Source organism: Hyphomonas sp., assembly GCF_018402285.1.
Lineage (GTDB): Bacteria > Pseudomonadota > Alphaproteobacteria > Caulobacterales > Hyphomonadaceae > Hyphomonas.
Map to the genome: position 1 here is coordinate 769,313 of NZ_JAGYJH010000003.1, position 113,583 is coordinate 882,895.

Genomic DNA, 113,583 nt, shown 5'->3' on the forward strand with positions numbered 1-113,583 from the left:
TTCACCCGCTGGTCGGGCGACCAGCGGATCGGCATGTCGGCCATTGCGTTCCTGTTCCTTCTGGGCCTGGCCGTGCTGCTGACCGTGAAGTCAGACCCGCCGGCGAGGCGCGTAGCCTAGCTCGCCGGGCCGAAGGCGGGCGCGCCGCCGCCCCCATCCCGGATCCGCTCGATAGTTGAGACGCGGCGCGGGCGCAGATAGAAGGTGTCGCCCATCGTTATGTTGGTGTCGATGATCAGGCTGATGCCGCTGTCATAGTCATATTCGATTTCGGTCAGGATGACCGAACCGGGTGACGGGACGATGCCATCGGGCACAACGACCAGAGAGCCGGCAGCGCGAGCTGTCATTTCGTGCCCATCTGACCAGGCAACGCGCTTCTGGCCATCTCCATTGTCGACGATGGAGGAAATGCGCATGCGTGTTTCACTGGCCCGGTAGGGCTGCATCATCACGGCGGCGGCATTGTAGAGTTCGTGCATGTCGGCATCGGTGACCGAAGCGAGACGCGAGGTAAGGTCTCCCAGGCTTGCGGCCGTGGCGGTTACGCGGCGGTCGGCGCGCATCAGGAAGCTGAGCTCGATACAGCCGAAGAAGATCAGCACCAAAAGCGGGGCGATGAAGGCAAACTCGACCGCCGAGACGCCGTCCTCATTGCGCAGCAGGCTTTTCAGCCCCAGCTTCCGCGGCGCATTCTTCCGGCGCAGGCGGGCTTCGAAGTAGCGGTTGAGCATCATTAGTCTTCGCTCCCGAAAGGTTCGTTACGGAAAACGGCGTTGGACTGGAGAAGGTGCTTATGGCCGGCCATGTTGGCCAGCGGCGCGGTCAGGCCCGGCGTCAGCAGGTCCCATTCATAGAACACCCGCACAGCTACAATGTCGTTGGGGCCGCCGGGAGTGAACCCGAAGGTTTCATCATCGATCAGGCCAGCTGAGTCGAGCGGTGTGCCGGTTGGCGTGTTGGCAAAGCCGCTGATCGTCTGCACATCAATGTAAAGCTTGTTCTCGCAATCCATCATGCCCATCAGTTCGCTACAGACGATTTCCCGGAATTCCTGCGCCGTCAAACCAGCCTGCTGCACGGCGCCCGTGCGCAGGGGCCGCGTGGCGTCGGCCACGCCATGGTCAAGAATGGCCGCCATGATGAAGATGATGCACACTTCGAGCAGGCCGAAGATCAGGAAGAAGAAAGGCGCTGCAATCAGCGCGAATTCGACGGCAGCCACGCCGCGATTATCGGCAGCGTAACGTTCGAAACGCGCGCGCAGGCGCGCCGACAGACTATTTCGGATGCGGAGCATCATCAGACCATTCCCCCACTGGGATCAGGCTCGATGAGTAGCATGTTCCGGTTTGCGGGGGGTTCACCAGATCGATGCAATTTCATGCATCTGGCAGGCGAAAATCGTGCGCCTCAGTTGCCGCCGGTAAGGGTCTGTGCCTGCAGCTGCTGCTGGATGAGGTTCGAGAAATAGGCCGGATCATCACCAAGCGTCAGGGCCGAGCGGCAGACCGGCGCGCAGTCATAAGTCTGGTTCTGGCCGGCGCGGTTGACCGTCACAAGATTGGACGAGTTGGCAGTTACGACCACTTCGGCGCTATAGACCTCTTCACCGGCCTTGTTGAACACCATCAGGTTGGTGGTGCCATAGCTCTTGCCGGTCACGAAGATCAGTCGCTCATCATGCACGGCCACGTCAGCAATGTTCTTGTTGCCGATCACGATGCTGGATGCAGATCCCGCCAGGCGCAGAGGTACGGTCTTGGACGCTTCGACCGACAATTGCTGGGCTTGCGCAATGCTGGCGACAGCCAGGCTCATGATGGCAGCGAGAACAGGCTTCACAGGGATCATCATTGTGCGGAGGCTCCGGCGCGGGTTTTCCGGACCGTCGCTTATTTTAGTTTCCCATTTCCTAATTTGCAGCGCCCTGGCGACGGGCGGGGACGGGAAAACCCACCGATTCCAGGGCCTATATATAAGGAATCACGCGCGGGTAAGGGCCCGCTTTCCGGTGCGCCAACCGGTAAACAAGCCTTTGATTTCGCTTCATGAATTTTCTGATTGCGGAAACGAGATGTCAGGACTGCTGGTGTACAACCATACCTGTTCCGGGAATAAAAGTTTCAAGCCGGGACTTTCAAACGCATGATGGGAGTTTCCAATGTTTGCACGTTTTCTGAAAGATGAGTCGGGCGCAACCGCTATCGAGTACGGCCTGATCGCCGCTCTGATCGCTGTCGCCATCATCGGTGGTGTTTCTGCCCTTGGTACACAGACGGACGCTACGTTCGACTCTGTCACCACCGGCATGAAGAACGCGCCGTCTGAGTGATCGTAGGGCCTAAGGCCCGAATCGAGAGAGAGCCGCCGGTCTTCCGGCGGCTCTTTTCGTTTGTGCTGCGCGCAGGCGCTGCAAGGCTTCTTTCAGGCTTTTGAGCGAGGGTGGCGCTCGGTTTTCAGCATCCGGGAGAAACCAGATGGCCCTCATGGTCCTTTCCGCCCTGTTCCTCTGCCTTTGCGTGGCGGCGGCATCGTTTGACGTCAACCAGCTGCGCATTCCCAACTGGCTGAATCTGTCGATTGCCGCGCTCTTCCTTCCGGCCGCCGCCTTTTCCGGCCTGCCGCTCGAACTGCTCGGCGGACACCTCCTGGCAGGCGCCCTCGCTTTCGTGATCGGCTATGGCCTCTTCATGTTCGGCGTATTCGGGGGCGGGGACGCAAAGATGATCCCGGCCGTGATGCTGTGGATGGGCCCGGCGGCTGCGCTTACGTTCGTATACTATATGGCCCTGGTCGGCGGGGCCTGCGCCCTTGTCATCCTGCTCGTGCGCCGCACAATGCCGGCAGAAGTCATTCCCGGCTTCATGCGCAAGCCATTCGAGGACAAGGCGAACGTTCCTTATGGCGTCGCCATTGCGGCCGGCGCCCTGTTTGCCGGGGCCGGCTCCCCCCTGCTTGCCGGACTGTTTAACACCGCAGGCATTTCCGGTTAACGATCCTTTAGGCGGCGCGTGCAATTTTCCGAACAGTATGAACTGGCTGGCCGCGTAAATTTACCATTCACGCGGAATTCGGAGGGAGTGGCGCCAAATGTCGCCTATACGCATCATCATCCTGTTGCTGGCGCTTGTCGCGGCCGGCGGGGCAGCTCTACTGGTCAGCCGCATGAGCCAGCCGCAGATCGTGACGGAAACCGTCACCCGCGACAACACGATCATCGAGAAGGAACAGGTTTCCGAGATCAAGGTCCTCACCGCCAGGCGTGATTTCAACATTGGTGAACGGATCATGGCGGATGACCTGGAATGGTCTGTCTGGCCGGAAAAAGGCGTCGTGGAAGGACAATTTGTCGAAACCAAAGCGCCCGGAGCGATCGAGGAAGTTACTGGCGCGGTCGTCAAGATGCCGATCTACAAGCTCGAACCGGTCATGCCTCAGCGCATCGTCAAGCGCGGCGAGGCCGGCCTGTTGCCAGTCCTGATGGCAGCCGACATGCGCGCCATGTCAGTCGGGATCACCCCGGAATCGGCGTCCGGCGGGTTTATCCTGCCCAATGACCGGGTCGACCTCATCCTGACCTACGAACAAACGCCGACGCCCACCAATGGTCTCCAGTCATCGCGCACGGTCGCCCAGACGATCCTTCAGAATGTTCGTGTTCTGGCAATCGACCAGGCTTATGCGCCCGCGGCCGGCGAGACCGAAGAATCCAACCGTATCGGCCAGACCGCAACCCTTGAAGTCACGCCGGAAGAGGCCGAACTCGTGGCGCTCTCCCAGAACCGGGGAGAGTTGTCTCTGGCCCTGCGCCCGCTGGACGAGATGGCTGTCACCTCTCCGCGCAAACCGCGCCTGGAAATCAATGGCGGCGAAGACGAGGGCGGGGCGGTCACAATCATCCGCAACAGCGAGCCGACGCTTACGGCAATGGGGGGCAACTGACCATGCGCACGATAAAGGCGCTGACCTGCGCTGCAGTCTTTTCCCTTGTGCCGGCGAGCCTGGCTCTGGCGCAGACCGTGCCCAACGGCATGGGCACCAGCATCACCAAGCCGGGTGACCAGACGGTCTCCCGCCGGGTTACCCTCGGCGTCGACAAGTCGATGATCGTGGATCTTGAAGCTCCGGCGGCGGATGTCGTCATTTCCAACCCGGAGATTGCTGACGCAGTCGTGCAGACAGCCCAGCGGATCATTTTCCGCGGCATCAGGTTTGGCCAGACCAATGCGCTGATCTTTGACAGGGCAGGGCAGACCCTGCTCGACCTGAACATTTCGGTCGAGACAGATCTTGCCGCTCTTGAAGAGACGATCCTGCGCCATGTTCCCGATGCTCGCGTGAAGATCGAAAGCTTCAATGGCAGCATCATCCTCACGGGGATGGTCGACAATCTCTCACAGTCCGACCAGGTCAGCCGTCTCGTGAAGGCCTACTTCCCCGAAGCTTCCGGGGGCGGAACCCTGCAGATCGTCAATATGCTGAACGTCAGCGCAGCCGACCAGGTCCTTCTTGAAGTGCGCATCGTCGAGATGCAGCGCAGCGTAATCAAGCAGCTGGGCATCAACCTGTCTGGCACAACAAGCTTCGGCGAGCTCGCAAACCAGACGCTCCAGCAGGTGTTTCAGGGCGGCATGCCCCTGTTCTTTGACCCGGACACGGGGACCTACAACACAACGGGTCAGGGCACGGCGGTTGAAATGCTGCAGCCTGACAGCCCGTTCTCCAACACGGTCAGATCCAGCACATCCAACGGCTTCAATGTCCAGGGTCAGTCGCTCGGCGGCCTCTCGCTCCAGAGCGGTTATACAAACTATGATAATGGCCGGCTGCAGTCCTCCCTCGGCGGCGCCATTGATGCAATGGAGCGTATCGGTATCGTCCGGACGCTGGCAGAGCCCAACATGGTCGCGATGTCGGGCGAAAGCGCGAAATTTCTGGCTGGCGGTGAGTTCCCCGTCCCGGTCGGGCAGAACGACAACGGCCAGATCACCATCGAGTTCAAGCCCTATGGTGTGGGCCTTGCCTTTACGCCGGTTGTACTTTCGGAGGGCCGGATTTCCCTGAAGGTGTCGACCGAAGTGTCGGAGCTGACCTCACAGGGCGCTTTCCAGGGTGCTTCCCAGACGGTTACCAATGCCGACGGCAGCACGACCTTCTTCCAGGGTGTCACGCTTCCGGCGCTGTCGGTACGGCGAGCTGAGTCCGTGGTCGAGCTTCCCTCCGGTGGCTCAATGATGATGGCAGGCCTCATTTCGGTGAAGGACCGCCAGACGATCGACCAGCTGCCCGGCCTGAAGAAACTGCCGATCCTCGGATCGCTGTTCCAGTCCCGCGACTTCCTCTCGGAAGAAACCGAACTGGTGGTCATCGTCACACCCTATCTCGTCGGGCCGGCCGGCAAGGGACAAATGAAAACCCCTGCCGATGGCTATGCCAGCGCGTCCGACGCCAAGACCATTTTCTTCGGCAAGCTGAATGAAACCTATGGCCGCGATGGCGCCCCCATCAAGGCTGACGAATACCGTGCCCCCGTGGGCTTCATGGAAGAATAGGGCTAGACAGACATGACCCGTCATATCCGTTCGATCAAGGCACTCATTGCGCTCGGCGCGGGCGCAGCTGCGGTCTCCGCCTGCGCCAGCGTGGCACCCACCGCAGTGCCCGCCGCATATCTTGAAACCTCCCCGCTCGATCTCAACGCAATCGACGTGGAAAAGCGCACCGAGTTCCTCGAAGTGGCGATCGATGCCTATGCCAGCGAGCTCTCCAGCAGCGACCGGGCCCGCATCCAGGCCTTCGTCAGCGGTTATACCAAGCGCGGCCACGGCCCGCTTGTCCTGTCCCTTCCGCAAACCTCGTCCAACCCGCAACTCGCCGTCAGCGCGGTCGCCGAAGCGCGCGCCATCGCGTGGGACATGGGTGTCGAATATGACGAATTGTCAGGCGCAGCTCACGGCATGGGGTCGCCCGTCAGTGAACCGATGATCCTCGCCTATCAGAGCTATGAGGCCATCGCGCCTCATTGCCCGCCAAAATCGACAGTCGATTTCAGTAACATCGATTCCAACAACCAGCTGCCGACGCTCGGCTGCTCTGTGCGGACCAATCTGGCGGCGATGATCGTCGACCCGGGTGATCTCCTGGGCAACCGGCCGCTTGACGGCTCAGACATGGCGCGCCGCGAGGTCATCCTCGAGAAATTCCGCGCTGGCGAAACGACCGCGTCTGAACGCGCAGCACAAGAGTCCGGCTCTGTTTCATCAGCAGTGCAGTAAAGTGTAGGCAGGAGCCACGGGGAGCACGAAAAAGATGGGCAATGACAAACCGATGTTCGAAGACGACATCGACCCTGAGTTCGAGGATGTGTTCGGCGAAGAGTTGCCGTCCACGCCCATTGAAAAAGCCGCCGCAGCGATCTTCGGTGATGCGCCTGCATCTGCCGCTGCGCCGGTGCAACCGGTCGTCGAGTTTGCCGGACGCCCGGCAAATTACAACATGCCGGTATTCTCTTCCGGCGATGAGGGCGGAGACGCGCTGCTTCCGGCGATTTCCATCAAACTCTTCTATGAGCGCGAGGAAACCCGCCTCCTGATGGATCTCTGCGCCCAGGACCGCCGGATGGGCCGTGCTACCGTCGAGTGCCTGCCAGGGGGTATTCCGTCTGCGATCCATTATCTGCGGGGCAACCCGACGCCCAATCTGATCCTGATCGAGTCCGGATCAGTCGCCCAGCAGGTCATCGCGGAAGTCGATTCCCTGGCCGAGCATTGCGACGAGCATGTCAAAGTTCTCGTCATCGGCGCGGTCAACGATATCATGCTCTATCGCCAGCTGATGGCGCGCGGTGTTTCGGAATACCTTGTTCCGCCCTTCCAGCCGCTGCAGATTATCCGCGCGATCTCCAACCTTTTTTCCGATCCCGATGCGCCTTTTGTCGGCCGCCAGATATCCGTGGTCGGGGCAAAAGGCGGGGTAGGGGCGTCCACCATTGCCCACAATCTCGCCTGGTCGCTCGCCGAGAACATCAAGGTCAACACCACGCTGGTCGACCTTGACCTCTCCTTCGGCACAACCGCGCTCGACTTCAACCAGGAAACGCCCCAGACCATCGCCGATGCCCTGCTTGCGCCGGAGCGCGCCGATGACGCCGTCATCGAACGCCTCCTGGCCCGTGCAACCGAGCGCCTCTCGCTGTTCACCGCGCCCGCGCATATCAACCAGATCATCGACATTCCGGACGATTCCTACACGACCGTCATCCAGGGGGTGCGCCGGAACGTGCCGTTCATGGTGCTCGATCTGCCGCATGTCTGGAACCACTGGCTGCGCAACACGCTCATCCAGTCGGACGAGGTGATCGTGGTCTGCCAGCCAGACCTCGCGTCCCTGCGCAACGGCAAGAACCTTATCGACCAGCTCAAGGGCCACCGCGTCAACGACCATCCCCCGCGCCTCGTGCTCAACATGTGCGGTGTGCCCAAGCGTCCGGAAATTCCGGTCAAGGACTTTGCCGCGGCTATTGGTGTGGAGCCTGACATCATTGTGCCGTTCGATCCGGAGGTCTTCGGAACAGCGGCAAACAATGGCCAGATGGTTTCGGAAACCGGCCCGGCCTCAAAGCCGGCAATGGCGATTGACGACCTTGCTGCAGCCTTGAGCGGCCGCTCGATACAGAGGGCTGAGAAATCATTCCTCAAGAAACTGCTGGGTAAGTAGGACGATTAAGACGGCGGGATAGAACATGGCATTTGGCAAACGCTCGGGTACATCTTCCGATACGCTTCCGTCACCGGCACCATCGGCGGCGCCGAAGCCGGCGGCTGCGCCTCTGCCTGCCTCGGTTCCGCCCGCGGCAGCTGCCAGACCGCGCGCGCCCGAGCCGGCGCCGGCTGCCCCCAGCAAGCTGAAAGCGCCGGAGGTCAAGCCAGAGCCGGTCCGCAAGGTCAACCAGCACTCCGATCAGTATTACGGAACGAAGACCACAATCTTCAACGCGCTGATCGACACGATCGACCTCTCCCAGCTCGCCCAGCTCGACACCGAAAGCGCGCGAGAAGAGATCCGCGACATTGTCGTGGAAATCATCAGCATCAAGAATGTGGTCATGTCGATCTCGGAGCAGGAATACCTGCTCGACGACATCTGTAACGACGTGCTCGGCTATGGTCCGCTGGAGCCGCTGCTCGCCCGCGACGACATCGCCGACATCATGGTCAACGGCGCCGATACGACCTATATCGAAGTTAACGGCAAGATTGAACGGACCAATATCCGTTTCCGCGACAATGCGCAGCTGATGAACATCTGTCAGCGGATCGTGAGCCAGGTTGGCCGCCGTGTCGATGAAAGCTCTCCGATCTGTGACGCGCGTCTTCTGGACGGCTCACGTGTGAACGTCATCGCCCCGCCACTGGCCATCGATGGCCCCACACTTACCATTCGCAAGTTCAAGAAGGACAAGCTGAAGCTCAACGACCTGGTGCGGTTCGGGTCGATCAGCGAGTGCGGCGCCGAAATCCTGCGCATCATCGGCCACAGCCGCTGCAACGTGCTGATCTCCGGCGGTACGGGCTCGGGCAAGACGACGCTGCTCAACTGTCTCACCGGTTTTATCGAGCCCGGCGAGCGCGTCATCACCTGCGAAGACTCCGCCGAACTTCAGCTCCAGCAGCCCCATGTGGTCCGCCTCGAAACCCGCCCACCCAACATCGAAGGCTCGGGCGAGATCACGATGCGCGAGCTGGTCAAGAACTGTCTGCGTATGCGCCCGGAACGAATCATCGTCGGCGAGGTTCGCGGCCCCGAAGCGTTCGACCTTCTGCAGGCCATGAACACAGGCCATGATGGCTCGATGGGAACGCTTCACGCCAACAGCCCGCGCGAAGCCCTCAGCCGCGTGGAATCCATGATCACCATGGGCGGCTTCTCCCTGCCGGCCAAGACCATCCGGGAAATGATCGTCGGCTCCATTGATGTCGTCGTTCAGGCTTCGCGTCTGCGCGATGGCTCACGCCGCATCATGTGCATTACCGAAGTTCTCGGCCTGGAGGGCGACACGATCGTGCTTCAGGACATTCTCAAATACGAAATCGAAGGCGAAGACGATAACGGCAAGATTGTCGGCCGCCACCGCGGCATGGGCATCGGCCGCCCGCGCTTCTGGGAGCGCGCTTCTTATTATAATCTCGAGCGCGAACTCGCCGCGGCTCTTGATGAGCTCAATGGTGCCTGATGTCAGGTTCTCTGGTCCCCTACATTGTCGCTGCGGCTGCCTTCCTCGCCATCGCCGGTCTCGGCCTGGTGCTCACCGGCAGCAATGATGACGCCGCGCGCAAGCGCGCCAGGGCCATCGGTGCCGGCCGGGGAGGGGCCCCGGGCAAGGGCAACAAGGCCGTGGATGAAAATGTCCGTCGCCGCGCCAAGACACAGGAAATGCTCGAGGGCTTGCGCAAGCAGGACAAGGAGCGCCGCCGCAATGACCCCATGCGCAGTATCGGCTCCAAGCTGACGCAGGCGGGCCTTGAAATGCCCGTGCCGATGTTCTGGATGATTTCGGCCGTGTGCGGCGTTGTGTTTGCCGGCGTCGTTTACATTTCCGGTGCCGATGGCCTCGTCATCAACGGAATGAACCTGAAAAGCCGCCCGGTCCTCGTGGCGGCCGCCTTCTTTGGCGGAACGCTGGGTTTCCCCCAATTCGTGCTGAACTTCCTGATCAAGGGCCGCCACCAGAAGCTCGTCAACCAGTTTGCCGACGCGCTCGATATCATCGTGCGCGGTGTCCGCTCGGGCCTGCCGCTGAACGAATGTATCCGCGTCATCGCCAAGGAAAGCCCCGAGCCCCTGCGCAAGGAATTCATAACCTTTGCCGACAACCTCGCCATGGGCGCGGGCCTCGACCGCTCCCTGGGCGCCCTTTACAAGCGCTTGCCGCTGCAGGAGATCAACTTCTTCGCCATCGTGCTGATGATCCAGTCGAAGGCGGGCGGCAACCTTTCTGAAGCCCTGCACAACCTGTCAACGGTGATCCGCTCCCGGAAAATGATGCGCGAGAAAGTGAAGGCCCTGTCTTCCGAAGCCAAGGCCTCCGCGATGATCATCGGCTGCCTGCCGTTTGCCGTTGGCCTGATGGTCTTCCTCACGACGCCTGACTACATCATGGAGCTCTTCCGTACCGAGACAGGCCACGTCATCCTCGTGATGGCGGCCGGCATGATGGGAACTGGCATCACGGTCATGCGCAACATGATCAATTTCGATATGTAAGGCGGCGCGCGGCATGTATGAGTTCCTCGTCTCCTTCACAAAGCCCCAGACGCTGGCGGCCTATCTCGTTGCGGCGGCTGTCTTCGGCACCTTCCTGACGATCTTCCTGCCCTATCTGCAGGGCAACAAGCTGGAAACGCGCCTCAAGGCCGTCGCCAGCCAGCGCGAGAAGCTCCGCAAGCAAAGCCGCGCGGCCCTGGAAAAGAAGGGCCTGCGCCGCAAGGATGACAGCGTCGTCGGCTCGATCTCGTCGAAGCTAAACCTCGCCACCGCGCTGGAAGACCCCAACGTCGTCAAGCTGATGAACCAGGCGGGCCTGCGCGGTCCGGGGCCGATCTCGGCCTTCTATTTTGCCCGTATGGCGCTGCCTTTCCTCGGCTGCGGCCTGGTGTTCGTCTACATCTTCTTCGTGAACGATCACGGCCTCAGCACGTTCATGAAATATGGCTCGGTCCTCTTCGGCGCTGCCGCCGGCTTCTACGCGCCCAACCTCTATATTTCAAACCTCGCCCAGAAGCGCCAGAAATCCCTCATGCGCGCCTTCCCGGACGCGCTCGACATGCTGCTCATCTGCGTCGAGGCCGGCATGTCCATCGAGATGGGCTTCAACAAGGTCAGCCAGGAAATCGGCACTGCCTCGCCGGAGCTTGCCGAGGAATTCGGCATCACGGTCGCTGAACTTTCCTACCTGCCGGACCGGCGTCTGGCTTACGAAAACCTTGCCCTGCGCACCGGCCATGAAGGCGTCAAGGCCGTCTGTATGGCGCTCGGCCAGGCCGAACGCTACGGCACGCCGCTGGGCGACGCGCTTCGCATGATGGCCAAGGAAAACCGCGAGATGCGGATGTCGGAAGCCGAGAAAAAGGCAGCCTCCCTGCCGGCCAAGCTTACCGTGCCGATGATCCTTTTCTTCCTGCCTGTCCTGTTCCTGGTCGTGCTCGGCCCGGCTTACATCAAGTACAATCAGATGCAGAAAGAGAATGAGGCAGCCCCGCAGGTCACCTCGCTCACCCCGCCATCCGATCTCGCCTGAGGGCTTTCCCGGCGCGGTCATGGCGGCTAAACCGCTGCCATGACCGTATCTGATCTTGCCGGCGCCAGCCTCGCCCGTCTCGGCGTTCCCATGCCCGCTGCCAGCGGTGAGGTTGCCTGCCGCTCGCCTATCGATGGCTCCGTGCTCGGATATCTGCCCGCCGCCTCGGCCTCAGATTCTGACGTCGCCCTCGGGCGCGCTGCAGACGCCTTCCTCGCCTGGCGAACCGTGCCCGCGCCCCGCCGCGGCGAATTCGTGCGCCTCCTGGGCGAGGAACTTCGCGCCGCCAAGGACGATCTTGCCACGCTGGTAACGCTCGAAGCCGGCAAGATCGCTGCCGAAGCGGCCGGTGAAGTGCAGGAGATGATCGATATCTGCGACTTTGCCACCGGCCTCTCCCGCCAGCTTCACGGCCTCACCATCGCGTCGGAACGCCCCGGCCACCGCATGATGGAAACCTGGCATCCGGCGGGCATCACGGCTGTCATCTCGGCGTTCAACTTTCCTGTTGCCGTCTGGTCCTGGAATGCGGCGCTCGCGCTCGTCTGCGGCAATCCGGTGATCTGGAAGCCCTCGGAGAAGACCCCGCTCACCGCGCTCGCGGTCAGCGCCGTCGCCGCCCGCGCCGCGTCGCGGTTCGGCGATCTTCCTGAAGGCCTGCTCGCCTGCCTCATCGGCGGCAGTGAAACCGGCGCCCGCCTGGCGGCAGACCCCCGCATCGCGGTCTTCTCTGCCACCGGCTCGACCCGCATGGGCCGCGCGGTCGCCCCGGTCGTCGCCCAGCGTTTCGGCAAGATGATCCTGGAGCTTGGCGGCAACAATGCCGGCATCGTCACGCCCTCGGCAGACCTTGACCTGGCCCTGCGCGCCATCGCCTTTTCCGCCCTTGGAACGGCCGGCCAGCGTTGCACCACGATGCGCCGCCTCTTCGTCCATGACAGCGTGACGGGCGCGCTCGTCCCGCGCCTCAAAGCGGCGTTTTCCTCGGCTCGAGTTGGCGATCCGCGAGAGCAGGGCGTGCTCGTCGGCCCCCTCATCGACGGGGCAGCCGCCGATGCCATGGAAGAGGCCCTCGCCGAAGCGCGCGCCCTTGGCGCAGCCGTCACCGGCGGCGAGCGCCTGCCAGGCCCGGGCACCTATGTCCGCCCGGCGATCGCCGAAATGCCGCGCCAGACCGGCCCGATGCTGCGCGAAACCTTCGCGCCCATTCTGTATATTGTGCCTTACACGGATCTTTCCGGTGCCATCGCCCTCAACAATGAGGCTGGCGCAGGCCTCTCCTCCGCCATCTTCACCACCGATCTGCGCGAAGCAGAAACCTTCCTCTCGGCTTCGGGCTCCGATTGCGGCATCGCCAATGTCAATATCGGTACCTCCGGGGCTGAGATCGGCGGGGCCTTCGGCGGCGAGAAGGAAACCGGTGGCGGCCGCGAGTCCGGGTCAGACGCCTGGAAAGCCTATATGCGCCGGGCCACAAACACGGTGAACTATTCCCGCGCGCTGCCCCTCGCCCAGGGCATCCGGTTCGATCTGCCCGATTAACGCTTCAGGCGGATTATGGGTTCAGCGTGCCGCGCAGCTGGCGCTTCGTGCCGGGCGCAGCCGACGCAGACGTATCGGTCGTCCCGATCAGCGCGTCATAGCTGCGGGTGGGCTGAACCAGCCCGCGCAGCAGCGCCGCATTCTGCTCGGCCACCTTGTCGGGCGCGTTGCGCATGCTGATCTCCTGCATCTCGTCAAACCGCCCCTGCAGGCCGATCACGAGGGCAAGGTTTTCGGTCACCTTGCTGCCCGCGCCCGGTTGTTCGGCGGCGGCGCGCAGCTGCGCTTCGGCGCCGTCGAGGTCACCTGACAGCAGCAGGGAGAGGCCATAATTGGTCAGCGTCGTCACACGGGCAGGCTCGATCGCCAGCGCCCGCTGATAGCTCGCCTGCGCCTGCCGGTGCATTTCCATCTGGTCATACGCCGTGCCCAGCGCGGCCCAGCCATCGGCCCGGCCGGGGGCCGCGCGCGTCACCTGCTCGAAGCTCATCCGGGCTGCATCAAACTTGTTTTCCGACATCAGGATGCGCCCGTTGACCATCATCAGGTCGGGCTGGCCGGGATGAACCACCAGCGTCCGGGTCACCACGTCCATTGCCCGCTCCTGGCTGCCGATGGCGCGCAGCGCATCGATGAACTCCAGGGCCACCTCGATATTCTCGGCGTCCTTCTGGTATTCCTTGCCCCAGAAATTGGCCCGGGTCAGCGGATCGGCCCGGTTGGCGGCCGCGCGCTCCTCCGGGGAGGCGGGTTTCAGCGCCGCTTCAACCGCCTGCGACAGCTCCTTGTCCGCTGCGTTCTGTCCGGTCGAGGCGCAGGCGCTGGCAATTGCGGCCAGGGCAAGGGCAAGGCCGGATAAGGATTTTTTGCCACTGGACATCGGCAGGCTCCGTGTATGTATCCCTGAAAGTCAGGTTGACTTTGCCCTGCCGGGGTCAAGGTTCGGTTAACGCCAGAGCCTGCGCCATTAACGACCAGCAAGCCCCGAAAGGCCCGCAATGCATAACTCCTTCACCCTCGAAGCAACCGGCGCCGTCCAGGTCTGGCTCTACACCAGCAGCCAGTTTGGCGCGCTGGAGAACGATCCGTTCCCGAATGCACGGGCGGTGGCCGGGGCGCAAAGCTTCACTGGCGGGGCAGGGCAGACCGTGTTCGTTCCCGGGCCGGACGGCAGGACCGCTCATATTCTCCACGGCCTCGGGCCGGGCCGCGACGCCCTCCTCCTGGCCGCGCTTTCGGCCAAGCTGCCGGCCGGTGACTATGAAATTGCCGCCACCGGAGGCTACCCCTTCGCCAGCATCGCGGCCGGCTGGGCAGACGGGGCCTACCGTTTCGACGGCTACAAGACCGAAAAGCTCCCCCCGCCGCGCCTCGTCATCCCCGCGTCTGAGGATGCTGCCCGGTTCTCGCGGGAGGCCGAGGCGATCTGCGCCCTGCGCGACATGGTCAACACGCCCGCCGCCGACATGGGTCCTGAACAGATACACGCCCGCATGACCGCGCTGGGCGAGCGTCACGCTGCCCGCGTCGCGGCTGTGGTGGGCGACGCGCTGATCGAGGAAAACTACCCGATGGTCCACGCCGTCGGCCGCGCCGCCGTCAAGGCGCCGCGCTTCCTCCTGCTGGAATGGGGCGCGCCCGGCGCGCCGAAAGTCTCGATCTGCGGCAAAGGCATCACCTTTGATACCGGCGGCCTCAATATCAAGACCGGCGATGGCATGCGTATCATGAAGAAGGATATGGGCGGGGCCGCCCATGCCATCGCGCTCGCCCAGCTCGTGATGGAAGCGCGCCTGCCCGTCCATCTGCGCCTCTTCGTGTCAGCGGCCGAAAACGCCATCGCGGGCGACGCCTTCCGCCCCGGCGACATTCTGCAGAGCCGCAAGGGCCTCACCGTCGAGATCGACAATACAGACGCTGAAGGCCGCCTCGTGCTGGGGGACGCGCTCACCCGCGCCAGCGAGGACCAGCCAGACCTGCTGATCGACTTTGCCACCCTCACCGGCGCTGCCCGCGTCGCCCTCGGCCCGGACCTTGCCCCGCTCTATACAGATGATGAGCAGCTCGCCGCCGACATTCTCGCCGCGGCCGAAGAAACCGGCGACCCGGTCTGGCGCATGCCCCTCTGGGATCCCTATCTCGCCTATCTGCAAAGTCCCGTTGCTGACCTTGTAAACTCCGGCGGGGCCGGGATGGCCGGCTCGATCACGGCCGCAGTCTTCCTCAAACAGTTCGTCTCGGCAAGAAGCTGGGCGCATTTCGACATCTGGGCCTGGCGCAAGGCCAAATACGGCCGCCCCGATGGCGGCGCCGCCTGCGGCCTGCGCGCGGTCTACACCATGCTGGAAAAACGCTATCCGACAGGCTGAGGCCGCGCCGGTACAGACCGGATCGACCCCCTCTTTCGGCGCCCCGACGCCGCCACCTGGCTTGGATATTGCCAGTTAAGTCCGCCCGGATGGCCCCCGGGGCATCCTGGGCGCATCGCTTCTGTCACCTGGCAGGCGGCGAGGGGCCATCCCACCTCCCGGCAGCAGAGGCGGAGGGCGTGGCAAACCTCTTGCCCCTTCCTGAACGCTGCCAGGCACGCGGCGCTTTCCGCCGCCGGCTGCCAATCCCCGGCAAACCGGAAGGCTTGCCCCTGTCGGGCTTTATGTTCCGGAATTATCAGTTCCCCGCCTTGATCCGCATTGCCTCGCGCACGCGCCCGCGCACGAGCAGCGTGTCGATATTCCTCGGATCGGCGGCCATGGAGGTTTCAACATCCCTCATCGCGAGGTCGAGCGCGTCCTTGTTGAGATGGATCTCTGCGCGCATCTGATAGGCAATGGCGTCGCCGGGAGAATTGGCGATCACGGCATTGAGGTCAGCCATTGCCTCGTCCCATTTGTCGATCACCATGTAGGCGCTCGCCCGGTCGAGCAGCAGGTCGTTCTCGCCCGGCGCAAGGCGCAGCGCTTCGGAAAAGGAAACGGCCGCCGCTTCCGCCGCGCCGATCTGCAGCCAGGCATTGCCCGCCTGCGAAAGATAGACCGCGCGCTGCTCCAGCGTGCCGCCATCGCTCGACATCGAGAGGTTCTCCAGCCGCACGGCGCCTTCTTCGACATTGCCGAGCGCGATCAGGGCGAGGGCCGTACACTGGCGCGCGCCGGGGCGGTTGCCCGCAAAGCTCCAGGCAAGGCCATCCTCATAGGCTTCTTCCGGCGCGGTCTCGATCTTCTCGACACAGGCCTCCAGCCTGGCGGCCTCGGCCTCGGCGGCGGCTAGCTGCGTGCCTGCGCTCTGCTGCAGGAAAAGCGCCGCACCGGCGGCCATGGCAATCAGCGACATGGGCAGGACACTCCAAAGCCTCTACATCCGTGCTCTTAGGCGCAACCGGAGCACCCTTTGCAAATGACAGTTCAGCCATCTCTGCTGTTTGTTTTCGGGCTTGGCTACTCTGCCCAGCAGTTGGCCAGCCGCCTCATGGCATCTGGCTGGCAGGTTGCCGGCACGGTTCGCAGCGAGGCCAGGGCGGCCGGTCTCAGATCGCGCGGCATCGATGCCCGGGTCTGGGCCGGGGAGGGGCCGCTCGAGGTGCCGGACGGGGCTCACTGGCTGGTCACCCTGCCGCCGGGAAAGGACGGTTGCCCGGCGGCGCAGAGTGTCCAGGCCTGTCCGCAACTGGCCGAAAGTGTCACCTATTTGTCCACAACGGGCGTCTACGGGGACCTGAATGGCGCCTGGGTGGCCGAGTGGAGCCCCGTCAATCCGGGCTCTGCGCGGGCCGCGGCGCGCGTCAAAGCCGAGGGACAATGGCTGGCCAAAACCGGGGGCAGGGCCCGCCTTGTCCGCCTGCCGGGGATCTACGGACCTGGCAGGTCTGCCTTCGACCGTCTGCGCGAGGGCACGGCCCGGCGGATCGTCAAGGAGGGCCAGGTCTTCTCCCGCGTGCATGTCGATGACATTGCTTCGGGCCTTGAGGCGCTGATGCAGCGCCCTGAAGTCACAGGCGTTCTGCATCTCTGCGATGATCTGCCCGCCCCGCCTCAGGACGTCATCACCCATGCTGCCGGGCTGCTCGGGATTGATCCGCCACCGGAGGTTCCGTTCGATGCGGCCGACCTCTCCCCCATGGCGGCCAGCTTCTATGCCGAATGCAAGCGCGTGACCAATGCGCGGGCCAAGGCCGCCCTTGGCTGGCGCCCCGCCCATCCCACCTACCGCGACGGCCTTGCCGCCATCCTCGCCGCCGGATCGGGCAGAATATTTCCATGACTTTCGTCACTTAGCCTCATTCGCGCCCTGTTGGCGCCGACCTTATCAGGTGTAAGGTGAAATGGGGAAATCGGAGGACGACAATCATGGCATTGCAGGTAAGTGGCCCGCTGGGTGGGCTGAAGGCTGTTGTTTTTACACTGGTTTTGGCAGGTCTCGCCGCCTGTGGCGGCTCGCAGACCGGCACGACGGCAGAGCAGGACGCCGATGCCAACGTCCTCGTCGAACGCTCCCCGGCAGACCAGGTCGCCGCCCGCAAGCGTGAGGAAGCCCGCCGCAAGGCCCGCGAAGGCGAAGAACAGGACTTCTCCTATTTCCGCTACCGCATCGACACATCCACCGAACAACCCCTTGCCTGCTTTGTATTTTCTGCCGCCCTCGATCCCCAGACCGACTATTCCCCCTATGTCGAATTCCGCCCTTCCTTCCGCGCCGCACTGACGGTTGAAGGCCGCGAGCTGTGCGTGGGCGGCCTCGCCTTTGGCACCAGCCGCACCGCCACCCTTCTCGCCGGCCTGCCCGCCGCTGACGGGCGTACGCTCAGGCGCGGGGAAACCGTTCCGATCGATTTTGCAGACCGCCCGCCCTTCGTCGGTTTCAAGGGGACAGGCGTCATCCTCCCGCGTGAGAATGCAGACGGTCTCCCCGTGGAGACGGTCAATGTCGATCAGGTGAAAGTCACCGTCACCCGCGTCAACGACCGCGCCATCGTGTTCAAGAATGTCAGCGAAGGCCAGACCCGCGCACAGGGCCAATGGTCCTGGCTGTGGGGGGAGGATTCGCCCGAAGATGTCGGCGAGGAAATCTTCACCGGCACCATGGATGTCGCCAACGCCCAGAACGCGGCCGTCATCACGGTCTTCCCGCTGCAGGATGTCGTCGGCCCGATGAAGCCCGGCGCCTATTTCGTACATGTCGAAGACGCTGCAAAAATTGGTGACGCCGAAGGCCCGCCGGCCTCTTCCGGACGCTGGATCCTGCTCACCGACCTTGCCCTCACCGCCTATTCCGGAGAGCAGGGGCTCGACGTGACCCTCCGCTCCCTGAAAGATGGCAAGACAGTCAGCGATGCCACGGTTCAGCTGCTGGCGGCCAACAACACCGTTCTTGCCGAGACCAGGCCGGATTCGGCCGGTCGCATCTCCTTCGACAAGCCGCTCCTCAGCGGCAAGGGCTCAATGGCGCCGCGCCTCGTTGTGGCCACCAATGCCAAAGGCGAACTCGCCGCGCTCGATCTCAACCGCTCGCCGGTCGACCTCTCCGAATATACTGTCGGTGGCCGCCGCACGCCCGGACCGGTGGACGCCTATGTCTATTCTGATCGGGGCATCTATCGCCCCGGCGAAACGGTCGAGCTGACCGCAATGCTGCGCGACCGGGCAGGCCGACAGGTTACCGGGCGCAATGGCCAGCTCGTGATCTATCGCCCCAACGGGCTGGTCGCGTCCAAGACGCGGTTCACCGACCCCAAATCCGGCGCGGTGACCCAAAGCTTTGCGCTGCCACGCGGCGCCTCGCGCGGCGAATGGCGCGCCAGCATCGAAATCGATGGCCTGGCCGCGCCGGCCGGAGAGATGCGCTTTGCGGTGGAGGATTTCGTGCCCCAGCGCATCGCGGTGGACGTTACTGCAGACCAGGACGCCCCGATGAAAGCCGGCGCGACGCGCACGGTCGATATTGCTGCCCGCTTCCTCTATGGCGCGCCCGGCGCTGGCCTGACGGTCAAGACCGAAGCGCGGATGGAGCCTGATCCCAGACCCTTCAAGGCGTTTGAGGGCTTTATCTATGGCCGCCACGACCAGAGCTTCGAACAGCAGATTCTCGAATTCGATGATGTGACAACGGACGGTGCCGGCAAGGCAGCGGTGCGCCTCTCGCCTGGCACGGCCGGGTCCAATTCAGGTATTCCGCTGCGCCTCAACACGGTTGTCAGCGTGCTCGAGCCTGGCGGCCGCGCTGTCGCCGAAAGCGTTCGCGTGCCATACCGCCCCGAGAACCTCTATGTCGGTCTCAAGCCCGGCTTTGACAGCTCGGTTCAGGAGGGCGGAGACGCGACCTTTGAAGTCGTCGCCGTCAATGCCGACGGGCAGGGCTCTGCCCAGCGCCTCAGCTGGAAAGTGCTGCAGGTCGACTATCATTATGACTGGTACCGTGAAGGCGACACCTGGAACTGGCGCCGCTCGCGTTCGGTCACCAAGGTCAATGAAGGCGTGGTCACCACGCCGGCTGGCGGCACTGCCGAGATCAAGGTGCCCGGGCTCGACTGGGGCAGTCATGAACTGGTGGTCGAGGGCCAGGGCGCCAATGCGTCTGTCGGCGCCTCAACCGGTTTCTATGTGGGCTGGGGCGGCTGGGAGAGCGCCGATGGCACCGAGGCGCCCGACCGGGTAAAAGTCGTCGCCGGGGAGAAAACGCCCAGGGCCGGCCAGAATGCCGAGCTGACAATCCTGCCGCCCTATGATGGCCAGGCCCAGGTCGTCGTGGCAACAGACCGGGTCCTGTCAGTCCAGAACATTCCGGTCAGCGCGTCGGGCACCCGGATTACGCTTCCGGTCACGGAAGAGTGGGGCGAGGGCGCCTATGTGATGGTCAACGTCTATTCCGGCCGCGATCCCATCCTGCGGGCCAAACCCCGCCGCGCCGTAGGCATCGCTCATGTGCCCGTCGATATGTCCGCCCGCACGTTCGGGCTGACGATCAATTCGCCCGAGCTGGCCCGCCCGCGCGGCGAGCAGATGATAGAGGTCAACATTGCCGGTGGTCCGCGTGAGCCGGTCTTCCTGACGGTGGCGGCTGTGGATGAAGGCATCCTCCAGCTGACCAAGTTCAAATCGCCCGATCCGGTCGCCCATTATTTCGGCCGCAAGGCGCTCGGCGTCGAACTTTATGACGATTATGGCCGCCTGCTCGATCCCAATCTCGGCATGCCTGCCGAAGTGCGCTCGGGCGGCGACCAGCTTGGCGGGGAAGGCCTGTCGGTCGTCCCGGTCAAATCGGTTGTCCTTTATTCGGGCCTAGTGGAGGTAGGCCGCGCCGGCAAAGCGCAGGTGCGTTTCGACATTCCCGAATTCAACGGCCAGCTGCGGATCATGGCGGTCGCCTGGTCGAAGACCGGTGTTGGCTCTGCGGAGAAGAAGATGACGGTGCGCGACAAGGCGCCGTCCGATCTCGTCATGCCGCGCTTCCTGGCGCCGGGTGACGAAGCCGTCATTACCGCCAGCGTCGATAACGTCGAGCTCGCCAGTGGCCAGTTCAGCGCGACAGTCGTCGGTACGGGCCAGCTGAGCGTGGCAGAGGCCTCCCTCACGCGCACCCTCCAGAAAGGTCAGCGTGCGGATATCCCCGTGCGCGTGTCGGCGAAGGGCGAGGGCGTTTCCAGCCTCAGCCTGAATGTCACCGGACCTGAAAACTACAGGGCTGACAGAAGCTACGACATCCAGACACGCTCGCCCTACCTTCCCGAAACCCGGGCGACGAGCCAGCTGATGCGGCCCGGCGAGACCTTCTTAGTCAGCCAGGCATTGCTGGCGGGCTATGTTCCCGGTTCGACGGAAGTCTCGGTCGGTTTCTCGCCGCTGCCCATCGACGCGCCGACGCTCTATGCCTCGCTCGACCGCTATCCCTATGGATGCACCGAGCAGATCACGAGCCGCGCCGTGCCGCTCCTCTATTCTGAGCAGCTCGTCTCGATGGGTGCCAGGGAATCGCGGGACAATCCGCGCGACAAGGTCCAGACCGCGGTGAACACCGTTCTCAACCGTCAGGGGGCGGATGGCGCCTTTGGTCTGTGGCGCGAGGGAGATGGCTATGCCACGCCCTGGCTGGGCGCCTATGCAACGGACTTCATCTTCCGCGCCAAGGAAGCCGGTTATGCCGTACCCGATGAAGCCCTCAGCCGGGCCTATGGCGCCCTCCGCAATGTCGCCACCGGCGACAGCTGGCGGATCTATGGCTACGACACCGATGTCTATGAAAGCCGCTACAGCAGCGATACCGTCCAGCAGATGATGTACCGGTCTTCGGCCTACGCGCTTTATGTGCTGGCCAAGGCAGGGGAGGCGGACATCTCCCGCCTGCGCTACCTGCATGACCGGGAGCTCAGCAGCATCGAGAGCCCGCTGGCCCGCGCCCATATCGGGGCTGGCCTTGCCTATCTCGGTGACCGGGCCCGCGCGTCCTCAGCGTTCAAGTCGGCAGAGCAGGCGCTCGGCTACCGCAACACCGGCGACTATTACCAGACGCCGCTGCGCGATCTGGCGGCCATCGTCGGCCTCGCCGCAGAGGCTCAGCTTCCTGAAGTGGTTGCCCGTCTGGGCGAGCGTCTCGGCAAGGATGTGCCCGATGCGCCCAGCCTTACGACGCAGGAGAAGGCTTACCTGCTGCTCGCCGTCAACAGCCTGACAAAAGGCGAGACCGCCGTTCAGGTGGAGGTCGAAGGCCTGGGCAACGGCAGTGACAATGAGCGCCAGTACAGCCTGAGCGAGGCCCAGGCGAGGAGCGGGGCAAGCTTCCGCCTTGGCGGAAACACGCCGATCTTCCGCACCGTGCTGGTGACGGGCGCGCCGTCGTCGCCGCCTCCGGCCGTCTCGTCCAAGCTCGGTGTGGAGAAACGCTTCTTTGCCATGGACGGCGCGCAGGTGAAGCTCGACCAGATCCGTCAGGGCGATCGCATTGTCGTCGCCCTGACGATTACGCCGGAAGAGCTCCGTGTAAATCCGGTGATCGTGGCAGACCTCCTGCCTGCGGGCTTCGAGATCGAAGCGGTCCTGCGCCCGGCGGACGGGCGGCTGGTGGAGTATGACTGGCGCACCGGCGAGGATCAGGTCCGCGCCGGCGCGTTCGGTTTCCTTGGCGAGATCGCCCGCCCGCAGAGCGCTCAGTCTCAGGATGACCGGTTCGTTGCTGCCATCGACGTGACCGAAAACCCGGTCAGGCTTGCCTATGTTGTCCGCGCCGTCACGCCGGGCAGCTTTGCGATCCCCGGTGTTGTTGCCGAGGACATGTACCGCCCTGAAGTCTTCGCCCGTTCGGCGCCCGGCCGTGTGACCGTGCTCGCCGCGCAGGGCGCTGCAGGCGGACGCTGAGACAGGGGGAGGCCAGTCTTTGGGCCAGTCTTTGGGCCAGTCCGTGCCGAAACGCCTCCTTGCGGGACTGGCCGCGCTGATTGCGGCCGTTCTCCTGATTGACGTGATCTTCCCCCCGCCGCTGGAGCGCGCGGGGGGCGTTTCCGTTCTGGTGACCGACCGGGCGGGCAAGCCGTTGCGGGCGTTTCCGACACCCGATGGCCGCTGGCGGTTTGATGTCGATCTCGATCAGATCGACCCGGGTTTCGTGGACGCGCTGGTGCGGGTCGAGGACAAGCGCTTCTGGGATCATCACGGTACGGACTGGCTTGGTCTCTTCCGGGCGGCATTTGACAGCGTGGCGGCGGGCGAGATTGTCTCGGGCGGCTCGACACTTACCATGCAGACGGCACGGATGCTGGAGCCGCGCCCGCGCAATCCCGGGTCAAAACTGATCGAGATCTGGCGGGCGAACCAGATCGAGCGCCGCCTCTCCAAGCGCGAGATCCTGGAGCTTTACCTTTCCCTCACCCCTTATGGCGGCAATCTGGAGGGCGTGCGCGCGGCCAGCTGGAGCTATTTCGGCCATGAGGCAGACCGGCTGTCGACCGATGAAATCGCCTTGCTCATCGCCTTGCCGCAGTCTCCCGAAGTGCGCCGGCCAGACCGGCGCCCGGATTATGCGGCGCGTGCGCGCGACTGGGTGGCAGAAAAGCTTGCCCGGTACGGCGTTTTCTCAGGGGATGATGTCCTGGAGATCACCGCCATCTCGGTGCCTGTCCGGCGGCTGGATTTTCCAGACCGCGCCTGGCATGGCGCTGACGCGGTGCTCGCCAACGGCCGGCGCGAAGATGTCCGCTCGACCCTCGACGCGGCCCTGCAGGCGGAACTTGAGCGGATTGCGCTGACGCGGGCAGAGCTGGAGGGCGCTGATGTCCAGGTGTCCGTCATCGTGGTGCACATACCCACGCGCGCTGTGCGGGCCCTTGTCGGCTCTGCCACGCGCGAGCGGGCAGGGGGCTGGCTTGACCTCACTGACCGGCCAAGATCACCTGGCTCCACGCTCAAGCCCTTCATCTATGCCCTGGCCTTTGATGACGGCACGGCCTCGCCCGATACCCGTATTCAGGATCTGCCGAGCCGGTTTTCCGGATATCAGCCGGAGAATTTCGACCGTATGTTCCACGGGGATGTCCGGGTGTCGGACGCCCTTCAGCATTCCCTCAACGTCCCGGCGGTGCTGATGCTTGACCGGATCGGGGCCGAGCGGTTTTCTGCCCAGCTGGCGATTGCCGGCGCGCGGCCCCGTGTATCGGGCGCCACCGGCCAGACCGCGGGGCTCGCAATTGCCCTTGGTGGCGCAGGCCTGACGGGCAGGGAACTCGCCATCCTCTACGCGGCGCTCGGCGATGGCGGTGTCGCTAAGCCACTTGTCTGGCGGGCCGAGGAAGAAGCCGCCAGCCGGACTGACCCCGGTCGCCGCCTCATGGGGCAGGCAAGTGCTGGCGAGATCCTCCGCATACTTCAGGGGTCGCCTTCTCCCGCAGGCCGGATGCCGGGCAGCCTGACGCGCGACGCGCCCCAGATCGCCTTCAAGACCGGCACATCCTATGGCTACCGGGATGCCTGGGCGGCGGCGGTTTCCGGTCAGCATGCCATCATTGTCTGGGTCGGCCGGGCAGACGGGGCCCCGCGCACCGGTGTCACCGGGCGCGACATCGCCTTGCCCATCCTCTTTGAAATGGCAGACCGCGCCGCCCATCACCTCCGGGATGATGGCGACAGCGAGCTGCGCCTCAGCGCCGCCCCGTTAACCCCTGCCAGGGGCGCCCTGCGAGCGTTTTCATCCGACCGCCCGCCCCAGATCCTGTTTCCGCCCCAAGGGGCTGAACTCTGGGCAGGCACGGTCGATGGCCGTGCGCCGCGCGCCTTTGTCCTCGCCGGGCGCGGTTCGGGCGCGCTCGACTGGTATATTGACGGGGAGCCTGCGCCGGTGGATGACGCCGGCGCGCCGGTCTGGCGTCCGGACCGGCCAGGCTTCTATCTGGTCACCGCCGTGGACGGCGCCGGCCGGACCAGCCGTGTGCGCGTCCGCGTGCTGACTGAGGACCCCGCCTGACCAATTTGTGTGCAAAGGGTCACAGGCGCGCGAGAAAATGCGATCTGACGCATTTGATGCCTTTTTTGTGCCGCCTGTAGCAACTACTTCGCATTTGCCGCGTATAAGTGCCCCTTCGGGTGCCGGCATCACAAAGAGTTAAGATCCAGAGCGTGCTTATCAATCGTCCAGCTGTTCTCGTCGCCATAACCGCCGGGCTTGCCGCGGCGAGCGTTGCGTTCATGTCAGACGCCGGCGGCGAAGACCGCCGCGCTCAGGACGCTCCGATCCGCGTTGCGACCGCCGTGTTTGCAGGTGGCTGCTTTGCATGCGTCGAGGCTGATCTCGACAGCATCGGCGGCGTTATCGAAACGGTGCCGGGCTATACCGGCGGCACGGTCGATCATCCCAGATACAAACAGGTCATATCTGGCCGCACTGGCCATTACAGCGCCGTAAAGGTGACTTATGACCCGTCGCAGGTGTCCTATAACGAGCTGGCGGAAAAGTTCATCCGCAGCATCGACCCGACCGATCAGGACGGCCAGTTCTGTGACCGGGGCGAGACCTATCGCAGCGCCATTTTCGTGTCCGGCCAAAGCGAGCGCAATGCCGCGGTCTCTGTCGTTTCCGGCGCCCAGCGCGCCCTTGGCAAGGATGTCGTCACCGAGATCCGCCCGCTGACAACCTTCTGGCCTGCCGAAGACCAGTATCAGGACTATTACCTCAAGAACGCCTCGAAATATGCTGGTCAGCGCGTAGCCTGCGGGCGTGATCAGCGGGTTGCGGAAATCTGGGGCAATGAAGGCCCGGCGCTCTGATCCCTTGCGTTAACCGCCAAAAGCGGCGGTCGGACAGGGTGGCTCGGCAAATTCCCGTTCTCCGATGAACTGGTTTTCCCATTCCTGTGTGCGTTCAGGCGGGCTGTAGCCTTCGGCGATATAAAGCTGAAACACCCGGGTGATCGGGCAGCCATTGCCCCGCTGCCCGAGATCGATGCGCACCTGGCCCGCCGGTTCAAAAAACGCAAAATCACTCCGCATCAAAGGGCGCAGGCCCGCGTGCAGCGATACGACCAGAACGCGCTCGGCCAACGCGCCCTCCAGCGGCACTGTTTCGGAAAAGCTCTTCGGTCCCGGGTAGCGGCGCCAGGAAATCAGCGGCAGGCTGCGGCCGCGCGCGTAATAGTCCAGCCCGTGCCAGGCTTCCCGTTCGTCAACCAGAACCGCGCTCGCCCCGAGACGCTCGGCCTCGGCGAAGACCTGGCTGGCAGAAGCTTCCCATCCGCGTGTCCGCTTTGCCGAATTGTCGAGGCCCAGGCCCGTCGTTGCCGCTTGCGGCAACAACGTCACCGCCATGAACAGACCGGCCACAAGCAGATTGAGACCGAGGCTTGCCCACAAGGCGGCGGCCTTGCCCCGGCTGAACCACAGGGCCAGGAGCAGCGCTGCGCCGGGATAGGCGGTTGCCGTCCAGTTGGCATGCGCCCGAGACAGGATTGACTGTCCAAGGATGAAGATCAGCACCGGCAGGACGAAGCAGAGCAGCCAGCGCTCGGGACTTGCCGTTTCTGAAGTCCCTTTCCGGTAAAGGTAGAGCCCTGTCAGCAGCGCCAGGAAGCTGATCGGGCCGAACATGCCAAGCTGATCGGCAAACCAGCGCAGGCCGTTTTCGGGGTTGAACAGGTCCCCGCCGAGATTGGCATTGTCGACCGTGTGGCTGACGGTGGCAAAATCGTTCGCGGCGTTCCAGGCAAGGTGGGGCGCGATGATTGCGCCCGCAATCAGGCCGGCAAGAGCGCCGCGCGGCGCAATCAGCGCCCGGCGCGTCGGCGCATCGATCACGCAGGCCAGCGCGGCGCCGATCAGGAAATAGCTCATGGCATATTTCGACAGCATGCCGATCCCGATCGCCGCGCCGAGAAGGGCTGCCGAGAGCCAATGGCCCTCTGCCTGTCTCAGTCGCCAGAGCAGGTAGAGTGATGCGCACCAGAAGGGCATCAGCACGCCGTCCGTCGACAGGACGCTGGAAGACAGGACGACCGATGGCATGAGCGCATAGAGCAGGGCGGCGAAGAAACCCGCCCGCGCGTCCAGTATCGCCCGTCCGGTCAGGAAGAGGAAAGCGGCCGCGGCCGTATGCAGGAGCGGGGCAGCAAGACGGATGGACCATTCGTCTGTTCCAAACAGGCTGGTTGTCAGGTGGATGACCCAGGCAATCATCGGCGGCTTGGAATAGTAGCCCCATTCCAGCGTCTGGCCCCAGCGCCAGTATTGGGCTTCGTCGGCATAGAGCTCCAGGGGCGTGGAGGTGACCGCCATGATTCTGAGAATCAGCAGCACGCCTAGCACCGCCAGGGTCAGGCGTTCGAACGTCTGCGGGCGACCGGGCGCGGTCGGTTCGGTCATGGCTTGGCTCCAGGAGGCCTTGATCGGGTCTTATGGCCGCTAAGCGGGTGCAGATACAGGGGCAGATGCAATCTGAGGAGGCGTTTCGGGCATGAACAGCGTGTCATTTTTGCATCGCACCCAAAAAACCGTGCGCGAGCCGAAATGCGATGCTGAACCTTCAAACGCTTGTCACTAATCTGTCACTCAGCGGGGTTAAGGCCTCGCCAAACCCGGTCTCGCGAGGGGGCTGTGGTGATGGTCGAAATTCGGGGAAGTCCAAATGATCAAGAATTTCTTTGCGCGCAGCGCATCGATCGCAGCCATTGCGGCGCTTGCACCGGTTGCAGCGGTCTATGCCCAGGAGACTGCGTCCGAGCTTCGCGGCTCGATTGTGGATCTAAACGGCGCGGCAGTTGCAGGCGCCACGGTTACCATCCTGCACGAGCCGACCGGCTCTGCCAGCGTGATGTCCACCTCTTCCAATGGTGGCTTCTTCCAGACCGGCCTTCGCCCGGGCGGTCCTTACTCGATCACTGTCAGCGCGCCTGGCTTTGAAGGCGCGGCCGTTGAAGGCCTCAACCTCAGCCCCGGCACCCAGCCCCCGCTGCGCCTGCGCCTTGCCGCCATCGGCGACGACACGGCTGTGCTCGACACGGTCGTCGTGACCGGCGCGGCCATCAGCGCCCTCGACCTGAACAACGGGGTCGGCTCCAACTACAGCGCCCGCGATGTGGCCAACCAGCCCTCGCTCGCCCGCGACATCATTGCGACGCTCAACCGCGACCCGCTGGCTGTTTCCAGCGGCCCGAACAACCTCTCGGTTGCCGGTGTCAACCCGCGCTTCAATGCTGTCACCATCGACGGCGCCCGTCAGGCGGACAATCTCGGCCTTGGCACCAACACCTTCCCGACCAGACGCTCGCCGATCAACCTCGACATCGTCGAGGCCGTGTCGCTGGTGGCGTCTGATTACACCGTCACCGCATCAAGCTTCACCGGCGGCCTCGTGAACGTCGTCACCAAAGGCGGCTCGAACGAAATCGACGGGTCGGCCTTCTACTACTACCGCGATCAGGACTATCTGGGCACCGACGTGTTCGGCGGCGAGCGCTCCTACAATCCGGGTATCTTTGAAGAGAAAGAATACGGCGCAACGCTGCGTGGTCCGATCATCAAGGACAAGCTCTTCTTCTCGCTGTCCTATGACAAGTTCGAAACCGCTCAGCAGGTCGACATCTCCGCAGCGGCCGCCTCGGCTGGCTATTCGGAAGCCTTCTACACCGCGCTCAACCAGCTCGTTCTGGACACCTACGGCATCGACATGGGCGGGCGTCCGCTGCAGGTCGCCCTGCCGGAAGAAACCGAGCGCCTCTTCGCCCGTATCGACTGGGACATCAACGCCGATCACCGTCTCCAGATCCAGTACCAGAACACCGAAGAAACCGGTGTGTCCGGCGCGACCTCGACGACCGGTTTCCAGTCTGCCTGGTATGACGTCCCGAACACGCTCGACAGCTACACGGCCCAGCTCTTCTCTGACTGGACGCCGAACCTCTCGACCCGCCTGCGCGCGTCCTACACCGAGAACGAGCGTCTCCAGAATTGCCGCGCCGGCGACGGCGTCGGTGAAATCAGCATGCGCCTGTCGGTCAACAACACGGCCGGGACGCCGCTTGCAGGGCTCCTGAACATCTCCAACCCCAACTCTGTCCGCACGTTCACGGGCGGCTGTGACCGGTTCCGTCATACGAACACCTACGCCGATGAGCGTCTGACCCTGTTCGGCCAGGCCGATTATGTCTGGAACGACATGATCTTCACCTTCGGCGGTGAGTACGAGACCCTGGAGGCGGCCAACGCGTTCTCGCAGTTCTCGCGCGGCCAGTTTGTCTTCACCGGCGCACAGAACCTGATCGACGGTATCGCCAACGTTCAGTATCGCAATGCGGGCTCGAACAACACCGAAGACTATATCACCGAGTATGACTATTCCCGCTGGACCGCATTCGCGCAGACCCGCTGGAACGTCCTGCCGGAACTCGAACTCTCCGGCGGCCTGCGTTACGAGTACATCACCACCGACAGCGGCGCAGCCCTCGACCCGACCTTCCAGACCCAGGTCGGCATTCCGAACACGACCAACACAGATGGTCTCGACATCATCATGCCGCGTGTCGGCTTCCGCTACACCCCGCTTGATCGCACCACGATCTCGGGCGGCGTCGGCCTCTTCTCGGGCGGTGATCCGGGCGTTTGGACCCTCAACACGGCAGCGCCTCTGGTCGTTGTTGCCCAGGGCAGCAACCTGACCGGCGTCAATCCGGGGATTATCCCCCAGTCGCTGCTCGACGCGGTTGCCAACGGTTCGGCCGGCGCCATCGACGCGCTTGACCCGGACTTCAAGCTTCCGTCCGACTGGAAAGCCTCGCTGCGCCTTGACCAGTCGTTCGACCTGAACTTCGGCGGCGTCGATCTTGGTTCTGACTACCGCGCTTCGCTCCAGGTCCTGCACACCCGTTCCAAGGACGCCTTCCTCTGGCAGGAATACGCCCAGACCAACGGTGGCCTGACCCCCGGCGTGGCTCCGGACGGCCGTCCGATCTACGCCGACCTTCAGGCGCTGGGTCTGTCCAACCGCACGGTGCTGACCAATGCGTCGGGCGACGAGAGCATGGTTTACACCGTGTCGCTCGAGAAAGCCTACGAGAACGGTCTCGATGTCTTCCTCTCCTATGCTCACCAGGATGTTGAAGCCCTGACCGAGGGATCTTCCTCGCGCGGCATCTCCGCATGGCGCGGTCAGGTGGCGGCCGACCGGAACTTCCCCGGCCCGCGCACCTCGCTCTATGAAATCTCCGATGCCTTCAAGATCGGCCTCGGTTATGAGCGCGCCTTCATCGGCGATCTGGCAACCCGCTTTGACCTCTTCGGTCAGTTCACTTCGGGCGGCCGCTTCACCTACACCTACGACGTCGACAACACCAACTCGCTGTTCGGCCGCGCAGGCAACGGTGAAAACCCGTTCGACAACAGCCCGCTCTATGTTCCAAATCTCTTCGGCGACGACAATGTGGTCTTCGGGGCAAACTTCGATCAGGCCGCCTTCGGCGAGTATGTGAAGAAGAACAATCTGAAGCAGGGCGAGATCTTCGAAGTCAACGGCGACCAGTCCAAGTGGAACCAGCGCTTCGACTTCCGTCTCCAGCAGGATCTCCCGGGCATCTGGGGCGCGAAGAACGTTGTCGGTGAAAACCGCTTCAAGCTTGTCTTCGACGTTGAAAACCTCGGCAACCTGCTGAACGACGAGTGGGGCACCATGTTCAGCACACCGTCCAACGGTCAGGTGCCCATCATCGACGCGGACCTGATCACCCGCGCGGACCTGACGGCCAATGGTGTTGCCGGCGCAACAGCTCTCACAGGGGACGCGGCCCGCACGGCCTGCGCCACCTCTGGCTCGTGCGTCTACCGCTACAACGACTTCGATGGCCGGCCGACGGCCTTCGAGAACAACGCTGCTTCCGCCTGGAAAGTCCGCGTTGGCATCCGCTACGAGTTCTAAGCGGTATTCCGCTTGCTACTCACTATATGAGGGGGCGGCCTTTCGGGGCCGCCCTTTTCGTTTGACCCAAGCTGTGGCAAGGCCCGCGCGACATGACTGATACGACGAGCGTTCACCTCCCGCCCGAATGGGCCCCGCAGGCTGCCCTCTGGGCCGGCTGGCCCCGCCTTGCCGAAGAGTGGGGCGGGGACCTCACGGCCGCCCGTTCCGAAATCGCGGCTTTCATCCGCGCCGCTTCAGGCTTTGTGCCCGTCAAGATCGCCTGTGGCTCGCGGGAGGCGGCCGCGTCGGCCCGCCTTGCAACGGGCGGGGCAGGGGAGGTTGTCGAAATCCCGACCGGGGACATCTGGCTGAGGGACACAGGTCCGCTTGTCACCGGCACCGGCCCGGGCCGGGTTGCCCAGATCTTCCGCTTCAATGGCTGGGGCGGAAAATACCTGATGGATGGCGATACCGAAACGGCCGGCGCGGTTGCCGGCGTCGAACAGCTGCCTTCCCGCCGCCACGCGCTCATCCTGGAAGGCGGCGGGATCGACGCCGATGGCGAAGGCCGCCTCCTGACCACGCGCCAGTGCCTGCTCAATCCAAACCGCAATCGGGAGCTTTCCCAGGCGGAGATCGAAGCAAGCCTGACAGCGGCGCTCGGCGTTGACGAGTTCATCTGGCTCGGTGACGGGCTGATGAACGACCACACCGACGGCCATGTCGACAATATCGCCCGCTTCATTGCGCCGGGCCATGTCCTCTGCCAGCATCCGGCAGACCGGAATGATCCCAACGCCGAAACGCTTCAGGAGATCGAGCGGACGCTGGTGTCCCATGGTCTGATCGTTTCGAGCATTCCGTCGCCGGGCCATGTGCATTTCGGCGATGGTGTTCCGGTCCCGGCGAGCCATATGAATTTCACGATCACCAACCGGGCGGTTCTGGTGCCGGTCTATGAAGACCGCTTCTCGGCGGTCGCCCTGTCCGAGCTCAAATCCCTGTTTCCCGGCCGTGAAGTCATCGGCCTGCCGGCGCGCGCAATCCTCGCGGGCGGCGGAAGCTTCCACTGCATGACCCGCGAAATCCCAGCCTGACCAAGGAGGCCACGCTCATGACCCGCAAGATCACGCTCGCCGCCATTCAGTTCACGCCCACCGATGATGTTCAGCAGAATATCGACCGCGTCGCCGGCTTCGTCCGCGACGCGGCCGCAAAGGGCGCCGACGTCGTGCTGCCGCCGGAACTCTTCTGCGGCTTCTATTTCTGCAAGACGCAGGAAGAAGAGCATTTCGCCCGCGCCATCGAATGGCAGGAACATCCGGCTGTTCATCAGCTCTCGGATCTTGCGGCTGAGCTTGGTGTTGTCATTCCTGTCTCGATCTACGAAAAGGAAGGCCCACACTATTTCAATTCGGTCGTGATGATCGATGCGGACGGCACGCCGCTCGGCGTTTATCGCAAGAGCCACATTCCCGACGGTCCCGGCTACCAGGAAAAGTTTTACTTCCGCCCGGGTGATACGGGGTTCCGCGTCTGGAACACGATGAAGGGCCGGATTGGCGTTGGCATCTGCTGGGATCAGTGGTTCCCGGAAGCGGCGCGCGCAATGACCCTCCTGGGGGCAGACGCGCTGCTTTACCCCACCGCTATCGGCGCAGAGCCCCAGGACGCCTCCCTCGACACGGCCGCGCGCTGGCGCCGCGGCATGCAGGGCCATTCGGTGGCCAATGTCATTCCTGTCATTGCCGCCAACAGGGTTGGCAATGAAGAAGGACAGGTCTTCTATGGCACCAGCTTCATCACGGATGAAACAGGTGACATTGTCGTGGACATGGACCGCAAGGAAGAGGGGGTTCTTGTCGCGACCTTCGATCTGGACCATATCGACCGGGCCCGTGCCGCCTGGGGTTTCTTCCGTGACCGGAGAACCGACCTCTACGATATGCTGATCTAGGCCAGACTGCCTGCGGCCGGATCAGCCGCGATGGGAGGTTCCGAACAGGCGCGCGACGCGATCTTCGGTTTCGTCATTATCTGCGAAGATGACTGGCTCGATGCGCCGGCGCTCGCGCCGGCGCTGGTCTGCGATGCGGATTCCACCGCGCCCGTTTGCCTTTACGTGATAAAGTTCAGCATCTGCGTGACGCAGCATGCCTTCAAAGCCGGTCTTGTGGTCGTGGAACGCGATGCCGATGCTTGCGCCAACCGTGATGTAGTTTTCCTCAAACTGCAGCGGTGTCATAATGGCTTTCAGGAAGGCATTTGCCTGGGTGATGATGTCCATCCGGTTCTGCCAGTGATAGCTCATGATCAGGAACTCGTCCCCGCCCACCCGGAATATATCGCCGCGCCCGCCAAAGTGCGCGCGCAGTTTTTCGGCCACCGCAACCAGCACCGCATCCCCCGCCGCATGGCCAAAGCTGTCATTTACCGGTTTGAAATTATCAAGATCGATCGCGACTGCCGCGCCATAACGCTCGCTGGTCTGCCGGCTTTCCAGTCGACAGATCCGGTCAAGCAGGCGGCGGTTGCCAAGGCCCGTCATGGCGTCCGTGTTCGCCCAGAATTCGCCCTGCCGCACCTGACCGCCCAGAACCGCGCTGAGATAGGCGAGTGCAAAGGCGAATGCCAGCGGCAGCAGGAAAGGGTTGATGGGCACATAAGGCGTCACATCAAATGGACGAAGATAGATCCAGACCGTTGCCAGGAGGCAGGGCAGCCAGGCGATCAGCGCGCTGCGCGCCCCGGAAACGCCTTGCGCGGACATCCAGGCGAGGCCGGCAACCAGCACGATCGGACCAATTCCGGTGGCGATGACGAAGCTCAGATGGCCAATCCAGTCAGGCAGCGCAAAACTTATTCCGGTCAGTGCACTGACGAATGCCAGAGAACAGAAGACGCGGCCAAGCCAGGGCGCCTGCCTGGCCATGTCCAGAAACACCATGATGAACATTGTACCCAATGCCATCATCATGCCCTGCGCAAAGAAAACGGTCTGCGCAAAGTTGAAATTCAGATGCATCCCGATCAGTGCGTTCAGCAACCCGGAGGAAAGAAGGATGTAGAGCGCGGCCGACAGGGCAAAGGCTATGTAGATGCGAAACGCGCCGTTCGCCGCCGCAAACGACATCGAGGTGGCATAGATCGCAAACGCCAGCGCGGCGCCGACGATCAGGCTCCAGACAAGGGTTTCCCTGGTCGCGCGCTGAGCAAAACGCGCTTCGGAAGCAATTGTCACCGGCAACAGGATCAGCGAAGAGCTACGAACCCGGACAAAATATTCCCGCGATTCGCCAGGCGGAACATACAAATGGAATGCCGGATAGGCCGCAGCAATGGCCGCGCCCGTGACCGGCACGGCCGAACCGGCGGTGCTGTGGTGCAGGCTGCCATCGGGGCGCACCTCGAATAGGTCGGTGCGCTCAAGATAGGGAAAACGAATGGCGAGTTTTGCCGATTCGACCTCCCGGCTGGAGTTCTTCAGGGCAAACCGAAGCCAGACATCGCCTTTGCCGGTTTTGAACTGGGGTGTTCGTGTGCCTGCGGGTTTGAAGCCGGCATCGTCTGCAGCAGAGATAAATGCCTGAGGGGCAAGAGCAGGATCAACTCCGTGGGCGAGGAGCAGATCAGGTGTAAAGGAGGCATCTGCAGGCAGGCGGGCAAGGTCGAAATGGCTGGCCGGCTGGCTGGCAAATGCAAGACAAGGGAGCATCAGCCAGGCGAGCGCTGCCCAAACGGCGCCGCGCCAGCGGCTCAACTTGATACCCGTACAGATCATTGCAAACCGCATCAGCTTGGGCTCTTGGTTTACACCAATCCAGTAAATATGGAGTTGCAGTGATGCGCCAATTCAATCGCGCCTGGAAACGAAAGGTAAGCAGATCTGCGGTGTTTTTTGCAGGGTTGGCGCGTTAAAGGTTTTTGCCCGGAGACAGGTGGCTCGCGGCCGAGACGATTGCGTCGGCGTCAATCATGAAGTGCCGGTAGAGATCGCGGATCGTTCCGGTCTGGCCGAAATGCTCCACGCCCAGCGGTGTCACGGCATGGCCTTTGACCCCGCCAATCCAGGCAAGCGTGGCCGGATGTCCGTCCGTCACCGTGATCAGCTGCGCGTGCCGGGGCACGCCCTCCATCAGCCGCTCGATCTGGCTGAGCGCTGTTTTCTTGCCGCGCGCGCGGGCCCGCCGCGCCGCCGTCCAGCCCGAGTTCAGCCGGTCGGCAGAGGTGACAGCCAGAACGCCGATATCGCGCCGGCCTTCGCCAATCCGCGCGGCTGCCTTGATGGCTTCAGGCGCAATCACGCCCTGATAGGCAATGATCACTTCGGCGTTCGGGCCGGGCTTGCGCAGCCAGTAACCGCCATCAATCACGCCCTGCCGGAACCCGGCGTCCTGGCGGGACCAGACGCGCACCTGCTCAACCGGCCGGGTCGAAAGCCGCAGGTAGACCGAGCCGCCGGTCTCATCGCGCAGCCAGGTACGTTCGTCCGGGTCGCCTTCGCCGTCGCGCTGCAGATAGTCGAACGACCAGTCCATGATGATCGACAGCTCATCCAGGAAGGCCGGTTCAAAGGAGACAATGCCGTCCTGGCTCATGCCGATCAGCTGCGCGCCGATGGACTGGTGCGCGCCGCCTTCCGGGGCGAGTGTCACGCCGCTCGGCGTGCCTGCGATGATGAAGCGTGCATCCTGGTAGCAGGCATAGTTGAGCGCATCGAGGCCGCGGGCCACGAACGGGTCATAGACCGTTCCGATGGGAATGAGCCGCTCACCGAAGAGGGAATGGGAAAGCCCCGCCGCGCCGAGCAGCAGGAACAGGTTCATCTCTGCGATGCCGAGCTCGATATGCTGGCCTTCTGGTGAAAACGCCCATTTCTGCGCGGACGGGATCTTTTCGTCCCGGAACGTGTCGGCGACATTTTCGCGGGCAAACAGGCCGCGCCGGTTCACCCAGCCGCCCAGATTGGTCGACACCGTCACATCCGGCGACGTCGTCAGGATGCGCTGGGCAAGCGCGCTGTCTTCCCGCGCCAGACTGTCGAGGATCTTGCCGAGGCCCGCCTGGGTGGAGAGTGTCTCATCGTCGAGAAAAACCGGCCCCGGTGAGGCGACCCGCGGCGCGGTAAAGCGGCGTGGCCCCCTGGCAAAGAACGCAACCGATTGCAGCGCGGTGTTGAACGCGACAGGATCCTTCACGGTCGCCAGCGGCGCCCATTCCTCGCCCTGGTTCACGCCCATGGCCTTCTGGAAATCCGCCATCTGCGCCTTGGTCATCAGGCCGGCATGATTGTCCTTGTGCCCGGCAAGCGGGGTTCCCCAGCCCTTGATGGTATAGGCGAGAAACACGGTCGGGCGCTCGTCATCTGCGCGTGCGAAAGCGTCCAGAAGCGTCTCGAGACACTGCCCCCCAGATTGTTCATCAGCTCACTGAGCTCAGCGTCTGACCGTTTCCCGATCAGCTCGGACACATCCCCCTGGTCGCCAAGCTCGTCCAGAAGGCGCTTGCGCCAGGCCGCCCCGCCCATATAGGTCAGCGCCGAGTAAAGCGAATTGGGGCAATCCTCGATCCATTGTTTCAGGCGCTGCCCGCCGGGTTCTGCAAAGGCGGCTCGCTGCAGCGCGCCGAAGCGGAGCACTTCGACCCGCCAGCCAAACGCCTTGAAGATCGCCTCGATCTTCGACCAGAGACCCTCATGTACAACCCCGTCGAGGCTCTGGCGGTTATAGTCGATGATCCACCAGGTATTGCGCAGGTCGTGCTTCCAGCCCTCCTGAAGGCATTCATACACATTGCCCTCGTCGAGCTCTGCGTCGCCCACCAGCGCCACCATTCTGCCGGCCGGGCGCTTGCCGGAGCCGAAATCCGTCCACGGACGGGCAATCAGATAGTCCTGTATGATCGAGGCAAAGGCGGTCTCTGCCACGCCGAGGCCGACAGAGCCGGTGGAGAAATCCACGTCATCAATGTCCTTGGTGCGGGAGGGATAGGACTGCGCCCCGCCATAACCGCGGAAATTCTCCAGCTTTTCGCGCGTCTGGCTGCCCATCAGGTAATGCATTGCATGGAACACCGGCGCCGCATGCGGTTTCACCGCCACGCGGTCCTCGGGCCGCAGCACATGAAAATAAAGCGCCGTCATGATCGAGACGATGGAGGCGCAGCTGGCCTGGTGCCCACCGACCTTCACCTCATCCTCCGCCTTCTCGCGAAGGTGGTTGGCATTGTGAACCGTCCAGGCGGCAAGCCAGAGCAGGCGCTGCTCGATTGTTTTCAGCTGATCGAGGGAAGGGGGCATGGGATTAGGCCATCTCGCAGGGGAAGGGGCATTTCCTTCCGCCTAAAACAGGCGCGCGCGCAAGTCCATTGGACCGGCACAAAAGCTTGGGGCGGCGCGCCGCGCTAAACGCCCATCCAGGCGCGCAGGTTCGTGAGGAACTGACCGACCCCGGCGCCGATGAAGAAAAAGGCAGCGGCGAGCGCGATATAGGGCCCGGCGAATATACTCACAACGATGAGCGCGAGGACGGCCGCGACCAGCGAGAAAAACGGGATCAGGACGATCTGTCGAAGCAAGGCGCCGCCGGCATGCGCCCGGTCTGTGCGCCCTGCCGCCGCCACCGATAGTAGCCAGCGCAGGTGAAGCACCCGGCCTATGCCGAGTTTCACCGGCCCACCGGTTCCTGCGGCCTCGTCCAACGCGTCGGCCATGCGCTGCGTCATCACGAAATCACCGATCTTCCGCCGGCCGATCTGCAAATGATTGCGGCGCACTTCCGCCATCCGGAAGAGCCCGCCACCTTCCATCACGACGCCGGACCCGATGCTGCCAATCTCGCCGCTATAGATGACGCCCCACGGCCGCGCGAGCAGAAAGCCTACCACCGGCGCTGCGATCCACATAAACAGGATTGTCCAGCCGAGCGCGGCGGAGCGCGGGTCTTTCTGGTTCAGTCCGAAAGCCGCTTCGATCTCGCGGTTCAGCGGCGCGCTCATCTTCTTGTTGCGCCAGCTATAGTCGATGACGAGGTCTTCGTATTTCTGACAAGTCTTGTCTGGCCCGCAAAGACGGGGCGGAAAGCCGAGTTGTGCGCGGATGCGGGCTTTGGGCTGGTCGCTGAGCGCGTCGTAAAGCGCCTGTTCCTGCGGTGTGAACGTCATCGGCTTCGAGCGCTTGTTCGCTGCGCGGTAGATGATCGTGCTGAAGTAGGAGAAGGCCGCTTCCTGCCGGGCAGCAGCGTCGAGACGCGCATCGCCTTCGCCGGTGATCGGAAAAGCGGCCTCGATCTCCCCAGTGGATGGAATGTCATTCAGATACGCCTGGGCCGCAGCAGGCGCCGCGATTGCCAGAAGCGCTCCGAGCGAAACGAACGCCGCTCTGACCCAGTGTGCGAATGCTCTCATGCTCGCCCCCATCCGTGTTATTACAAAATAACACCCAAAAGAGCAAAATTTCAACTTTGGACCAGGGCGCCGTCCTGCGCGCGCTCGAACTGGCTTGATTCTGGCCTGAATTCCGGCCCAATGCCTCAGCGTACTGAGCGGCGGGCCTTGTCGAACATGTCGGTGAGCGCCGCGCCCGGCCCGTTGGCCACCTGATGATACCAGTCCGGCATCGCCTGCAGCACACCGGCCGTGTCGGCCCAGCGGCGTATATTTGCGTCGGCCGTCAGCTGGAAAGCCTGGCGCATGTAGTTTTCATCCGCCGCGTCAAACCCGTCCGCGAGGGTGATGGAAGAAAAGCTGATCATGCTTTTCTGCATAGACAATAATGTGTCGAGCGATGCGGAAGTGAGCGCCAGAGAGGCGCGCCAGGGCGCCAGCCACAAGTCAAACATCTGTTTTGTATCCATCAGCTTTGTCCTTTTGTGTACGCCGCTATTGTGCGCTGCACAACAAAACTCATGCCAAAAGCCTGATTCCGCCCCGTTTTCGCCGCGCGGGAATGGGCTTAACTGGTCTCCATGATGCCGGATGCGCCCTATCCCTTTGAGCCATCGCCTGCAAAAGGGCGGATCCTGGTCTTCGATTCCGGCGTTGGCGGGCTCACCGTGGCCAGTGAAATCCGCGCGCTGGGTCCCCGCCTGTCGGTTCATTATGCCGCCGATACCGGCTTTTTCCCGTATGGGGACAAATCAGACGACGCCCTGCGCGCCCGCCTGCCTGCCGTCGCCAGGGCCCTGACGGACGCCGTGAAGCCGGACGTCTTCGTCATCGCCTGCAACACGGCCAGCACCCTGGCCCTCACTGAAGTACGCGCCGTGCTGGGCATTCCCGTCGTCGGCACGGTGCCCGCCATCAAGCCGGCAGCCAGGCTTACCGAAACCGGCACCATCGGCCTCCTCGCCACGCCCGGCACGATCGGGCGCGCCTACACGGCCCGCCTGATTGAGGCGTTTGCCAGGGACAAACAGGTCATCCTCCATGGCAGTCTGGAACTCGTGAAACTCGCCGAGGCGCATGCGCGCGGCGAAGATGTACCGCCAGAAGCGTTTGCGGACGCGCAGGCCCCGCTCTTCAAGGCGCCCGGCGGCGAGCGGATTGATACCATCGTGCTTGCCTGCACGCATTTCCCGCTGGTGCGCGGCCAGCTGATCGCGACGGCGCCTCATGCCGTCAGCTATATCGATTCCGGCGCGGCCATTGCCCGCCAGACGATCCGTGTGCTGCCTGAAAGAAACGGATCAGGCGGACAGGGAGGCACAGCCTGCCTCACAAGTCCGCCTGAAGGAGAAGAGGGGATTGCCCGCGTCCTGAGACGCTACGGCTTCCCCGACATTCAATTCGTGGCCATTGAGCCGATCGAGATGACTTCGGCGCCTTCGGCCGAGCTGTAGAGGGACGGCCAGGGGCTGTCCTTGACCACCGCAACGTCGGACTCGCCAAACCCGTTGAAACGGGTGGCCATCGAGCGGCCATAGGCACCGATATTGCCGATCTCGATATAGTCGCCCTCGGTCAGGCCGGCGGGCAGCCAGACCTTGCCCGGAAGCATGTCCGCCGAATCGCAGGTCGGTCCGTAGACGGTGTATTCCACCATCCGGCCGAGCTTGCGTCCGTCGCCCGAGATCGCGCGCATCGGGAACACCCAGTTCTCGTGCACGGCGTCATAGAGCGCGCCATAGGAGCCTTCGTTGATGTAGAGCGCATTGCCCTTCACCAGATCGACGCCCACCAGCAGGCTTTCGGCTTCCGCCACCAGCGCGCGGCCCGGCTCGCACCAAAGGTCAGCGTTTTCCAGAACGAACATGTTCTCGAACGAACGCATCACCATGGCAACATAGTCGTCCATCGCGGGTGGGTTTTTGTCCGCATAGATCGCCGGGAAGCCGCCGCCGACATCCACGATGTCCACGGTTACACCGGCGTCGATGATGACCCGGCTGGCGTCGGCCATGGCCTGCGCCCAGGCAGAAGGTTTCATCGCCTGGCTGCCGACATGGAACGACACGCCGAGCTCGTCGGCATAACGCCGCGCAATGCTGAGGATTTCAGCAGCTTCCGCGGCATCCGCGCCGAACTTGCCCGACAGGGGCAGGGCCGAGCCTTCGTTGGACACAGCAATGCGCACGAGGATCGTCAGATCCTTGGCATAGCCGGTCGCCTCGAGGATCTTGTTCAGCTCCACCAGCGAGTCGGTGACGAAGATGCGTACGCCGTGCAGCTTGTAGGCCCGCTCGATCGCCTTGCGCGGCTTGACCGGGTGAAGGAAAGCAATGCGGGCTTCGGGGAAGCGGCCGCGGATCAGCTCGATTTCCGTTTCGGAAGCGGCGTCGAAGCTGCGGATGCCACCTTCCCACAGCGCGTCAAGGACGTGCGGGGCAGGGTTCACCTTCACGGCATAGAATGCCTGGGCCGGGAATTTATCCACGAACCAGTTGGCGGCCGCCGTCACGCGCTCCGGACGGAAGCAATAGGTCGGCAGCTCGGGCTGTTGCTCGCGCGCAATATGATACGGGGTCGCGTAAGTGTGCATGACACCTAACCTCCAAAGGGCTTCAAACCAGCTTTGGGCGTTAGTACAGGGGGCCCCCCTTATCGGGTTAGCCCAGATGTCCGCCACATCGAATTTCAGGGGCCGAAATAGTGCACAACGCCCGGGCATGCAAGAGAAAATTTCGCCCGTTACATAGTCGTGTCACAAAAGGGTAACGCAACGGCGCCAGATAGCCCTTGCAAACTTGGTAAAATGGATATGCACAAACCGCGTCTCCGGCGGCGTGCGAGCCATTTCCGGAGGTCTTCGATGTCTGTCCGTCTCTCCTGTTTTCTGGGCGCTGGTGTCCTGATCCTGGCCGCTTGTGGCCAAAGCGATCTCAAACAGCTCGACACCGGAGAGCCTGGCATCAAGCCGGTACCTGCCATCGCCCGCAACCAGAAGGTCAAGATCGTGGGGTCTTCCACCGTTGCGCCGTTCTCGCGCACGGTTGCCGAGCGGTTCGGCGCGGTCAGCGGGTTTCCAACCCCCATCGTCGAGACGACCGGAACGGGCGGCGGCTTCAAGGCCTTCTGCGAAGGCGTCGGGCCGGTCTCGCCCTCCATCATCAACGCTTCCCGCCCGATGAAAGCGTCCGAGCGCGAGCTCTGCGCCAGAGCCGGTGTAACCGACATCACCGAAGTGGCGCTTGGCTATGACGGCATCGTCGTGGCCAATTCGAAAGCCGGCGCGGATTTCGACGTCACCAAGGAGCAGCTCTATCTCGCCCTCGCCAAGGAAATCCCGGACGGGAAGGGTGGCTTCATGCCCAACCCGCACAAGAACTGGCAGGATGTTTCCCCGGATCTGCCCAGCGGCCCGATTGTCGTCCTTGGTCCCCCGCCCACCTCGGGGACGCGGGACGCGTTCGTCGAACTCGGCATGGAAAAGGGCGCTGAGGCCATTCCCCAGCTCAGGGACCTGAAAGCCGCCGATGAAGCCGCCTTCAAGGAGCGGGCCCATACGGTGCGCACCGATGGCGTCTGGGTCGATTTCGGCGAGAATGATTCGGCCATCGTCCAGTCTTTGGTCAAATCCCCCGAAGCGATCGGCGTCCTCGGCTTTTCCTTCCTCGAGCAGAACGGTGACCGGGTGAAGGGCGCGCGCCTCGCCGGCGTCGAGGCAAACTTCGACAATATCGTTGCCGGCGAATACGGCCTCGCGCGCATCATGTTCTTTTATGTGAAAGACCAGAACCTGCCGCTGGTCGAGGGCCTTGCAGAATTTGTCTCCGCTTCGGTTGACGAAGGCGCGGCCGGTCATGACGGTTATCTCATCGAGAAAGGCCTCATCCCGCTGGATCAGGAGGACCTGAAAAAGCAGCAGGCTCTTGCCGAGCAGCTCGAGCTTAAGGTCCGCGCCTACTGAGGCTCAGGACCTAGAAGCCTGGCCCTGCCGGCGGCCGGCGGCGGCGAATCCGGATCTTCTGCCAGAATCGTTTGCGCTCAGGCGCGGGCAGGGGCTGCAGGTTCTCGATGAACGCCTCGGCGCAGGCCCGCCAGCTATAGGTCTCGGCATAGGCCCGGCATGTCTCGCGGCTCAGCGCGAGGCAATCTATCGCCCCCTGGCGCAGGTCCCCGTCCACCGGCGTGACTGTCCCGGCGCCCGATCCCGGGATGACGTCGCGCGGCCCCGTCGCATCATAAGCCGCCACAGGCGTTCCCGTCGCCATCGCCTCCAGTACAACCAGCCCGAACGTATCGGTCAGGCTGGGGAACACGAACACATCGGCGCTTGCATAATGCGTGGCGAGGTCTTCGCCAAACTTGGCGCCCAGGAACACGACGTCCTTGTACTTGCGCTTGAGCTCTTCCAGCTGTGGCCCGTCACCGACGATCACCTTGGTGCCCGGCAGGTCGAGCCCGACAAAGGCCTCGATGTTCTTTTCCACCGCCACCCGGCCGACATTCAGGAAGATCGGCCGCTTCATCCCGGCGAACGGGTCGCCTGGCTGGCCCTCCTCGATCCGACGCTGCGGATTGAACATTTCGGTGTCCACTCCGCGGCTCCAGGAGACGAGGTTGATGAAGCGCTGCTGGCGCAGCTCGTCGAGCAGGGACGGGGTCGCCACCATCACCTTGCCCGAATATTTGTGGAACCAGCGCACGAAGGAATAGCCCCACGCCACCGGCACCGGCAGGCGCGCCGACACATATTCGGGAAACCGCGTATGGTAAGCTGTGGAGAAGGGGTGTTTCTCGGTCAGGCAGACGGCGCGGCCGGCCATGCCGAGCGTCCCTTCAGTGGCAATATGCACCGCATCAGGCTCAAACTCGTCAAACCGCTCGCGGATCCTGCGGCGCGCAAACAGCGCCAGCTTGATCTCCGGATAGGTCGGCAGGGGCATGGTCATGAAACCATCCCCCGGATGCACGATCTCCCAGACATGGCCCATGGCCTCTGTCTCGGCGATAACGCGCTTCATCGTACGTACGACGCCATTGACCTGAGGGTCCCAGGCGTCGGTGACGAGCATGATGCGCATGCCGGCTCCATAAATTTCAGCCCCCCATGGGCCTTGGCGGCGCAATCTGGCGGGCTTGGCGCGGGGCGTAAAGGGGTTCACTGCGCCGCAGCCTTGTTTTGAGGCGCTCCCCTCATGGGGGTATTCTTGTGCGCAGGCTAAGGTATAAGCGGCAGATTATTGCCCCGGCCCTGCCAGACGGACCCATCCCATGCCCGATACCGCTCTACACACCGCTCTCGATTGGGACGCGCTCGACGCCCTGAAATTCGCTGACGAGGAAGCCCTCCTCGAGGGCCTGCTCAAGGAGGGGGTGCTGCCCCAGCCGATCCGCGAAGGCGCCGTGCGGCGGGGCCGGGAACTGGTGATGAGCGCCCGCGCCAGGGGCCGCCGCAAGGGCATGATGGAAAGCTTCCTTGAGGAGTTCGGCCTCACCAATTCTGAAGGCCTCGCCCTGATGTGCCTGGCCGAAGCCCTGTTGCGCGTGCCTGACACCGAGACCAAGGACGACCTCATCGCCGAAAAGATCCGCTCCGGCGACTGGGGCGCCCATAAGGGCCAGTCCGACAGCTGGCTGGTCAACGCCTCCACCTGGGGCCTGATGCTCACCGGGCGCGTCATCGGCGCGCCGGAAAACGCCCACAAGGGCGCTGGCAATTTCGTTTCCGGCCTCGTGCGCCAGAGCGGCGAGCCGGTCATCCGCGCGGCCATGATGCAGGCGATGCGCATCATGGGGGAACAGTTCGTCCTTGGGCGGACGGTTTCCGAAGCCCTCAAGCGTGGCCGCCGCATGGTCAAATCCGGCGACGCGGCGCATTTCAGCTTCGACATGCTCGGCGAAGGCGCCCGCACCTCGGCCGACGCCGACCGCTACGACAAGGCCTATCATGATGCGATCGCCGCCGTCGCCGCCGACAAGGATCCCGCCCTGCCGCCGGAAAAGGCCAATGGCGTATCTGTCAAGCTCTCCGCCCTCCATCCGCGCTATCTCGCCGTCAAGGAAGCGCGCGTCATGGCGGAAATGTATCCCCGCGTGCTGGCCCTGTGTGAGGCCGCCGCGAAAGCCAATATTGGCCTCTGCCTGGATGCCGAGGAAGCCCACCGCCTGGTCATCAGTCTCAAGATCTTCGAGCGTCTTGCCCGCGAGCCCTCGCTGAAAGACTGGACCGGCCTTGGCCTCGCCGTGCAGGCTTACCAGAAACGCGCCCGCGCGGTGATCGACCGCCTCGCTATTCTGGCAAAGGAAACAAATCGCCGCTTCATGGTCCGCCTGGTGAAGGGTGCCTATTGGGACAGCGAGATCAAGAATGCCCAGGTCGAAGGCTTCTCCAATTTCCCGGTCTTCACCACCAAGCAGGGTACGGACGTTCACTATCTTGCCTGCGCCAAGGCAATGCTGGCAGCTTCCCCGGCCATCTATCCGGCCTTTGCCACCCATAATGCCCACAGCCTGGCTGCGGTCGACCTGCTTGCCGCTTCAGCCGGCGTCACGAACTTCGAATTCCAGCGCCTCCACGGAATGGGCGAGCCGCTCTACGAAGCCGCCGACGCCGGAAACCGCGTCCGCGTCTACGCCCCTGTCGGCGCCCATGAAGACCTCTTGCCCTACCTCGTCCGCCGGCTGCTCGAGAACGGCGCGAACACCAGTTTCGTTCATTCCTTCCTTGATCCGGATGTGCCTGCCGAACAGGTTGTGGCCGACCCCATCGCCAAGGTGGAGGCGGGCCCGCGCCGCCACGCGCGTATTCCCACGCCCCCACGCCTCTATGGCGCCGGCCGGCGCAACTCTGCCGGCCATGACCTCAGCCAGCTTGGTGTGCGTGGCCAGTTCGCCGCGGCGCTGAAAATGCTCGATGACGGCCCGGCCTTTGCCGCTGGCCCCATCGTGTCGGGCAAGGCGGAAACCGGCGGTGGCGAACTCGTCCTCATGCCCGCTGACACCGGCCGCGCGCTCGGCGCGGTGAAAGAGGCGGATGCTGGCGCCCTTGACCGCGCGCTGGACGCCGCGACAAAATTCCAGCCGGAATGGGACAACCTCGGCGGCCCGAGGCGCGCCGAATATCTCCACGCCATGGCCGATGCGATGGAGGCCCAGGCTGCCCGGCTCATCGCTCTCATGGCACGCGAGGCCGGCAAGACGCTTCCCGATGGTATCGCCGAAGTGCGCGAAGCGGTCGACTTCTGCCGCTACTATGCTCAGCAGGCAGAGCAGGACTTTGCCGGTCCTGTGCGCCTTCCGGGTCCCACGGGCGAGACCAACCATCTCTCCCTGCATGGGCGCGGCGTCTTTTGCTGCATCAGCCCCTGGAACTTCCCGCTCGCCATCTTCACCGGCCAGATCGCGGCGGCCCTGGCGGCGGGCAACACCGTCATTGCCAAACCCGCCGAGCAGACTGCGCTGACGGCATTTGAGGCCGTGCGCCTCTTCCACAAGGCGGGCCTGCCGGGTGACGCGCTTCACCTCCTGCCGGGCAGGGGGGAGACGGTCGGCGCCGCCCTCACCGCTGACCTGCGTGTCTCCGGCGTCTGCTTCACGGGGGGCACGTCCACCGCCCGCCTGATCAACCGCGCCCTTGCCGGGCGCGACGGTCCGATCATCCCGCTGATCGCGGAGACCGGCGGCCTCAACGGTCTCTTCGTCGACACAACGGCGCTCAGGGAACAGGTGATCGACGACATGATCCTCTCCGCCTTCGGTTCTGCCGGCCAGCGCTGCTCGGCGCTGCGCATCGCCTTCCTGCCGAACGCAACGGCCGACCATCTCATCGAAGGCCTCATCGGCGCCATGAACGAGCTTGCGCTCGGCGATCCTTCCCTGCCGCAGACCGATACCGGGCCGGTGATCGACGCCGACGCCCGCGCGTCGCTCGAAGCGCACATGGAGCGCATGCACCGCGAAGCCAAAGTCCTGCACCAGCTGGACGCCGGAAGGACTGGCGAAGAGGGCTATGGCTTCGGCCCGGCGCTCGTTGAGCTCTCCTCGCTTGATCAGATCAATGAGGAAACCTTCGGGCCCGTCCTGCATGTGCTGCGCTATGATCCTGACAATGTCGCCGCCGTCGGCGGCGCCCTCAAGGCGAAAGGCTACGGCCTCACCCTCGGCGTCCATTCGCGTCTTGAAAGCTTCCACAACGCCGTCAAGGCGGCGTGCCCTGTGGGAAACACCTATGTGAACCGCTCGATGATCGGCGCGGTGGTCGGCGTCCAGCCATTCGGCGGGGAAGGGCTGTCGGGGACCGGCCCGAAGGCGGGCGGCCCACATTATCTCCATCGTTTCGCCACCGAGCGCGTGGTAAGTGTCAACATTACCGCCCAGGGCGGCGACCCCGAACTGCTCAGCCTCTAAGGACGTCATCCCATGAAACGCCTCCTCCTCACTGCTTCCATGGCCGCGCTCCTGCTGGCCGCTTGCGCCCCCCAGGGCGAAGCGCCGCCCGCCGGTGGCTCAGAGGCCCCTGTTGCCCAAACCGCCTCCACCGATACGGGCCAAGCAGATACGCTCCCGGCCGATCTTGGCAGTCCCGCGTTTGAGGAAACCACCGAGGCATACGAGATCCGCACGGTCGTTGACCCCGCGATCGTCGCGTTCGATAACGCGCTCGCCCAGACCTATTTCAACGCCGCCCGGGAATCGCTCGACGCCCTGAAGGAACAGGCTATAAATGACAATAAGGTGGCGGCCGAGGACGCGGCCGCCAACGGCACGGAAAGCTGGTTCCGCCAGTATGCGATGGAATTCCGCTTCGAGGCGACCGCCCAGCAAGGCGACATCATCAGCGTGCTGGAGAACGTCTATTCCTATACCGGCGGCGCCCATCCCAACTATGCCCTGAAAGGCATCGTCCAGCAGAAGGCCCAGCCAGAACCCGTTGCCATCGGCGCTGTCGTGGCGGACGCGGCCGGATTCGGCGAAAGGCTCAAATACCATCTCACAGACGAAAAGCTTGAACGCATCTATGGCGACTTCAGCCGCGATATGGTTGCCACAGAAGTAGATGAGCTTCTCGGCGACGATGCCAATGCCGGCTCAGTCTGGGGCGCCAATTATGTACTCGTGCCGTCAACAGAGGCTGGCAAGTTCGGCGGCATCACCGTGCTCTTCTCGCCTTATGATATCGGCCCCTATGCCGAGGGCGCCTATATCATCACCGTCCCGGCAAGCGAGCTTGAAGGAAAGCTCACGCCGGACTGGTCGGCCCGTTTCGGCGGCGAGCCTGTGCTGGAGGAATTGACGCCCTGAGGCCGGCCCCTAGCACCGGCGGAAGCTGAACACCTGCGCCTGATCCCCGTTCATGCGGGAGATCGTCGCCGTCATCCGGCGGCCATCACGCGTATAGGTGATCACCTGCGGAAAATCATGTTCCGGGTTGGCGAAGGTCACCGTGTTCCTGGCCCGGCTCGTTTCGGTGAATTCTGAAGGCCCGAACCCGCCGGGATAGGCATTGAACGTCGCCGGCGTGCCGAGCTCGATGCGCGTCTGCTCGAAGAAGGTCGCCGTTTCGCCGTTGAGGTTCAGCGCGTAGCCGAACAGATAGCCATGCTCGGGCTTGGTCCACACTTCCTTGTAGGAACGGTCCTCATTGCGCCAGCAGCCGCTGATCCAGTCCAGATCATCCGCCTGCGCAGAGGCGGGGAGCTGGCACAGGCTGTCACTCCAAGGGCAATGGCAATAAAGGCGCGTTTCATGGGTCCACCAATCCTTCAGCAGCCCGCTCGGGCCTGTCTGTCCTGCTTGCAAACGGATCATTCCGCCAATCATGCCAACGATACCACCCCGGCCCCTGTGTGAAGCCATGACTGCAGCGCGCCCGGCCGGGGGCTGGCGGGCGCCTAGTCGTGCGCCACCATGAAGTGCGCCACAATCGCCGAAACCGGGTCGGCCCGGTTCTCCTGCCAGGCCTCGGCGCGCACAGACGCCATCCGCCGGCCCATCTTCATCACATAGGCGCGCGCATAGAGATCCTTCGCATGGCCCTGGCGCAGATAGTCGATGGTGATGTTCATCGGTTTGGGCGGGCGCGGCATGTCCGACACCAGGAACACCTGCAGCATCGCCGTCAGCTCGAGGAAAGACGCAATCGCCCCGCCATGCAGCGCCCGGATGGTGACGTTGCCGATCAGCTTCTCCTGAAACGGCAGGATCGCCGTCATCTCGTCGCCGAGCACGTCGCAGCGCATGCCAAGGGTCTGCGCAAACGGGATGCGCTTCAGGATGGCGTCCACTTCGTCCGCGCGCGGATTGGTCAGGTTGGGGTTCATACTTCCGTCTTCCCCTGCGGGCTTTGCGAGCCAAAGCGCGGCTTGTTGATGGCAAATGTGCCCGCCGAGGTCGCAATCAGCTTCTCCCGCGTGCCGTGATAGGCCCAGGCGCGCGTAAAGCACACGCTCTTTGTCACCCGGTAGCATTCGGCCTCACCGATGATGTCGAGACCCTTCTCCGCCGGGCGCATGTAATCGATTCGCAGGTCGATCGTGGCCACGAAGCGCAGCTTCGTCATCGCCGCCGTGCAGGCCATGCCGGAGAGATTGTCCAGAAATGTCGTGATCACCCCGCCATGGATGACGCCCGTGTCCGGGTCGCCCACCAGGTTCTCCGCCCAGGGCTGGCGCCCCCAGACATGGCCGGGCTCGATCTTCGTCACCTCAAAGCCCACCTCATTGCCCCAGGGGACGGCGCTGTTCATCAGCCCGACATGCTCGCGCATCACGGCGGCGATGCGATCGGGATCATTTCTGTTATCATTCATCAGAGGCTTACCCCGCGTCCGGATTTGACGCCTTGTCCAAGCCGGATAACATCCCGGCAAGTCCAAAGAAACGGCAAACGTGACCCGCCCCGGCGGAAGAGGAGACGCCCAAAATGGCATTTGACGCAGCGGCAAAGCCCAGGACATGCATCATTGGCGCCGGTTGTTCCGGTTTCACCATGGCTAAAAGGCTGAAAGATGCCGGACTGGCATATGACTGTTTCGAGAAGTCCGACAATGTCGGCGGCAACTGGTACTACAACAACCCCAACGGGGTCTCCTCCTGCTACCAGTCCCTGCACATCGACACGTCCAAATGGCGCCTCGCCTTCGAGGATTATCCCGTCCCCGCTGACTGGCCCGATTTCCCCCATCACGCCCAGCTCCTGCAATATTTCCACGACTATGTGGACCATTTCGGACTGCGCGAGACGATCACCTTCAACACGTCCGTTACCGATGTCGCAGACCTCCCGGGCGGGCGTTACCGGGTCACCCTCTCAACCGGCGAAACCCGCGACTATGACGCCGTCTGCGTCGCCAACGGTCACCATTGGGACGCGCGCACCCCCACCTATCCCGGCAATTTCACGGGCTACCAGGTCCACTCCCATTATTACCGCGACCCCTTCGAGCCCTTTGATTTCCGTGGCAAGCGCGTGATGATCGTCGGCGCCGGCAACTCTGCAATGGACATCTCCTCGGAGCTCTCCCAGCGCCCGATTGCCGAAAAGCTCTACATCTCCATGCGCCGCGGCGTCTGGGTGCTGCCAAAATACATGGATGGCCGCCCCGCCGACAAGGCCGTGCTGCCCGCCTGGATGCCCGCCAGCCTCGGCCGCTCGCTCGCCAAGAAGAAGATCAAGCAGACCATCGGCAACATGGAAGACTATGGCCTGCCAAAGCCAGACCATGAGCCGCTGGAAGGCCACCCCTCCGTCTCCGGAGAATTCCTCACACGCGTGGGCTGCGGTGATATCCACCCCCGCCCGGGCATCGACCGGTTTGAGGGCAACACCGTCCACTTCACCGACGGTACATCGGAGGAAATCGACGCCATCGTCTGGGCGACGGGCTACAACACGACCTTCCCTTTCTTCAAGCAGGACGAGCTAACCCCCAGGGACAACGTCTTCTCCCTCTACAAGCGGATGGTGAAGCCTGGCCGCGAGACCCTGTTCTTCCTCGGCCTCGCCCAGCCGCTGCCGACGCTGGTAAACTTTGCTGAACAACAGTCAAAGCTGGTGGCGGCGGCCCTCAAGGGGCGCTACGCTTTCCCGTCCCATGAGGAGATGAACCGCGTGACCGTTGCCGATGAACAGGCCCATCTGGGCCACTTCTACGACAGCCCGCGCCACCGTATGCAGGTGGACTTCAACCTCTATGTCCGCGACCTCCTGAAGGAGATCGAGCGCGGCGCGAAGCGGGCAAAGGTGGGCGCATGAGGGCAGGGGCGGTCGGTCTTGCCCTGGCAGCGCTTGCGGTGTCTGCCTGCGCCTCCTCGCCCGCTTCGGTCAGCTACCGCCCGGCGCCGGCCATCCTGCGCATGCCCCCGGTGGACTATGGCCCCCCGGGCGACGCGCGCAATCCGCCCCAGGGCCCGTTCCAGCCCAACGCATTCCTGCGTGCCTGTCCCGGCATGCGCGTCTCCAACGCCCCGGCGCTGGACGCCGACCGCTGGCTGACGGATTTCAAGCCGGTCATCGTCGCCTTCGGGGTCATCCTCGCGAGTTCCCCGGTCAATGATGTCTGCCTCTCCTCCGGTTTCGGCCTGCGCGACGGGCGCATGCACAACGGCATCGACCTGACGAGCCGCCCGCCCGGCATCGTCTATTCCGGCGGCCCGGGCCGCGTGGTGGAGGCGAAGAATTCCTCCGGCTACGGCCTGAATGTCGTCCTCGATCATGGCAACGGCGTCTACACCCGCTACGCCCATCTCGATTACTTTGCCCCCGGCATAACGCCCGGCGTCGCCATCGGCTTTGGCCAGCCCGTCGGCCAGATGGGCGCGACCGGAAACGCCCAGGCCGCCCACCTCCATTATGAAATCCTCTCCGGCAATATCGACACGATCAAAGGCTCCTTCGGCCTCACCCCGCATGATCCCCTTGCGTTCCCCCCCTATGAAGGGGCGTTGCAGGCCGGGTACTGATCTGCCAGACCCTTGCGCGTAACCGGGCAGGGGGCGTCCATGATATCGAAAATCTCGCCAGCGTTGATCGCGCGCGCCTATGCCGATCCGCTTTCGCGGTTAAATCTCGCGGTCGATTTCCTGCCCATCCTCGCCATTTTCCTCTTCGGCTGGGGCGCCACTCCGCTGGTCGCGCTCTACTGGCTTGAAAATCTCGTCATCGGCGCCTTCGCCGCGATACGCATTCTCGGCTCCGGCCTTGCCATGATGAAGCGGGGAGACAGCACAGGCGCCGCCGCCTTTTTCCTCGCGCCGTTCTTCTGCTTTCACTACGGGTTTTTCTGCTGGGGCCACGGCATCTTCATCGCCACCTTCGCCGACCTGGAAATGGATCTGACCGGCCCGATCGGCCTGATCGACTGGGCCTTGGGCAGTGGCCCCGGGATCGGCTTCTTCCTGGCCGCGATCATCGCGGCAAATCTGGCTGTCTTCGCGGTAGACTTCATCGGCCGCGGGGAAATTGACCGCACCGGCCCCGGCGAGGAAATGGGCGCCCCCTATGGCCGCATCTTCACCCTCCACATCGCCATCATCCTCGGCGCCGCATTCGCCTTTGGCTCTGACGACCCCCTGATGGGCGTCCTCCTCCTCATCCTCATCCGCGTCGCCTTCGGCATGTTCGGAGAAATCCGCCGCCGGACAAAACGCGATGCTCAGCTGGCAGAGGGAGTAGCGCCGGCAGCTGCAGAGCTCTAAGCCCGCCCCCTATCCTTCCGGAAACCGCACATCCTTTATCCGGGACCTTCGCTGCGGTGCAATGCCCCCGCCGTCTTGTGCGTACCGCGCAATCCACCTTCCCTGCGAAGCGGGGGCGGAGGGGACTTTGAGGGATCATGACTCGCCCCGCCATTTCCCGTAAGATGGCCAGCTGCCGCGAGGCGATGGGCAGACAGATCCCAGCCCCTCGTCACATGCCAGGGGCATAGCGCGTCAGAGTCTCCATCTCCCAATTGACGCCCCCGCCGCTCTCCCCCATCCCTCTCCCTCAAGCACAGGGAGCGCGCCATGAACCCCATCCTGATCCTCGACTATGCGGGTATCGCCGTCTTCGCCGCCACGGGCGCGCTGGCTGCCTCGCGCAAGCAGCTCGACATCATCGGCTTCCTCTTCTTCGCCGCCTTCACAGGGGTAGGGGGCGGCACGGTGCGCGATCTCATCCTCGATGTGCCCGTCTTCTGGGTGGTCAATTCAGACTATCTCCTGATCTGCCTTGTCACTGCCATCCTCGTCTATTTCACGGCCCATCTCTTTGAATCCCGCTACAAGCTCCTTCTGTGGCTCGATGCCATCGGCCTTGGTGCCTATTGCGTGTTCGGGGCCTGGAAGGCGCTGGAGGCGACCGGTTCGCCGGTCATCGCCGTGGTGATGGGTGTCATCACCGCCAGTTTCGGCGGCATCCTGCGCGACCAGCTGGCCGGCGAGCCGTGTATCCTCCTGCGCCCGGAGATCTACATCACAGCCGCGCTCGCCGGCGCGGCAACCTATACCGGGCTCCACCTCGCCGGCCTGCCGGTCATGATGGCGGCTGTCCCCGCCGCCCTCGTCGCCTTCGCCATCCGGGGCGGGGCGATGAAATTCGGCTGGTCGATCCCCGGCTACAAGAGCCGACCGGGCCGCCCCGCCGGGGACATTACCTGACCGCCGCCGGGTCCCTCTAGGGGTTGATACGGGCTTGTCCCGCGCGGCCTGCGGGTGTCCCAGAGTATCACCCGTTGGCCGGAATCGGCCACGGATTGGCCCATGCCGGATACATTGCTGCTCTACGAAATCACAAAGTTGACGCGGAATGACGCCGGGTGCAGGGTCGTGTCGTTACAACCAGAAAGAAGCCCCATGGTCGATACCACCTCGCCTGCAACCGTCTCCGGCAAGCGCGCCAGCACCAAGGCTGCCAATCGCCGGGCGATCCTGCAGGCCGGCCGCCAGGTCTTCGCCCGCATCGGCTATGAAGCCACCACGGTGCGCGACATTATCCGCGAAACTCAGCTCGCCTCGGGAACTTTCTACAATTATTTCAAGTCAAAAGAGGAGGTCTTTCACGCGATTGCTGAAGATTCCACCCACCGGTTCCGCGACCGGCTGGTGGACGTCCGCGCCCGCGCCGAGAGCCTCGAAGACTATATGGAACACGCCTACCGGGCCTATTTCGGCTTCATCTCCCGCGAGAATGAAGAGGCCATTGCCAGCGGCGCGCCCCATATCGCCCTCATCGGCGTGCGCGTCGATACGCCCGAAATGCAGGCCGTCGCCCAGGAAATCCGTGCAGACCTTGAGCATATCCTTGCAAAACAAGGCATTAAACCCTCGGTCGATACCGAATACCTCACCGCCGCCGCCATCGGCATCGCCCGCGAGATGGGCGACTACATGCTCAAACGCCGCCCCGTCGATGTCGAAGGTGCCACCCGTTTCGCCTGCACCCTTCTGCTCTCGGGCCTGGAAGCGCTCGGCGCCCAGCGCTGACCCGCCCGCCGCCGGGGAACCCCTTGGCGGCGCCCGAAAAATGGCGTCAAGTTCTTCCTCCAGAGAGATATGAGGGAGGGAGTTCCATGAGCCTGCAGCGCCTGATTGCCAAGGCGGTCGCCAGCCTGCCCGGCGGCATGATCGTCAAGATGTCGGGCGGCGAGCCCAAGACGATTGAAGGCCGTACGCTGGAACCCCAGCTTCAGCTCGTCGCCTGGAACGGGCGCAACGCTCCGCCGATGTCCACCCTTCCGGCCGAAGCGGTGCAACAGGGCGTCAAGGCGCAACTTGCTCTGATGGCCGACAAGCTGCCCGGCGGGGTCGGCGTCAAGGAGTTCACCATCCCGGGCCCCGATGCCAACCAGATCCCCGTACGTCTCTATACCCCAGCCTCCCAGGACCCCCGGCATCCCCTCATGGTCTATTTCCATATGGGCGGCGGCGTCATCGGCGACATGGACACCTGCCACGCCTTCTGCGGGATGCTCGCTCAAGGCGCGCAGGCGCCGGTCCTGTCTGTTGATTACCGCCTTGCCCCGCAGCACATTTTTCCGGCCGGCCTCGACGATTGTTTCGCCGCCTATAAGTGGGGCGTGGAGAATGCTGCGAAATACGGCGCGCCTGCGGGCAAAGCCTCTGTCGGCGGCGACAGTATGGGCGGCAACTTCTCCGCGATCATCAGTCAGCGGATGAAGCGGGAAGGTGGTCCGGTCCCGGCGCTGCAACTCCTGATCTATCCGGCGATCGACATCTCCAGACACTATCCCTCCAAGACGGCCTTCGCGAATACCTTCTCCCTCAGCCAGGACACGATGGACTGGTTCATGCAGCAATACCTCCCTGCGGGTTTTGACTATACTGACCTCAATGTCTCGCCCGGCCAGGAGACAGATCTCACCGGCCTTCCGCCTGCCGTGGTGGTGACAGCTGGCCATGACCCGCTGGTGGATGAGGGCGACGACTATGCCGAGCGTCTGAAAGCGGCCGGGGTAAAGGTGCAGCACAAGCGCTATGACAGCCTCGCTCACGCCTTCACCGCCTTCACGTTCATCTCGCCAGGCGCCCGCGCGGCCTGCACAGAGATTGCCCGCATGGTCCATGACATGTACGCGGCCCGGAAATAATGAAGGCTCTTGTTGTCAGCGAGCTTGCCCCGGACTTTGCCGGGACTGGCATCCGGGATTTGCCGCTTCCGGAGCCGAGGGCCGGGGAAGTGCGCGTCGCCATCAGGGCGGCCAGTCTCAATTTCCCGGATCTTCTGATGACGGAGGGAAAGTACCAGCTGAAACCGGATCTGCCCTTCACGCTCGGCATGGAGCTCGCAGGCGTTGTCGATGCTGTGGGGGAGGGTGTGACTGCCTTCAGGCCCGGCGATGAAGTCGCCGGCGGCAGCCGTATCGGCGCCTTCGCAGAGCATATTGCCCTGCCTGCTGCGGGCTTGCGCAAAAAGCCCGCCGCGCTCAGCTTTGCCCAAGCCTCTGCTTTCGGCGCGGCGTATCTCACGGCTTACGTCTCGCTGGTCATTCGCGGCAACCTTCAGCCGGGCGAAACCCTGCTCGTCCACGGCGCCAGCGGCGGCGTTGGCATGGCGGCGGTCGAGGTGGGAAAACTCCTCGGCGCAAGGGTCATCGCAACTTCGGCCTCGGACGAGAAACTCAAAACCGTGCAAGCCCGGGGCGCCGATCATGTCATCAACGTCACCCGCGGCTTCCGCGAGGAGGTCAAGGCGCTCACCGGCGGGCGCGGGGCAGACGTGATCTATGATCCGGTCGGGGGCGACGTATTTGATGAAAGCGTTCGCTGTATCGCCTTTGACGGCCGTCTGCTGATCATCGGGTTCACCTCAGGGCGCATTCCCACCGTCAGCGTGAACATGCCCCTGATCAAGGGCTTCTCCGTCGTCGGTGTCCGTGCCGGCGAATATGGCCGTCAGTTTCCGGAAAAAGGGCGCGCCAATCAGGACGCTATCTGGAAATGGGCCGAGGAGAGCAAGGTGAAGCCCTGCATCCACGCTCAAGTGCCACTGGCCGACTGGCGCTGCGCCTTCGACATGATGCGCGGCCGGGAGATCGTCGGAAAGGTGGTGCTGGTGCCCTGAGGCACCAGCCTCCCGCGCTTACACCGTCCGCTTCGCGCGGTCCTTGGCGTTGGTCGCCTCGATGGCTTCGCGCGCGGCGTTCCACTGCTCGTCTCCCCAGGCCGTCAGCATGCTGAAATTGCCGCCGGAGGCATTGTACATCGCCCCGTCGATGGCAATCGTCTGGCCGTTGACGTATTCGCAGCCCGGCGCCATCAGCAGAACGGCCAGGTTGACCAGTTCGTGCATCTCGCCGACCCGGCCCATCGGATTGGCGACGCCCCGGTCCATCCGTTCGGCGCCTTCGGCGTCCGGCGAAAGGCGTTTGGACATGCCTTCGGTGGGGAAGGGGCCCGGCGCAATCGCATTGAAGCGCAGGCCATGACGGCCCCATTCTATGGCAAGCGACTGGGTCATTACATTGACGCCTGCCTTTGACATTGCGGAAGGCACAACGAATGGCCCGCCATTCCAAACCCAGGTCGTCAGGATCGAGCAGACATTGCCGCGCCGCTTTTCCGCAATCCAGCGCTTGCCAATGTCATGCGTCATGTAGAACGTGCCGCGGAACACGATGTTGGAGATCGCGTCGAAACCGCGGATGGAGAGGTCCTCCGTACGCGAAATGAAATTGCCGGCTGCATTGTTGATGAGGCCGGTAAGGGGTCCGTGCTTTGACCAGATAGTGTCGTTCATCTCGGTGATGGCTTCGGCCACGCGGATGTCGCACGCATGGGGCACCACCTTGCCGCCATGCTTGCCCATCAATTCCTGCGCCGTTTCTTCCAGAACGCCGCCCCGGCGTCCGCAGATGTGGACTTCGGCGCCGAGTTTCAGGAACCCTTCGGCCATTTCCTTGCCGAGGCCCGTGCCGCCGCCGGTGACAAGGATGCGCTCATCCTTCATCAGCCCGTCGCGATACATCAGTTTTGAAATGTCCATGAGTGTCTCCTCCCGTATATCCACCTGAAACTTTACAGGCGCTCAGACCTGCCCGCCAGCGGCGACGTCGCGGAACCCCGCGCTCACTTCCGCCAAGGCAGGCTCACCAGCCGCCACAGCGCCCATACCGGCAACACCACCAGCGCTCCGGCAAGCGCGGGCTGCCAGAAATTCCCGATCGCCCAGCCAAGCGCCGCAAAGGTCTGCCGCAGGATCGACCGCAGTGCCTCTGCGAGGTTGAAGCTCGGATCACTCGCGTCAAAGTTTGCCGCCAGCACGAAAAAGCCGACCAGGATGCAGAGCGCCAGAAGTTTCACCCCGCCCCATACGCTGATGCCGAACAGGCGCGCGAGCAGGGGCCGTTTCCCCACAGCTGCAGGCGGCGGCGCAGGGGCTGGCTGGGGCGCAGGCTCCAGGTCAGGGCGGGGGGTGTCGGAACTGTCCGTCATGAAAACATCCTACGCCTTCCGGCCCTGCCGCGATAGGGCAGGCCCGGGAGGCCCGTCTCACTCGGCCGCCACCTTCTGAACGAAGGTGCGGTGCGGATACGGAATGGAAATGCCCTCCCGGTCAAAGGCGGCCTTCACCTTGTGCGTAATGTCGAGGCGCACCGGCCAGTAATCGCCCGACACGACCCAGCTGCGCGTGGCAATGTCTACCGAGCTGTCGCCCAGATTGACCACCCGCACGAAGGGCTCAGGATCCTTCAGGATACGGTCATCTTCGGCGATCACCGCCTGAATGATGCGGATCGCCTTGTCCATGTCATCATCATAGTCGATGCCGAAGGTCACATCCACGCGCCGCTGGTCAAAGCCCGAATAGTTCTTGATGACATCATCAATCGCCTGACTGTTGGGAACGATCACCTTGATATTGTCAGGCGTTGCCAGGATCGTCTGGAAGAGGGTGATGTCCTTCACCGTGCCGGACACGCCCGCCGCCTCGATGAAATCGCCGAGCTTATAGGGCCGGAACACCATGATCATCACACCAGAGGCGATATTGCCGAGCGCGCCTTGCATGGAGAGGCCGATCGCCAGCGTCAGCGCGCCGAGCACGGCCACAAAGCTTGTCGCCTGTACTCCGAACACCTGAAGGGTCGCAATCGCTACTGCGGCAATGATCGCCCACTGAACGAGCGAGGCAAAGAAGTTCGACAGCGTGACGTCGATTTGCAGATTGCGCGCGCTCTGTTTCCGCACCAGCCCGCTCAGCCACCCCGCGATCCGCAGCCCGACAACGACCAGAACCAGGGCGCCGATCGCCCTCAATCCGAAGGGCAGCAGATAGGGGCCTAATGTCTCCCAGATTGCCTGGGGGTTCATTGTCTCGTCCATGTCAGTCTCCTTTTCAGGTGAGCCTGCTGTAACTGATCAGCATACGGCGTTTTGTGTGTGGCTGCGGTCCTTTTCGTCTCGTTGCAGCGTTGGAAAGCCTGCGGCTCAGCCGCTGGTATCGCGTTCAGGCGGCAGGGGCGGGTCTTTGGGCGTTTTGGGCGCGGCGCTTTCGGGCTTTTCCATCCGGTATTCGGTTGTCGTCGGGAAAGGAATTGTGATCCCGGAACTGTCGAAACTTTGTTTGACGCTCTTTTTCAGGTCGGCGCTTACCTGAATCAGATCGGGCGTTGCCACCCAGGCACGCAGCCGGAGCGAGACGGCCCAATCGTCGAGAGACTGCACGCCTGCCCATATTGGCATATAGCTGATGACTTTTGGGTGGGCCTCGGCGACATGGTTGAGGACTTCCAGAGCCTTGTCGATGTCGTCTCCATAGGAAATGCCAAAATACATATCCAACCGCCGGAAAGGCTGGATCGTATGGTTGATCAGGGGTGCCCCCCACACCTTGTCATTGGTCAGCGAAACAATCTTGTTGTCGATCTGCTTCATGGTCGTGGTGAAGGGGGTGATGTTGGTCACCTCGCCTTCTAGCTCAGCGAGCGTTACATAGTCCCCGATCCGGAACGGCCGGAAGATTGCCAGCATCACGCCAGCGGCCACCGCCTTGAGCGTATCCTGCAGCGCCAGGCCAATCGCGAGACCTGCCGCGCCCAGCACAGCGGCCAGCGAAGCGGCCGGAAAGCCAAGCTGGATCAGCGCCGTGACGATGGCGATGGCAAAGATTACATATTTGATCAGCGAAGCGGAAAACGCGATCAGCGTGTCATCTGCCCCGGTATGAGCGTGGGCCTTCTCGCCGAACTTGCGCAACGAACGGGCAATCATGTTGGCGCCCGCCAGCGCGAAGAACAGGATGGCCACCGCCGCCAGCGCGCCCGGCCCGCGTGTCTCCACCAGGGCGCGCCAGTCATAACCGGCAAGGCCAAGGGGCAGGGGCGAGAACAGGATCAGCGCAAACACGCGGGAGACAGACGCTGTCAGATCCCAGGCAGACCCGTCAAAATCCTTGTCCTTGGGCGTCCTGAGCTTGCCGGCAAAGCGCACGGCATGTTTCACGCCCGTCGCCAGAAGCCAGATCAGCACCACGGAGGCCAGAACCAGGCCCCATTTGATCGCATGCGGCCAGGCCGCGGCTGCCCAGGCTGGCCAGGTGGAGGTGTCGAAATTCAGCTGCGCCAGGAGGCGCGACGTGTCGGTCGGTAAGCTCATGCGCCCCGTTTAACCGGCTTTGCGCCGCGCGTCAGCCTCAGCAGCAGAAGTATGAGGAGGCATCCGGCCGCAAAATGCCCGATGAGGTGCATGCCTGTCTCCAGCCAGTTGTGGAAGGCAATCCCGAGGATGCCCCAGCCGGCGGCCACGAAGTACCAGAGGCTCGCGCTGATGCGGCTGGCAAAGATCCAGGCAAACAGTCCTGCGCTGAGGATGGTTGACCAGAACATCGGCCAGGGAAAGTCGCTCGGGGCGAGCCCGGTGAAACTGCGGATCGTCAGGGGGATGGAGATGGCGGTCGCCACCGAAATCCATCCGGCCAGCAGGCCGCTCGCCGCGTCGCCGAAATGGAAGCCGAGGCTGCGTGTCCCCCGCAGGGCTTCTGCCTCCCGCGCCGCCCACCAGGCAGAAACGAAGATCGGCGCCAGCAGGACAAAATCCAGTGGCTGCGACCCGACGAGCTGCGCGCTCAGCATCCAGACGATATTGCCCACCCCCGCCAGCACCAGCGGCAGGCCGAGACGGCGCGGCCAGTCATCCGGGCGCACCAACCCGTTGACCCCGAAGGCAGCATAGGCGGCAAAGATCACGCTCCAGATGGAGAAGAAGGCCGGAAAAGGCTGCTCGGGCGCGCTCGTACCGGAGGTCGCGTCCCCGATCGGTGTGCCAATGCCGAACGCCGGCGCCAGCGCGCCTGCCAGCGGCTGGAGAAAGCCGAGCAGCAGAATCAGAAGCGGACTCAAACGGTTATGCATCGTGAAAAGGCCTCTCATTCCGGAAGTTGATACAGGTCCGGCCCTGTCCACCCGCATCAGCGGCAGGCAGTCCCGTCCTGCTCGCACAGCGCCATCACCGAAGAGATCCAGCCAGCATAGCCCTGCAGGTTGGTATAGCGGCCGTTATACTCGCCCTCGCAGAAATGCCCGGTGGCGCGGTTCTGTTCGACGACGGAGAGAATGCCGACCACTGTCTTGCTGCCATCGGTCTCAGTTACATAAAGCGGCCCGCCGCTGTCGCCGATGCAGGGGCCTGCGCCATTCTCGCTGGAAACCGTGATAGCAGCCGGCCCGGCCGCAACAATTTTGAGCCGCGTGGTCAAGAGGTCATTGGAAAGCTGCCCGTCAAACCGGGTCAGCCCCCAGCCGGCCATATCGCCGACGGGATAGTTCGCCGGCGCCAGCGGCAGCGCCGTCTGGCCAAACCGCGCCACAGGCACATTCCCAAGGCCGGCGATCTGTTCCTCGTTGAGGCGAACCAGCGCGATGTCGTTGGCATAGCCATTATCTGTGCCCTGATAACCGGCATGGCAGACGGCATATTCGGCAGAGGTGCGCCGGGCTTCCGGGCTGCGCAGGTTCGCCGCCTCGCCAATCAGGCGGATCTCGTCGAAGGGTTCGTCGATGCAATGGGCCGCTGTCACAAACCAGTTGCGCGCCACTCGCACCGCTCCGCAATGCCCGCTGGCGACAATTCCCGCCGCATCCGTCCGGCGCGGCTCGATCTTCACGATCCCGGGAAAGGCGCTGAGGCTCGCGGCCAGCGCGTTGACCGCTTCGGTCCCCAGCATTGGCTCTTCCAGCTCGGTCGCCCCGGCGGCCTTGGCCACGGTCGGCGTCGGCGCCGCGCCGCCGGGCAGGGTGCACCGGCTGGCATTGACGAGGCCGAGCGAGGTCGCCCGCAACGCTTCAGGTGTCAGCATCGCTTCGTCATCAGCCGCCGTCCCGTTGGCCGCATCACCCGAAGGGGCAGGGGCATCTTCCGGCGCGGCCGTTGCCCCTTCGGCTTGTGTCTCCAGCGCCGAAGCTGCGGCGGCTTCTTCGGCGGCAATCCGGGCGGCTTCAGCCTCTTCTTCCGCGATTTCCTCGGGCGTGGGCTGCAGGTCGGTCTCGGTATAGCTCCCCGCCGGGGGGGCCGTGTCGGCGGCCTTTTCCTCCGCCGAAGACGGGTTGATGCCCGGCAGGCGAACCTGGTCACAGCCCGCAAGTATGAACGCCATCCCGGCAAGGGCGGCAATATAGGTGCGTCGCATTCCGATGGTCCCCTTCTGAAAGCATCGCCAGGTGCGCATAAAGGCCCTGTGCGGGGCCCCGGTCAACTGCCGCGCCGGGCTTGCCCGCTGCGCCCGGCTGCCTAAACTCTGCCCCAGCCTAGGAGACCCGCCCATGACCCCTTTCCGTGCAGCCCTTGCGGCGTTGGCCCTGTCGATCCCGCTGACCCTGCCGGCAACCGCCCAGGAAGGGGGCAATACCGAGGACGTCCAGCGTGCCCTCGCCGCCGGCTGGAAGGCCAGCTTCACCTGTTCGGGCCTCTTCGTGGCCGGGCAGACCCTGGCGGACATCGAGCAGAATGATCTCTCCGGCATCTATCCCGACTATGCGCGCTTCTACGACCAGCTGCCGCCTGCCTCGGTCGATCAGAGCCGCAAGATCGTCTCGGTCGACTATTCGCCGGTCATGCCTCCCCGCATGGCGGCCTGGCGCCCGGGCTATGGCTGCACCCAGCTGCCCATCGGTGCTTCTGAAAAAGCCATCGACTTCCTCCCGCGCTTTGCCGCCTGGCCGGAATACACCACTAACGACCGGGGCAGCGCCATCGGCTCGAATGTGAAGGTCGAGCTGCGCCTGGAAGAAGCCGAGCGCCTCGAAATGCCCGTCACCGCCGCCTTTGACGAAATGACCTATGGCGCCGGCACGCGGACAAGCTCGGTCGTCATCGTGCGCGATGGCCAGGTCGTCGCCGAGCGCTATGCCCGCGGCGTCGAGCATGAAACGCCCCAGCGCACCTGGTCGGTGGCCAAGTCCATCACCGCCACGCTGATCGGCGCCGCCCGCCGCCAGGGCAAGATCGACATCGACTATCCGGCTGTCCTCACTGCCTGGAACAAGGGCGCCGATCCGCGCCGCGAAATCACGATCCGCGATCTCCTGCACATGGCCAGCGGTCTCGACAGCGGCGAAAGGGGTTCGCGTACGGACCGTATCTATTTCGGAGGCGGACGCGTTGTCGATCAGGCCGCCGGCAATGTCCTGGAAGCCGAGCCCGGCACCCGCTTCAAATATGCCAACAACGATACCCTCATCGCCATGCGCGCCCTGCGCGAAGCAATGCAGGACGACGCCCTCTATCACCGCTTCCCCTACGAGTCCCTGCTTCACAAGATCGGCGCGGTGCGCACCACGCTCGAGATCGACTGGAACGGCGATTTTCTCTCCTCCAGCCAGGTCTGGGCCACCGGCCGCGACCTTGCCCGTATCGGCCAGCTCTACCTTCAGGACGGCGTCTGGGCCGGTGAGCGTATCCTGCCAGAGGACTGGGCCGATTTCGTCAGCACACCCGCCCCGGTCCAGCCCACCGGCGCCGGTCAGGATAATTACGGCGCCCAGTTCTGGCTCATGAACAATGTTCCCGGCATACCCGAGGACACCTATTATGCCGCCGGCAATCGCGGCCAGTACATCGTCATCCTGCCTTCGCTCAACACGGTCATCGTCCGTCAGGGGATCGACATGATCGGCGGCGCACGGTTCGAGATCGACCGTTTCGTGCTGGATGTGACCCGCGCCATCGAGGCCGCCGATCAGGACCGCGCTGCCGGCGCCGAGGCCCTGCGCCAGTCGGCCGAGGAAGAAAACGCCCCGCGCCCGCGCGTTCCCCTGCGCGGCAACTGGCAGCCCTAAGGGCTGCCAGTCTCAGGGTCAGGGCTGGGCAGCTTCTGCTGGCGGCGTATGCGTCACGGAGACTCCATACAGGCTCACCAGCTCGGCCGGGTCAGGCTCGGCCATCCCACCGGAGGCGCCCATCGCCGTTTCGGCCGTAATCGGCGTTGCCGGCGCCATCCGCAGTTCGATCTTGCCGCCTTGGGTGATGAAGTCGGAGAGCCGCAGAAGCCAGCCTGTCGCCTCGGGCACCATCTTGCCCACCTGGCCGCTTCCGGCCGCGAAGCTCCCGGCGGCAAAGGCCCGTACGTCCTTGGGGGTGGAATCGGCAAAGCCCGCCAGCATCGGGTTGGCATCAGGATAGGCCTTGGCTACCTCGATCACCATGGTTGAAACTGCGTCCAGCCCGCCTTCATCGGCCAGCGCCCAATGTGCGCCGGCAAAGCTGAACCGTTCTTCCAGCAGGTCGCTGAGCGCGTCCTCGTCCGGCGTGCGGCCATCCTCGCCGAGATGCGGAACAATCTCCGCAAAGCCCGGCAGGCCGAGTTCAAAACGCCAGTCTTCGGTGAAGAAGTTTGCGGTCGATGTGTAGCTCTCCCCTACGGTCTGGCCGGTGTCCCGGTTCCAGGAAAGGTTCAGCCGCCCGTCTGCCGTCAGCTTGGCAAGCCCTGAGCGTTGCAACATCCCGGCAATCTGCGCGGGCGTGGGTTCGTCCACCGGCTCGCCCGAAGCTTCCAAAATGCGATCAATCGTCGTCATGAATTGGGAAAGATCAATCGAGACGCCCTCATAGTTCAGATTGATCTGTTCCGGGAAGAACCAGCTGAATTGATCGGCAGACGCTTCCAGGCGGTCGACCTCAAAAACTGGCGCGCCGTCCAATGAGAAGCTTGTATCTTCCATCAGATAGGTGCCAAGGCTGAACTCTGTCAGCTCCGTGATCGGAGGAAGTTCGCCCCGCTCGCCCCATTCCAGCAACTGTCCAAACTTCAGATCGCTCATGGCAGACTTGCCCATTTGCCCGGTCATCCGGAAGCCGGGGAGGGCGCTGGCCTCTCCCAGATCATTGAACGTGAAGTTCATGTCGAACGTGGCATCGGTCTGCACAACACCTTTGAGATTGCCCCGGTCATAGCCATAGGTCAGCTGGCGCGGATAAACCGTCGTGCTGATGGCGGTCATCGTGGCATCTTGCTGGTTCTGGATCATCCGCGTGTCCAGGAAGAGCAGGTTGTCGAGCGAGAAATTGCGGGCCACCGCCGAGACAAGGCTGATGGCGCGGGTCTCTTCAGAAGCGTCTTCCGCCGGGTTGTAGGTCCAGGGATGTAGGGTCAGTCCTGCCAGAACCACCCGTCCGGCCTCCATCTTGATTTCCTGCTCCAGATCACCGGCCTCGAGCACATCACGCACCTCGTCAGGAAGCATGTCCTGCGTTGCGTCCAGATAGTCGCTCATGTCGAGGGACAATCCGGCAATCTCGATCCGGTCGAAGATCTGCGTGGTCTGGTCCAGCGCGCGGCCTTCAAGGCGGGCGTCAATGGCGTCGAGATCAAAGTTCCAGAACAGGATCTCGCTGGCGGTGATGGCCACTCCGGCCTCTTCACCTTTCACCTGGAACACCACATCGCTGAGCCGGTAAGCGCCGGTATCAGGATCAATGCCTTCTGCGGCATAGGTCAGCGTGCCCCATTCGTTTGTATAGGCTTTCAGCCGTTCGGCCTCGAAACCTGCGCCGGGCTTGCCGCTCGGGCGTTGCTCTGCGGCAGCAAACAGCGCCTCAATTCCGCTAGCAGGCGCTTCCACGGCCGGAGCCTGCGGTCCATCGCCCCGGCCGCAGGCGGCAATGGATGCGACCAGCGCCAGCGACAATGCCGCGCTACGAAGATGTGAAGTCAAAGCCATAATGTGTCCCCATTCGCTGCGAGGCCCCCTGTCTGACAAGGGTTTCCTCCTGAGGCAAGGTCAGGGGCTAAACCTTGCCCGGTTCTTTGAGGCTGCCGCGTGTTTTCAGGGTGTCCCGAAACCTGATTGTGGCGCCGCCTTCAGGTTCGACACCTTGCGCGTTTCGTTCTGGCTGAAGGCTTGCATCATCGCGTTGCCGCTGACCTGCATGTTGAATGTGTCGATATGGCTGCGCCCGTCCGGCGCCACCTTGCAGGAAACCTTCATGCTGAACGTATCGACCTTGGCCACCATCGCCGGCTTGAACGCCTTGGGCGCGGTCAGCTCGAAGGCGAGCACATTGCCCGTCGCCTTGTCCAGCGTCGCCTTGCCGGTCAGGTGTTTGACCACATCGCGCATGTCATCATTGTCGCCGGGCAGGGGGGTAAAGCTGTAGGTTGCTGCGCTCGCCGTTTCTGAAACGCGCCTGGCGCTTGCCGGGATGCTCTTGGTGAAATCGCTGCACCAGATGTCGCCCTTGGTCTGCGTCTTCAGGCGCTCGGCGCGTTTGGCCGCGTCGCCCTCAAGGCTTGCGATATCCGGCGTGATCGCCACAACCCGTTCGCCCTCAGGCCGCGCCTGATCGACCTTGAAACTGAAGCGCTGCGCGCCATCGTCAAACACCATGTCGAAGAGATAGGCCGGGCCCTCCCTTGGCGCCTTGCGCGCCTTCTCCAGCAGCGCGTCCGCCCCTGCGGGCAGGGCAAGGCCGATGACGCAAAGTCCGGTCAGAAACAGGCGGGGGCGCATCGGCAGGCTCCATCAGATTGCAGGGCGAGGGCAACTTCTTCCTTTCCGCCGCAAAATGAAAGAGCCAGACGCCGCGCCTTGCCCTAGTTTAATCTCCGCCATGGCCGACACCCAGCCCCCCGCTTTCCAGCTTCCGCCCGCCTTCGCGGCGTGGTTTGCTGCGCGCGGCTGGGCGCCCCGGCCCCATCAGCTTGCCCTGGCAGAGGCCTCCCTTGCCGGGGAAAGCGCCCTCCTCATCGCCCCGACCGGCGGGGGCAAGACACTCGCAGGCTTCCTCGGCAGCCTGATCGAGCTCTCCCAGAAGCCGCGCTCCAATGCCGCCATTCCATCCCTCCACACCCTCTACATCTCCCCCCTCAAGGCCCTCGCCGCAGACGTTCAGCGCAACGTCCTCATCCCGGTCTCGGAAATGGGGCTGCCCATCCGGATCGAGACGCGCACCGGCGATACCGCCAGTCATGTCCGCCAGCGCCAGCGCAAAACCCCGCCGGACATCCTCCTCACCACGCCCGAACAGCTCGCCCTGCTGATCGCCTCCGATCATGCCGCGAGCTTCTTTGCAGACCTCAAATGCGTCATCATCGACGAGATCCACGCCATTGCGCCCTCCAAGCGCGGCGATCTCCTCTCTCTCGGCCTCGCCACCCTCGCGACATGGTCCCCTACCTGCCGCTTCCTCGGCCTCTCCGCCACCGTGCGCGATCCTGCGCAGCTCGCCGGCTGGCTTGATGTGCGCAGCCCCGCGGCGCGGCCATCAACACCTCTCCCCGAAGGGGCGAGGGGGCTAAAACCCTCCGTGCACATCATCCAAACCCCTTCCGCAATCTCCCCAGACATCTCCATCCTCGTCTCCCGCGAGCGTATTCCCTGGTCGGGCCATTCGGGGCGTTTCGCCGTGGGCGAAGTCTACGAAGCCATCCGCGACGCGACGATGACGCTGGTCTTCGTCAACACGCGCAGCCAGGCCGAGCTTCTCTTCCAGGAACTTTGGGCCGCGAATGAAGACGGCCTGCCTATCGCTCTGCATCACGGCTCACTGGCCCGTGAGCAGCGCGAACGGGTCGAGGCCGCCATGGCCGGGGGCCTTCTCAAAGCAGTCGTCTGTACGTCAACCCTCGATCTCGGGATCGACTGGGGCGAGGTAGACCTCGTCATCCAGATGGGCGCCCCCAAGGGAGCCGCCCGCCTGATCCAGCGGATCGGGCGCTCCAACCACCGGATGGATGAAGCCTCCAAAGCCATCCTTGTGCCCACAAACCGGTTCGAAGTCCTCGAATGCCGCGCTGCAGAGGCCGCTGTCGAAGCCGGTGAAATCGACGGGGAAGGCCCGCGCTCCGGCGCGCTCGACATCCTTGCCCAGCATGTCATGGGCCGCGCCTGCGGAGAGGGCTTTCACCTGGCTGCCCTCTACGATGAAATCCGCCGCGCCCAGCCCTATGCGGGGCTCGACTGGGAAACCTACGAACGCATCGTCGATTTCGTCGCCACCGGCGGCTACGCCCTCAAAACCTATGACCGCTTCCACCGGATCGTCCGCCGCGCCGACGGCCTCTGGGTCGCCCGCACTCCCAGAGACAGACAGGCCCACCGCATGAATGTCGGCGCCATTGTCGAGGCGCCGATGCTCAACGTCCGCCTGGCAAGTTTTGCCGGCGCCAATCCTTCAACCCCTCTCCCCAAAGGGGCGAGGGGGCCAGACGCGCAGCCACAATCGGAAACCCGCCGCGCCCTGCGCGCAGGCCGCAAACTCGGCGAAATGGAAGAATACTTCCTAAGCCTCCTCACCCCTGGCGACACCTTCCTCTTCGGCGGCGAGATCCTCCGCCTCCTAGGAATTGATGGCATGGACGCCCTCTGCGCCCGCGCGCAGTCCGACAGTCCCGCCATCCCCACCTATAATGGCGGCAAATTTCCGCTCAGCACGTTCCTGGCAGACCGTGTCCGCCACATGATCCACAATCCCGAAGAGTGGAAACACCTGCCGGGCCCCGTGCGGGAATGGTTCGAAATCCAGCAGCTGCGCTCAGCCATTCCGCCGCCGGACCATCTGCTGGTCGAGACCTTTCCGCGCGCAGACCGGCATTATCTTGTCTCCTATCCCTTCGAGGGCCGCCTTGCCCATCAGACCCTCGGCATGCTCGTTACCCGCCGTCTCGAACGCGCGGGTGCCAAACCTTCGGGCTTTGTCGCCAGCGAATACGCCATGGCCGTCTGGGGCATGGAAGACATGCGCGGTCTCGACATGGCCGGGATATTCCATCCCGACATGCTGGGCGACGACCTTGAAGAATGGCTCGATGAAAGCGCCCTGATGAAGCGCACCTTTGCCCATTGCGCGCTGATCTCCGGCCTCATCCACCGCAACATGCCGGGGTCGGAGAAAAACTCCCGTCAGGTCACGTTCTCCACAGACCTGATCTTCGATGTCCTGCGCAGCCATGAGCCCGGCCACATCCTCTTGGAAGCCACCCGCGCCGACGCTGCCACCGGCCTCCTGGATGTCCGCCGCCTGTCGGACATGCTCGCCCGCATCCACGGCCACATCGTCCACAAGCCGCTCGCCAAGATCAGCCCCTTCGCCGTCCCCGTCATGCTCGAAGTCGGCCGCGAACCCGTCTTCGGCGCCTCCGCCATGGAAGCCATCCTCCGCGAAGCTGAAGAAGACCTCGTCCGCGATGCGATGGATTGATAAGTCTCACCAGGCCGTCATAAAGCCTGGCGCTGCCGCTTGAAGACCGCCTGGCTTGAAAGAGGCGACTGCCATGAAACACGCCCGCCTGATCCTCCTTGTCCTGCTGGTCCTCGTGCCCGGCGCCGCCTCGATCGCCACTCAGGGCGGTGTCCCCGGGGATGTTGCGGTCACCCGCGCCCTGCAGACCCTGCTGGGCGAGGCCTCCGGCTGGGCCTTGCCGGTGACCCATCTTGCCAAGGCGCCTTGGCTCTGGGCAAGCATGTGCGTTGCTATCGTGCTTGCCTGGCTTGCGGGGGGCATCCTGCGCGTCCCCGCGCCCGTACTTGCCTATGGCTTTGCCTGGGGCGCTGATCAGATCCTCCGGAGCCTGATCTTCGTTCCCCGGCCGGACGATGCCTTGGTTACTCTCGCCAGCGCCAGTTCTTCCAGCGGCCTGCCGTCCACATTCGGTCTGGTCTTCGGCGCGCTGTTTGGCGCCGCCCTTTGGATTGCTGGAAGCGGCGTACGCCATCAGGCCATCCTCGCCCTGTCGCTGCTGTTCATGGCTGTCGGCGCCGCTGCCCGCATCGTCCTTGGCGGACACTGGCTTAGCCAGATGGTGCCATCTCTGGCACTCGGCGTGCTACTTGCCGGGCTCGCCGTCTGGCTGGTGGAGCGCGCGGCGCGTCGTTTCCAGTTCGCCTAGTGCCTCGCGGGCTCAGGCGAGCGCCCGGTCGCGACCCGCCACCGCCCGGACACCCATCCGAACGCCTCGCCCACAATACGCTTCCAGGCCTCCAGCCGCCGCTCGGACACTTCCGCCAGCGCCAGGGACGCGGCCAGCGTTGCGCCCGCCAGTGCCAGCACATGCAGGCTGTTGCTGCCATCATAGCCGGGCAGGCCGTGCAGGAAAGTCAGGATGGGATAGTGGAACAGGTAGATCGAAAACGTCGCCCCCGCCCACCAGCGGATGGCGGCTTCGCCCTTCGGCCCGATCCAGCGCGCCTCCTGCGCCAGCCGGTGCACGCCGAGGAAATGCGCGCCCATCAGCCCGGCGATCAGGAAGTTCCACAGGAACTCGTCGGAAAATCCGAGTACGGAGTGCGGGCTTGTCTCGCCCAGCAACAGATAGGTCTGCACATAGAGCCGCTCGGGCACCTGCCAGGCCAGCGCCAGCGCGTAGACGCCAAAGGGCGCCAGCGCCAGCGTCCAGCCGGACACCTGCGACAAGCGCCCGCCCAGTCCGCGCCCCATCGCCTGTTGCAGCCAGACGCCCAGAAGCCAGCACGGCGCCAGCAGCAGGATCGCCGGCCCGGCCACAATCGCCATCAGCCCGAGCAGGGTCCAGCGGGTCGCCCCCCGGCAGAAGACCGCCACGCCAAAGCCGGCATAATACCATGCCTCATACGCAACCGACCAGAATGGCCCGTTCGTGCCCACGCGCATGGATTCGCCCCAGACCTGCGTCGTGAAGGTCAGCGCCCGGACATACTGCTCGCCAATCGCCTCGCCCGAATACCACCAGCCGTCATAGGCGGCCGGGAAGAGGGCAGAGCCTGCAATGTCCAGAAGCAGTGTAACGATCAGGGCCGGGACGATCACCGAATAAAGCCGCGCAATCCGCGACTGCGCATAGGCGCCTGGCCCCCGGTCGCGCGCAAAGGTCGTATGCGCAATCACGAAGCCAGAGAGGACAAAGAACACAACCACCGCGTCGCTGCCCAGATTGAGCTCGCGGATCCAGTCCATCCCGCCTTGGGTGAAGCGCTCATAGCCCAGGTGCGAAGCAAACACGACCATCGCCGCCAGAAAACGCAGCGCGTCGAGATAGAGGGAAAAGCCGCGCGTCATTCTGCCATCACCCGGCTGGACGTCCCGCGCGCCCGCAACGCTTCGCCGGCTTCTGCAAACGGCACCAGATACGCGCTTGTCAGAGAGGTGTGAACCTGCGCCTGGCGCACGCCGGCTGCGTCCGCCACGCCAAATTCCAGCGTTTCGCGCCCTTGCGGAACATATAATGTGCCGAACATCCAGTCCCAGATCGCGAAGATCAGGCCGTAATTCTTGTCGTGATGCTTCACCGCGCAGGAATGATGGATCTGGTGCTGAGCCGGGCTGATGAGGATGCGGCTCACAACAGGACCATAATCAATCCAGATATGCGAATGGCGCAGCGCCCCGCCCGCCGCATTGAACGCGAGGATCACCACCCCAAGCCCCAGCAGCGTTGCCGTATCGTAAACCCCGAACAGGCCGAAGATCACGCCCATCACAGGCGCCAGGAACAACGCGCTCACAAATCCGAAAATCAGTTCGTAGACGGGATGGTTGCGCTTGGCCGTCAGGGGCGTGAGATACTCGGCGCTGTGATGCAGCTTGTGGAACGGCCAGAGGACGGGATGCTCATGGTGCAGCCGGTGGGTCACGTAATAGGCAAAATCCCCCGCCAGCGCGGCCAGCAGGGTTGCCAGCGCCAGAACAGTCCAGGGCAGGGCGCCCGAGCTCTCGCCGTGCACGCCGCCGCCAACCAGCTTGGCCACGGCGATAACGAGGCCGAGCTGCACGCCGCTCGTGACGATCCCCATCGCCGGCTCGATCAGCTTGTTGGCAAAATACACCTTCACATCCACCAGCGAAGACCGGGAAAAATACATGCTCCGGGGAATGAGGAAATCGGCGAGCCCGCCTTTGCCCTCGGCGTGGCCCTGCCGGCGCGCGAAAAGCCAGGCCGCCGTGCCCAGCAGGAAGAAAGCGATCAGGCCGCTCCAGTGCAGGCGGCTGCCGGCGTCAAACGGCAGGAGGCTCCACGCCCAGTGGGCGAGGCGCTGGGCTTCTTCGGGAATCGCTTCCGTCAGGCGCGCAAGTTCCTGCATGTGTCCGCCGGCCCCATCACGTTTTGTGTCTATATGCCGAAGCGACCAGGATAGGGCGCCAGCCTTAAAATGACGTGAAAAGAGAGGCGCCCGGACCCCCGAGAGTGAGGGAAAAAACCTGCAAATCCGGCAATGTGTTACATTCCGGCACACTTCCCTTCATGTGTTCCAGGGCCGCCTATCCCGGCTTTTCCGCCCGCCTCTCGGGCCAATCGTGCTGCGCGAAACCTTGCCGCGTCTAGTTGCCGGGGCCGAGCAGGGCGAGCGCCTCATCCACATAGGGCTTGCAGTCTTCCGGAACGCCGAGGAAAGGCGCCTGATTAAAATAGATCCGCCGGCTGACCTGATATTCCAGGCCCTCCATGATCTGCCCTTTCACCTTTTCCGTCGGCCCCAGCTCCAGCGCGGCAAGATAGTCGCGCATCGCGCATTGCGGATAGGCTTCCGGCCAGTCGGCAACATAGAGCCCGCGCAGGAATCCTCGGCGTTGCAGCGCTTCGGCCCTCTGCGTGTCCGTCACGTCGGGCCGCGTCAACAGCTGACCCAGCGCCTCATCGGCCTTCTGCACCGGCTTGGTCCTGAAATGGGCGTCATAGACAATCGGCGCAAATTCTTCGTCGGTCAGTTTCACCACCGGCTCGGCCGCAGGCGCCCCGGCCGGCGCTGAAGCGCAGGCTGTCATCAGCGCGGCCAGTCCTGTGGCTGCAATTGCTCTCATCATGGTGCCTCTCCCCAATGGCCGTCCTCAATGCCGGGCGGCTATGCCCGGATCCGTTGTAAAGAAGACGTCGTCCCGCCCTCTGGCTCCATCCCCTGTTCCGGGGGGTGCGCCGCCCCGTTGACCGCGCCCCCGCTTCACCCCAATCCTCTCGCCCATGACGCCCGCCCGCGCCCTTCCCAGCGAGACGCTGCTCCACCTTGCCGGAGAGCTGCTCACGCCCCTGCCCGAAGGCGCCCTCTGGTGGCCGGCGCGACGGCTGCTCGTCGTGTCCGATCTGCATCTGGAGAAGGGATCGAACTATGCCGCCGCCGGCCAGATGCTCCCCCCCTATGACACCGGCGCCACGCTCGCCCGCGTCGAAGCCCTCTGCGCGCGCCTGCGCCCGGAAACCATCCTTTCCCTCGGCGACAGTTTTCATGACCGCCACTCCGAACACCGCCTCCCGCCGCCTTATGCGGAGCGCATCCGCGCGCTCACCGCCGCCCATGACTGGGTCTGGATCGAGGGAAACCATGATCCTGATCCCCCGGCCCATCTGGGCGGGCGCGCGGCAAAGGTCCTGCGCCTGGAGGCTCTCGTCTTCCGCCACGAACCGAAGGGGGAGATGGGCGAGGTCGCCGGCCACCTTCACCCCGTCGCCAAGGTCGCCGGGCGCGGGCGCGCCGTGCGCCGCCGCTGTTTTGCCGCTGATGGTGCCCGCCTTGTCATGCCCGCCATGGGCGCCTTTGCGGGCGGCCTCAATATTCTGGACACGGCCTTTTCCGCTGTATTCCCGGAAGGCTGCATGGCTTTCGCCATGGGGGAGGGCCGGGTCTATTCGGTCGCCCGGAAACACCTCGTCCCGGATGGTCGCCCGGGCGGGGCTTCTTCCGGTGGTTGGCGCTACTGACGCGGGGCCTGCGAACACGCGCCGCAGTTGTTAGGCCCGGGCCATTACTTTAGAGCTTTCTGAAGTACGGACGCCCGCAAATTCTCGCGCCCGCCAGCGATGTGACACCCAAGCTCCTTACAAGCCTGAAGACTTACAATCTGAAACTCTTCGCCGCCGATGCCTTTGCCGGCGTCACTGTGGCCATGGTCGCCCTCCCGCTCAGCCTTGCCATCGCCATCGCCTCGGGCGCAGATCCCGGCATGGGTCTGGTCACGGCAGTGATTGGCGGCCTCCTCATCTCGCTCCTCGGCGGCAGCCGCGTCCAGATCGGCGGGCCCACCGGAGCCTTCATCGTTGTCGTCTATGGCGTCATCGCAACTCATGGCTATGATGGCCTTGTCCTTGCAACGCTCATGGCCGGGTTCATTCTCCTTGCCGCCGGCGCCCTGCGGCTCGGAAACCTCATCGGGTTCATTCCTGAAGCGGTGGTCAATGGCTTCACCCTGGGCATCGCCCTCATCATCGCCACCAGCCAGCTGAAGGACCTCTTCGGCCTACAGATCGATCATCTGCCTGCAGATTTCCTGCACAAGTTGCCCGCGCTCTGGGAGGGAAGGGGCAGCTTCAGCCCTGCCGCCCTTGGCATTGGTCTTTCCACCCTCCTCCTCATCATCCTCTTCCGCCGCCTCGCGCCCCGCTGGCCGGGCCTCATCGTTGCGGTCGGCATCACCTCGGCCACTGTCGCCCTTGCCGGGCTCCCGGTGGACACCATCACCAGCCGCTTCGGAGACCTGCCCTCGGGCCTGCCCATGCCCGCCTTTCCGGACGTGACGTTGGCCCGCCTCCGGGAACTTCTCCCCTCCGCCCTGATCATCGCGTTCCTCGCCGGCGTCGAATCGCTCCTCTCTGCCCTGGTCGCAGACCGGATGATCGAAGGCCGCCATCGTCCGAATGCGGAGCTCATCGCGCAGGGCGCGGCCAATCTCGGCTCGGGCCTTTTCGGCGGTTTGCCCGCCACCGGCGCGATTGCGCGCACGGCGACGAACGTCAAGGCAGGCGGGCGCACGCCCGTGGCCGGAATTGTCCACGCTTTGACCCTTTTTGGCATCATGGTGTCCCTGTCCGGCCTCGCCGGGCAGCTTGCCCTGCCCGCTTTGGCCGGGCTTTTGCTGCTCACCGCCTGGAACATGAGCGAGCCGGAAAAGTGGCGCAGCTACGCAGAACGCCCCCTCGAAGATCGGTTTCTGCTGATCCTCACCCTGGTGCTGACGGTGGTGGCAGACCTCATAATTGCAATCGGGCTGGGTGTCGGCCTCGGCCTCGCCCTGCGCCTGCGCCGCCGCACTGTCCCTGCGTCAGACTGGACCCCGCCAACCCGTTGACGATAGGGATAAATTCCTGAACCAGGAATAAATTCCATTCTCTTCAAACGGATGCATTCCGATGCAGCACAAGGACATCTGGCGGGGGCTCGATCTTCTCGCCGCCCATCACGGCCTAACCGCCTCGGCGCTGGCCAAACGCGCGGGGCTCGACCCCACCAGCTTCAACCCCTCCAAGCGCGAAGCCGCCGATGGCCGCCCCCGCTGGCCCAGCACAGAGAGTCTCGCCCGCGTTCTCGATGCCGTCGGCGCAGGCTTTGATGATTTTGCCGCCCTCGTCGAAGGCCGCCGCGGCGGCTCAGCCCCCCTCATCGGCTTTGCCCAGGCGGGTCAGGACGGGTTTTTTGACGATGCCGGTTTCCCGGTCGGGGCCGGCTGGAAGGAAGTCCGCTTCCCCGGCCTTGGCACAGAGACCGTCTATGCCCTTGAAATAAGTGGCGGCTCGATGGAGCCCGCCTACCGCGCCGGAGACCGCATCATTGTCGCCCCCGGCGCCGAGGTGAAACCCGGCGACCGCGTCGTCGCCAGGACCACCGACGGCAAAGTGATGGCAAAGGTGCTCGCCCGGAAGAATACGAGGCTGATTGAGTTCGCCTCGCTTAACCCAGATTACCCGGCCCGCGAATTCAAACCTGCCGAAATCGCATGGATCGCCCGCATCCTCTGGGCCAGCCAGTAGCGGCCTCACTCCGCCTCAGGCATCTCCGGAAAGGCTTCCACACAGGATTTCAGATGCGCAATCCCGCTGCCGAGACCGGGGACAGCAAAGCTGGCGCTGACCTCACCAGAGGTGAGGGTGAAGGTGCCTTCGGTCCGGAACTGGTCGAGGATCGCATCAACCGCCTCGTCCGGAAAGAAGACGAACACGGCTTCGGGCCGGTCCGCTGCCTTGCGAAGTGAGATGGTTCCGTTTCGGCCGCTGGCATACTCGATGCGCGCCTGGGCTCCGTCCGGCACGGGCCCGAACTGAGGGGCCGCAACGGTAATGAAGTTCCGGTCGCTCATCAGGGTGATGTTCATCATCGGTGGGCGGTCCCCATACCAGAGCATGCACGTCCACTGGCCTGTCGGTGCCTGTCCCGGTGCATCGCTGACGCCCCAGCTTTCGGCCGACGCGGGCAGGGCGGCAGCCAGCAGCGTTGCGGCGGAAAGGATACATCTGCGCACTGGCTGACCCCTGAAGCGTCTGATCTGCCTGCAGCATGCCGCAAGCCCGGCGGGCTGCCCACCCCCTGAACAGGGGCCGGTCGAACCGCCCCCAGAGCCAGCCCTGCCCCGGGGGAATCGCATCGCGCAAGGCGCCCATGGATTGCGTCCATCCTCCGGGCGAGTCAGTAAGCAGCCGGACTTCAAAGGCTCATCCTCCCATGACCGACCCCAAACAGCCCGTCCCGCAGCCGGGGCTCGACCCTGAAGACTGGGCAGTCTTCCGTCAGACCGCCCATGACCTGCTCGACGCGGCCATCGACAAGATGACCGCCAATCGCGAAGGCCGGGTCTGGACCCCGTTTCCGCCGGAAATGAAGGCCGCCTTCGCGCGCCCCCTGCCGCAGGAAGGGCAGGGCGAAGCAGACCTCGCCGCCAAGCTCACCGCGCTGCTGCCCTATGGGGTGGGCAACACCCATCCCCGTTTCTTCGGCTGGGTGCATGGCTCGGGCACGCCGCAGAACCTGCTCGCCGAGATCGTCGCCGGCGCCCTCAATGCCAATGCCGGCGGGCGCGACCATGGTGCCATCTATGTCGAGCGGCAGGTGGTTGCCTGGTGCCGGGAACTCTTCGGTTTCCCGGAAACCGCTTCGGGCCTTCTTGTCTCGGGCACATCGCTCGCCACCCTCATTGCCGTGAAAGCCGCGCGGGACGCGCGCCTCGACTTCCGTAGCCGGAAGGAAGGTATCTGTGGCGACCGGCTTGTCGGCTATGCCTCCGCAGAGGCCCATGCCTGCAACCCCCGCGCCTTCGATATCCTCGGCCTTGGCACGGATGCCCTGCGCCTTATCCCGGTGAACGATGCCTATGAGATGGATACCGCCGCCCTGCGCGCGGCCATTCGGGCAGACAGGGAAGCGGGCCTCACCCCCTTCCTCCTCATCGGTACGGCCGGTACGGTCAACACCGGTTCCACCGATCCGCTCACGGAGCTTTCCGCCATCGCCAGGGAAGAAAACCTCTGGTTCCATGTCGACGGCGCCTTTGGCGCGCTGGCCCGTCTCTCGCCCGCCCATGCCGAACGTTTCAGGGCCATCGAGCAGGCCGATTCGGTTGCCTTCGATTTCCATAAATGGCTGCATGTGAACTATGACGCCGGCTGCGTCCTCGTGCGCGAGGAAGCCCACCATCGCCACGCTTTCTCTGACCGGCCGGATTATCTCAAGGGCACAGATCGCGGCATCGCCGCAGGCAATCCCTGGCCCGTGGAATACGGGCCGGAGCTCTCGCGCGGCTTCCGTGCCCTGAAGGTCTGGTCGCAGATTGCCGGCTTCGGCACGGCAAAGCTCGGCGAGGTCATTGCCCGCAACTGCGATCAGGCTGCCTATCTGTCTGCAAAGGTCGCTGCCGATCCACGCTTTGACCTTCTCGCCCCGGCCCGGCTCAACATCTGCTGTTTCCGGTATCGCGCAGGCGGTCTGGACGAAGCCGCGCTCGGCGCCCTCAACGAGGAAATCGTCCTCCGCCTGCAGGAAAGCGGCATCGCCGCGCCTTCCACCACCCGGCTCAAGGGCCGCACGGCGATCCGCATCAACCTCACCAACCACCGGACGCAGCTGAGCGATCTGGACCTTCTGCTCACGGAAATTGTGCGGGTCGGGGAAGACGTAGCCGCAGAACAGGAAAGCCCCGCAACCTGATTGGTTGCGGGGCTTCACAGGCAAGGCGCAGGCACGGCAGCCGCCGCTGGCAATCCTTCAACGCGGCGCCATCCGGATGCCGCCATCCAGACGCAGGCACTGGGCGTTGAAATAGGTGTTGCGCACCAGCTCCAGAACCAGCGAGCCATATTCTTCCGGATTGCCGAGGCGTTTCGGGAAGGGCACCGAAGACGCCAGGGAATTGAGCACCTTGTCCGAAGCGCGCAGCATCAGGGGTGTCGCGAAGATGCCCGGCATGATCGAGTTGACGCGGATGCCGATATCCATCAGGTCGCGCGCCATCGGCAGGACGAGGCCGTTGACGCCCGCCTTGCAGGATCCGTAGACGACCTGTCCGATCTGCCCGTCCTGGGCGGCGACCGACGCTGTCAGCGTGATCACGCCGCGCTCGCCATCTTCCAGCTCGGGCAGGGTCGCCATGCCCTCGGCCGAGAGCGAGGCTATGCGGTAAGAGGCGACCAGTACGCCCTTTGCGCCGAACTCATAGTCTTCCGTGGTCAGGCGTTTGTAGCGGGCGTTTTCCTTGTCCCAGGACAGCGTCTTCCCGCCTTTGGACGCCATGGCGCAATGTACCGTGATCCGCTCCTGGCCATGGGCGGCGCGGGCCTTTTCAAACCCGGCGACGGCGGAGGCCTCGTCCATGATGTTCACATTGCAGAAAATGCCGCCGATGTCCCTGGCGGTCGCTTCACCGGCTTCGGCATTGATATCGAAGATGGCGACCTTGGCGCCGGCCCTGGCGAGCGCGCGGGCCGTGGCCTGGCCGAGGCCCGAGGCGCCCCCGGTCACGACGGCGGCAGTCTCATTGGTGATCTTCATGGCGGTCTCCTTCCCAAGATGGTCTCTGCCCCTCTCTAGCAGGCAAAGCCGGGTTGGAAACGGTGACGCCGCGCCAAGGCAGGCCCGCCAATCTGACCGGCCCCCGCGTCATTCCTCTTGCCGCAGGTTCAAACTCCCGTCACAAACCCTCCCCATGGATTGGGGTAAGCTCAGATCGTTCCACGCCGCCGCCGAATCCGGCAGCCTCACCCTTGCGGGTGAGCGCCTCGGCATTTCCCAGTCGGCGGTCTCGCGCCAGATCGCTGCGCTGGAAGAACAGCTCGGCGTCTCCCTGTTTCAGCGCCATGCCCGAGGCCTTGTGCTGACCGATAGCGGGCACACGCTCTACCGCTCGACGGTGGAGATGGCTTCGGCTGCCCAGTCGGCCAACTCCGCGCTGCGCGACCAGCAGGAAACCCCGCAAGGCGAGTTGATCGTGGCCGCCCCGGTCGCCTTCGGGTCTATCTGGCTTGTTCCCCGGCTCGGCAACTTCGTGAAACGCCACCCGGACCTGCGCCTCGATCTGCGCCTCGACGACCAGTTCGAATATGACCTCCTGAAGCTGGAGGCCGAATGCGCCGTCCGCCTCTGGCCGGCCGACAAGGCCGATCTCATCCAGCGCAAGCTCGGCACGCTGGGCACCAATCTCTATGCCTCGCCCGAATACCTGAAGGCCTATGGCGTGCCCAGGGAGCCCCAGGACCTCGATAACCATCGCATCATTGCTTATGGCGACGAGTCCACGCCGCTGTTCGAGATGGCCTTCGCCTGCCGCGTGGGGCGTGATGACGCACCGCCGCGCCTTGCCACGCTGAAAGTCAACAACGTCTTCGCAATGCTCCGGGCGGTTGATGCCGGCCTTGGGATTGCCGATGTGCCTGACTATATGGCCGCCACATTGCCTCGCCTCGTGCGTGTGCTTCCTGAAGTAACCGGGCCAGTTTTCGATCTTTACTTCATTTACCCGAGCGACCTGCGGCGGTCCAAGCGCGTGGCCGCCTTCCGGGAGTTCCTGACAAGCGAGACGGAGCCCTTGCGGCGGTCGTCTATGCGTCAAGGATCGTGAACTTAACGTAATGCATGCGAAAATGCATGTTTGGGCTGCTGTGTCGCATGTTGCAATGCAGCGAAGATGCCCTATCTAGGGGTCATGCCAAGGGTCCTGGGCATAACCCGATCATTCCTCCGATTGGGCGTTTCCTCCCCCCTTCAGGACCCCACTTTATGCCCGGCGCGTCTTCAGATGCTGCCGGGCTTTCTTTTTTCCGGGTCATTCAGGCGATTTGTCTGCGGATTTCCGCATTTACAGACCTTACAAAACACACTTTACCGGAAGAAGCCACGGGCAAGACGCCAGATCAGGAAAATAACCAGCGCGAAGGTGAAGCCCATCGAGGCGTAGAGCACGAAAACCGAGAATCCGTTCCAGGGTTGATCGAGGTTCCCGCCTGACAGCTCCAGGAAGGGCGGCGCCCAGCCAAGGCTCACTGAGACATCATCATTCCGGCTGAGATCGCGCAGCTTGTCGGCCCACATCATCGCCAGCTGGAAGAAGCCGAACACGCCGAGCGCGCCCAGCAGCAGGTTCATCGAGGTCTCGTCCTTCTTGGCGAGGCGCGCTTCGCGGTCCCGGGTCTGGCTTTCCATGTTGGAGATCAGCCGCTCGATATAATCATTGCGCCGGTCGATGCCCCGCAGCTGGGTCATCTTCTCGAACACTTCAGCTTCGGTGTCATAGCGAAAGACGTTCATGTACCGGTCGCGGTAATAGCCGGCATAGTCCCCGGTGCGGAAGGCGTAGAAGGCCTCGGCCGCGCGTTTCAGGCGGCCCTTCTGTCCGAGCATTTCCACCTTATCGATGAGCTTGAAGGCGCAGGCCTCGTATTCCCGCGTCATGAACTCGTTATGCATCGAGACGACATGGATCATGAACGCATAGGGGCAGGTGCCGATATAGTCGTTGGCCGCTTCCAGGCTGCGGGCGGTCTCGACATATGTGGTCAGCGCGCGCGGATTGGCAAAGCGCACGAATTTGCGCTCGGTCGCCTGCTCCTCGGTGGCCGGATAGATCGGATCGGTGGAATCCAGGATTTCGGACGGGTCCTGGTTCATGAAGTCGATGATGTTCTGGTTGAAGCCCGCCATGAACAGGTATTGCAGGCAGTCCTGCCGCCGCCGGTCTTCCATCGCGGGCCGCGTCTTGCGGCCTTCCTCAATCTGCGCGTCGGTATACTGATCATAGTCCGGCCGGTGGATCACCCAGTGCCAGTAGTCGTCCCCCATCCGCACTTCAGGCATATCCACAAGCCCCTTCGGGTTCAGCCCGTCGAGCTTTTCCTGATAGGGCAGGTAACATCCCTCCTGCACCATCCGCGTGCGGGGCGGGGGCACGCCGGTCTCGGGGTCGGGCTCGGGCAGCAGCCGGCGGAAGAAGGTGGCGTCCTCGAAGAAGAACAGGAGACGCGAGACCGGCATCACAAGGCCGGGCACTTCGATGAACGGCGCCTCGGCCACCAGCGTGTCGAAGGTGGGGGCAGCAGGCGCGCTGCGCGCTTTCGGGCCTGTCCCGGACAGCTGGCGGAAGAGGTCTTCTGCATCCAGATCAAACGCATCGCGCACATATTGCCAGAAGCTCTGGTCACCGCTGCGCGGGCTCTTGACACGCAAAAGGTCCAGCGGCGCAATGCCGGTGCGCTCGTCAGTGGCCCGCCAGGGGGCGCTGCCCGGCAGGCGTGGATTGGCCTCGAATTCCTTCGGTGCCGCTACTTTTTGCAACAGGGACAGGAAATAGAACTCGCCCGGCGTGTGGTCGTAATTGTAGCGGAAGGAGAGATGATACCCGATCGCGCCATTGGCATGGGTATACCAGAACCGACGTACCCGGAGCGTACGCGACTTGCCAAGGCCCGGCGGGGTAGCGACGAAGCGGCGCCCTTCAGTCGACCAGGAGATTTCATCGGGCGCGGTTATCTCGATGAACTCCCCGTTCCGCGGGCAGAGGCTGTCGAGCAGGAAGTCATCCACCGCGCCAAGGCGCTCGCGGTCGGCAATGTCGTTGAACAGGGGCTCCACCGCGTCGCGCAGGCGCTTGCTGCCGCGATAGCCGGGCTGGAAGGCGCGCAGGGTTTCCGGGTCCAGCTGATTGCCGAGCGCGGCGGTCACATCTGCCTGGCTGACATAGAGCGACAGCGTGAAATAGACCGACTTGTCCTCACACTCCTCAAAGCCGTTATGGCTGCTGGCCATGTCCGTCATTGCGTGTGCTCCTCCAGTCTCTGGCGCCGGCCCCCCGCCGGCTAGCTTCGGTCCCGGCGCACCTGCTGTGCTGCGGCGAAGACCTCTTCAAATCCTGTCAGGGCGACCATCTCGCCTGCGGCGCAGGCCGCTTCGAGCGCCTCAACCTGTTCAAGCGCCACCGGGGAGGCGGAGATGTCCCCGCCCTTGAGAACCGTCACCCCGAAGAAGCGCCGCATATGGGCCAGCATGCGGCAGGCGTTGATCGCGTCGGCCCCGCCCGCGCCAAGCACGCCGAGCAGCAGGCTGTCTTCGGCTTCCTGATCGCCCGACAGGGGTGGCTGGCGATAGTCTGTCCCGACAAGCCGTGCGCCGCGCCGTTCCCAGATCTTCAGCCGGTCGACCTGATCAAGGCCGGCATGCTGACTGTCGAGGGCATAATCTTCCGGGCTCATCTTCACCGGATTGTTCATCTCGATGAAGATCAGCGGCGCGGGGATCTCTCCCTCAGGCCAGGCAAAGGCCTCACGGGCCTCCTCGCGCACCAGATGCATCAGCCGCCCGAACAGGCCGCGCCGCCGCAGGTTTGCGTCCACGAAGATATAAGAGAGTGAAATGGTCGGGTCGCTGCCATCCCCGGCAAAGGCGATAAAGTTTGCCGCGCCGAGCACCGGGCCGTTGGCCCCGTCCGTCAGGAGGATCGCCATCTCCCGGTAGGGTCCGTAAAGGGCCGAGAGGCGCTCATAGGCCGCGCCCTCATTCAGGGCCAGACAGGCGCGGAAGCCCTCCAGGTCTTCTTTCTCGTCGGGCAGGATAAAGGCCGCGTCATAGGCGGCGTAGAAGCGCAGCAGCGCGGGGTCATCGGCTCGGGTGATATAATGGGCGATCACGCCGCCCTCGAGGGCATCGCTTCGCTCGCGTCCGGGAAGTGCGGTCAGGGTCATGCAAGCGCAGTCGTGGCATGGCCTGCGCTGGTGTCAACGGGATTCTCGGGGGGCCTGGCTCCCGCGTCCGGCCGCCTTGAATTTGCCGGAAGTATGCTATTGTCTATCCTTGAAGTCGCGCGCCGGGGGACAGAATGAAGCGGGCATTGCTGGTTGTCATCCTGATTATCCTGATCGGCGCGGGCGCGGGTGCGAGCTATATCCTTCTTCAGCCGCGCCCGGTGACCCGCCATCCTGCCTTCGGCGCCGATTGCACCAGCCTGCTGACGCCCGCCACGAAAGACGCGGTCGAATGCGTCCGCGTCCTCTTCGGCACCAATCGCGGCATGGCGCTCGATGGCCCGGCGCCGGCCGCTGATGAAGAGGTGGATGTGCGCGGCACGCAAGGCTGGGACGACCGCCAGCTGCATCTCGGCCGCGCCGATGTCTGGCTGCCCCGGCTGATCGAGGAGGGCGGCACGCGTGACCGGGGCGAAACCCCGATGCTCGAAGGCCCGGCGCCGGAAGACCCCGATGAACTGGCAAAATACGTCTTCCTCACCCGCATCACCAAGGCCGGCGAGGAAGTCTTCCTGACAGACATGGACACTGCCCTTGGTGACACTGGCTCAGCCTCGGTGCTGCTGTTCGTGCACGGCTTCAACACCCCGTTTGAGGACGCACTGATCCGTTCGGCGCAATTGTCCGTGGACCTCTCCCGCCGGGGTATTTTTGACGCCGGGGTGCCGATGCTGTTCAGCTGGCCCTCGGCAGGAAAACTGTCTGTTGACCAGTATCGCGGCGACCAGGACCGGTCACTGGCAGCAGCCCCCTATCTGGAAGAATTCCTCGACCTGATCACCGAGCATGAGGGCGTCGAGCGGGTCAACATCATCGCCCATTCAATGGGCAACCGGATCCTGACCGAAGCCCTGAAATCCTATGCCGAGGATTATCTGGAGCGCCATGGGGAAGGGGACCTTGAATTCCGCATCGTGCTCGTGGCCGCCGATGTCGAGCGCGAGGTGTTCAACATCACCGCCGGTGTCCTCGACAACCTGCCGGCAAACGTCACCATCTACACTTCCGACGCCGACCGCGCGCTGCACGCTTCTGAGATTCTCAACAAGAAGCTCCGGCTGGGCGATACCAATGGCAACATGCCCTATATCCGCGCCAACCCGGCCTATCAGACGGTCGACGCTACCAGCATCGCCACCGAACTCTTCGGCCTCGGCCACAATTACTACTCCGACAATCCCTTCGTCCTTGGCGACATACTCTGCGTCCTTGCCGAAGCCTATCCGGAAGACCGCGCGCTGGAACGCCTGCGCTATGCCAACACGCCGGACGGCGACGAATATTTCCGCGTCAGCGCGGCCATCGCGCCGGGTTATGAGGCCTGCTCGCTTTACCGCGATGCCTTTCCGTTGACGGATGTTCGGCAGGCCCCCGATGATGTGGCCGGGCCCGAAAGTGTGCCGCCACCCCCGCCGCCTCCGCCCTCGCTTGAAGCGGTTCCGCCACCGCCGCCGCCGCCCCTGTCCCGCAGCCTGCCGCCGCCGGCCGCGCCGCCCGAAGCAGCGGAGCCCGCCCCGCCCTATGAAGTCATCCGCGGGCAGCAGCTGCGGTTCCAGATCGCAGACCGGGCGGCCTTTGCGCCGGAAGATTATGCGCCTGAAATCCTTGCCGCGATCGCGCAGGGCGAGGTCTCCTTGATCTCCATCCAGGCCCATACCGATGGCATCGGCGAGCGCGAGGAAAACCAGGCGCTCAGCCAGCGCTGGGCCGATGCCATGAGAGACTGGCTGATCGCCCAGGGCATCGCGCCTGGGAAGATCCTCAGCGCCAGAGGCTATGGCGAAGACCGTCCTCTCGAAATCGTCGAGGAGGGAGAACCCTCTCCCGTCAGCCAGCGGATCGAAATCGAGATCGTCTACGCAGAGGATGTCTACCGCAATCTCGACATCGAGGAATGAGCTGCGACGCAGGGGCATGCCTCGACGCAAGGGGAACTATCGGGAATGATCTGGCAAAACCAGACGCTTCCGGAGGAACCCATGTCATCCCGCCATCTTGTTGATCCCGAACTGATCCCTTTCCTCGAAGCGTTCCCCACCTCCCACATCACGGCCGAAAATCTCGCCGCCATCCGCCAGGCGCGCAACGCCGCCCTTGCGCAGCTGCCACCGCTTCCGGCGAGTGTCCGGGTGGAGGAAGTGTTCATCCCCGGCCCGGCCGGCGCGCCGGATGTGCGGGTAAAGCTCTATCGCAGGAAGGACGGGGCAGAGGGCCCGCGCCCGGCGATCCTCCACCTGCATGGCGGGGGCTATATCATGGGCAATCCCGAATTCATGGGCCCGATGTGCGCGCTCTGGGCAGACACTTATGACGCCGTCGTCGTGGCGCCCGCTTACCGGCTCGGCCCGGAGACCTGCTATCCTGGCAATGTGGAAGACGCCTACGCAACCCTCGCCTGGGCCCATGCCATGGCCGCAGACCTGCGCATCGACACGGCCCGCATCGCCGTGGCCGGTGAAAGCGCGGGCGGAGGCCTTGCCGCTGCCCTCGCGCTGCTGGCGCGCGACCGGGGCGCGTACAGATTCTGCCATCAGCAGCTCATTTTCCCGATGATCGACGACCGCACGGCGGTGCGCGCAGACCTCTCGCCAATGTTCGGGGAATTTGTCTGGACCAACACGTCCAACCATTTCGGCTGGGCTTCGCTGCTGGGTGAGCCGCCCGGCGGGCCGGACGTCCCGCCCTATGCGGCGGCGGCCCGCGCGACAAGCCTTGCCGGCCTGCCGCCCGCTTTCATCTCAACGGGCGCGCTTGATCTCTTTACGGAGGAAAATCTGGAATATGCCCGCCGCCTGATGGCAGAAGGTGTTCCGGTCGAGCTGCATGTCTATCCCGGCGCGCCGCACGCCTACATGCAGATGCCCGCCGCCCGCGTCACCCGGGCCTATATGCGCGACGCCTTGTCAGCGCTGGCCCGGGGACTGGGCGTGGACTGGAAGGATTAGACCGAAGCCCGCAGCATCCAGGCCGTCTTCTCGGAGATCTGTGCCCGCTGGGTGAAGAGGTCGACGCTGACAGGGTCAGCATTCTTCTCGGCAAGGGCAATGCCATATTTGGCGGCCCGGCTGACGGCTTCATGGCCGGCGGCAAGGTTTTTCAGCATTGTCTCGGCGTCGGGCACGCCATTGTCCGGCTTGATCGTGGCGGTTTCCATCATTTCGCCCGAGGAGCCCGGGGCAAAATGGCCCAGCGCCCGGATACGCTCGGCAATGACATCCAGCGCCTGCCAGAGCTCGGTGTACTGGGTCATGAACAGGGTGTGCAGCGCGTTGAAGCGCGGCCCGGTGACGTTCCAGTGATAGCCATGGGTCTTCACATAGAGGGCATAGGTTTCGCCCAGCAGGGTTTTGAGCGCGTCGGCGCTGGACTTGCGGGCATCGTCAGACATTCCGATGTCGATGGACATGAAATTCTCCTTTTGAAACGGATATGGGGAAAGTTCCCGCCATGCCGGACAAATGGGCATGGCGGGGCGTCAATTCAAATGGGAAACGGGCCCGGCGGCTATAGGTTCCGCCTATGCCCCTAGGACAGACTGCCGCAGAAGCGCCGGATGCGGACGACCGCTTCAGTCAGCGCCGCGTCCGAGGTCGCATAGGAAATCCGGAACGTGCCTGGCAGGCCGAAGGCCTCGCCAAAGACAATCGCCACCTTCTCCGCTTCCAGAAGCTCGGCCGCAAATGTCTTGTCGCTGTCGATCACGGTGCCGGCGGCGGTCTTCTTGCCGATCAGGCCCTCGCAGGAAGGATAGACATAGAAGGCACCCTCCGGCTTCGGGCAGACGATCCCGGCAGCCTGGTTCAGCCCCTCGACCATCAGGTTGCGGCGCTTGGCATAGGCGGCGCGAAACACGGGCAGGAAGTCCTGCGGTCCATTGAGCGCTTCCACGCTCGCCCACTGGCTGATCGAGCAGGGGTTGGAAGTGGACTGGTCCATCACCTTGCGCATGGCGCCGATCAGTTTCTCGGGACCGGCAGCATAACCGATGCGCCAGCCGGTCATGGCATAGGCCTTCGACACCCCGTTCATCGTCAGTGTCCGGTCATAAAGATCAGGCTGAACCTGCGCGATCGTCCTGTACTCGAACCCGTCATAGACAAGATGCTCGTACATATCATCGGTCAGCACCCAGACCTGGGGATGGCGCAGCAGAACCTCGGCGAGGGCTTTGAGCTCCGCGCCGGTATAGGCCGCGCCCGTGGGGTTTGAGGGCGAGTTGAGGATCAGCCATTTGGTTTTCGGCGTGATCGCCGCTTCCAGTTTCTCAGGGGTCAGCTTGTAGGCGGTGTCGGCGCCGCAGGGCACCGCCACCGGCGCGGCGCCGCAGAGCAGCACCATCTCCGGATAGCTCACCCAGTAAGGCGCCGGGATCACAACCTCATCGCCCGCATTCAGCGTGGCCATGAAGGCGTTGAACAGCACGGCCTTGCCGCCGGGCGAGACGTTCACCTGGGAGGGCTTGTAGGTCAGTCCATTCTCGCGGGCGAACTTCCCAACGATGGCTTCCTTCAGCTCCGGGATGCCATCGGAAGGGGTATATTTCGTCTTGCCTTCGCGCAGGGCGCGGATGGCGGCTTCCTTGATGTTTTCCGGCGTGTCGAAGTCAGGCTCCCCGGCGCCGAGGCCAATCACGTCCAGCCCCTGGCGCTTCATCTCATTGGCCTTGGTCGTGACGGCAATCGTGGCGGAAGGCTTCACGCGGTTGATCGCTTCGGACAGGGCTATGTCGGCGGCCATGGGGGCAGTCCTTTTCTTCAGGCAGGGCAATCAGGAGCGCGCACGCTTACTGGAGGCCCGGCGGGCCATCAAGGCGGTGATTTGGCGCCCGGCTGCTCGGCGCCGGGAAGGCTTTCCCCGGACCTTGACCGGATCGATCAAATTTTGACCGGCTTTTTAGCAGGCAGATAACCGGACTGGCCCATAATGGCGCGAGTTGCGGATAAACCTGCCCGCGGGCAGGCATGCACATCCCGAGCCGTGCCATGAGAATGGATACCTGGAACCAGGAACTTGACGTCGCCCTGACCCGCGCAAGCCACGAGATCTCGGGGCTTGCAGGCGATATTGCGGCCTTTGTCGAGCAGTTGACCCTTGTCGAGAAAAGCCTGCTTGCCGGTCTGGGCGTGATTACACTCGTCTATCTCTTCATGCCTGGCGGCCGGGGAGAGGGCGCGGGCAGCGCCAGCGGCAAGGCCTTTGCCGGCATCCTGCTCCTGTTTGTCGCCATGGGCGTATTTGGCGGCCTGATGATGGCCGGCCACATTTCCCTCTGACGCGCAGCCCTTTGGCTTTCCGCAGGCGCCGGTCTCCATTATCTCTGCCCGCATGAACGATGCAGCCCCCGGCGCTGCCCCGGTCCGCGGGGTGGACGTCATCCGCGAGAATCTGAAACACCTGCCGGCCAGGCCGGGCGTCTACCGGATGTTCGGTGAGGCGGGTGAGGTGCTGTATGTCGGCAAGGCACGCGACCTGAAGGCGCGCGTCTCCAGCTATACCCGCATGGGCGGTCACACCCAGCGCATCGCCCGGATGATCTCCCTGACGCGCGCGATGGAATTCGTCGTCACCGAGACCGAGACAGAGGCCCTGCTTCTGGAGGCCAGCCTCGTCAAATCTCTCAAACCCAGATTCAATGTCCTCCTGCGCGATGACAAGTCGTTCCCCTATATCCTGATCCGCCGCAATCATGAGGCGCCCCAGATCAAGAAGTATCGCGGCTCCAAGCAGGATGAGGGCGACTATTTCGGCCCCTTCGCCAATGCCGGCGCCGTCATGCGCACGCTCGACACGTTGCAGAAGGCTTTCCTGCTGCGCACCTGCGAGGACAGTGTCTATTCGGCCCGCACGCGCCCCTGCATGCTCCACCAGATCAAGCGCTGCGCTGCGCCCTGCGTCGGCCTCGTCTCGAAGGAAGACTATACCGCGCTCGCCGATGAAGCGGCCGATTTCCTGAGAGGGAAGGCGGGGGAGCTGCAGAAGCGCCTCGCCGCCGAGATGGAGGCCGCCTCCGAAGCGATGGAGTTTGAAACCGCCGCCCGCCTGCGCGACCGTATCCGCGCCATCGCCCATGTGCGCTCTACCCAGGACGTGAACCCGGACGGGATCGAAGAGGCAGATGTCTTCGCTATCGCCATGGATGGCGGGGTCTCCTGCGTGCAGGTCTTCTTCATCCGGGCCGGTCAGAACTGGGGGGCGAGCGCCCACTTTCCCAGGCACGAAAAGGACCAGACATATGCTGAAATCCTCGCAGCCTTCCTCGTCCAGTTCTATGACAAGCGCCCGCCGCCAAAGCTGATCCTCGTCAACGAGCTGCCCGACCAGGCCGAGCTGATCGAGGAGGCTCTCGCCCTCAAGGCCGGCCGCAGAATAGAGCTGCGCCGCCCCGAACGCGGCGCCAAGCGCGATCTGCTGACCCAGGCTGAGCGCAATGCCAGCGAAGCGCTTTCCCGCAAGCTGTCGGAGTCGGCCAGCCAGGAGCGCCTGCTCGCAGAGGTGCAGACGGTGTTTGACCTCGCTGAGCCGCCCGAGCGGATCGAGGTCTATGACAACTCCCACATCCAGGGGACGAACGCGGTCGGCGGCATGATCGTCGCGGGCCCTGAAGGCTTCCGCAAGCAGGCCTACCGGAAGTTCAACATCAAGGACACCGAGATCACGCCGGGCGACGACTATGGCATGATGCGCGAAGTCATGCGGCGGCGCTTTTCGCGCGCGATGAAGGAGAAAATGGCCGGAAATAGCCAGGATTGGCCGGATCTGGTCCTGATTGATGGCGGTCTTGGCCAGCTGAATGCCACTCTTGAGACGCTGGCGGAGCTCGGATTGACCCCGGATGACGTGACTTTGGTGTCGATCGCCAAGGGCATCGAGCGCAATGCCGGGCGCGAACAATTCTTCCGTCCCGGCAAAGCCCCTTTCAAGCTCCCTGAAAATGCGCCTGTTCTCTACTATCTCCAGCGCCTTCGGGACGAGGCCCACCGCTGGGCCATCGGCGCCCACCGCCAGAAACGCGCCGCCGAAGCGGCCCGCTCGCCCCTCGATGAAATCGAAGGCATCGGCCCTACCCGCAAGAAGGCTCTTCTCCACCATTTCGGCTCCGCCCGCGGAGTTTCCCGGGCCAAGGTCGCCGACCTGATGGAAGTCGACGGCGTCAACGAAGCGCTCGCCATCCGCATCTACGGCCATTTCAACAGCGGCTGACCTTAGCCGGCCAGCTTTTCGGCCCGCGCGGCGAGGCCTGTCATATAGCTTCCGATCAGCAGGACCAGCTCGTCTTCCAGCGCGACCGGATCGAGCTCCAGCTCGGGCTCGGCGGCGGCGGCCCGCAGCAGGCAGACCACCGCATGGGTGAGCACAAAGGCCGATTCCCGGCCCAACACGAAATCAAGGTCGCTCCGTACCCGGATGGACTCGACGAAGGCCGCATGATGCTGGATCATGATCGCCTCGCCATGCGTGCGGAAGAGAGCGTCCATCAGCACGATGCGCGTCTCCGGTGAGCCATCAATGCCGCTCATGACGGCCTGAACGATGGTGCGGATCGTGTCCTGTCCGGGCGCGGCCAGGACAATCTCGGTCACTTTCTGCCGCAGGGCTTCAGCCTGGCGCTCGCCCATCGCGGTGAGGATGGCGTCCCGGTTCTTGAAATACTGGTAGAGCGTGCCGATGCTGACCCCGGCGCGTTCGGCAATGCGGTTTGTGGTCAGCCGCGCTTCGCCTTCGGTCTCCAGCAGCTCGAAGGTTGCGGCAAGGATGGCGTCCACAGTTGCCTGCGCACGCGCCTGCTTCGGATTTCTCCGCGTTTTCCTGGTCATTTGCGTCCCCGGGCTTCCCCTGTCCGGCGCATGTCCGGCACATGTGGAAAACCTGAGAAATACTTACATTAAATCAGCACGATATCCAAGGGCACCGTTTACGGGAGGCGCCTGAAAGTGATCAGGGGCTTACCTTGTCGCGCGCTATCGCCTATATTGGCCTTGTCTTCGGACTATGGCGATAAACGCGCGTGTAATAAGCGGTTCGGACCCGGGGGCGGTACCCGGCGGCTCCACCACAAACCGGTCCTGCGGAGCCGGTTTCTGACGGGGCCGAAATAGTGTCGACGGACGTGTAAAGACGAGGCTTTCGCTCGCTTGAGCTGCGTTAGAAGCTCAAAAGCAAATAGTTGCAAACGACAACTTTGCTGAGGGCGAACTGCTCGCCGCGTAAGCGGTGACGGTTTTTCCGACCTAAGTCCTTAGGCTTCAGACCCTAAGGCGGGGCCCGGGGGCGCCTGGCAACAGAAGCCCCCACTTCTCCCCCCTTTTTGCCTCGGCCGCTGCGCGGTTTCGTTTGCCGCGCCGCCCATTCTGCCTATTCTGTTTCCAGGTTCAAAAAACCAAGGGAGACAGGCATGGGTAAGCAGGGTGTCAGCCGCCGGCAGATGATCGGCGGATCGGCCGCCATCATGGGCGCGATGAGCGGAGCGCCAAAGGCGCTGGGCGAGACCGGGCCGCAGGCGCCGCCGCCCGGCGCGCTGAATGGCAAGACGATCCTGATAACGGGCGCAGCTTCCGGCTTTGGCCGTCTGGGAGCGGAGCACTATGCCCGCCTGGGCGCGCGGGTGTTTGCCACGATGCGGGGTCTGCCCCGGCCCGAGGCCGATGACCTCGCCCGGCTTGCCCGCAGTGAAGGACCTCGCGATCGAAGTCGTCGAAATCGACGTCAATTCGGACGAAAGCGTCACCGCCGGTGTTGCGGCAATCCTCGCGAAGACCGGCGGCACGCTCGACGTTCTGATCAACAATGCCGGGATCGGGCTTGGCGGACCGATTGAGGTCCAGGACATGGAAGCCACAAAGCTCCTGTTCGAGACCAATGTGTTCGGCCCCCACCGGATGGCGCGCGCTGTGCTTCCCGCCATGCGCGCGGCAGGTCAGGGGCAGATATTTCAGGTCTCCTCCCAGCTTGGCCGGGTGATCATTCCGGGCATCGGACAATACTCGCCGACCAAGTTTGCCCTGGAGGCGCTATCGGAGAGCCTTGCCTATGAGGTGGCGGCGCAGGGGATCGAGATCACGATCATCCAGCCAGGCGGCTATCCCACGAAGATCTGGGAAAAGAGCACCGCGCGGGCAGCAGCCCTCAAGGCCCGCACGCCGCAGGCTTTGCTGGACGCCTATCCTGAAATGACCGCCGGCATGGGCCAGCCCGGCAGCGGGGGCGGAACAACCGACCCGATGGACATCCCGCGCGCCATTGCCGAGATCATCGCCCTGCCACGCGGCGAGCGGCCGCTGCGGCGCGCGGTCCACCCCGGCAACAAGCCGCAGGAAGGGATCAACGCGGTCTCTCGCGAAACCCAGCTTGCCATGCTTGGCAACTCGCCCTGGGGACCGGTTGTCCGGGACGTCCTCGATTAGGGATTGATCCGCCTTCGGAGGGCCTAGAGAAGGATGGTGCCTTTGCCATCCTTCTCCATCGCGCGGATATAGGAGGGGTATTCCCGCATCTGCCTGAGGAAGCGGAAGGCATTGGGGAAGTCTGCTTCGGTCATGCCGCCCCGGTGGGCGCACAGCTCCATCGAATAGCCCATCACGATGTCAGCCGCGGTGAGTTCATCACCGGCAAACCATTTGCTCTGGCCGAGTGTCTTCTCGATCTCCCGGAACAGGGCAGCCAGCCGCGGACCGAAGAAGGCCTGATCCAGCGCGCCGACGAGCGACTTGGCGACGGGCCGCACCAGAAAGGGCGAGCGCGCTGTCAGCGCCATCATCATGAAGCTCCTTTAGATAGAATTTTATGGCCCTTGCGCATGCATGCGGATCGTTGAAATCTGCAATGAAATAATTGATTTGATATGCTTTTTGTATTATTGCTGTTTGCTACCATTTGTTGCAGAATGCGGGATGCGTGCGGACATGGTCGCGGCTGCACTGGGTGTGCGGACGGGGTCGTGAGAGACGCGAGGGGCAACAGGCAACAGGCAACAGGCAACAGGCAACAGGCGAAAGGCGACAGGCTCGTTTCGGGCTGACCGCCAGTTGACGGTCAGAAAATGCGTGCCTATCTCAATTCCAACAACACCCCTCAGGCCTAGAGCGCGAGCTTGCCCAATACCGAGGGGTTGCTTCTTTGAGGCCTTCTCGAATCCGTCGAGGAGGCCTCTTTGATTTGGGCGAAAGCTGCAGACTTCCGTTAAGGAGCAGATCTCCCTTTTGAAAGGGCAAGGGGGCGCCGACACGCGCCTTTCCGGCGCCTTTTTCGACCTGAGTGGCTGATTTGGATTGATTTTCGACATTCCGTTGTCATTTTCGACAGGGTCATGTAGTTAGCTGTTTTCGACCGCTCGTCCGGTTGAGACGTCTATTTCGACATTTCCGAGAGGGATTCGACACGTGAGCCAGTTTCAGACGTCGCCTGCGAGTTTTCAGGATCAACCCTTGCCGGACGGGACAAGCCTGATCGGCTGGTCTGCGCTGGTTCATGGGCTCGGGCTTGCTGCGCCGGTGCGTCAACCGGCCTGTGTGTCGTCGGCGCATGTCCGGGGGACGCAGCGCCTGGAGGGGGCCTGGCGGATATTCGACAAACGGTTTGATCCAGGCAACGATCCGGTCGCGCACATCCTTTTCGCGCTGCGCAACGAGACGTTTGACCTCCTGGTGCTGAAACGCGCGTTCGACGCGCTCGGCCCGGCGCCGCTCGAAGCCTATATCGCTGGCGCACCCACCGGCGTGTTCGCCCGCAGGCTCTGGTTCTTCTACGAGACGTTAATGGGTGCGCGCCTCGATCTTCCCGATGCGCCGAAGATCGCCGCGATCGATGCGCTCGATCCCGCAGACTATATCACTCTCGACCGGCCGCAGCTTTCGGCGCGCCACCGCGTCCGGGACAACCTGCTCGGCGGCAAGGGCTTCTGCCCCATCGTGCGGCGCACTGAGGCGCTGGACCGCTTCATGGCGATGGACCTCGCGGGCAGGGCGAAGAAGACGATCGGCGCGACCGGCGCGCAACTCGTCTCGCGCGCGGCCAGCTTCATGCTGCTCGCCGACAGCCAGGCGAGTTTTGCCATCGAGGGCGAGCGCCCGCCGCGAGACCGTCTCGAGCGCTGGGCGAAGGCGCTCAAGGAAGCAGGAAAGCGGCCCCTGAACCAAACCGAAATCTACCGGCTGCACGGCATCCTGCTCGGCGACAGCCGGTTCACCACTGTCGGCTATCGCACCGGCGGCGTGTTCCTTGGCGAGCGCGATCACGACCAACAGCCCTTGCCAGAATTCATCGGGGCACGGGCGGACGAAGTGCCGGACCTGATGCTTGCACTGAACACCTGCAACAACCGTCTGCGCGCAACGGCGGTTGACGCCGTCATTCATGCGGCGGCGATCGCGTTCGGATTTGTCTATGTGCATCCGCTCGAAGACGGGAACGGGCGCCTGCACCGGTGCCTCATCCACCATGTCCTGGCCGAGCGCGGATTTGCGCCGCCCGGCATGGTGTTTCCGGTGTCCAGTGTGATGCTGGACCGGATCGAGGACTACCGGGCCGTGCTGCAGGCACATTCAGGGCTCCTGATGCCTTTCATCGAGTGGCGCCCGACGCCGCAGCGCAATGTCGAAGTCCTGAACGACACGGGCGATCTCTACCGCTATTTCGACGCGACCGGCGCGGCGGAGTTTCTCTACGCCTGCGTCCAGCGCACGATCGAGACCGACCTGCCGAAAGAGATCGCCTGGCTGCGCGCGCATGACGCGGCGATGCGCCAGATCATGGACCGCGTCGAGATGCCCGACCGGCTGGCGCAGGACTTCATCATGTTCGTGCGCCAGAACGGCGGGCAGCTGTCGAAGGCGCGTCGGACCGGCGCGTTTGCTGAGCTGACGGATACGGAGGTTACGTCGCTTGAGGACGCGGTGCGGGACGCGTTCGAGGCTTATATGGCGGCGGGATTTAAGTGAGGGGATGGGCGGGAAGTTCGCGCGTTCGTTCGTACACAGAGCGTCTGCTGTGCGCAATCAATCGAGGTCACCCAAAAGACGCCTGATAGTTTACCGGCTGAAGCGCGACGTGGTCTTCAAGTGGCGGCTTCAACTCGAACGCCTTTGGCGCCTTCGCGAAGTCGTAAAGGCGGATGAGCCGGAATTCTTCTGGCCGCTCCTGTGAAAAGCTGAGCTCGTTCGGTGAAATGAAGAAGGGCGTGCGTTCGTAGCCGACGGTCGTTTTAACTTCGAGAAAGCGCTCGGCGCCGTCCGTCTCGAAGGACAGGATGTCGTATCCGGCGCCGTCGCCATCAAGGTGAGCCACCCAACGGACCTTGCCCGCGAGGTCGTCACGGCCCTCGCTCCGCAGGCGCGTCTGCTCCGACACGACGACACGTTCCTCGCCGAGTTTGCCGAGCTCCCGGTTGCGGGCATCCCGCGCGGCGGGGTCGAACTTTCGCATAAGGCGGATGATGTTGGCATCCGTGTCGTCCTCGGACCGGTTGAAGTCCGGCGCGGGTCCGGAACGACTGTGGCTGCTGGGGTTTCGCGGCCTGAGATCCGTGTACAAAGTCCGTAAACGGAGATTATGGAGCGGCGCTGATTTGGTCTGGATTGCCAGCCGGTGCTGCAGGATTGATCTGTGTAAGCGGTGATTTCAGGTCTTGCGGGCGGGACGATGCCGGGTCTGCGGGTCCCTGCGTCGGGAGTTAGCCATCGATGGCTAGTCCGTCCTGGTCCACTGTCCATGCATCATGGGTCAGGCTGTGGAGACATAAAAAGCCCCCTTCCGGAGAAGGGGGCTTTGAGTGCCGTCAGACGGCAGACTTAGTCCTTGGCAAGGACTTCCTGCAGGAACATGGTTTCGGCTTCACGCTGGGCCTCGCGATTGGACTTCTTGCGGAAGCCGTGGCCCTCATCCATCGCCATCAGGAACCAGGCGGGGACACCGTTGGCCTTGACGGCTTCGAGGATCTGCTCGGCTTCCGTGTACGGAACGCGTGGGTCGTTATAGCCCTGGATCACGAAGAGCGGCCTGGTGATCTTAGAAGCGTTTTTCAGCGGCGAGATTTCGTCGAAGAAGGCGGCAACAACCGGATCGCGCTCATCGCCATATTCCACACGCCGCAGGTCGGCGCGGTAGCCTTCGGTGTTCTCCAGGAAGGTCTTGAAGTCGGAGATGCCGACAATGTTGATGCCCGCCGCGATACGGTCGGCATAGTCGATCATCGAGGCAAGCACCATATAGCCGCCATAGGAGCCGCCATAGACGATGACCTTGTCCTTATCGAGATCGGACTGCGTTTCGATCCAGTCAAGCAGGGCGCCGATATCCTCGACCGACTTCTTGCGGTTGAGGCCATTGTCGAGCGACACATAGGTCTTGCCATAGCCCGACGAGCCGCGAACATTGGGCACGACGACAGCCAGGCCAAGCTCGTTCACCCAGTATTGGGAGACCGACGAAAAGCCCGGGCGGGCCTGAGCTTCCGGTCCGCCATGGATGGAGATGATGACCGGGAAGGGGCCTTCGCCTTCGGGCTTGTAGATGAAGGCAGGGATGTCCATGCCATCGGCATTGGGATAATCGAACAGTGTCGGCTCAACAAAGTTTTCGGGGTTCAGGCCGCCGGTTTCCGCTTCGGTCCAGCGGGTGAGGTTCAGCGTCGCCACATCGAATGACCAGGCGTCCGCCGGGCTGGTGGCGGCGTTGAACGTGAAGCCGACATGATCACCGCTGCGGGAGAAGACCAGACCTGAGGCGATGCCGACGGGCAGGGTCGGGCCAGGGCGAACGAGGCCGCTGGCAACATCGAGCAGGCGGATGGTGCCCAGCCCGCCTTCGTTCAACGTAAAGGCAACCGTCTTGCCATCGGGCGAGAGCGTCCAGTCGGAGACACCCCAGTCGATATCGCCGGTATAGTTGGTCACCGTGCCATCGGCCGTGATGCGTACAAGATTGGAAAACTCGCTGTCCTTGTCGGTCACCGTCAGGACAGACCCGTCGGCCAGAAGCGCGCCGCCGGAATAGGCGACCGTGTCGTCCGGGTTGAGCTGGGTCAGGGTGGCGGTGGCAACGTCCAGCGTGAAGAGATAGCTTTCGGCGATCGAGATGTAGCGCTGCAGGAGCAGTTTCGATCCGTCATCGGACCAGTCCACCGGTCCAATGGCGCCTTCGCCTTCCAGCGCAACCCGGATGCTGGCCGGGTCTGCCGGATCGCCGATGATGATGTCATTGTTCGGGTCGCCCGGATGGGTGCGGGCCCAGGCGGCCAGCGAGCCGTCATCAGACCAAAGCGCGCCGCCATTGCGGGTGCCGGGCTCTGTGAAGCCGGCGATGCGGCCGGTTTCCATGTCGAAGCGGTAGCCCTGATAATATTCGTCTCCGCCCTTGTCGCGCGCGAACAGGAAGGCGCCGCCTTCAGGGTTCATGGTGGCGTTGGAGACAGTCTCCTCAAAGAAGGTCAGCTGGCGGCGGGCGCCGGCCGGGGATTTGACCTCGTGCAGCTGGTTGGTGTCGCCAAAGCGCGTGGTGATGAGGATGCCGCCGTCTCCGGTCCAGTCGAGGAAGCCATGGCCGCGGACGTTTTCATAGGCCGCGAGGCGCTCGGAAATCTCGGCCGGGATTTCAGGGATCGATTCCATCACGAGATTGCCTTTGGTCACCCGTTCGCTGGCGGGGGCCTCGGCAGGCGCTGGGGCGGTCCCGGTCAGTGCGGCGGGCGGCGGCGTGGCTGTCTGCGCGCAGGCAGCAAGGGCTGCGGCGAGCGCCGCAATGGATACGAAGCTGAGTGTGCGTCGTTGCATGGCAATTTCCCCATCAGAAGTTTTTCATGACGGTGTGTTTAGTGCGTTCGGCTCATCCGTCACGCATTTTTCAGCGGCAGGGCTTCACATCCCCGCTACAATCGGGGTCTAAGGCGTCTGATTGTTTTCAGGCAGGTTTGCGGGAGTTCGGGCATGGCAGGTTTCAGGGCAGCGGGGATATGGCTTGTCGCGGCGGCCCTGATCGCAGGCTGCAAGTCGGCGCCGAGCGAAGTGCCCCCGCCTGCATCGCTGACCTCGCCGCAGATCGGGGAAACCGCGCCCGCCGAGGCACAGGCTGAAGACGCGCCGCTGGTGTTGATGATCGGTCTGGACGGCCTCAATCCGGCAATGATTGACCGCTGGGATGCGCCCAACCTCAAGGCGCTCGCCGCGCGCGGCGTGCGCGCCGAAGCCATGCGGCCGGTGATGCCGAGCGTGACCTTCGTCAACTTCTATTCGCTCGCGACCGGGCTCTATCCCGAGCATCACGGGATGGTGGAGAACGCCCCTTATGACAAGGCGGCAAAGGAACAGTTTGACCGCGCAACAGGCCCCGCAGAAGAGCGCTGGTGGCAGGGTGAGCCGATCTGGATCACGGCCGAAAAGCAGGGCCTTGCCACCTCCATCATGTTCTGGCTGGGCTCTGAAGTGGCCCATGACGGGGTGCGGCCCACCCGCTGGACGCCCTATGAGCACAACAAGCCCTATCAGGACCGGGTGGACGACGTGCTGGCCTGGTATGACGCGCCCGAGGCAGAGCTTCCCCGCTTTGCAGCGGTCTACTTTGACCGCGTCGACACCAACGCCCATTATTTCGGGCCGGTCTCGGACAAGGCGAAGGAAGCGGTTGCAGAAGTGGACGGCTATGTCGGCCAGCTGGCCGGCGGCCTGAAGGCCAGGGGCCTGCTCGAGCGCACGACCATCATCGTGGTGTCAGATCACGGGATGGCCTGGGTGGACCCGGAAAAGGTGATGGATATCGGTCAGTTCCTGGACCTTGACGCTCTCACCGTGCCCCAGTTCAACGGGCCGTATGGCGGCTCAAACCATCCTTTCCTGCACATCTATGGCGAGGGCGACGCGCTGGAGACGGCCTATGAGGGCCTGAAGGATTTTGACGAACATATCCACGTCTACAAGCGCGGCGAGATGCCCGAGCATTACCGTTTCGACCATCCGACCCGCGGGCCTGACCTGTTCCTTGTGGCCGATCCGGGCTGGTCAGTTCGCAATGCCAATCTCGGAGGCTGGCGCGCGCCCATCCCTGGCCAGCACGGTTATGACAGTTACGATCCCACGATGGCCGCCACCTTCATCGCCGCCGGCCCGGTCTTTCCGCAAGGGGAGACGGCCGCGCCCTTCGAGAATGTGAATGTCTACCTGATGATTGCCTGCGCGCTGGGGATCGAGCCGGCGCAGACCGATGGCAACCCGGAGATCGTGGAAACGGTAACGGGCGGGCGCTGCCCGGCTACCCGTCAGGAATAGCGCGCTTCCACCTTCGGCGCCGTGTCACCCGCCTTCACCGCTTCAAGGCTCGCGGCAAGGTCGGCGAGATAGCCATCGGCAACCTCGGCATGCTTGGGCGAGAGCATCAGGTGCAGGCTCGGCGGTTCGACCGTGAAGGAGGTGAACCAGCCGCGCTGGCGCATCGCGCCATAGAGGGCGAGCGTATCGACGCCCGGATGGCGGAAGGCGAGGAGGCCGAGAAGGGGCTTGCCCAGCACTTCAAAGCCGAGCGCCTTGACGCCCGCTTCGATCCGCTCGCGCGTCTGGCAGACGAGACCCTGCTTCTCGCGGTAGCCTGAAACCCCGAGTACATTCATCACTGCCCAGGCGGCCGATATCGCCCCGCCCGGTCGTGTGCCCGCCAGCGTCGGCGTCTTCATCGGCGCGCCAGACCATTGGCTCAGCGTGAACGGCATATGCTTGTAAAGGTCGGCCGAGCGGAAGAGTATGGTCGAGGCGCCCTTGGCGCAGTAGCCGTATTTGTGCAGGTCCGCGCTCATCGATCTGACTGCCGGAACGGCAAAGTCGAAATCCGGAACCGGCACGCCGTTCATCCGCGCAAAGGGCGCGAAATATCCCCCCACGCAGGCATCGACATGCAGCCAAACGCCCTTGTTGTCGGCGACTTTTCCCAGTTCGGCGATCGGATCGATGATGCCATGGGGAAAGTTCGGCGCCGAGCCGACCATCATGATCGTGGCCGCATCAATCGCTGCGGCCATGGCATCGGGATCAGCTTCGTAGCTGCCATCAGTCTTCAGCGCCACGCTGCGGATCTCGATATCCATCAGCAGGGCCGCCTTGTGGAAGGCGAGGTGGCCGGAGCGGGGGATGACGATGTTGGCGCGGTCCTTCGGCTTGCCATTGGCGCGGGCATAATCGCGCGCGGTCTTGATCGCCATGGTAATCGAATCGGTGCCGCCCGAAGTCATGGCGCCGGTTGACCCTGGCGGCCCGCTCAGCAGCCCGAGCGCCATGGAGATCACATCCTTCTCCATTTGCGCGAGCGAAGGGAAGGCAAGCGGGCCGAGCCCGTTCTCAGCCATGAACAGGCCATAGGCCTCATGCTGGAGCTGATGAACATCCTCTCCGGCATTGAAGACATAGACCGCCGTCTTTCCGTCTCGCCAGGCGACATCGCCTGCGCCGCGCGTCAGCATGTCGGCGCGTACCTCGTCCCATGGGCGTCCTTCAACTGGCATCTGCATGGCGGTCCTCCTCGTTTGGAGCGGCAGAGTAGGGGCTAACACCCTGGCTGGCCAGCCATTCGGGCGCTTCTCCCGTGTCACCCGAAAAGCGCTGGGGAAAAGAAAAACCTCGCCCGTTGTGCGAAGCCCGTTGCGGCGGTAAAGCCACCGCCTTAGTTTAAGTGTGAAACGAAAAATTAACGGGGATGCAGAGCGCGAGCATGACGGACTATATCGGCTACGAAGCGCTGTCCCAGGCTGCCATGCGCGGTGTCGTGCGCGAAGCGCTCCGCCGCGGGAAAACCAATGGCGGCCTGCCGGGTGAGCACCATTACTACATCTCCTTCCGCACCCGCGCCCCTGGCGTGAAGATCCCGGCGCAACTCGTGCAGCGCTTTCCCGAAGAAATGACGATTGTGATCCAGCACCAGTACTGGGACCTGGACGTGCATGACGGTCACTTTGAAGTCGTTCTGAAATTTGCCGGCGTGCCCCAGCATCTCTCGATCCCGCTTGTGGCGATCACGCGCTTTGTCGATCCTTCGGTGAATTTCGGCATCGCCTTTGAAACCCCTGGCAAGGATGCGGGCGTGATTGCCCCGGCAACGGCAACGGCGCCTGTCGAAGCGACCCAGCCCACGCCCAAGGCCGCTGGCGAAACGGTTGTCAGCCTCGACGCCTTCCGGCGCAAATAGGCCCGGGCCAGAGCCTTGAGCACAGAAGAAAAGCCCCGCCTGTCCGACGCCGAAATGCTGGCGCGGTTCCAGAACTCCAAAAAGCGGCCGCCCTGTTCGGAAACCCTCGGCATGCGCCTGGCTGATCTCAACCAGGACAAGCAGTGGGTGAAGATGGAGTTCGACGTTTCCCCCAGCTTTGCCAATCCCACCGGCGCGGTGCAGGGCGGCTTCATCGCGGCGATGCTGGATGAAGCGATGAGCACGGCCGTGATCATTGCCTCCAATGTCACCATGACGGCCCCGACGCTGGAGATGAAAACGAGCTATCTGAAACGCCTCATGCCCGGCAAGGCGAGCGTTGAGGCACGCATTCTGAAGCTCGGCAGATCGGCGGCCTTCCTGGAGGCCGACTGTTTCGACGCCGACGGCGAACTCGTTGCGCGCGCAACAGCGACCGCCATTCCGATGGCGTTCAAACGGCTCTGATCTGTCTGCCCGTGTGACGCAGGGGCAGGGGCGAAATTCCTGATCCTCAATGCTATGATGTCTGCATAATTGCCGGCGCAAGACCGGCAGGGAGGACATCATGGCAGACGATCAGCGGCCGACCGGCGCGGTGCAATCCATTCTTGAGCTTTCAGCCTTCAACCCGGCAGCGCGCGACAATCCGCACCCCCTGCTCAAGGCCATGCGCGAAGACTGCCCTGTTTTCCGGGATGAAGCGGCAAAAGTCTGGCTGCTCTCCCGCTACAAGGATGTCCGTGAAACGGTGAATGACCGCACATTCGTCCGTCATCCGACGAAAGCGGAAGAAGGCTCGCTGTCGGCCCGTTTCGTGGAAGAGCGCCAGGAGCGGGGCACCAGCATTCTCTTTCTCGACGATCCCGACCATGCCCGAATCCGCCAGCCGCTGGCTAAGGCCTTTTATGCCCGCATCAACAGGATGCGGCCTGAGATCGAGGCGATGATTGATGCCATCATCGACCGGGCGCCCGCCTCCGGGCCGTTCGACCTGATGGCGGAGATCGCCGTGCCGGTGCCTGTCCTTGTGATTGCCCGGATTCTGGGGGTGGATGAAGCGCGCCTCGATGATTTCCGGCAATGGTCGGAAGAGGTTATCCTCGGCCTCAATCCCGTTCGTACGCCCGATGAGGACGAAGCGCTAATCCGGGGCGCCTCTGCGCTGGACGCCTACTTTGCCGAGCTTATGGAAGCCCGCCGCAAGGCCCCGCAGGATGATCTGGTCTCCGACATGGTCCAGCTGCAGGCCTCGGGTGAAGCAGACATTTCCGATGGCGAATTGCGCAACAATCTTGAGGCGCTTCTCGTCGGCGGAAACCTGACAACCACGGACCTGATCGGCAATGGCGTGTGGCTGTTCCTGACACATCCGGGACAGAAACGGTCACTCATGGACAATCCCGGCCTCGCCGCGCAGGCGGTGGAGGAGGTTCTCCGCTATGAAGCGCCCGTCTCGATCACCTCGCGCATCCTGCCCGATGACCGCGCCGTGGGCGGCTGCCCGATGAAGGCGCGCCAGCCGGTCTGGATGTCGCTGGCGGGCGCCAACCGCGACCCCGACGTGTTCGAGGAGGCTGAAGCCTTCGATATCACCCGCAAGCGGGCCAGCCATGTCGCCTTTGGCGGCGGCCCCCACATCTGCATCGGCGCCCCGCTTGCCCGGATCGAGGCGCGGCATGTGTATATGAAGCTGTTCGAGCGCTACCCGGACCTGAAACTGCCCGAGCAGGAAATGGTCTGGCGCACGCTGCCGTTTTTCCGGGGGCTGGAAAAGCTGATCGTGGAGGGCTGAGGGGGCTAGTCCCCCATCGCTTCTGCCAGCATCCAGATACCATCCCGCTCCGCCGCGCGTCGCTCGACCAGCAGCCGCGCGACCTGATGGTCATCCTCGAAGACATTGCCGCTGAGCGAGTCGAGCAGGGCCTTGGCCAGATTGTCGAGATCCATCCAGGGCGCCTCGCCCAGATGCTCCATCACGATATGCACGCTGTAATCGCCATAGCCGGGCCGCAGGCGCGGGAAGTCCTTGCGGAAGAACTCCTTGAGAAGCGTCTTGTAATATTTCGTCTGCGTCGTGAGGCCCGTGCACGCCACTTCCAGCGCGCCAGCTTCGGTGATGCGCGCGCGGACTTTGCCAGATTGTATCCAGTCTGTGTTCATTCTGCGGATTAGGCATACAGAAGCAAAAGCGGCAAGCGGCCACGCCTGATGGTCCAGCAGGGCCTTGATGCCCCCGGAGCAGGGGGCTAAACCGCCCGGCGACATTGCTTAAGCCGAGCTTCAGGAGCGCCCCCCATGGCCAAGACCCCCACACGCACAGAATCGGACACTTTCGGCCCCATCGAGGTTGAGGCGGACAAGTATTGGGGCGCGCAGGCACAGCGCAGCCTCGGCAACTTCAAGATTGGCTGGGAAAAACAGCCCCAGCCGATCGTGCGCGCGCTTGGCATCGTCAAGAAGGCCGCAGCCGAAGTGAACATGGCGATGGAGAAGATGGACCGTCTGGTCGGCCGCGCCATCGTGCAGGCCGCCGATGAGGTGATCGAGGGCAAGCTTGACGCGCATTTCCCTCTGGTTGTCTGGCAGACGGGGTCGGGCACCCAGTCGAACATGAACGCCAATGAAGTGATCTCCAACCGCGCCATCGAGATCCTCGGCGGCAAGGTCGGCTCCAAGGCGCCGGTCCACCCGAACGACCATGTGAACATGTCCCAGTCGTCCAACGACACCTTCCCGACGGCGATGCACATCGCCTGCGCTGAGCAGGTCGTCCACAAGCTGATCCCCGCGCTGCAGCAGCTCCAGAATGCGCTGAACGACAAGGCGCAGGCCTGGAAGCACATCATCAAGATCGGCCGCACGCATACCCAGGACGCCACCCCGGTTACCCTCGGCCAGGAGTTTTCCGGATACGCCAAACAGCTCGAGAACGGCATCAAGCGGATCGAGATGACCCTGCCGATGCTGATGGAGCTCGCCCAGGGCGGCACGGCGGTCGGCACCGGCCTTGCCTCGCCTGAGGGCTTTGCGGAAAGGGTGGCCGACAAGATCAGCCAGATCACCGGCCTGAAATTCACTTCTGCCCCCAACAAGTTTGAGGCCCTCGCCGCCCATGACGCGATGGTGATGACCCATGGCGCCATCGCCACCGTCGCCATGAGCTGCTTCAAGATTGCCAACGATATACGCTTCCTCGGCTCGGGCCCGCGGTCTGGCCTTGGCGAACTGGCTCTGCCGGAAAACGAGCCGGGCTCTTCGATCATGCCGGGCAAGGTGAACCCGACCCAGTGTGAAGCCCTCACACAGGTCTGCGCGCACATTCACGGCAACAACGCCGCCATCGGTTTTGCCGGCAGCCAGGGCCATTTCGAGCTTAACGTCTTCAACCCGATGATGGCCTACAATTTCCTTCAATCGGTCCAGCTGCTGGCTGACGCAGCGGTGTCCTTCACCGAGAACTGCGTCGTCGGCATCGAGCCGCGCCTCGACAACATCCAGCGCGGCCTTGAAAACTCGCTGATGCTGGTGACCCCGCTGAAGGAAAAATACGGTTATGATCTCGCCGCCAAAGTCGCCAAGACGGCCCACAAGAATGGCACGACGCTGAAAGTCGAAGCGCTCGCGCTGGGCATCTCCGAGGCAGACTTCGACGCCATCGTGCGCCCGGAGAAGATGATCGGTCCAGATCCGGCCTGATCAGGCCGCCTTTTTTTGCCGGACATCCACGCCCGCCAGGTCTCCCTGGCGGGCGTTTCTTTTCAGGTGCGGTCTGGAAACTGGACGAGCCGGTTTCCAGTCCAGTTTCCGGACCCGAAAGTTTCTCCCGGTCTGGGTCCTGAAATCCATAATCCGTATCGGGATAGTCCCGGTACAGAAAAATATTCTTGTATTTCAGGACAGTGGATCGGGTGCGTTCGGAAGTGCGATGATTTCCCATAACGCCGCCACAATTGGCTCCGATCACAGGTCGCTTTTGCGCAGCTCAGCCAAGGAGGCAGGATGATGGAACGGCGTGACAAAGGCAGGAAGAAAACTCAGCCGGAAACGCCGGCTGGCCCGGCGCGCCGGCCCCGGCGGCGGCTGCGCCCGAACTGAGGCCCTGGCTGAGGGGGCGTTCATCGCCGGTTCGGTCTTGGCCTGTTACGGGTCCTCCTGAACACTCGGGAGGACCTGCACAATGAGCAGCATCCGCACGGGGTCTGATCGCCCTTATGATCGCCGCCGCTTCTGTCAGCCCGGCCCTCGCAGATCGCGGGCGGGGCGGGGATGACCGCTCCTTTGCCGGTTTTGAAATCTCCCGGGCAACCGCGGTCGACACCGCGCGGGCGCAGGGCATGCGCGAGGTCCTGAAGGTTGAGGCCCGCCGGGGCGTCTGGCGGGTCGAAGGCCGGGACACAGGCGGGCAGCGGCTTGAGGTCGATGTCGACGGGTTTTCCGGGGCTGTGGTGAAGGTGGAGCGCTGAGCGCAAAAGTGCATTGTGCATATGCAATGCACATTGTGTTTTTGACTTATGCAAACGACTTTGCAAAATTCGCATCTGGAATGGCTGCAGGGATTGACTGCGCATTTCAAGATTTCCTTGTCTGAAATAGCAAGGCTGGCAGGCGTTTCGCCGTCCACGCTGACCCGATTTGTGAAGGCAGGCGTTCCGGAAAGTCATTTGCGTGCTGATACGATCGGCAAGATCGTCTCAGCACTCGGAGTGGATCCGCCCGCTTTGCCTGAACCCAAAGCACTACCTGCCAGCATGGCAACAATCCCGGTTTCCTTGAGCGCAGAGCATCTGCTGGAGGCAAAACAACTGGGGTTGAACCTGAAGGATGTTTTGAGAGTGGCGGCAGAAAAGGAAATCAGGGCAGAGCGCCTTCGCCAATGGTCCCAACGCAATCAGAAGGCTGCCCGGGATTGGGACAAGCTGATTGAAGATGAGGGCCTTTGGTCGGATGGCTTGCGGCAGTTCTGAGGTATGGATCCCTATCCTGTATGCCGTCTCAAGAAGACTGGGCAATTCGTCCTGGTGATTCAGTATCCGGGTGTCGACACAGGGGTGACCTGCCTTGTCGCGCCTCTCTATCCTGAAGGTCAGGCCCCGCCGATGGAGCCTGTGACGCCCCTGGTGCAGATCGGCGAGGAGAAGTATCTTGTTGCCTTTCATCTGATGGCGGCTGTCCGCAGGCAGGACATAGGACCAGCAGAGGCGAGCCTTGTCGGTCAAGAGTATGCCTTTTCTGGCGCGATCAATCGCCTTTTCTTCGGAATCTGAGCGCCGCAATGGCCGGGCTGACGGCGCGGCGGGGCGCGTCTAGGATGGGGTGAGAGAATCACTTCATGTCCAGAAAGGTCAGGCCATGTCCAAGTCGCCCGTCGGCTCGAAATCCAATCCCTCCCAGTTCGATGTGCTGGGCAAGCTGGCAGAGGACGAGCCCTATTTCGTGATCCGCGCGCATGACCCGCTGTCTTCGGCGCTGGTCGAGCTGCACGCCTATATCGGGGCAGGGCAGTCGGGCGCAGCGCACAACAAGCTCGCCGAAATCATGGCGATGACGGCGGCGCGGCCCCCGCGCCCGGCCTCCAGCCCGAAATACCGCGAGACATTTGCGATCTCGCTGGCGATGGAGCAGTGGCGGGACGCGCACAAGGAATGACGCCGGGGGCGCTGACCCTTGAAAACGGCCACGTGCGCCTGCGGCCCTTTGTGGCGGAGACAGACGGGCCGGAGCTGCATGCCCTGGCCGCTCGTGCGCCGGAGATTTTCCGGCTGTGGTCTTTCCGGGGGCCGGGCGACTGGGTGGGCGACTGGACCGAGATGATCCGCAAACGGACAGCCGCCGGCACGATGATCGCCTTTGCCGTGACCCGGCCGCAGGATGGCGGCTTTGCCGGCATCACGAGCTTTCTTGATCCCAGCGAGATCAACAAGAGCGTCGAGATCGGCATGACCTGCTATGCTCCCGAAGCGCAGGGCACAGCCGTCAATCCATCGGCCAAGCGCCTGCTCATGGGGTATGCCTTCGAGGATTGGGGCGCGCGGCGGGTCCAGTATCAGGTAGACAATCGCAATGAGCGCTCAAAGGCCGCCGTTCTGAAGCTTGGCGCAAAGGCCGAGGGCGTTCTGCGCAATCACAGGACCCTGCCGGACGGGTATGTGCGTGAAACGGCTTTCTTCTCCATTCTGGATACGGAATGGCCGGAAGTTAAAGCCGGGCTCGACGCGCGGATCGCAGCGGCGCAGGCGGGCACGCAATGAACGATCCGGTCAACCTCAACAAAGTCCGCAAGGCCCGTGAAAAGGCCGCCAAAGAAAAGCGCGCGCAGGAAAACCGGGCAAAATTCGGCCAGTCGAAAGCCGCCAGGTCGCTGGAAAAATCCCGGTCTTCCAAGCTCAAAAAGTTAACGGACGGGCACCGGCTGCAAGATCCTGGAAAGGATGGTTAAAAAAGCGTTGACAGGCCCGGGTCTTGCACTGAAATCACTTGTTGTATCAGTGTGGGAGTGCCGTCCATGTTCAAGCGCGTTTTGCTCAAGACGGCCTTTGCCTTTACCGCTTTCGGCTCCGGCGTGATCTGGGGCATTGCCGCAGAAGCCAGCGCCGCTGGCATACCGCTGATCGGCCTCTTCCAGGGTTAACCCCGAGCGCGCATCAATAACCGCCCGGCTTTGGTGCCTGATCAATCAGACTGTTGTCATACCGCCCGCGTGAAATGCGGTCGAGCGATTGAAAGATCGCCTTGGCGTCCTTGTCCTTGAGCAGGGGAATGCCGCGCGCAATGTCAGCGGCTTGCGCATAGAGGAGGTGGGCCTTTTCGAAATCCCCGCGCGCCTCGGTGCAGGCGGCCAGGTTATGCAGGATGCCCGGCGCCCCTGGATAGGCGAGGGCGAGTTCCTGCCACTGCGCGCACGCCCCGACATATTCGCCCCGCCGCGTCGCCTTCACGGCGGCTGCAAAGCGGGCGTCGCTCGCCTCTTCGGGCACCAGCGGCTTCTCGACGATCTCGGCGCGCAGGGTTGTCACATAGGGGGCAATGTCGGTCCGGAAGCCGGGCACGGCGGCGGCAACCGCTTCGGCCACCATGCCGATCGGTGCATCCCAGGAGGGGAGGCTTTCATGGATCAGCTCGCCAAAAGTACCGGTCGATTGGTTCGTATAAGGATATTCTGCGATGTCGTAGCAGTCTTCCCGCTCCACTGCTCCGCCACGCTCGGACGTGAAGACGAGCCGGTTGGTCGCCAGATCAATCAGGCTTGCGCGCACACTGACATCGACCTTCTCTGCCGGGCACTGCATCTCGACGATCTTTTCCTTGTCGCAGTTGAAGAGGGCCGTGCAGCGACGCTCCCGCTCGAACCGCGTCTGGCGGCTATATCCGGTGATCGTGACTTCGCCTTCATAGATCCCTTGTGGGCGATCAGGGTCGATGATGTTGAACCAGGGCCGGCCTTCCAGCTCGGCCCCGTCAATCAGGGCCTGGAATTCGGCCTCGGCCACGTCCCCGGCAGGTCCCCGGAACCGGCCGGTCGTCACATCGGTGTAGTTGACCGCTTCGGCAAAGCTGGGCGCGGCGCGGGCGGCGTAGTCATATCCCGGCGTCTGGCACGCCGCCGCCATCAGCATTCCAAACAGCCCCGCAACCTGTCTCATGGTTATTCCCTCTAAACCGTCTTTTCAGGCGTGCCGCGTGCGGCGCCCGACGTCAATGGTTGACGCAGGCCCGCCCTGCGCCCAATTCAGCATCCGGAAAACTCAAGGAAACCGCCCATGACCCGGACCCTGTTCACGCCCTTCCGGCTGAAAAACGTCGAACTCCCTAACCGTATCGCGATGGCGCCGATGACGCGCTCCAGATCTCCGGGCGGTGTGCCGGGAGACGATGTGGCAGATTATTACGCCCGCCGCGCGGCCGCTGATGTGGGCCTCCTGATCACCGAAGGCACCACCGTGCGCCGGGGCGGTTCATCCAACGATCCAAATGTTCCCAATTTTTACAAGGCAGACGCGCTGACGGGCTGGGCCAATGTCGTGGCCAGGGTTCATGCCAATGGCGGCAAGATCGCGCCGCAGATCTGGCACCAGGGCATGGTGCGCAAGGTCGGCACGGGCCCCGAGCCGGGCGCGCCCACCGACAGCCCCTCCGGCGTCACCCATACCGGCAAGCAGGTCCTGCCTGAGCCGACCACAGCAGACGTCGAAGACATGGTGATGGCTTATGCCGACGCCGCCGCCGACGCCAAGCGCCTTGGCTTCGACACGCTCGAAATCCACGGCGCCCACGGTTACCTCATCGACCAGTTCTTCTGGGATGCCATGAACAAGCGCTCCGACAAGTATGGTGGCAGCCTTACTGACCGCGCGAGCTTTGGCGGCGACATCATCCGCGAAATCCGCAAGAAGGTCGGCCCGGATTATCCGATCATCCTGCGCTATTCCCAGTGGAAGCAGCAGGACTACACCGCGCGCCTCGCGCCCACCCCGCAGGAGCTGGAAGCCTTCCTCAAAGTGTTCGTGGACGCGGGCGTTGACTGTCTCCACGTCTCCCAGCGCCGCTACTGGGAGCCGGAATTCCCGGAAATCGACGGCCCGAACGGCCTCAACGGCGCCGGCTGGGCGAAGAAGCTGACCGGTTTGCCAACCATCACGGTCGGCTCGGTCGGCCTCAATGGTGACTTCGAAAAATCCTTCGCCGGGGAAGGCGCCCCGCAGCGCTCACTCGATGACCTCGAAGCCCGCCTCGACAAGGGCGAGTTCGATCTCGTCGCTGTCGGCCGCGCGGTCCTTCAGGACCCTGAATGGGCAAAGAAGGTCAAGGAAGGCCGTTTCGCAGACCTGCGTGACTATGACGGCAAGGCGCTCGCAACGCTCTACTAGGCACGCTGCCGGGCGGTGACCTTCAGCAAATGCTGCAGGTCACCGCCCGATGGGCGTCACGTCCAGCCAGGCTTTCGGCCCGGCGCCCCGGCGCGTTTCATGCGCCACACGCAACGCGGCATCTGCAGGCGAGGCCGCCGAAGCAGCCTGCTTTGCAGGCGCCGGGGCGGCAGCCACGCCTGTGGCGCGCCCGCCAGCCAACAACACGGCCGCCAGGGCCGGAAGGGTGAGCGATTTCATCAGCGCTTCCTGCTTTCACCCTTTGATCTCAAGACTTTCCCTCCCGGTCAGCCCCGTTTGTCGCCCCGTGCGCGCAGGTTCCTGCGGCCAATTTCAATCCAATCGCCGGCGGCGCACGTATCACCTTGCATCAGACAAACAGCAGACCGGAGCTTCTCATGCGTGCTGCCCGCCTCTTCGCCCCTGTCCTTGCTGCCGGCCTTGGTGCCTCAGCGGCCACAGGCTGCGCCTCCTCTTCCTCCCTCGAGCAGTTCCAGAGCGCGCCGCGCCAGCTGGTGCTGGAAGACTATTTCCTTGGCCAAACATCCGCCTACGGGCTTTTTGAGGACCGGTTCGGCAAGGTGCGCCGCCAGTTCAAGGTGGACATCATCGGCGAACTTGACGGCAACCGCCTGACGCTGACGGAGAATTTCCTCTATGATGACGGTGAACGCGAAACCCGCATCTGGGAAATCGACGTGCTCGGCGATGGCCGTTATCGCGGCACGGCAGGCGATGTCACCGGAATTGCCGAGGGGCAGGTTTCCGGCAACGCCTTCAACTGGAAATACAAGGTCGACCTGAAAGTCGGGGGCAGCACCTGGAATGTCGGCTTCAATGACTGGATGTTCCTGATGCAGGACGATGTCCTCATCAACCGCGCCTATGTCACCCGCTACGGGATCGAGATCGGCCAGGTGACCATCGCGTTCCAGAAGAACTAAACTCGCCCGACCTTGTCAGGGCAGCAGGTAAACCAGCACCATCACCGCAAAGGCAATCACCGGCACCAGCTGTGTCAGGCGCTGACTGCGCCGGATCAGCCTTTCTTCTTCCTCCGTAAGCAGAGCAGCCTCTTCCCCATCCGGCCAATCGGGGCGCTGCGTGCCCCAGAGGGTGAGAAAGCCGCCATTGCCTTCGGCCATCTGCTTCTGGCGCAGGGGCGCTCCTGCTTTGTGCGCCAGCGCGCGGGCTGCGTTGCCGGCGAGGGTTGTATAATCATACGTCTTCGGCACAGGCCGGTCCTCCCCAGCAGGATCAGCCCGCCGGATTTCAGGCGAATGGCATAGACACGGTTGATCGTGGCCATCCCCATTGTGCGGTAGGCTTCCTCGCGCCACTCGATGGCCCGGATGGCCGAATAGGCGAGGGGCCCGCTCATCTGCGGCGCAGGCCCATAGAGCAGGCGCCGCAGCGGCAGCTGGAACCAGGCATTCACCGGCCCGAGCGAGATACGCCAGGTATTCTTCATCATGTAGTCCCGGGTCACCATCCGGCAGAGCGTCATCAGGAAGCCCGTCAATGCCAGGAGGAACAGCGCAAGGCCAATCTGCCCTTCATTGGCAAGGCTCGCGGCAAAGCCGGCAATGACGATCAGGAGAAGCCATAAGAGGGCGACCGCAACCGCCAGCAGGTAGCGCTCGGCCGCGCCATACCGGAACTCTTCGGTGTCGCTGGCGCTCCGGGGGCTTTCATGGCCGGCACTCCTGTCTCATCAGTATAAGCGCAGACCGGGGCCGTTTCGGGTCACTTGCGCCCGCATAAGGGTGTGGGCGTGCCGGTTTGTCAGTCTGCAGAGTTTTCATCGTCCCAGTAATCGACCCTGCTGTCCTGGCGGCCGATGAAGCGAAAGTGTTCCTTCCTGGTCGCTGCGTTTCGCGTGCTGGCCAGGAATTTGCCGCTGTCGGGATATTCGCAGATTTCAGTGTCTGCCATGGTCGAGATGCTGAGATATTTGAGGGGTCCGCTGCCGGTATTCGTCAGCTTGTGGGCATAGTCTGCGCCCCCGCGCGGGGCTGCGAGCACGTCGCCAGCCTGCACCTTGTAGCTGTCGGACCCAAACCGGTAGGTGCCTTCGCCCTCCAGGATGATGAACATCTCCTCTTCCACATGATGGACATGGAACGGGCAGGCGGACTTGCCGGGCGGGACAAGCGTGCAGCCAATCCCGAGCTGGGTAAGGCCAAGCCTGCGGCCAAAGCTGCAGTCATGGCCCTCATAATGATCGCTCTCGCGAAACGGTTCGAGCGGCAGGTCTGCAATGCGGGCCACCGGATTGAGTTTCTCTGTCATCGCGCCCGGCGCTCCCTCTTGTGTGATCTGCCAAGACTGCCTCCAGGCAGGGCCCGGACGCAAGCGGTCGTCACAAAGGCTCAGGCGCGCCCATAGGCATCCTTCAGCCAGGTCTTCACCTCGGCGTCCACATCCCCCGGAGAGTCCAGCTTCACCTTGTGTGTACACATCGCACCGGGCTTCTCCTCAAGCAGGCGGCCGGTGGCGGGGGTGCCCTTCAGGTTCAGTCCCAGATCGAGGCGGGATTTGCTGGCCGGGGTGCTCACGGCAAAATTTTTCGACCGGCGGAAGGCAACACTGGTCTTCTTCACCGAGACCTCCACATCCGGCCCGAGCGTCCGGGCAAAGGCCGCCAGCGCCTCATAAACCGGGATCAGCGCGTCCTTGCCCTTGAACTGGCCGGCGAGGAGATCGTCTTCAGGTGCCGCCATCGTGCCCTTGGCCGTATGGCAGATGAGGTTGGCATAGCCATGGCCGAGGCCATGGGTCTCCTTGAGCAGTTTCATCTGGTCGCCATGTTTTTCAAGGCCGCCTGCCCTGACGAGCCTGGCCCAGTCTGCCAGTGATTTGCCGGTGTTCTTCAGAAGGTTGGCCTTCATCGTCTCCACCGGATCGCTCGACCTGTCTGCCATTTGTGTCCTCCCTGACGCGGCTGCCCCCTCGCAAGAATGCCATCGCAGACTAACGCATCGGTCAATCCCTGCTATATGTTCCTGATGAGTTCCAATCCGAATCGTTTGTCCATCTCCCAGATGGCGTCGGCCCGCCCGCCGGCGCCTGCCGGAGACGGCGCGCCCTATCTAAATGGCCTGAACCCGGAGCAGCGCGACGCGGTGCTCTACACCGAAGGACCGCTGCTGGTCCTTGCCGGCGCCGGCACGGGCAAGACCCGGGTGCTCACCGCGCGGCTGGCGCATATCGTGGCCTCCCGTCTTGCCTGGCCCTCACAGACCCTGACGGTGACCTTCACCAACAAGGCTGCCCGCGAAATGCGCGAGCGCGCGCAGGCGCTGCTGGGGGAGGCAGGCGAGGGGCTGCGCTGGCTCGGCACGTTCCACTCCATATCCGCGCAGATCCTGCGCAAGCATGCCGAGCTTGTCGGCCTCAAATCCAGCTTCACGATCCTCGACACCGACGACCAGGTCCGCCTCTGCAAACAGATCGTCCAGGCCGAAAACCTCGACCCCAAGCGCTGGACGCCGCGTTATCTCGCCGGCCTCATCGATGGCTGGAAAAACCGCGCGCTGACCCCCTCAAAGGTGCCGCCCGAAGAGGCCGAGCTATTCGGCAATGGCAAGGCGATCAAGTGCTACGAGATCTACCAGGCGCGCCTGAAGGTGCTGAACGCCTGCGACTTTGGCGATCTCCTCATCCACAACATCACGATCTTCCAGGAAAACCCTGATATCCTTCGGGAATATCATGACCGTTTCCGCTATATCCTGGTCGACGAGTATCAGGATACCAACGTCGCCCAGTATCTCTGGCTGCGCCTGCTCGCGCAGGGCTCGAAGAACCTCTGCTGCGTGGGCGACGACGACCAGTCGATCTATGGGTGGCGCGGGGCCGAGGTCGACAACATCCTGCGCTTCGACAAGGATTTTCCCGGCGCCAGGGTGGTCCGCCTGGAGCGCAACTACCGCTCCACCCGGCATATCCTCGCGGCCGCCTCCAGCATCATCGCCCACAATAAAGGCCGCCTGGGCAAGACGCTCTATGTCGGCAATGACAGCGCGGTGAACGAGGATACCGACGCGCCCAGGGTCAAGGTACGCGGCCTCTGGGACGGGGAGGCGGAAAGCCGCCTGATCGCCGACGACATCGAAAGCTGGGTCCGGGCAGGGGGCCAGCATGACGCCTGCGCCGTGCTGGTGCGCGCTTCCTGGCAGATGCGCGCCTTCGAGGAACGGTTCATCCTGCTTGGCATACCCTACCGCGTGATCGGCGGCCCGCGCTTCTTCGAGCGCGCCGAAATCCGCGACGCGCTCGCTTATCTCCGCCTCATCCGCTCGCCCGATGACGATCTGGCGTTCGAGCGGGTCGTGAACGAGCCCAGGCGCGGGGTGGGCGACGCCAGCCTTGCCAAGCTGCAATCCTACGCCCGCGCCGATGGTCGAAGCCTGTTCACGCTCACCCCGATGGTGCTGCAGACCGACGAGATCAAAGGCGCCGCCAAGCGCGGCCTTACCCAGTTCATTGACCAGATCCATCTCTGGCGCGGCAAGCTGGCCGGCGGCATGCCCCATACCGAGCTCGCCGAGATGATCCTCGAAGAGTCTGGCTATACCGACATGCTGCAGAAGGACCGCAGCCCGCAGGCGCAGGGAAGGCTCGATAACCTCAAGGAACTCGTCCGCGCCATGGGCGAGTTCGACTCCCTCGCCGGCTTCCTCGAACATATCGAGCTGGTGATGGATGCCTCTGCTGGCGGCAGCGGCGAGGATCAGGTCCAGATCCTCACCCTTCACGGCGCCAAAGGCCTTGAATGGCCGATGGTTTTCCTGCCCGGCTGGGAAGAGGAAGTGTTCCCCTCCCGCCGCAGCCTCGATGAAAGCGGCCTCAAGGGCCTCGAGGAAGAGCGCCGCCTCGCCTATGTCGGCATCACCCGGGCGCGGGAGCGCTGCTACATCTCCTTCGTCGCCAACCGCCAGATCTATGGCCGCTGGCAGGCGGTGATGCCCAGCCGCTTCATTGACGAGCTCCCGCCCGAACATGTCGATGCGGTCTCCGAAACCGGTTATTCCGGCCTGCCGGCAGGAACAGACGCCTTCACTGGCACGATCGAGGACCTTGGCGAGCGCTCCGACTATCAGAGCC

101 protein-coding genes, 1 other RNA gene and 1 pseudogene (2 of these 103 only partly in view) are annotated in these 113,583 nt (G+C 63.6%); 60 read left to right on the forward strand and 43 right to left on the reverse strand.

Features of this window, described 5'->3' with window-relative positions; genetic code table 11:
• Window positions 1-120 carry the end of an MFS transporter gene (locus tag KG722_RS06385; protein WP_213270846.1) on the forward strand. Its footprint begins 1,368 nt before the window's first position, so 120 of the gene's 1,488 nt are visible here — the last part of the coding sequence; its start codon lies off the left edge, out of view; it ends in the stop codon at window positions 118-120.
• On the opposite strand, the gene KG722_RS06390 is transcribed toward KG722_RS06385, so the two are convergent.
• The 3 genes from KG722_RS06390 to KG722_RS06400 all read right to left on the reverse strand — a co-directional run bounded on the left by KG722_RS06390 (window position 117) and on the right by KG722_RS06400 (window position 1,857).
• Window positions 117-737: a TadE/TadG family type IV pilus assembly protein gene (locus KG722_RS06390; protein WP_213270848.1), complete on the reverse strand. Its 621-nt coding sequence runs from the start codon at window positions 735-737 to the stop codon at window positions 117-119. The genes KG722_RS06385 and KG722_RS06390 overlap by 4 nt on opposite strands.
• The gene (locus KG722_RS06395; protein WP_300998271.1) at window positions 737-1,303 is read right to left on the reverse strand and encodes a TadE/TadG family type IV pilus assembly protein; all 567 of its coding nucleotides are present in this window, start codon (window positions 1,301-1,303) and stop codon (window positions 737-739) included. Before KG722_RS06395 ends, KG722_RS06390 begins: the two co-directional genes overlap by 1 nt.
• A gap of 110 nt (window positions 1,304-1,413) precedes the next feature.
• Window positions 1,414-1,857, reverse strand: a complete 444-nt coding sequence (locus KG722_RS06400; protein ID WP_213270850.1) for a pilus assembly protein N-terminal domain-containing protein — start codon at window positions 1,855-1,857, stop codon at window positions 1,414-1,416.
• Between the two features lie 307 nt (window positions 1,858-2,164).
• On the opposite strand from KG722_RS06400, the gene KG722_RS06405 reads away from it, so the two are divergent.
• From KG722_RS06405 to KG722_RS06450, 10 genes are all read left to right on the forward strand, one after another.
• Window positions 2,165-2,335: a Flp family type IVb pilin gene (locus tag KG722_RS06405; RefSeq protein WP_213270852.1), complete on the forward strand. Its 171-nt coding sequence runs from the start codon at window positions 2,165-2,167 to the stop codon at window positions 2,333-2,335.
• 145 nt (window positions 2,336-2,480) lie between these two features.
• Entirely contained in the window at window positions 2,481-2,996 is a 516-nt protein-coding gene (locus KG722_RS06410; RefSeq protein WP_213270854.1) for a prepilin peptidase, read from the forward strand.
• 97 nt (window positions 2,997-3,093) lie between these two features.
• Window positions 3,094-3,945, forward strand: coding sequence for a Flp pilus assembly protein CpaB (cpaB, locus tag KG722_RS06415; protein WP_213270855.1), 852 nt, complete (start codon window positions 3,094-3,096; stop codon window positions 3,943-3,945).
• Window positions 3,946-3,947: 2 nt separating this feature from the next.
• A complete protein-coding gene (locus KG722_RS06420; RefSeq protein WP_213270857.1) occupies window positions 3,948-5,555 on the forward strand; it encodes a type II and III secretion system protein family protein in 1,608 nt (535 codons plus the stop codon).
• 12 nt (window positions 5,556-5,567) lie between these two features.
• A complete protein-coding gene (locus KG722_RS06425; RefSeq protein ID WP_213270859.1) occupies window positions 5,568-6,278 on the forward strand; it encodes a CpaD family pilus assembly lipoprotein in 711 nt (236 codons plus the stop codon).
• 34 nt (window positions 6,279-6,312) lie between these two features.
• The gene (locus tag KG722_RS06430; protein ID WP_213270861.1) at window positions 6,313-7,719 is read left to right on the forward strand and encodes an AAA family ATPase; all 1,407 of its coding nucleotides are present in this window, start codon (window positions 6,313-6,315) and stop codon (window positions 7,717-7,719) included.
• Window positions 7,720-7,744: 25 nt separating this feature from the next.
• Window positions 7,745-9,235 carry a CpaF family protein gene (locus tag KG722_RS06435; protein WP_213270863.1) on the forward strand — a complete coding sequence of 497 codons (1,491 nt, stop codon included), beginning with the start codon at window positions 7,745-7,747 and terminating at the stop codon, window positions 9,233-9,235.
• Window positions 9,235-10,266 (forward strand): type II secretion system F family protein, encoded by a 1,032-nt coding sequence (locus tag KG722_RS06440; RefSeq protein ID WP_300998272.1) that lies wholly within the window; start codon window positions 9,235-9,237, stop codon window positions 10,264-10,266. Before KG722_RS06435 ends, KG722_RS06440 begins: the two co-directional genes overlap by 1 nt.
• A 13-nt stretch (window positions 10,267-10,279) precedes the next feature.
• The gene (locus KG722_RS06445; RefSeq protein ID WP_213270865.1) at window positions 10,280-11,299 is read left to right on the forward strand and encodes a type II secretion system F family protein; all 1,020 of its coding nucleotides are present in this window, start codon (window positions 10,280-10,282) and stop codon (window positions 11,297-11,299) included.
• A 39-nt stretch (window positions 11,300-11,338) separates the two neighbouring features.
• Window positions 11,339-12,841, forward strand: a complete 1,503-nt coding sequence (locus KG722_RS06450; protein ID WP_213270867.1) for an aldehyde dehydrogenase family protein — start codon at window positions 11,339-11,341, stop codon at window positions 12,839-12,841.
• A gap of 13 nt (window positions 12,842-12,854) precedes the next feature.
• Here KG722_RS06450 and KG722_RS06455 read toward each other — a convergent pair whose 3' ends face one another.
• Complete coding sequence (locus KG722_RS06455; protein ID WP_213270869.1) at window positions 12,855-13,721, reverse strand: hypothetical protein; 867 nt, start codon at window positions 13,719-13,721, stop codon at window positions 12,855-12,857.
• Between the two features lie 118 nt (window positions 13,722-13,839).
• On the opposite strand from KG722_RS06455, the gene KG722_RS06460 reads away from it, so the two are divergent.
• Complete coding sequence (locus KG722_RS06460) at window positions 13,840-15,210, forward strand: M17 family metallopeptidase (RefSeq protein ID WP_213270871.1); 1,371 nt, start codon at window positions 13,840-13,842, stop codon at window positions 15,208-15,210.
• A 298-nt stretch (window positions 15,211-15,508) separates the two neighbouring features.
• Here KG722_RS06460 and KG722_RS06465 read toward each other — a convergent pair whose 3' ends face one another.
• Complete coding sequence (locus tag KG722_RS06465) at window positions 15,509-16,171, reverse strand: hypothetical protein (protein ID WP_213270873.1); 663 nt, start codon at window positions 16,169-16,171, stop codon at window positions 15,509-15,511.
• A 63-nt stretch (window positions 16,172-16,234) separates the two neighbouring features.
• On the opposite strand from KG722_RS06465, the gene KG722_RS06470 reads away from it, so the two are divergent.
• The 4 genes from KG722_RS06470 (at window position 16,235) to msrA (ending at window position 25,080) form a co-directional block, all read left to right on the forward strand.
• Window positions 16,235-17,098, forward strand: a complete 864-nt coding sequence (locus KG722_RS06470) for an SDR family oxidoreductase (RefSeq protein WP_213270874.1) — start codon at window positions 16,235-16,237, stop codon at window positions 17,096-17,098.
• A gap of 86 nt (window positions 17,099-17,184) precedes the next feature.
• Window positions 17,185-22,182 carry an alpha-2-macroglobulin gene (locus KG722_RS06475; RefSeq protein WP_213270875.1) on the forward strand — a complete coding sequence of 1,666 codons (4,998 nt, stop codon included), beginning with the start codon at window positions 17,185-17,187 and terminating at the stop codon, window positions 22,180-22,182.
• A 19-nt stretch (window positions 22,183-22,201) separates the two neighbouring features.
• The gene (gene pbpC / locus KG722_RS06480) at window positions 22,202-24,280 is read left to right on the forward strand and encodes a penicillin-binding protein 1C (protein ID WP_300998273.1); all 2,079 of its coding nucleotides are present in this window, start codon (window positions 22,202-22,204) and stop codon (window positions 24,278-24,280) included.
• A 152-nt stretch (window positions 24,281-24,432) separates the two neighbouring features.
• Window positions 24,433-25,080: a peptide-methionine (S)-S-oxide reductase MsrA gene (msrA, locus tag KG722_RS06485; protein ID WP_213270876.1), complete on the forward strand. Its 648-nt coding sequence runs from the start codon at window positions 24,433-24,435 to the stop codon at window positions 25,078-25,080.
• 9 nt (window positions 25,081-25,089) lie between these two features.
• Here the strand turns inward: msrA and KG722_RS06490 are convergent, their stop codons facing one another.
• Window positions 25,090-26,667 (reverse strand): glycosyltransferase family 39 protein, encoded by a 1,578-nt coding sequence (locus tag KG722_RS06490; RefSeq protein WP_213270877.1) that lies wholly within the window; start codon window positions 26,665-26,667, stop codon window positions 25,090-25,092.
• A gap of 262 nt (window positions 26,668-26,929) precedes the next feature.
• On the opposite strand from KG722_RS06490, the gene KG722_RS06495 reads away from it, so the two are divergent.
• The 3 genes from KG722_RS06495 (at window position 26,930) to aguB (ending at window position 32,150) form a co-directional block, all read left to right on the forward strand.
• Window positions 26,930-30,211 (forward strand): TonB-dependent receptor, encoded by a 3,282-nt coding sequence (locus tag KG722_RS06495; RefSeq protein ID WP_213270878.1) that lies wholly within the window; start codon window positions 26,930-26,932, stop codon window positions 30,209-30,211.
• A gap of 92 nt (window positions 30,212-30,303) precedes the next feature.
• Window positions 30,304-31,290 (forward strand): agmatine deiminase family protein, encoded by a 987-nt coding sequence (locus KG722_RS06500; RefSeq protein WP_213270879.1) that lies wholly within the window; start codon window positions 30,304-30,306, stop codon window positions 31,288-31,290.
• Between the two features lie 17 nt (window positions 31,291-31,307).
• On the forward strand, window positions 31,308-32,150 hold the full coding sequence (gene aguB, locus KG722_RS06505; protein WP_213270881.1) for an N-carbamoylputrescine amidase: 843 nt from the start codon (window positions 31,308-31,310) through the stop codon (window positions 32,148-32,150).
• Window positions 32,151-32,171: 21 nt separating this feature from the next.
• On the opposite strand, the gene KG722_RS06510 is transcribed toward aguB, so the two are convergent.
• The 4 genes and pseudogenes from KG722_RS06510 to KG722_RS06525 all read right to left on the reverse strand — a co-directional run bounded on the left by KG722_RS06510 (window position 32,172) and on the right by KG722_RS06525 (window position 38,046).
• Window positions 32,172-33,986 carry a diguanylate cyclase gene (locus KG722_RS06510; protein WP_213270883.1) on the reverse strand — a complete coding sequence of 605 codons (1,815 nt, stop codon included), beginning with the start codon at window positions 33,984-33,986 and terminating at the stop codon, window positions 32,172-32,174.
• Between the two features lie 121 nt (window positions 33,987-34,107).
• Window positions 34,108-36,491, reverse strand: a pseudogene (locus KG722_RS15410) (transketolase).
• 104 nt (window positions 36,492-36,595) lie between these two features.
• On the reverse strand, window positions 36,596-37,597 hold the full coding sequence (locus tag KG722_RS06520; protein ID WP_213270885.1) for a hypothetical protein: 1,002 nt from the start codon (window positions 37,595-37,597) through the stop codon (window positions 36,596-36,598).
• A 125-nt stretch (window positions 37,598-37,722) separates the two neighbouring features.
• Window positions 37,723-38,046, reverse strand: a complete 324-nt coding sequence (locus tag KG722_RS06525; protein ID WP_213270887.1) for a hypothetical protein — start codon at window positions 38,044-38,046, stop codon at window positions 37,723-37,725.
• A gap of 111 nt (window positions 38,047-38,157) precedes the next feature.
• Here KG722_RS06525 and murI point away from each other — a divergent pair, with 111 nt between their 5' ends.
• Window positions 38,158-39,030, forward strand: a complete 873-nt coding sequence (gene murI, locus KG722_RS06530; protein WP_213270890.1) for a glutamate racemase — start codon at window positions 38,158-38,160, stop codon at window positions 39,028-39,030.
• Here the strand turns inward: murI and KG722_RS06535 are convergent.
• Window positions 38,973-40,169 (reverse strand): type III PLP-dependent enzyme, encoded by a 1,197-nt coding sequence (locus KG722_RS06535; RefSeq protein WP_213270892.1) that lies wholly within the window; start codon window positions 40,167-40,169, stop codon window positions 38,973-38,975. The genes murI and KG722_RS06535 overlap by 58 nt on opposite strands.
• 270 nt (window positions 40,170-40,439) lie before the next feature.
• On the opposite strand from KG722_RS06535, the gene KG722_RS06540 reads away from it, so the two are divergent.
• Window positions 40,440-41,537 (forward strand): substrate-binding domain-containing protein, encoded by a 1,098-nt coding sequence (locus KG722_RS06540; protein ID WP_213270894.1) that lies wholly within the window; start codon window positions 40,440-40,442, stop codon window positions 41,535-41,537.
• A 10-nt stretch (window positions 41,538-41,547) separates the two neighbouring features.
• Here the strand turns inward: KG722_RS06540 and KG722_RS06545 are convergent, their stop codons facing one another.
• On the reverse strand, window positions 41,548-42,654 hold the full coding sequence (locus KG722_RS06545; RefSeq protein ID WP_213270896.1) for a glycosyltransferase family 1 protein: 1,107 nt from the start codon (window positions 42,652-42,654) through the stop codon (window positions 41,548-41,550).
• 190 nt (window positions 42,655-42,844) lie between these two features.
• On the opposite strand from KG722_RS06545, the gene putA reads away from it, so the two are divergent.
• Together putA and KG722_RS06555 are read left to right on the forward strand one after the other, a co-directional pair.
• Window positions 42,845-45,979, forward strand: coding sequence for a bifunctional proline dehydrogenase/L-glutamate gamma-semialdehyde dehydrogenase PutA (gene putA / locus KG722_RS06550; protein WP_213270898.1), 3,135 nt, complete (start codon window positions 42,845-42,847; stop codon window positions 45,977-45,979).
• Window positions 45,980-45,991: 12 nt separating this feature from the next.
• Window positions 45,992-46,873 carry a DUF3298 and DUF4163 domain-containing protein gene (locus KG722_RS06555; RefSeq protein ID WP_213270900.1) on the forward strand — a complete coding sequence of 294 codons (882 nt, stop codon included), beginning with the start codon at window positions 45,992-45,994 and terminating at the stop codon, window positions 46,871-46,873.
• Window positions 46,874-46,882: 9 nt separating this feature from the next.
• Here the strand turns inward: KG722_RS06555 and KG722_RS06560 are convergent, their stop codons facing one another.
• From KG722_RS06560 to KG722_RS06570, 3 genes are all read right to left on the reverse strand, one after another.
• On the reverse strand, window positions 46,883-47,380 hold the full coding sequence (locus KG722_RS06560; RefSeq protein ID WP_213270902.1) for a DUF6265 family protein: 498 nt from the start codon (window positions 47,378-47,380) through the stop codon (window positions 46,883-46,885).
• Between the two features lie 83 nt (window positions 47,381-47,463).
• Window positions 47,464-47,892 (reverse strand): PaaI family thioesterase, encoded by a 429-nt coding sequence (locus KG722_RS06565; protein ID WP_213270904.1) that lies wholly within the window; start codon window positions 47,890-47,892, stop codon window positions 47,464-47,466.
• On the reverse strand, window positions 47,889-48,380 hold the full coding sequence (locus KG722_RS06570) for a PaaI family thioesterase (protein ID WP_213270906.1): 492 nt from the start codon (window positions 48,378-48,380) through the stop codon (window positions 47,889-47,891). Before KG722_RS06570 ends, KG722_RS06565 begins: the two co-directional genes overlap by 4 nt.
• Before the next feature lie 113 nt (window positions 48,381-48,493).
• On the opposite strand from KG722_RS06570, the gene KG722_RS06575 reads away from it, so the two are divergent.
• The 7 genes from KG722_RS06575 to KG722_RS06605 all read left to right on the forward strand — a co-directional run bounded on the left by KG722_RS06575 (window position 48,494) and on the right by KG722_RS06605 (window position 55,132).
• Window positions 48,494-49,825 carry an NAD(P)-binding domain-containing protein gene (locus KG722_RS06575; protein WP_213270908.1) on the forward strand — a complete coding sequence of 444 codons (1,332 nt, stop codon included), beginning with the start codon at window positions 48,494-48,496 and terminating at the stop codon, window positions 49,823-49,825.
• Entirely contained in the window at window positions 49,822-50,532 is a 711-nt protein-coding gene (locus tag KG722_RS06580; RefSeq protein WP_213270910.1) for a M23 family metallopeptidase, read from the forward strand. Before KG722_RS06575 ends, KG722_RS06580 begins: the two co-directional genes overlap by 4 nt.
• A gap of 39 nt (window positions 50,533-50,571) precedes the next feature.
• Entirely contained in the window at window positions 50,572-51,267 is a 696-nt protein-coding gene (locus KG722_RS06585) for a DUF6498-containing protein (RefSeq protein WP_213270912.1), read from the forward strand.
• A gap of 309 nt (window positions 51,268-51,576) precedes the next feature.
• Window positions 51,577-52,209 carry a trimeric intracellular cation channel family protein gene (locus KG722_RS06590; protein WP_213270914.1) on the forward strand — a complete coding sequence of 211 codons (633 nt, stop codon included), beginning with the start codon at window positions 51,577-51,579 and terminating at the stop codon, window positions 52,207-52,209.
• A gap of 195 nt (window positions 52,210-52,404) precedes the next feature.
• Window positions 52,405-53,034 carry a TetR/AcrR family transcriptional regulator gene (locus tag KG722_RS06595; RefSeq protein ID WP_300998278.1) on the forward strand — a complete coding sequence of 210 codons (630 nt, stop codon included), beginning with the start codon at window positions 52,405-52,407 and terminating at the stop codon, window positions 53,032-53,034.
• Between the two features lie 86 nt (window positions 53,035-53,120).
• A complete protein-coding gene (locus KG722_RS06600) occupies window positions 53,121-54,158 on the forward strand; it encodes an alpha/beta hydrolase (protein ID WP_213270915.1) in 1,038 nt (345 codons plus the stop codon).
• Window positions 54,158-55,132, forward strand: coding sequence for an NADPH:quinone oxidoreductase family protein (locus KG722_RS06605; protein WP_213270916.1), 975 nt, complete (start codon window positions 54,158-54,160; stop codon window positions 55,130-55,132). Before KG722_RS06600 ends, KG722_RS06605 begins: the two co-directional genes overlap by 1 nt.
• Before the next feature lie 18 nt (window positions 55,133-55,150).
• Here KG722_RS06605 and KG722_RS06610 read toward each other — a convergent pair whose 3' ends face one another.
• From KG722_RS06610 to KG722_RS06635, 6 genes are all read right to left on the reverse strand, one after another.
• Window positions 55,151-56,053: an SDR family oxidoreductase gene (locus KG722_RS06610; protein WP_300998279.1), complete on the reverse strand. Its 903-nt coding sequence runs from the start codon at window positions 56,051-56,053 to the stop codon at window positions 55,151-55,153.
• Between the two features lie 83 nt (window positions 56,054-56,136).
• Window positions 56,137-56,502: a hypothetical protein gene (locus KG722_RS06615; protein ID WP_213270917.1), complete on the reverse strand. Its 366-nt coding sequence runs from the start codon at window positions 56,500-56,502 to the stop codon at window positions 56,137-56,139.
• Window positions 56,503-56,559: 57 nt separating this feature from the next.
• A complete protein-coding gene (locus tag KG722_RS06620; protein WP_213270918.1) occupies window positions 56,560-57,393 on the reverse strand; it encodes a mechanosensitive ion channel family protein in 834 nt (277 codons plus the stop codon).
• Between the two features lie 105 nt (window positions 57,394-57,498).
• Window positions 57,499-58,665, reverse strand: a complete 1,167-nt coding sequence (locus tag KG722_RS06625; RefSeq protein WP_213270919.1) for a mechanosensitive ion channel family protein — start codon at window positions 58,663-58,665, stop codon at window positions 57,499-57,501.
• A complete protein-coding gene (locus KG722_RS06630) occupies window positions 58,662-59,408 on the reverse strand; it encodes a hypothetical protein (protein ID WP_213270920.1) in 747 nt (248 codons plus the stop codon). The genes KG722_RS06625 and KG722_RS06630 overlap by 4 nt, the downstream gene beginning before the upstream one ends.
• A 68-nt stretch (window positions 59,409-59,476) precedes the next feature.
• A complete protein-coding gene (locus tag KG722_RS06635; protein ID WP_213270922.1) occupies window positions 59,477-60,694 on the reverse strand; it encodes a trypsin-like serine protease in 1,218 nt (405 codons plus the stop codon).
• A 133-nt stretch (window positions 60,695-60,827) separates the two neighbouring features.
• Between KG722_RS06635 and KG722_RS06640 the strand changes: the two genes are divergently transcribed.
• A complete protein-coding gene (locus tag KG722_RS06640) occupies window positions 60,828-62,342 on the forward strand; it encodes a serine hydrolase (protein WP_213270924.1) in 1,515 nt (504 codons plus the stop codon).
• 18 nt (window positions 62,343-62,360) lie between these two features.
• Here KG722_RS06640 and KG722_RS06645 read toward each other — a convergent pair whose 3' ends face one another.
• Together KG722_RS06645 and KG722_RS06650 are read right to left on the reverse strand one after the other, a co-directional pair.
• The gene (locus KG722_RS06645) at window positions 62,361-64,223 is read right to left on the reverse strand and encodes a hypothetical protein (protein ID WP_213270926.1); all 1,863 of its coding nucleotides are present in this window, start codon (window positions 64,221-64,223) and stop codon (window positions 62,361-62,363) included.
• Window positions 64,224-64,328: 105 nt separating this feature from the next.
• Window positions 64,329-65,012, reverse strand: coding sequence for a hypothetical protein (locus tag KG722_RS06650; protein ID WP_213270927.1), 684 nt, complete (start codon window positions 65,010-65,012; stop codon window positions 64,329-64,331).
• A 100-nt stretch (window positions 65,013-65,112) separates the two neighbouring features.
• On the opposite strand from KG722_RS06650, the gene KG722_RS06655 reads away from it, so the two are divergent.
• Complete coding sequence (locus KG722_RS06655; RefSeq protein ID WP_213270929.1) at window positions 65,113-67,701, forward strand: ligase-associated DNA damage response DEXH box helicase; 2,589 nt, start codon at window positions 65,113-65,115, stop codon at window positions 67,699-67,701.
• A gap of 73 nt (window positions 67,702-67,774) precedes the next feature.
• Window positions 67,775-68,389, forward strand: coding sequence for a phosphatase PAP2 family protein (locus KG722_RS06660; protein ID WP_213270930.1), 615 nt, complete (start codon window positions 67,775-67,777; stop codon window positions 68,387-68,389).
• On the opposite strand, the gene KG722_RS06665 is transcribed toward KG722_RS06660, so the two are convergent.
• The 3 genes from KG722_RS06665 to KG722_RS06675 form a co-directional block, all read right to left on the reverse strand.
• Entirely contained in the window at window positions 68,386-69,534 is a 1,149-nt protein-coding gene (locus KG722_RS06665) for an acyltransferase (protein ID WP_213270931.1), read from the reverse strand. The genes KG722_RS06660 and KG722_RS06665 overlap by 4 nt on opposite strands.
• Window positions 69,531-70,556, reverse strand: coding sequence for a sterol desaturase family protein (locus KG722_RS06670; protein WP_213270932.1), 1,026 nt, complete (start codon window positions 70,554-70,556; stop codon window positions 69,531-69,533). Before KG722_RS06670 ends, KG722_RS06665 begins: the two co-directional genes overlap by 4 nt.
• 238 nt (window positions 70,557-70,794) lie before the next feature.
• The gene (locus KG722_RS06675; RefSeq protein WP_213270933.1) at window positions 70,795-71,277 is read right to left on the reverse strand and encodes a hypothetical protein; all 483 of its coding nucleotides are present in this window, start codon (window positions 71,275-71,277) and stop codon (window positions 70,795-70,797) included.
• Window positions 71,278-71,431: 154 nt separating this feature from the next.
• Here KG722_RS06675 and pdeM point away from each other — a divergent pair, with 154 nt between their 5' ends.
• The 3 genes from pdeM (at window position 71,432) to KG722_RS06690 (ending at window position 74,209) form a co-directional block, all read left to right on the forward strand.
• Window positions 71,432-72,166 carry a ligase-associated DNA damage response endonuclease PdeM gene (gene pdeM / locus KG722_RS06680; RefSeq protein WP_213270934.1) on the forward strand — a complete coding sequence of 245 codons (735 nt, stop codon included), beginning with the start codon at window positions 71,432-71,434 and terminating at the stop codon, window positions 72,164-72,166.
• Window positions 72,167-72,267: 101 nt separating this feature from the next.
• Entirely contained in the window at window positions 72,268-73,530 is a 1,263-nt protein-coding gene (locus KG722_RS06685) for a SulP family inorganic anion transporter (protein ID WP_213270935.1), read from the forward strand.
• 61 nt (window positions 73,531-73,591) lie between these two features.
• Window positions 73,592-74,209, forward strand: a complete 618-nt coding sequence (locus KG722_RS06690; protein ID WP_213270937.1) for a helix-turn-helix transcriptional regulator — start codon at window positions 73,592-73,594, stop codon at window positions 74,207-74,209.
• A 5-nt stretch (window positions 74,210-74,214) separates the two neighbouring features.
• Here KG722_RS06690 and KG722_RS06695 read toward each other — a convergent pair whose 3' ends face one another.
• Window positions 74,215-74,697 (reverse strand): hypothetical protein, encoded by a 483-nt coding sequence (locus KG722_RS06695; RefSeq protein WP_213270939.1) that lies wholly within the window; start codon window positions 74,695-74,697, stop codon window positions 74,215-74,217.
• Between the two features lie 200 nt (window positions 74,698-74,897).
• Here KG722_RS06695 and KG722_RS06700 point away from each other — a divergent pair, with 200 nt between their 5' ends.
• Window positions 74,898-76,376, forward strand: coding sequence for a pyridoxal-dependent decarboxylase (locus KG722_RS06700; protein ID WP_213270941.1), 1,479 nt, complete (start codon window positions 74,898-74,900; stop codon window positions 76,374-76,376).
• Between the two features lie 57 nt (window positions 76,377-76,433).
• On the opposite strand, the gene KG722_RS06705 is transcribed toward KG722_RS06700, so the two are convergent.
• Complete coding sequence (locus KG722_RS06705; protein WP_213270943.1) at window positions 76,434-77,216, reverse strand: SDR family NAD(P)-dependent oxidoreductase; 783 nt, start codon at window positions 77,214-77,216, stop codon at window positions 76,434-76,436.
• A gap of 154 nt (window positions 77,217-77,370) precedes the next feature.
• Between KG722_RS06705 and KG722_RS06710 the strand changes: the two genes are divergently transcribed.
• The gene (locus KG722_RS06710) at window positions 77,371-78,282 is read left to right on the forward strand and encodes a LysR family transcriptional regulator (protein ID WP_213270945.1); all 912 of its coding nucleotides are present in this window, start codon (window positions 77,371-77,373) and stop codon (window positions 78,280-78,282) included.
• Between the two features lie 260 nt (window positions 78,283-78,542).
• On the opposite strand, the gene KG722_RS06715 is transcribed toward KG722_RS06710, so the two are convergent.
• Together KG722_RS06715 and KG722_RS06720 are read right to left on the reverse strand one after the other, a co-directional pair.
• On the reverse strand, window positions 78,543-80,471 hold the full coding sequence (locus KG722_RS06715; protein WP_213270947.1) for a hypothetical protein: 1,929 nt from the start codon (window positions 80,469-80,471) through the stop codon (window positions 78,543-78,545).
• 41 nt (window positions 80,472-80,512) lie between these two features.
• Window positions 80,513-81,394, reverse strand: coding sequence for a hypothetical protein (locus tag KG722_RS06720; RefSeq protein ID WP_213270949.1), 882 nt, complete (start codon window positions 81,392-81,394; stop codon window positions 80,513-80,515).
• A gap of 134 nt (window positions 81,395-81,528) precedes the next feature.
• Here KG722_RS06720 and KG722_RS06725 point away from each other — a divergent pair, with 134 nt between their 5' ends.
• Window positions 81,529-83,352: an alpha/beta hydrolase gene (locus tag KG722_RS06725; RefSeq protein ID WP_213270950.1), complete on the forward strand. Its 1,824-nt coding sequence runs from the start codon at window positions 81,529-81,531 to the stop codon at window positions 83,350-83,352.
• An 81-nt stretch (window positions 83,353-83,433) separates the two neighbouring features.
• A complete protein-coding gene (locus KG722_RS06730) occupies window positions 83,434-84,399 on the forward strand; it encodes an alpha/beta hydrolase (RefSeq protein WP_213270951.1) in 966 nt (321 codons plus the stop codon).
• Here KG722_RS06730 and KG722_RS06735 read toward each other — a convergent pair.
• Both KG722_RS06735 and KG722_RS06740 read right to left on the reverse strand, forming a co-directional pair.
• On the reverse strand, window positions 84,396-84,860 hold the full coding sequence (locus tag KG722_RS06735; protein ID WP_213270952.1) for a DNA starvation/stationary phase protection protein: 465 nt from the start codon (window positions 84,858-84,860) through the stop codon (window positions 84,396-84,398). The two genes, KG722_RS06730 and KG722_RS06735, sit on opposite strands and share 4 nt — an antisense overlap.
• Before the next feature lie 119 nt (window positions 84,861-84,979).
• A complete protein-coding gene (locus KG722_RS06740; protein WP_213270953.1) occupies window positions 84,980-86,191 on the reverse strand; it encodes a pyridoxal phosphate-dependent aminotransferase in 1,212 nt (403 codons plus the stop codon).
• Window positions 86,192-86,442: 251 nt separating this feature from the next.
• On the opposite strand from KG722_RS06740, the gene KG722_RS06745 reads away from it, so the two are divergent.
• Both KG722_RS06745 and uvrC read left to right on the forward strand, forming a co-directional pair.
• Entirely contained in the window at window positions 86,443-86,727 is a 285-nt protein-coding gene (locus KG722_RS06745) for a hypothetical protein (RefSeq protein WP_213270954.1), read from the forward strand.
• Window positions 86,728-86,779: 52 nt separating this feature from the next.
• Window positions 86,780-88,654 carry an excinuclease ABC subunit UvrC gene (uvrC, locus tag KG722_RS06750; RefSeq protein ID WP_213270955.1) on the forward strand — a complete coding sequence of 625 codons (1,875 nt, stop codon included), beginning with the start codon at window positions 86,780-86,782 and terminating at the stop codon, window positions 88,652-88,654.
• Window positions 88,655-88,656: 2 nt separating this feature from the next.
• Here uvrC and KG722_RS06755 read toward each other — a convergent pair whose 3' ends face one another.
• Window positions 88,657-89,268 (reverse strand): TetR/AcrR family transcriptional regulator, encoded by a 612-nt coding sequence (locus KG722_RS06755; RefSeq protein ID WP_213270957.1) that lies wholly within the window; start codon window positions 89,266-89,268, stop codon window positions 88,657-88,659.
• A gap of 125 nt (window positions 89,269-89,393) precedes the next feature.
• On the opposite strand from KG722_RS06755, the gene ssrA reads away from it, so the two are divergent.
• Both ssrA and KG722_RS06765 read left to right on the forward strand, forming a co-directional pair.
• Window positions 89,394-89,747: a transfer-messenger RNA gene (gene ssrA, locus KG722_RS06760) on the forward strand.
• Window positions 89,748-90,096: 349 nt separating this feature from the next.
• A complete protein-coding gene (locus KG722_RS06765; protein ID WP_300998280.1) occupies window positions 90,097-90,855 on the forward strand; it encodes an SDR family NAD(P)-dependent oxidoreductase in 759 nt (252 codons plus the stop codon).
• 23 nt (window positions 90,856-90,878) lie between these two features.
• Here the strand turns inward: KG722_RS06765 and KG722_RS06770 are convergent, their stop codons facing one another.
• The gene (locus KG722_RS06770) at window positions 90,879-91,208 is read right to left on the reverse strand and encodes a glutathione S-transferase family protein (protein WP_300998281.1); all 330 of its coding nucleotides are present in this window, start codon (window positions 91,206-91,208) and stop codon (window positions 90,879-90,881) included.
• A gap of 622 nt (window positions 91,209-91,830) precedes the next feature.
• Here KG722_RS06770 and KG722_RS15415 point away from each other — a divergent pair.
• Window positions 91,831-93,387, forward strand: a complete 1,557-nt coding sequence (locus KG722_RS15415; RefSeq protein WP_213270959.1) for a Fic family protein — start codon at window positions 91,831-91,833, stop codon at window positions 93,385-93,387.
• A gap of 67 nt (window positions 93,388-93,454) precedes the next feature.
• Here KG722_RS15415 and KG722_RS06780 read toward each other — a convergent pair whose 3' ends face one another.
• Together KG722_RS06780 and KG722_RS06785 are read right to left on the reverse strand one after the other, a co-directional pair.
• A complete protein-coding gene (locus KG722_RS06780) occupies window positions 93,455-93,871 on the reverse strand; it encodes a DUF3883 domain-containing protein (RefSeq protein WP_213270961.1) in 417 nt (138 codons plus the stop codon).
• Between the two features lie 365 nt (window positions 93,872-94,236).
• The gene (locus KG722_RS06785) at window positions 94,237-96,216 is read right to left on the reverse strand and encodes an alpha/beta fold hydrolase (protein WP_213270963.1); all 1,980 of its coding nucleotides are present in this window, start codon (window positions 96,214-96,216) and stop codon (window positions 94,237-94,239) included.
• 153 nt (window positions 96,217-96,369) lie between these two features.
• Here KG722_RS06785 and KG722_RS06790 point away from each other — a divergent pair, with 153 nt between their 5' ends.
• Complete coding sequence (locus KG722_RS06790; RefSeq protein ID WP_213270965.1) at window positions 96,370-97,704, forward strand: alkaline phosphatase family protein; 1,335 nt, start codon at window positions 96,370-96,372, stop codon at window positions 97,702-97,704.
• Here KG722_RS06790 and KG722_RS06795 read toward each other — a convergent pair.
• Window positions 97,695-98,933, reverse strand: a complete 1,239-nt coding sequence (locus KG722_RS06795; protein ID WP_213270967.1) for an aminotransferase class V-fold PLP-dependent enzyme — start codon at window positions 98,931-98,933, stop codon at window positions 97,695-97,697. The genes KG722_RS06790 and KG722_RS06795 overlap by 10 nt on opposite strands.
• A gap of 200 nt (window positions 98,934-99,133) precedes the next feature.
• Here KG722_RS06795 and KG722_RS06800 point away from each other — a divergent pair, with 200 nt between their 5' ends.
• From KG722_RS06800 to KG722_RS06810, 3 genes are all read left to right on the forward strand, one after another.
• Complete coding sequence (locus KG722_RS06800) at window positions 99,134-99,607, forward strand: ClpXP protease specificity-enhancing factor SspB (protein ID WP_213270969.1); 474 nt, start codon at window positions 99,134-99,136, stop codon at window positions 99,605-99,607.
• 15 nt (window positions 99,608-99,622) lie between these two features.
• On the forward strand, window positions 99,623-100,075 hold the full coding sequence (locus KG722_RS06805) for a PaaI family thioesterase (protein ID WP_213270971.1): 453 nt from the start codon (window positions 99,623-99,625) through the stop codon (window positions 100,073-100,075).
• Between the two features lie 100 nt (window positions 100,076-100,175).
• On the forward strand, window positions 100,176-101,402 hold the full coding sequence (locus KG722_RS06810) for a cytochrome P450 (protein WP_213270972.1): 1,227 nt from the start codon (window positions 100,176-100,178) through the stop codon (window positions 101,400-101,402).
• Window positions 101,403-101,407: 5 nt separating this feature from the next.
• Here the strand turns inward: KG722_RS06810 and KG722_RS06815 are convergent, their stop codons facing one another.
• Window positions 101,408-101,770 carry a RusA family crossover junction endodeoxyribonuclease gene (locus tag KG722_RS06815; RefSeq protein ID WP_213270974.1) on the reverse strand — a complete coding sequence of 121 codons (363 nt, stop codon included), beginning with the start codon at window positions 101,768-101,770 and terminating at the stop codon, window positions 101,408-101,410.
• Window positions 101,771-101,905: 135 nt separating this feature from the next.
• Between KG722_RS06815 and fumC the strand changes: the two genes are divergently transcribed.
• From fumC to KG722_RS15045, 8 genes are all read left to right on the forward strand, one after another.
• The gene (fumC, locus tag KG722_RS06820; RefSeq protein WP_213270976.1) at window positions 101,906-103,306 is read left to right on the forward strand and encodes a class II fumarate hydratase; all 1,401 of its coding nucleotides are present in this window, start codon (window positions 101,906-101,908) and stop codon (window positions 103,304-103,306) included.
• 515 nt (window positions 103,307-103,821) lie between these two features.
• Window positions 103,822-104,073: a PepSY domain-containing protein gene (locus KG722_RS06825; RefSeq protein WP_213270978.1), complete on the forward strand. Its 252-nt coding sequence runs from the start codon at window positions 103,822-103,824 to the stop codon at window positions 104,071-104,073.
• Between the two features lie 48 nt (window positions 104,074-104,121).
• A complete protein-coding gene (locus KG722_RS06830) occupies window positions 104,122-104,574 on the forward strand; it encodes a type II toxin-antitoxin system CcdA family antitoxin (protein WP_213270980.1) in 453 nt (150 codons plus the stop codon).
• A 3-nt stretch (window positions 104,575-104,577) separates the two neighbouring features.
• Window positions 104,578-104,874 (forward strand): CcdB family protein, encoded by a 297-nt coding sequence (locus KG722_RS06835; protein WP_213270982.1) that lies wholly within the window; start codon window positions 104,578-104,580, stop codon window positions 104,872-104,874.
• Window positions 104,875-104,959: 85 nt separating this feature from the next.
• On the forward strand, window positions 104,960-105,256 hold the full coding sequence (locus KG722_RS06840; protein ID WP_213270984.1) for an aspartate decarboxylase: 297 nt from the start codon (window positions 104,960-104,962) through the stop codon (window positions 105,254-105,256).
• Window positions 105,232-105,858, forward strand: coding sequence for a GNAT family N-acetyltransferase (locus KG722_RS06845; RefSeq protein ID WP_213270986.1), 627 nt, complete (start codon window positions 105,232-105,234; stop codon window positions 105,856-105,858). Before KG722_RS06840 ends, KG722_RS06845 begins: the two co-directional genes overlap by 25 nt.
• The gene (locus tag KG722_RS06850; protein ID WP_213270988.1) at window positions 105,855-106,046 is read left to right on the forward strand and encodes a DUF4169 family protein; all 192 of its coding nucleotides are present in this window, start codon (window positions 105,855-105,857) and stop codon (window positions 106,044-106,046) included. Before KG722_RS06845 ends, KG722_RS06850 begins: the two co-directional genes overlap by 4 nt.
• Before the next feature lie 66 nt (window positions 106,047-106,112).
• Window positions 106,113-106,238 carry a hypothetical protein gene (locus KG722_RS15045; RefSeq protein WP_300998282.1) on the forward strand — a complete coding sequence of 42 codons (126 nt, stop codon included), beginning with the start codon at window positions 106,113-106,115 and terminating at the stop codon, window positions 106,236-106,238.
• A gap of 13 nt (window positions 106,239-106,251) precedes the next feature.
• Here the strand turns inward: KG722_RS15045 and KG722_RS06855 are convergent, their stop codons facing one another.
• Window positions 106,252-107,250: a hypothetical protein gene (locus KG722_RS06855; protein ID WP_213270990.1), complete on the reverse strand. Its 999-nt coding sequence runs from the start codon at window positions 107,248-107,250 to the stop codon at window positions 106,252-106,254.
• Between the two features lie 117 nt (window positions 107,251-107,367).
• Here KG722_RS06855 and KG722_RS06860 point away from each other — a divergent pair, with 117 nt between their 5' ends.
• Window positions 107,368-108,474, forward strand: coding sequence for an NADH:flavin oxidoreductase (locus KG722_RS06860; RefSeq protein WP_213270992.1), 1,107 nt, complete (start codon window positions 107,368-107,370; stop codon window positions 108,472-108,474).
• Between the two features lie 39 nt (window positions 108,475-108,513).
• Here KG722_RS06860 and KG722_RS06865 read toward each other — a convergent pair whose 3' ends face one another.
• Window positions 108,514-108,714, reverse strand: coding sequence for a hypothetical protein (locus KG722_RS06865; RefSeq protein ID WP_213270994.1), 201 nt, complete (start codon window positions 108,712-108,714; stop codon window positions 108,514-108,516).
• 158 nt (window positions 108,715-108,872) lie between these two features.
• Between KG722_RS06865 and KG722_RS06870 the strand changes: the two genes are divergently transcribed.
• Complete coding sequence (locus tag KG722_RS06870; protein ID WP_213270996.1) at window positions 108,873-109,418, forward strand: DUF3833 domain-containing protein; 546 nt, start codon at window positions 108,873-108,875, stop codon at window positions 109,416-109,418.
• A gap of 15 nt (window positions 109,419-109,433) precedes the next feature.
• On the opposite strand, the gene KG722_RS06875 is transcribed toward KG722_RS06870, so the two are convergent.
• The 3 genes from KG722_RS06875 to KG722_RS06885 all read right to left on the reverse strand — a co-directional run bounded on the left by KG722_RS06875 (window position 109,434) and on the right by KG722_RS06885 (window position 111,398).
• Complete coding sequence (locus tag KG722_RS06875; protein WP_213270998.1) at window positions 109,434-109,709, reverse strand: hypothetical protein; 276 nt, start codon at window positions 109,707-109,709, stop codon at window positions 109,434-109,436.
• Window positions 109,710-110,259: 550 nt separating this feature from the next.
• Entirely contained in the window at window positions 110,260-110,766 is a 507-nt protein-coding gene (locus KG722_RS06880; RefSeq protein WP_213271000.1) for a cupin domain-containing protein, read from the reverse strand.
• Window positions 110,767-110,846: 80 nt separating this feature from the next.
• Window positions 110,847-111,398, reverse strand: a complete 552-nt coding sequence (locus KG722_RS06885; RefSeq protein WP_213271002.1) for a DUF5655 domain-containing protein — start codon at window positions 111,396-111,398, stop codon at window positions 110,847-110,849.
• Between the two features lie 75 nt (window positions 111,399-111,473).
• Here KG722_RS06885 and KG722_RS06890 point away from each other — a divergent pair, with 75 nt between their 5' ends.
• A protein-coding gene (locus KG722_RS06890; protein ID WP_213271583.1) for a UvrD-helicase domain-containing protein crosses the window boundary here: on the forward strand, window positions 111,474-113,583 show its 5' portion. The gene runs 236 nt beyond the window's last position; only the first 2,110 of its 2,346 coding nucleotides appear in the window; the start codon lies at window positions 111,474-111,476; its stop codon lies beyond the right edge, outside the window.

Coding starts and splice junctions, on each gene's coding strand:
- KG722_RS06390 (WP_213270848.1), bottom strand. CDS start 737: ATGATGCTCAACCGCTACTTCGAAGCCCGCCTGCGCCGGAAGAATGCG.
- KG722_RS06395 (WP_300998271.1), bottom strand. CDS start 1,303: ATGATGCTCCGCATCCGAAATAGTCTGTCGGCGCGCCTGCGCGCGCGT.
- KG722_RS06400 (WP_213270850.1), bottom strand. CDS start 1,857: ATGATGATCCCTGTGAAGCCTGTTCTCGCTGCCATCATGAGCCTGGCT.
- KG722_RS06405 (WP_213270852.1), top strand. CDS start 2,165: ATGTTTGCACGTTTTCTGAAAGATGAGTCGGGCGCAACCGCTATCGAG.
- KG722_RS06410 (WP_213270854.1), top strand. CDS start 2,481: ATGGCCCTCATGGTCCTTTCCGCCCTGTTCCTCTGCCTTTGCGTGGCG.
- cpaB (WP_213270855.1), top strand. CDS start 3,094: ATGTCGCCTATACGCATCATCATCCTGTTGCTGGCGCTTGTCGCGGCC.
- KG722_RS06420 (WP_213270857.1), top strand. CDS start 3,948: ATGCGCACGATAAAGGCGCTGACCTGCGCTGCAGTCTTTTCCCTTGTG.
- KG722_RS06425 (WP_213270859.1), top strand. CDS start 5,568: ATGACCCGTCATATCCGTTCGATCAAGGCACTCATTGCGCTCGGCGCG.
- KG722_RS06430 (WP_213270861.1), top strand. CDS start 6,313: ATGGGCAATGACAAACCGATGTTCGAAGACGACATCGACCCTGAGTTC.
- KG722_RS06435 (WP_213270863.1), top strand. CDS start 7,745: ATGGCATTTGGCAAACGCTCGGGTACATCTTCCGATACGCTTCCGTCA.
- KG722_RS06440 (WP_300998272.1), top strand. CDS start 9,235: ATGTCAGGTTCTCTGGTCCCCTACATTGTCGCTGCGGCTGCCTTCCTC.
- KG722_RS06445 (WP_213270865.1), top strand. CDS start 10,280: ATGTATGAGTTCCTCGTCTCCTTCACAAAGCCCCAGACGCTGGCGGCC.
- KG722_RS06450 (WP_213270867.1), top strand. CDS start 11,339: ATGACCGTATCTGATCTTGCCGGCGCCAGCCTCGCCCGTCTCGGCGTT.
- KG722_RS06455 (WP_213270869.1), bottom strand. CDS start 13,721: ATGTCCAGTGGCAAAAAATCCTTATCCGGCCTTGCCCTTGCCCTGGCC.
- KG722_RS06460 (WP_213270871.1), top strand. CDS start 13,840: ATGCATAACTCCTTCACCCTCGAAGCAACCGGCGCCGTCCAGGTCTGG.
- KG722_RS06465 (WP_213270873.1), bottom strand. CDS start 16,171: ATGTCGCTGATTGCCATGGCCGCCGGTGCGGCGCTTTTCCTGCAGCAG.
- KG722_RS06470 (WP_213270874.1), top strand. CDS start 16,235: ATGACAGTTCAGCCATCTCTGCTGTTTGTTTTCGGGCTTGGCTACTCT.
- KG722_RS06475 (WP_213270875.1), top strand. CDS start 17,185: ATGGCATTGCAGGTAAGTGGCCCGCTGGGTGGGCTGAAGGCTGTTGTT.
- KG722_RS06490 (WP_213270877.1), bottom strand. CDS start 26,667: ATGACCGAACCGACCGCGCCCGGTCGCCCGCAGACGTTCGAACGCCTG.
- KG722_RS06495 (WP_213270878.1), top strand. CDS start 26,930: ATGATCAAGAATTTCTTTGCGCGCAGCGCATCGATCGCAGCCATTGCG.
- KG722_RS06500 (WP_213270879.1), top strand. CDS start 30,304: ATGACTGATACGACGAGCGTTCACCTCCCGCCCGAATGGGCCCCGCAG.
- aguB (WP_213270881.1), top strand. CDS start 31,308: ATGACCCGCAAGATCACGCTCGCCGCCATTCAGTTCACGCCCACCGAT.
- KG722_RS06510 (WP_213270883.1), bottom strand. CDS start 33,986: ATGCGGTTTGCAATGATCTGTACGGGTATCAAGTTGAGCCGCTGGCGC.
- KG722_RS06520 (WP_213270885.1), bottom strand. CDS start 37,597: ATGAGAGCATTCGCACACTGGGTCAGAGCGGCGTTCGTTTCGCTCGGA.
- KG722_RS06525 (WP_213270887.1), bottom strand. CDS start 38,046: ATGGATACAAAACAGATGTTTGACTTGTGGCTGGCGCCCTGGCGCGCC.
- murI (WP_213270890.1), top strand. CDS start 38,158: ATGATGCCGGATGCGCCCTATCCCTTTGAGCCATCGCCTGCAAAAGGG.
- KG722_RS06535 (WP_213270892.1), bottom strand. CDS start 40,169: ATGCACACTTACGCGACCCCGTATCATATTGCGCGCGAGCAACAGCCC.
- KG722_RS06540 (WP_213270894.1), top strand. CDS start 40,440: ATGTCTGTCCGTCTCTCCTGTTTTCTGGGCGCTGGTGTCCTGATCCTG.
- KG722_RS06545 (WP_213270896.1), bottom strand. CDS start 42,654: ATGCGCATCATGCTCGTCACCGACGCCTGGGACCCTCAGGTCAATGGC.
- putA (WP_213270898.1), top strand. CDS start 42,845: ATGCCCGATACCGCTCTACACACCGCTCTCGATTGGGACGCGCTCGAC.
- KG722_RS06555 (WP_213270900.1), top strand. CDS start 45,992: ATGAAACGCCTCCTCCTCACTGCTTCCATGGCCGCGCTCCTGCTGGCC.
- KG722_RS06560 (WP_213270902.1), bottom strand. CDS start 47,380: ATGATCCGTTTGCAAGCAGGACAGACAGGCCCGAGCGGGCTGCTGAAG.
- KG722_RS06565 (WP_213270904.1), bottom strand. CDS start 47,892: ATGAACCCCAACCTGACCAATCCGCGCGCGGACGAAGTGGACGCCATC.
- KG722_RS06570 (WP_213270906.1), bottom strand. CDS start 48,380: ATGAATGATAACAGAAATGATCCCGATCGCATCGCCGCCGTGATGCGC.
- KG722_RS06575 (WP_213270908.1), top strand. CDS start 48,494: ATGGCATTTGACGCAGCGGCAAAGCCCAGGACATGCATCATTGGCGCC.
- KG722_RS06580 (WP_213270910.1), top strand. CDS start 49,822: ATGAGGGCAGGGGCGGTCGGTCTTGCCCTGGCAGCGCTTGCGGTGTCT.
- KG722_RS06585 (WP_213270912.1), top strand. CDS start 50,572: ATGATATCGAAAATCTCGCCAGCGTTGATCGCGCGCGCCTATGCCGAT.
- KG722_RS06590 (WP_213270914.1), top strand. CDS start 51,577: ATGAACCCCATCCTGATCCTCGACTATGCGGGTATCGCCGTCTTCGCC.
- KG722_RS06595 (WP_300998278.1), top strand. CDS start 52,405: ATGGTCGATACCACCTCGCCTGCAACCGTCTCCGGCAAGCGCGCCAGC.
- KG722_RS06600 (WP_213270915.1), top strand. CDS start 53,121: ATGAGCCTGCAGCGCCTGATTGCCAAGGCGGTCGCCAGCCTGCCCGGC.
- KG722_RS06605 (WP_213270916.1), top strand. CDS start 54,158: ATGAAGGCTCTTGTTGTCAGCGAGCTTGCCCCGGACTTTGCCGGGACT.
- KG722_RS06610 (WP_300998279.1), bottom strand. CDS start 56,053: ATGGACATTTCAAAACTGATGTATCGCGACGGGCTGATGAAGGATGAG.
- KG722_RS06615 (WP_213270917.1), bottom strand. CDS start 56,502: ATGACGGACAGTTCCGACACCCCCCGCCCTGACCTGGAGCCTGCGCCC.
- KG722_RS06620 (WP_213270918.1), bottom strand. CDS start 57,393: ATGGACGAGACAATGAACCCCCAGGCAATCTGGGAGACATTAGGCCCC.
- KG722_RS06625 (WP_213270919.1), bottom strand. CDS start 58,665: ATGAGCTTACCGACCGACACGTCGCGCCTCCTGGCGCAGCTGAATTTC.
- KG722_RS06635 (WP_213270922.1), bottom strand. CDS start 60,694: ATGCGACGCACCTATATTGCCGCCCTTGCCGGGATGGCGTTCATACTT.
- KG722_RS06640 (WP_213270924.1), top strand. CDS start 60,828: ATGACCCCTTTCCGTGCAGCCCTTGCGGCGTTGGCCCTGTCGATCCCG.
- KG722_RS06645 (WP_213270926.1), bottom strand. CDS start 64,223: ATGGCTTTGACTTCACATCTTCGTAGCGCGGCATTGTCGCTGGCGCTG.
- KG722_RS06650 (WP_213270927.1), bottom strand. CDS start 65,012: ATGCGCCCCCGCCTGTTTCTGACCGGACTTTGCGTCATCGGCCTTGCC.
- KG722_RS06655 (WP_213270929.1), top strand. CDS start 65,113: ATGGCCGACACCCAGCCCCCCGCTTTCCAGCTTCCGCCCGCCTTCGCG.
- KG722_RS06660 (WP_213270930.1), top strand. CDS start 67,775: ATGAAACACGCCCGCCTGATCCTCCTTGTCCTGCTGGTCCTCGTGCCC.
- KG722_RS06665 (WP_213270931.1), bottom strand. CDS start 69,534: ATGACGCGCGGCTTTTCCCTCTATCTCGACGCGCTGCGTTTTCTGGCG.
- KG722_RS06670 (WP_213270932.1), bottom strand. CDS start 70,556: ATGCAGGAACTTGCGCGCCTGACGGAAGCGATTCCCGAAGAAGCCCAG.
- KG722_RS06675 (WP_213270933.1), bottom strand. CDS start 71,277: ATGATGAGAGCAATTGCAGCCACAGGACTGGCCGCGCTGATGACAGCC.
- pdeM (WP_213270934.1), top strand. CDS start 71,432: ATGACGCCCGCCCGCGCCCTTCCCAGCGAGACGCTGCTCCACCTTGCC.
- KG722_RS06690 (WP_213270937.1), top strand. CDS start 73,592: ATGCAGCACAAGGACATCTGGCGGGGGCTCGATCTTCTCGCCGCCCAT.
- KG722_RS06700 (WP_213270941.1), top strand. CDS start 74,898: ATGACCGACCCCAAACAGCCCGTCCCGCAGCCGGGGCTCGACCCTGAA.
- KG722_RS06705 (WP_213270943.1), bottom strand. CDS start 77,216: ATGAAGATCACCAATGAGACTGCCGCCGTCGTGACCGGGGGCGCCTCG.
- KG722_RS06710 (WP_213270945.1), top strand. CDS start 77,371: ATGGATTGGGGTAAGCTCAGATCGTTCCACGCCGCCGCCGAATCCGGC.
- KG722_RS06715 (WP_213270947.1), bottom strand. CDS start 80,471: ATGACGGACATGGCCAGCAGCCATAACGGCTTTGAGGAGTGTGAGGAC.
- KG722_RS06720 (WP_213270949.1), bottom strand. CDS start 81,394: ATGACCCTGACCGCACTTCCCGGACGCGAGCGAAGCGATGCCCTCGAG.
- KG722_RS06725 (WP_213270950.1), top strand. CDS start 81,529: ATGAAGCGGGCATTGCTGGTTGTCATCCTGATTATCCTGATCGGCGCG.
- KG722_RS06730 (WP_213270951.1), top strand. CDS start 83,434: ATGTCATCCCGCCATCTTGTTGATCCCGAACTGATCCCTTTCCTCGAA.
- KG722_RS06735 (WP_213270952.1), bottom strand. CDS start 84,860: ATGTCCATCGACATCGGAATGTCTGACGATGCCCGCAAGTCCAGCGCC.
- KG722_RS06740 (WP_213270953.1), bottom strand. CDS start 86,191: ATGGCCGCCGACATAGCCCTGTCCGAAGCGATCAACCGCGTGAAGCCT.
- KG722_RS06745 (WP_213270954.1), top strand. CDS start 86,443: ATGGATACCTGGAACCAGGAACTTGACGTCGCCCTGACCCGCGCAAGC.
- uvrC (WP_213270955.1), top strand. CDS start 86,780: ATGAACGATGCAGCCCCCGGCGCTGCCCCGGTCCGCGGGGTGGACGTC.
- KG722_RS06755 (WP_213270957.1), bottom strand. CDS start 89,268: ATGACCAGGAAAACGCGGAGAAATCCGAAGCAGGCGCGTGCGCAGGCA.
- KG722_RS06765 (WP_300998280.1), top strand. CDS start 90,097: ATGACCTCGCCCGGCTTGCCCGCAGTGAAGGACCTCGCGATCGAAGTC.
- KG722_RS06770 (WP_300998281.1), bottom strand. CDS start 91,208: ATGATGGCGCTGACAGCGCGCTCGCCCTTTCTGGTGCGGCCCGTCGCC.
- KG722_RS06780 (WP_213270961.1), bottom strand. CDS start 93,871: ATGCGAAAGTTCGACCCCGCCGCGCGGGATGCCCGCAACCGGGAGCTC.
- KG722_RS06785 (WP_213270963.1), bottom strand. CDS start 96,216: ATGCAACGACGCACACTCAGCTTCGTATCCATTGCGGCGCTCGCCGCA.
- KG722_RS06790 (WP_213270965.1), top strand. CDS start 96,370: ATGGCAGGTTTCAGGGCAGCGGGGATATGGCTTGTCGCGGCGGCCCTG.
- KG722_RS06795 (WP_213270967.1), bottom strand. CDS start 98,933: ATGCAGATGCCAGTTGAAGGACGCCCATGGGACGAGGTACGCGCCGAC.
- KG722_RS06800 (WP_213270969.1), top strand. CDS start 99,134: ATGACGGACTATATCGGCTACGAAGCGCTGTCCCAGGCTGCCATGCGC.
- KG722_RS06810 (WP_213270972.1), top strand. CDS start 100,176: ATGGCAGACGATCAGCGGCCGACCGGCGCGGTGCAATCCATTCTTGAG.
- KG722_RS06815 (WP_213270974.1), bottom strand. CDS start 101,770: ATGAACACAGACTGGATACAATCTGGCAAAGTCCGCGCGCGCATCACC.
- fumC (WP_213270976.1), top strand. CDS start 101,906: ATGGCCAAGACCCCCACACGCACAGAATCGGACACTTTCGGCCCCATC.
- KG722_RS06825 (WP_213270978.1), top strand. CDS start 103,822: ATGATCGCCGCCGCTTCTGTCAGCCCGGCCCTCGCAGATCGCGGGCGG.
- KG722_RS06830 (WP_213270980.1), top strand. CDS start 104,122: ATGCAAACGACTTTGCAAAATTCGCATCTGGAATGGCTGCAGGGATTG.
- KG722_RS06835 (WP_213270982.1), top strand. CDS start 104,578: ATGGATCCCTATCCTGTATGCCGTCTCAAGAAGACTGGGCAATTCGTC.
- KG722_RS06840 (WP_213270984.1), top strand. CDS start 104,960: ATGTCCAAGTCGCCCGTCGGCTCGAAATCCAATCCCTCCCAGTTCGAT.
- KG722_RS06850 (WP_213270988.1), top strand. CDS start 105,855: ATGAACGATCCGGTCAACCTCAACAAAGTCCGCAAGGCCCGTGAAAAG.
- KG722_RS15045 (WP_300998282.1), top strand. CDS start 106,113: ATGTTCAAGCGCGTTTTGCTCAAGACGGCCTTTGCCTTTACCGCTTTC.
- KG722_RS06855 (WP_213270990.1), bottom strand. CDS start 107,250: ATGAGACAGGTTGCGGGGCTGTTTGGAATGCTGATGGCGGCGGCGTGC.
- KG722_RS06860 (WP_213270992.1), top strand. CDS start 107,368: ATGACCCGGACCCTGTTCACGCCCTTCCGGCTGAAAAACGTCGAACTC.
- KG722_RS06865 (WP_213270994.1), bottom strand. CDS start 108,714: ATGAAATCGCTCACCCTTCCGGCCCTGGCGGCCGTGTTGTTGGCTGGC.
- KG722_RS06870 (WP_213270996.1), top strand. CDS start 108,873: ATGCGTGCTGCCCGCCTCTTCGCCCCTGTCCTTGCTGCCGGCCTTGGT.
- KG722_RS06880 (WP_213271000.1), bottom strand. CDS start 110,766: ATGACAGAGAAACTCAATCCGGTGGCCCGCATTGCAGACCTGCCGCTC.
- KG722_RS06885 (WP_213271002.1), bottom strand. CDS start 111,398: ATGGCAGACAGGTCGAGCGATCCGGTGGAGACGATGAAGGCCAACCTT.